At 67.1% G+C, this 104,305-nt stretch carries 115 protein-coding genes (1 of these 115 only partly in view); 61 read left to right on the forward strand and 54 right to left on the reverse strand.

What is annotated here, in order from left to right; genetic code table 11:
- A protein-coding gene (locus KF871_RS07050; RefSeq protein ID WP_291140031.1) for a histidine kinase dimerization/phospho-acceptor domain-containing protein crosses the window boundary here: on the forward strand, positions 1–1,093 show its 3' portion. Its footprint begins 257 nt before the window's first position; only the last 1,093 of its 1,350 coding nucleotides appear in the window; its start codon lies off the left edge, out of view; its stop codon occupies positions 1,091–1,093.
- On the opposite strand, the gene KF871_RS07055 is transcribed toward KF871_RS07050, so the two are convergent.
- From KF871_RS07055 to KF871_RS07075, 5 genes are read right to left on the reverse strand one after another with little or no spacing between them, the layout of a single operon-like run.
- A complete protein-coding gene (locus tag KF871_RS07055) occupies positions 1,080–1,733 on the reverse strand; it encodes a hypothetical protein (RefSeq protein ID WP_291140033.1) in 654 nt (217 codons plus the stop codon). The two genes, KF871_RS07050 and KF871_RS07055, sit on opposite strands and share 14 nt — an antisense overlap.
- Entirely contained in the window at positions 1,730–2,518 is a 789-nt protein-coding gene (locus KF871_RS07060) for an SDR family oxidoreductase (protein ID WP_291140035.1), read from the reverse strand. Before KF871_RS07060 ends, KF871_RS07055 begins: the two co-directional genes overlap by 4 nt.
- Entirely contained in the window at positions 2,515–3,246 is a 732-nt protein-coding gene (locus tag KF871_RS07065) for an iron-containing redox enzyme family protein (RefSeq protein WP_291140037.1), read from the reverse strand. Before KF871_RS07065 ends, KF871_RS07060 begins: the two co-directional genes overlap by 4 nt.
- A 31-nt stretch (positions 3,247–3,277) precedes the next feature.
- Positions 3,278–4,729 carry an AMP-binding protein gene (locus KF871_RS07070; protein WP_291140039.1) on the reverse strand — a complete coding sequence of 484 codons (1,452 nt, stop codon included), beginning with the start codon at positions 4,727–4,729 and terminating at the stop codon, positions 3,278–3,280.
- Positions 4,726–5,358 carry a thermostable hemolysin gene (locus tag KF871_RS07075; protein WP_291140041.1) on the reverse strand — a complete coding sequence of 211 codons (633 nt, stop codon included), beginning with the start codon at positions 5,356–5,358 and terminating at the stop codon, positions 4,726–4,728. The genes KF871_RS07070 and KF871_RS07075 overlap by 4 nt, the downstream gene beginning before the upstream one ends.
- Positions 5,359–5,561: 203 nt before the next feature.
- Here KF871_RS07075 and KF871_RS07080 point away from each other — a divergent pair, with 203 nt between their 5' ends.
- The gene (locus tag KF871_RS07080) at positions 5,562–6,059 is read left to right on the forward strand and encodes a hypothetical protein (protein WP_291140043.1); all 498 of its coding nucleotides are present in this window, start codon (positions 5,562–5,564) and stop codon (positions 6,057–6,059) included.
- A 66-nt stretch (positions 6,060–6,125) separates the two neighbouring features.
- Here KF871_RS07080 and KF871_RS07085 read toward each other — a convergent pair whose 3' ends face one another.
- The 8 genes from KF871_RS07085 to KF871_RS07120 form a co-directional block, all read right to left on the reverse strand.
- Complete coding sequence (locus KF871_RS07085) at positions 6,126–8,381, reverse strand: ATP-binding protein (RefSeq protein WP_291140045.1); 2,256 nt, start codon at positions 8,379–8,381, stop codon at positions 6,126–6,128.
- The gene (locus tag KF871_RS07090; protein ID WP_291140047.1) at positions 8,378–8,902 is read right to left on the reverse strand and encodes a hypothetical protein; all 525 of its coding nucleotides are present in this window, start codon (positions 8,900–8,902) and stop codon (positions 8,378–8,380) included. Before KF871_RS07090 ends, KF871_RS07085 begins: the two co-directional genes overlap by 4 nt.
- 25 nt (positions 8,903–8,927) lie before the next feature.
- Positions 8,928–10,028, reverse strand: a complete 1,101-nt coding sequence (locus KF871_RS07095; RefSeq protein WP_291140049.1) for a chemotaxis response regulator protein-glutamate methylesterase — start codon at positions 10,026–10,028, stop codon at positions 8,928–8,930.
- 116 nt (positions 10,029–10,144) lie between these two features.
- Positions 10,145–10,795: a chemoreceptor glutamine deamidase CheD gene (gene cheD / locus KF871_RS07100; RefSeq protein WP_291140250.1), complete on the reverse strand. Its 651-nt coding sequence runs from the start codon at positions 10,793–10,795 to the stop codon at positions 10,145–10,147.
- 25 nt (positions 10,796–10,820) lie between these two features.
- A complete protein-coding gene (locus KF871_RS07105) occupies positions 10,821–11,657 on the reverse strand; it encodes a CheR family methyltransferase (protein ID WP_291140252.1) in 837 nt (278 codons plus the stop codon).
- 96 nt (positions 11,658–11,753) lie between these two features.
- Positions 11,754–13,883, reverse strand: a complete 2,130-nt coding sequence (locus KF871_RS07110) for a chemotaxis protein CheW (RefSeq protein ID WP_291140051.1) — start codon at positions 13,881–13,883, stop codon at positions 11,754–11,756.
- A gap of 34 nt (positions 13,884–13,917) precedes the next feature.
- Positions 13,918–14,280 carry a response regulator gene (locus KF871_RS07115; RefSeq protein WP_291140053.1) on the reverse strand — a complete coding sequence of 121 codons (363 nt, stop codon included), beginning with the start codon at positions 14,278–14,280 and terminating at the stop codon, positions 13,918–13,920.
- Between the two features lie 56 nt (positions 14,281–14,336).
- A complete protein-coding gene (locus KF871_RS07120) occupies positions 14,337–14,780 on the reverse strand; it encodes a hypothetical protein (RefSeq protein WP_291140055.1) in 444 nt (147 codons plus the stop codon).
- 103 nt (positions 14,781–14,883) lie between these two features.
- On the opposite strand from KF871_RS07120, the gene KF871_RS07125 reads away from it, so the two are divergent.
- Both KF871_RS07125 and KF871_RS07130 read left to right on the forward strand, forming a co-directional pair.
- A complete protein-coding gene (locus KF871_RS07125; RefSeq protein WP_291140057.1) occupies positions 14,884–16,023 on the forward strand; it encodes an ATP-binding protein in 1,140 nt (379 codons plus the stop codon).
- Positions 16,001–16,630: a response regulator transcription factor gene (locus tag KF871_RS07130; protein ID WP_291140059.1), complete on the forward strand. Its 630-nt coding sequence runs from the start codon at positions 16,001–16,003 to the stop codon at positions 16,628–16,630. Before KF871_RS07125 ends, KF871_RS07130 begins: the two co-directional genes overlap by 23 nt.
- A gap of 12 nt (positions 16,631–16,642) precedes the next feature.
- On the opposite strand, the gene KF871_RS07135 is transcribed toward KF871_RS07130, so the two are convergent.
- On the reverse strand, positions 16,643–17,350 hold the full coding sequence (locus KF871_RS07135) for a hypothetical protein (RefSeq protein WP_291140060.1): 708 nt from the start codon (positions 17,348–17,350) through the stop codon (positions 16,643–16,645).
- A 108-nt stretch (positions 17,351–17,458) separates the two neighbouring features.
- Between KF871_RS07135 and KF871_RS07140 the strand changes: the two genes are divergently transcribed.
- The 3 genes from KF871_RS07140 to KF871_RS07150 all read left to right on the forward strand — a co-directional run bounded on the left by KF871_RS07140 (position 17,459) and on the right by KF871_RS07150 (position 20,287).
- A complete protein-coding gene (locus KF871_RS07140; RefSeq protein ID WP_291140062.1) occupies positions 17,459–18,064 on the forward strand; it encodes a TetR/AcrR family transcriptional regulator in 606 nt (201 codons plus the stop codon).
- Positions 18,061–18,510, forward strand: coding sequence for a hypothetical protein (locus KF871_RS07145; RefSeq protein ID WP_291140064.1), 450 nt, complete (start codon positions 18,061–18,063; stop codon positions 18,508–18,510). The genes KF871_RS07140 and KF871_RS07145 overlap by 4 nt, the downstream gene beginning before the upstream one ends.
- A gap of 226 nt (positions 18,511–18,736) precedes the next feature.
- Complete coding sequence (locus KF871_RS07150; RefSeq protein WP_291140066.1) at positions 18,737–20,287, forward strand: methyl-accepting chemotaxis protein; 1,551 nt, start codon at positions 18,737–18,739, stop codon at positions 20,285–20,287.
- 22 nt (positions 20,288–20,309) lie between these two features.
- Here the strand turns inward: KF871_RS07150 and fliR are convergent, their stop codons facing one another.
- The 13 genes from fliR to fliF form a co-directional block, all read right to left on the reverse strand.
- Positions 20,310–21,074 (reverse strand): flagellar biosynthetic protein FliR, encoded by a 765-nt coding sequence (fliR, locus tag KF871_RS07155; protein WP_291140068.1) that lies wholly within the window; start codon positions 21,072–21,074, stop codon positions 20,310–20,312.
- A 19-nt stretch (positions 21,075–21,093) separates the two neighbouring features.
- Positions 21,094–21,363, reverse strand: coding sequence for a flagellar biosynthesis protein FliQ (gene fliQ / locus KF871_RS07160; protein WP_291140070.1), 270 nt, complete (start codon positions 21,361–21,363; stop codon positions 21,094–21,096).
- Between the two features lie 7 nt (positions 21,364–21,370).
- The gene (gene fliP, locus KF871_RS07165; protein ID WP_291140072.1) at positions 21,371–22,189 is read right to left on the reverse strand and encodes a flagellar type III secretion system pore protein FliP; all 819 of its coding nucleotides are present in this window, start codon (positions 22,187–22,189) and stop codon (positions 21,371–21,373) included.
- The gene (locus tag KF871_RS07170) at positions 22,176–22,541 is read right to left on the reverse strand and encodes a flagellar biosynthetic protein FliO (RefSeq protein ID WP_291140074.1); all 366 of its coding nucleotides are present in this window, start codon (positions 22,539–22,541) and stop codon (positions 22,176–22,178) included. The genes fliP and KF871_RS07170 overlap by 14 nt, the downstream gene beginning before the upstream one ends.
- Before the next feature lie 135 nt (positions 22,542–22,676).
- Positions 22,677–23,108 carry a flagellar motor switch protein FliN gene (fliN, locus tag KF871_RS07175; RefSeq protein ID WP_291140076.1) on the reverse strand — a complete coding sequence of 144 codons (432 nt, stop codon included), beginning with the start codon at positions 23,106–23,108 and terminating at the stop codon, positions 22,677–22,679.
- 37 nt (positions 23,109–23,145) lie between these two features.
- Positions 23,146–24,150, reverse strand: a complete 1,005-nt coding sequence (gene fliM / locus KF871_RS07180) for a flagellar motor switch protein FliM (RefSeq protein ID WP_291140078.1) — start codon at positions 24,148–24,150, stop codon at positions 23,146–23,148.
- A gap of 24 nt (positions 24,151–24,174) precedes the next feature.
- On the reverse strand, positions 24,175–24,753 hold the full coding sequence (gene fliL / locus KF871_RS07185) for a flagellar basal body-associated FliL family protein (protein ID WP_291140080.1): 579 nt from the start codon (positions 24,751–24,753) through the stop codon (positions 24,175–24,177).
- Between the two features lie 128 nt (positions 24,754–24,881).
- Positions 24,882–26,231 carry a flagellar hook-length control protein FliK gene (locus tag KF871_RS07190; RefSeq protein WP_291140082.1) on the reverse strand — a complete coding sequence of 450 codons (1,350 nt, stop codon included), beginning with the start codon at positions 26,229–26,231 and terminating at the stop codon, positions 24,882–24,884.
- Positions 26,228–26,704, reverse strand: coding sequence for a flagellar export protein FliJ (gene fliJ / locus KF871_RS07195; protein WP_291140084.1), 477 nt, complete (start codon positions 26,702–26,704; stop codon positions 26,228–26,230). Before fliJ ends, KF871_RS07190 begins: the two co-directional genes overlap by 4 nt.
- Entirely contained in the window at positions 26,701–28,158 is a 1,458-nt protein-coding gene (gene fliI, locus KF871_RS07200; RefSeq protein WP_291140254.1) for a flagellar protein export ATPase FliI, read from the reverse strand. Before fliI ends, fliJ begins: the two co-directional genes overlap by 4 nt.
- A gap of 95 nt (positions 28,159–28,253) precedes the next feature.
- Positions 28,254–28,952, reverse strand: a complete 699-nt coding sequence (locus KF871_RS07205) for a flagellar assembly protein FliH (RefSeq protein WP_291140086.1) — start codon at positions 28,950–28,952, stop codon at positions 28,254–28,256.
- 136 nt (positions 28,953–29,088) lie between these two features.
- Positions 29,089–30,087 carry a flagellar motor switch protein FliG gene (gene fliG, locus KF871_RS07210; RefSeq protein WP_291140256.1) on the reverse strand — a complete coding sequence of 333 codons (999 nt, stop codon included), beginning with the start codon at positions 30,085–30,087 and terminating at the stop codon, positions 29,089–29,091.
- Between the two features lie 27 nt (positions 30,088–30,114).
- Positions 30,115–31,797 (reverse strand): flagellar basal-body MS-ring/collar protein FliF, encoded by a 1,683-nt coding sequence (gene fliF / locus KF871_RS07215; protein ID WP_291140088.1) that lies wholly within the window; start codon positions 31,795–31,797, stop codon positions 30,115–30,117.
- Between the two features lie 174 nt (positions 31,798–31,971).
- Here fliF and fliE point away from each other — a divergent pair, with 174 nt between their 5' ends.
- The 8 genes from fliE (at position 31,972) to KF871_RS07255 (ending at position 36,052) form a co-directional block, all read left to right on the forward strand.
- Entirely contained in the window at positions 31,972–32,292 is a 321-nt protein-coding gene (fliE, locus tag KF871_RS07220; protein WP_291140090.1) for a flagellar hook-basal body complex protein FliE, read from the forward strand.
- A gap of 116 nt (positions 32,293–32,408) precedes the next feature.
- On the forward strand, positions 32,409–32,762 hold the full coding sequence (locus KF871_RS07225) for a CZB domain-containing protein (protein WP_291140091.1): 354 nt from the start codon (positions 32,409–32,411) through the stop codon (positions 32,760–32,762).
- Positions 32,763–32,933: 171 nt separating this feature from the next.
- On the forward strand, positions 32,934–33,401 hold the full coding sequence (locus tag KF871_RS07230; protein ID WP_291140093.1) for a hypothetical protein: 468 nt from the start codon (positions 32,934–32,936) through the stop codon (positions 33,399–33,401).
- 104 nt (positions 33,402–33,505) lie between these two features.
- Positions 33,506–33,967, forward strand: a complete 462-nt coding sequence (locus tag KF871_RS07235) for a hypothetical protein (protein ID WP_291140095.1) — start codon at positions 33,506–33,508, stop codon at positions 33,965–33,967.
- Between the two features lie 26 nt (positions 33,968–33,993).
- Positions 33,994–34,236 (forward strand): hypothetical protein, encoded by a 243-nt coding sequence (locus tag KF871_RS07240; RefSeq protein ID WP_291140097.1) that lies wholly within the window; start codon positions 33,994–33,996, stop codon positions 34,234–34,236.
- A gap of 164 nt (positions 34,237–34,400) precedes the next feature.
- A complete protein-coding gene (locus KF871_RS07245; RefSeq protein ID WP_291140099.1) occupies positions 34,401–34,916 on the forward strand; it encodes a GNAT family N-acetyltransferase in 516 nt (171 codons plus the stop codon).
- 90 nt (positions 34,917–35,006) lie between these two features.
- Positions 35,007–35,513: an OsmC family protein gene (locus KF871_RS07250; protein WP_291140101.1), complete on the forward strand. Its 507-nt coding sequence runs from the start codon at positions 35,007–35,009 to the stop codon at positions 35,511–35,513.
- Complete coding sequence (locus KF871_RS07255) at positions 35,510–36,052, forward strand: hypothetical protein (protein ID WP_291140103.1); 543 nt, start codon at positions 35,510–35,512, stop codon at positions 36,050–36,052. Before KF871_RS07250 ends, KF871_RS07255 begins: the two co-directional genes overlap by 4 nt.
- 47 nt (positions 36,053–36,099) lie before the next feature.
- Here KF871_RS07255 and KF871_RS07260 read toward each other — a convergent pair whose 3' ends face one another.
- The 5 genes from KF871_RS07260 to KF871_RS07280 all read right to left on the reverse strand — a co-directional run bounded on the left by KF871_RS07260 (position 36,100) and on the right by KF871_RS07280 (position 39,773).
- Positions 36,100–36,480 (reverse strand): nuclear transport factor 2 family protein, encoded by a 381-nt coding sequence (locus KF871_RS07260; RefSeq protein ID WP_291140105.1) that lies wholly within the window; start codon positions 36,478–36,480, stop codon positions 36,100–36,102.
- Between the two features lie 111 nt (positions 36,481–36,591).
- Entirely contained in the window at positions 36,592–36,894 is a 303-nt protein-coding gene (locus KF871_RS07265; RefSeq protein WP_291140107.1) for a flagellar protein FliT, read from the reverse strand.
- 2 nt (positions 36,895–36,896) lie between these two features.
- Positions 36,897–37,307 (reverse strand): flagellar export chaperone FliS, encoded by a 411-nt coding sequence (gene fliS, locus KF871_RS07270; RefSeq protein WP_291140109.1) that lies wholly within the window; start codon positions 37,305–37,307, stop codon positions 36,897–36,899.
- Between the two features lie 98 nt (positions 37,308–37,405).
- Positions 37,406–38,827 (reverse strand): flagellar filament capping protein FliD, encoded by a 1,422-nt coding sequence (fliD, locus tag KF871_RS07275; protein WP_291140111.1) that lies wholly within the window; start codon positions 38,825–38,827, stop codon positions 37,406–37,408.
- A 154-nt stretch (positions 38,828–38,981) separates the two neighbouring features.
- Complete coding sequence (locus KF871_RS07280; protein WP_291140113.1) at positions 38,982–39,773, reverse strand: flagellin; 792 nt, start codon at positions 39,771–39,773, stop codon at positions 38,982–38,984.
- Between the two features lie 527 nt (positions 39,774–40,300).
- Here KF871_RS07280 and flhD point away from each other — a divergent pair.
- The 18 genes from flhD to KF871_RS07370 all read left to right on the forward strand — a co-directional run bounded on the left by flhD (position 40,301) and on the right by KF871_RS07370 (position 55,301).
- Positions 40,301–40,642, forward strand: a complete 342-nt coding sequence (gene flhD, locus KF871_RS07285) for a flagellar transcriptional regulator FlhD (protein ID WP_291140115.1) — start codon at positions 40,301–40,303, stop codon at positions 40,640–40,642.
- 30 nt (positions 40,643–40,672) lie between these two features.
- Positions 40,673–41,212: a flagellar transcriptional regulator FlhC gene (gene flhC, locus KF871_RS07290; protein ID WP_291140117.1), complete on the forward strand. Its 540-nt coding sequence runs from the start codon at positions 40,673–40,675 to the stop codon at positions 41,210–41,212.
- A gap of 157 nt (positions 41,213–41,369) precedes the next feature.
- The gene (gene motA / locus KF871_RS07295; protein WP_291140119.1) at positions 41,370–42,233 is read left to right on the forward strand and encodes a flagellar motor stator protein MotA; all 864 of its coding nucleotides are present in this window, start codon (positions 41,370–41,372) and stop codon (positions 42,231–42,233) included.
- Positions 42,234–42,361: 128 nt separating this feature from the next.
- Positions 42,362–43,402: a flagellar motor protein MotB gene (gene motB, locus KF871_RS07300; RefSeq protein ID WP_291140121.1), complete on the forward strand. Its 1,041-nt coding sequence runs from the start codon at positions 42,362–42,364 to the stop codon at positions 43,400–43,402.
- A 24-nt stretch (positions 43,403–43,426) separates the two neighbouring features.
- On the forward strand, positions 43,427–43,813 hold the full coding sequence (cheY, locus tag KF871_RS07305) for a chemotaxis response regulator CheY (protein WP_291140123.1): 387 nt from the start codon (positions 43,427–43,429) through the stop codon (positions 43,811–43,813).
- A gap of 16 nt (positions 43,814–43,829) precedes the next feature.
- A complete protein-coding gene (locus KF871_RS07310; protein ID WP_291140125.1) occupies positions 43,830–44,441 on the forward strand; it encodes a protein phosphatase CheZ in 612 nt (203 codons plus the stop codon).
- A gap of 185 nt (positions 44,442–44,626) precedes the next feature.
- On the forward strand, positions 44,627–45,781 hold the full coding sequence (locus KF871_RS07315; RefSeq protein WP_291140127.1) for a flagellar biosynthesis protein FlhB: 1,155 nt from the start codon (positions 44,627–44,629) through the stop codon (positions 45,779–45,781).
- Positions 45,778–47,850 carry a flagellar biosynthesis protein FlhA gene (gene flhA, locus KF871_RS07320; RefSeq protein ID WP_291140129.1) on the forward strand — a complete coding sequence of 691 codons (2,073 nt, stop codon included), beginning with the start codon at positions 45,778–45,780 and terminating at the stop codon, positions 47,848–47,850. The genes KF871_RS07315 and flhA overlap by 4 nt, the downstream gene beginning before the upstream one ends.
- Before the next feature lie 148 nt (positions 47,851–47,998).
- Entirely contained in the window at positions 47,999–49,468 is a 1,470-nt protein-coding gene (gene flhF, locus KF871_RS07325) for a flagellar biosynthesis protein FlhF (RefSeq protein WP_291140131.1), read from the forward strand.
- Positions 49,461–50,213, forward strand: a complete 753-nt coding sequence (locus KF871_RS07330; RefSeq protein WP_291140132.1) for a hypothetical protein — start codon at positions 49,461–49,463, stop codon at positions 50,211–50,213. The genes flhF and KF871_RS07330 overlap by 8 nt, the downstream gene beginning before the upstream one ends.
- Before the next feature lie 2 nt (positions 50,214–50,215).
- Positions 50,216–50,932 (forward strand): RNA polymerase sigma factor FliA, encoded by a 717-nt coding sequence (locus KF871_RS07335; RefSeq protein WP_291140134.1) that lies wholly within the window; start codon positions 50,216–50,218, stop codon positions 50,930–50,932.
- A 4-nt stretch (positions 50,933–50,936) separates the two neighbouring features.
- Positions 50,937–51,989 carry a glycosyltransferase family 2 protein gene (locus KF871_RS07340; protein WP_291140136.1) on the forward strand — a complete coding sequence of 351 codons (1,053 nt, stop codon included), beginning with the start codon at positions 50,937–50,939 and terminating at the stop codon, positions 51,987–51,989.
- A gap of 174 nt (positions 51,990–52,163) precedes the next feature.
- Positions 52,164–52,607 (forward strand): GFA family protein, encoded by a 444-nt coding sequence (locus KF871_RS07345; protein ID WP_291140138.1) that lies wholly within the window; start codon positions 52,164–52,166, stop codon positions 52,605–52,607.
- 77 nt (positions 52,608–52,684) lie between these two features.
- Entirely contained in the window at positions 52,685–53,077 is a 393-nt protein-coding gene (locus KF871_RS07350; RefSeq protein ID WP_291140140.1) for a cupin domain-containing protein, read from the forward strand.
- A 76-nt stretch (positions 53,078–53,153) separates the two neighbouring features.
- Positions 53,154–53,933, forward strand: a complete 780-nt coding sequence (locus tag KF871_RS07355) for a hypothetical protein (protein WP_291140142.1) — start codon at positions 53,154–53,156, stop codon at positions 53,931–53,933.
- Between the two features lie 13 nt (positions 53,934–53,946).
- Positions 53,947–54,357, forward strand: coding sequence for a gamma-glutamylcyclotransferase family protein (locus KF871_RS07360; RefSeq protein WP_291140144.1), 411 nt, complete (start codon positions 53,947–53,949; stop codon positions 54,355–54,357).
- Between the two features lie 29 nt (positions 54,358–54,386).
- Positions 54,387–54,806: a VOC family protein gene (locus tag KF871_RS07365; protein ID WP_291140146.1), complete on the forward strand. Its 420-nt coding sequence runs from the start codon at positions 54,387–54,389 to the stop codon at positions 54,804–54,806.
- A 144-nt stretch (positions 54,807–54,950) separates the two neighbouring features.
- Positions 54,951–55,301, forward strand: coding sequence for a carboxymuconolactone decarboxylase family protein (locus KF871_RS07370; protein ID WP_291140148.1), 351 nt, complete (start codon positions 54,951–54,953; stop codon positions 55,299–55,301).
- 52 nt (positions 55,302–55,353) lie between these two features.
- Here the strand turns inward: KF871_RS07370 and KF871_RS07375 are convergent, their stop codons facing one another.
- The 3 genes from KF871_RS07375 to flgA all read right to left on the reverse strand — a co-directional run bounded on the left by KF871_RS07375 (position 55,354) and on the right by flgA (position 56,869).
- Positions 55,354–55,698, reverse strand: a complete 345-nt coding sequence (locus tag KF871_RS07375) for a hypothetical protein (RefSeq protein WP_291140150.1) — start codon at positions 55,696–55,698, stop codon at positions 55,354–55,356.
- A gap of 14 nt (positions 55,699–55,712) precedes the next feature.
- The gene (flgM, locus tag KF871_RS07380; RefSeq protein ID WP_291140152.1) at positions 55,713–56,030 is read right to left on the reverse strand and encodes a flagellar biosynthesis anti-sigma factor FlgM; all 318 of its coding nucleotides are present in this window, start codon (positions 56,028–56,030) and stop codon (positions 55,713–55,715) included.
- Between the two features lie 113 nt (positions 56,031–56,143).
- Positions 56,144–56,869 (reverse strand): flagellar basal body P-ring formation chaperone FlgA, encoded by a 726-nt coding sequence (gene flgA, locus KF871_RS07385; RefSeq protein ID WP_291140154.1) that lies wholly within the window; start codon positions 56,867–56,869, stop codon positions 56,144–56,146.
- A gap of 197 nt (positions 56,870–57,066) precedes the next feature.
- On the opposite strand from flgA, the gene flgB reads away from it, so the two are divergent.
- From flgB to KF871_RS07465, 16 genes are all read left to right on the forward strand, one after another.
- Positions 57,067–57,468: a flagellar basal body rod protein FlgB gene (gene flgB / locus KF871_RS07390; RefSeq protein ID WP_291140156.1), complete on the forward strand. Its 402-nt coding sequence runs from the start codon at positions 57,067–57,069 to the stop codon at positions 57,466–57,468.
- 20 nt (positions 57,469–57,488) lie between these two features.
- Positions 57,489–57,893, forward strand: coding sequence for a flagellar basal body rod protein FlgC (flgC, locus tag KF871_RS07395; protein WP_291140158.1), 405 nt, complete (start codon positions 57,489–57,491; stop codon positions 57,891–57,893).
- A 40-nt stretch (positions 57,894–57,933) separates the two neighbouring features.
- Positions 57,934–58,599, forward strand: a complete 666-nt coding sequence (locus KF871_RS07400) for a flagellar hook capping FlgD N-terminal domain-containing protein (RefSeq protein WP_291140160.1) — start codon at positions 57,934–57,936, stop codon at positions 58,597–58,599.
- Between the two features lie 30 nt (positions 58,600–58,629).
- Positions 58,630–59,838, forward strand: coding sequence for a flagellar hook protein FlgE (flgE, locus tag KF871_RS07405; RefSeq protein ID WP_291140163.1), 1,209 nt, complete (start codon positions 58,630–58,632; stop codon positions 59,836–59,838).
- 106 nt (positions 59,839–59,944) lie between these two features.
- On the forward strand, positions 59,945–60,988 hold the full coding sequence (locus tag KF871_RS07410) for a hypothetical protein (RefSeq protein WP_291140165.1): 1,044 nt from the start codon (positions 59,945–59,947) through the stop codon (positions 60,986–60,988).
- 165 nt (positions 60,989–61,153) lie between these two features.
- Positions 61,154–61,888 (forward strand): flagellar basal-body rod protein FlgF, encoded by a 735-nt coding sequence (flgF, locus tag KF871_RS07415; protein ID WP_291140167.1) that lies wholly within the window; start codon positions 61,154–61,156, stop codon positions 61,886–61,888.
- Positions 61,889–61,902: 14 nt separating this feature from the next.
- Complete coding sequence (gene flgG / locus KF871_RS07420; protein ID WP_291140169.1) at positions 61,903–62,685, forward strand: flagellar basal-body rod protein FlgG; 783 nt, start codon at positions 61,903–61,905, stop codon at positions 62,683–62,685.
- Between the two features lie 8 nt (positions 62,686–62,693).
- Positions 62,694–63,374, forward strand: a complete 681-nt coding sequence (locus KF871_RS07425) for a flagellar basal body L-ring protein FlgH (protein WP_291140171.1) — start codon at positions 62,694–62,696, stop codon at positions 63,372–63,374.
- A gap of 74 nt (positions 63,375–63,448) precedes the next feature.
- On the forward strand, positions 63,449–64,543 hold the full coding sequence (locus KF871_RS07430) for a flagellar basal body P-ring protein FlgI (protein ID WP_291140258.1): 1,095 nt from the start codon (positions 63,449–63,451) through the stop codon (positions 64,541–64,543).
- Positions 64,543–65,379: a flagellar assembly peptidoglycan hydrolase FlgJ gene (gene flgJ / locus KF871_RS07435; protein WP_291140173.1), complete on the forward strand. Its 837-nt coding sequence runs from the start codon at positions 64,543–64,545 to the stop codon at positions 65,377–65,379. Before KF871_RS07430 ends, flgJ begins: the two co-directional genes overlap by 1 nt.
- A 12-nt stretch (positions 65,380–65,391) precedes the next feature.
- The gene (gene flgK, locus KF871_RS07440) at positions 65,392–67,305 is read left to right on the forward strand and encodes a flagellar hook-associated protein FlgK (RefSeq protein WP_291140180.1); all 1,914 of its coding nucleotides are present in this window, start codon (positions 65,392–65,394) and stop codon (positions 67,303–67,305) included.
- 51 nt (positions 67,306–67,356) lie between these two features.
- Positions 67,357–68,577: a flagellar hook-associated protein FlgL gene (gene flgL, locus KF871_RS07445; protein ID WP_291140182.1), complete on the forward strand. Its 1,221-nt coding sequence runs from the start codon at positions 67,357–67,359 to the stop codon at positions 68,575–68,577.
- 9 nt (positions 68,578–68,586) lie between these two features.
- A complete protein-coding gene (locus KF871_RS07450; protein WP_291140184.1) occupies positions 68,587–69,792 on the forward strand; it encodes an HDOD domain-containing protein in 1,206 nt (401 codons plus the stop codon).
- Between the two features lie 38 nt (positions 69,793–69,830).
- Complete coding sequence (gene queC / locus KF871_RS07455; RefSeq protein WP_291140187.1) at positions 69,831–70,550, forward strand: 7-cyano-7-deazaguanine synthase QueC; 720 nt, start codon at positions 69,831–69,833, stop codon at positions 70,548–70,550.
- Positions 70,541–71,029 carry a GNAT family N-acetyltransferase gene (locus tag KF871_RS07460; protein WP_291140189.1) on the forward strand — a complete coding sequence of 163 codons (489 nt, stop codon included), beginning with the start codon at positions 70,541–70,543 and terminating at the stop codon, positions 71,027–71,029. Before queC ends, KF871_RS07460 begins: the two co-directional genes overlap by 10 nt.
- Positions 71,022–71,429, forward strand: coding sequence for a DUF805 domain-containing protein (locus tag KF871_RS07465; RefSeq protein ID WP_291140191.1), 408 nt, complete (start codon positions 71,022–71,024; stop codon positions 71,427–71,429). Before KF871_RS07460 ends, KF871_RS07465 begins: the two co-directional genes overlap by 8 nt.
- Here KF871_RS07465 and KF871_RS07470 read toward each other — a convergent pair.
- The 13 genes from KF871_RS07470 to gspG form a co-directional block, all read right to left on the reverse strand.
- Positions 71,418–73,202 (reverse strand): ABC transporter ATP-binding protein/permease, encoded by a 1,785-nt coding sequence (locus KF871_RS07470; RefSeq protein ID WP_291140192.1) that lies wholly within the window; start codon positions 73,200–73,202, stop codon positions 71,418–71,420. The genes KF871_RS07465 and KF871_RS07470 overlap by 12 nt on opposite strands.
- The gene (locus KF871_RS07475; protein WP_291140194.1) at positions 73,199–74,110 is read right to left on the reverse strand and encodes a 5'-nucleotidase; all 912 of its coding nucleotides are present in this window, start codon (positions 74,108–74,110) and stop codon (positions 73,199–73,201) included. The genes KF871_RS07470 and KF871_RS07475 overlap by 4 nt, the downstream gene beginning before the upstream one ends.
- Positions 74,111–74,114: 4 nt before the next feature.
- Positions 74,115–75,344 (reverse strand): type II secretion system inner membrane protein GspF, encoded by a 1,230-nt coding sequence (gene gspF / locus KF871_RS07480; RefSeq protein ID WP_291140195.1) that lies wholly within the window; start codon positions 75,342–75,344, stop codon positions 74,115–74,117.
- A gap of 37 nt (positions 75,345–75,381) precedes the next feature.
- Positions 75,382–76,824, reverse strand: coding sequence for a type II secretion system ATPase GspE (gene gspE / locus KF871_RS07485; protein ID WP_291140196.1), 1,443 nt, complete (start codon positions 76,822–76,824; stop codon positions 75,382–75,384).
- A gap of 10 nt (positions 76,825–76,834) precedes the next feature.
- A complete protein-coding gene (gspD, locus tag KF871_RS07490; protein ID WP_291140260.1) occupies positions 76,835–78,964 on the reverse strand; it encodes a type II secretion system secretin GspD in 2,130 nt (709 codons plus the stop codon).
- A gap of 87 nt (positions 78,965–79,051) precedes the next feature.
- Positions 79,052–79,846, reverse strand: a complete 795-nt coding sequence (gene gspN, locus KF871_RS07495; RefSeq protein WP_291140197.1) for a type II secretion system protein N — start codon at positions 79,844–79,846, stop codon at positions 79,052–79,054.
- 3 nt (positions 79,847–79,849) lie between these two features.
- A complete protein-coding gene (gene gspM, locus KF871_RS07500; protein ID WP_291140198.1) occupies positions 79,850–80,389 on the reverse strand; it encodes a type II secretion system protein GspM in 540 nt (179 codons plus the stop codon).
- An 11-nt stretch (positions 80,390–80,400) separates the two neighbouring features.
- Complete coding sequence (gene gspL, locus KF871_RS07505; RefSeq protein ID WP_291140200.1) at positions 80,401–81,684, reverse strand: type II secretion system protein GspL; 1,284 nt, start codon at positions 81,682–81,684, stop codon at positions 80,401–80,403.
- Between the two features lie 90 nt (positions 81,685–81,774).
- Complete coding sequence (gene gspK, locus KF871_RS07510) at positions 81,775–82,755, reverse strand: type II secretion system minor pseudopilin GspK (RefSeq protein WP_291140202.1); 981 nt, start codon at positions 82,753–82,755, stop codon at positions 81,775–81,777.
- Positions 82,752–83,471 (reverse strand): prepilin-type N-terminal cleavage/methylation domain-containing protein, encoded by a 720-nt coding sequence (locus KF871_RS07515; RefSeq protein WP_291140204.1) that lies wholly within the window; start codon positions 83,469–83,471, stop codon positions 82,752–82,754. The genes gspK and KF871_RS07515 overlap by 4 nt, the downstream gene beginning before the upstream one ends.
- Before the next feature lie 17 nt (positions 83,472–83,488).
- On the reverse strand, positions 83,489–83,857 hold the full coding sequence (gspI, locus tag KF871_RS07520) for a type II secretion system minor pseudopilin GspI (RefSeq protein WP_291140206.1): 369 nt from the start codon (positions 83,855–83,857) through the stop codon (positions 83,489–83,491).
- A complete protein-coding gene (locus tag KF871_RS07525) occupies positions 83,854–84,315 on the reverse strand; it encodes a prepilin-type N-terminal cleavage/methylation domain-containing protein (protein WP_291140208.1) in 462 nt (153 codons plus the stop codon). Before KF871_RS07525 ends, gspI begins: the two co-directional genes overlap by 4 nt.
- A 28-nt stretch (positions 84,316–84,343) precedes the next feature.
- A complete protein-coding gene (gene gspG / locus KF871_RS07530) occupies positions 84,344–84,751 on the reverse strand; it encodes a type II secretion system major pseudopilin GspG (RefSeq protein ID WP_291140262.1) in 408 nt (135 codons plus the stop codon).
- 98 nt (positions 84,752–84,849) lie between these two features.
- Here gspG and KF871_RS07535 point away from each other — a divergent pair, with 98 nt between their 5' ends.
- Complete coding sequence (locus KF871_RS07535; RefSeq protein WP_291140210.1) at positions 84,850–85,362, forward strand: type II secretion system protein N; 513 nt, start codon at positions 84,850–84,852, stop codon at positions 85,360–85,362.
- Between the two features lie 10 nt (positions 85,363–85,372).
- On the opposite strand, the gene KF871_RS07540 is transcribed toward KF871_RS07535, so the two are convergent.
- Positions 85,373–86,476 carry a nicotinate-nucleotide--dimethylbenzimidazole phosphoribosyltransferase gene (locus KF871_RS07540; protein WP_291140212.1) on the reverse strand — a complete coding sequence of 368 codons (1,104 nt, stop codon included), beginning with the start codon at positions 86,474–86,476 and terminating at the stop codon, positions 85,373–85,375.
- 12 nt (positions 86,477–86,488) lie between these two features.
- A complete protein-coding gene (gene ilvA / locus KF871_RS07545) occupies positions 86,489–88,054 on the reverse strand; it encodes a threonine ammonia-lyase, biosynthetic (RefSeq protein WP_291140214.1) in 1,566 nt (521 codons plus the stop codon).
- Between the two features lie 212 nt (positions 88,055–88,266).
- On the opposite strand from ilvA, the gene KF871_RS07550 reads away from it, so the two are divergent.
- On the forward strand, positions 88,267–88,716 hold the full coding sequence (locus tag KF871_RS07550) for an OsmC family protein (RefSeq protein ID WP_291140216.1): 450 nt from the start codon (positions 88,267–88,269) through the stop codon (positions 88,714–88,716).
- Between the two features lie 9 nt (positions 88,717–88,725).
- Here KF871_RS07550 and coq7 read toward each other — a convergent pair whose 3' ends face one another.
- On the reverse strand, positions 88,726–89,388 hold the full coding sequence (coq7, locus tag KF871_RS07555) for a 2-polyprenyl-3-methyl-6-methoxy-1,4-benzoquinone monooxygenase (protein WP_291140218.1): 663 nt from the start codon (positions 89,386–89,388) through the stop codon (positions 88,726–88,728).
- Positions 89,389–89,687: 299 nt separating this feature from the next.
- Between coq7 and KF871_RS07560 the strand changes: the two genes are divergently transcribed.
- Both KF871_RS07560 and KF871_RS07565 read left to right on the forward strand, forming a co-directional pair.
- Positions 89,688–90,707 carry a porin gene (locus tag KF871_RS07560; RefSeq protein WP_291140220.1) on the forward strand — a complete coding sequence of 340 codons (1,020 nt, stop codon included), beginning with the start codon at positions 89,688–89,690 and terminating at the stop codon, positions 90,705–90,707.
- A gap of 284 nt (positions 90,708–90,991) precedes the next feature.
- The gene (locus KF871_RS07565) at positions 90,992–91,984 is read left to right on the forward strand and encodes a porin (protein WP_291140222.1); all 993 of its coding nucleotides are present in this window, start codon (positions 90,992–90,994) and stop codon (positions 91,982–91,984) included.
- Positions 91,985–92,064: 80 nt separating this feature from the next.
- On the opposite strand, the gene KF871_RS07570 is transcribed toward KF871_RS07565, so the two are convergent.
- Entirely contained in the window at positions 92,065–92,379 is a 315-nt protein-coding gene (locus KF871_RS07570; RefSeq protein ID WP_291140224.1) for a helix-hairpin-helix domain-containing protein, read from the reverse strand.
- 307 nt (positions 92,380–92,686) lie between these two features.
- Here KF871_RS07570 and KF871_RS07575 point away from each other — a divergent pair, with 307 nt between their 5' ends.
- The 7 genes from KF871_RS07575 (at position 92,687) to KF871_RS07605 (ending at position 101,117) form a co-directional block, all read left to right on the forward strand.
- Positions 92,687–94,228, forward strand: a complete 1,542-nt coding sequence (locus tag KF871_RS07575) for an ABC transporter substrate-binding protein (RefSeq protein WP_291140264.1) — start codon at positions 92,687–92,689, stop codon at positions 94,226–94,228.
- A 63-nt stretch (positions 94,229–94,291) separates the two neighbouring features.
- On the forward strand, positions 94,292–95,272 hold the full coding sequence (locus tag KF871_RS07580; RefSeq protein WP_291140227.1) for an ABC transporter permease: 981 nt from the start codon (positions 94,292–94,294) through the stop codon (positions 95,270–95,272).
- A gap of 1 nt (position 95,273) precedes the next feature.
- Entirely contained in the window at positions 95,274–96,554 is a 1,281-nt protein-coding gene (locus KF871_RS07585) for a M20 aminoacylase family protein (RefSeq protein ID WP_291140229.1), read from the forward strand.
- Positions 96,551–98,128, forward strand: a complete 1,578-nt coding sequence (locus tag KF871_RS07590) for an ABC transporter substrate-binding protein (protein ID WP_291140231.1) — start codon at positions 96,551–96,553, stop codon at positions 98,126–98,128. The genes KF871_RS07585 and KF871_RS07590 overlap by 4 nt, the downstream gene beginning before the upstream one ends.
- Before the next feature lie 81 nt (positions 98,129–98,209).
- Positions 98,210–99,121, forward strand: coding sequence for an ABC transporter permease (locus tag KF871_RS07595; protein WP_291140233.1), 912 nt, complete (start codon positions 98,210–98,212; stop codon positions 99,119–99,121).
- Between the two features lie 2 nt (positions 99,122–99,123).
- Positions 99,124–100,095: an ABC transporter ATP-binding protein gene (locus KF871_RS07600; RefSeq protein WP_291140235.1), complete on the forward strand. Its 972-nt coding sequence runs from the start codon at positions 99,124–99,126 to the stop codon at positions 100,093–100,095.
- A complete protein-coding gene (locus KF871_RS07605; RefSeq protein ID WP_291140237.1) occupies positions 100,092–101,117 on the forward strand; it encodes an ABC transporter ATP-binding protein in 1,026 nt (341 codons plus the stop codon). Before KF871_RS07600 ends, KF871_RS07605 begins: the two co-directional genes overlap by 4 nt.
- Before the next feature lie 3 nt (positions 101,118–101,120).
- Here the strand turns inward: KF871_RS07605 and KF871_RS07610 are convergent, their stop codons facing one another.
- Positions 101,121–101,969: an SIS domain-containing protein gene (locus KF871_RS07610; protein WP_291140239.1), complete on the reverse strand. Its 849-nt coding sequence runs from the start codon at positions 101,967–101,969 to the stop codon at positions 101,121–101,123.
- 63 nt (positions 101,970–102,032) lie between these two features.
- Here KF871_RS07610 and tal point away from each other — a divergent pair, with 63 nt between their 5' ends.
- Positions 102,033–102,974 carry a transaldolase gene (gene tal, locus KF871_RS07615; RefSeq protein ID WP_291140241.1) on the forward strand — a complete coding sequence of 314 codons (942 nt, stop codon included), beginning with the start codon at positions 102,033–102,035 and terminating at the stop codon, positions 102,972–102,974.
- Positions 102,975–103,161: 187 nt separating this feature from the next.
- Here the strand turns inward: tal and groEL are convergent.
- The coding region (gene groEL, locus KF871_RS07620; protein WP_291140245.1) for a chaperonin GroEL at positions 103,162–104,305 on the reverse strand (1,144 nt) is incomplete at its 5' end.

Here is a 104,305-nt window from a genome sequence, read left to right on the forward strand (position 1 = left end):
CGTCTGGGACCGCGAAGGGCGAGCGGTGCTGCTCGACCACGAAGGCGCCCAACTGCCCTGGCGTTCCGGGGCGATCGGCTTTGACAACCTGGTGCTGCAAGGGCACGCCTGGCGCATCTACTACCTGTCGATACCGCAAAGCGGCCGGATGGCGGCGGCGGGCCAGAAGATGCACGAGCGCGACGAACTCGTCTGGGGCCTGGTGGGTGGACAGCTGTTGCCCTGGCTGCTGGTGTTGCCGGTGCTGCTGGTGGCTATGGCCTGGGCAGTGCGCGTGGCGCTGCAGCCGATGCGCGAACTGACCGACGAACTCACCTCGCGCCGCGCCGACGATCTGCGCCCGGTCTCGCTGGAGCGCGCGCCACGCGAACTGCACCCCATGCTGAACGCCATGAACGGCCTGTTCACCCGCGTGGACGACACCCTGGCGCGCGAACGCCAGTTCACCGCCGACGCCGCACACGAGTTGCGCACCCCGATCGCGGTGCTGGCCGCGCAATGGGACGTGTACCGCGGCGCACGCAACGACGCCGAGCGTCAGCGCGCGGGTGGCGCGCTCGACAGCGGCTTGCGGCGCATGGCGCGGCTCATCGACCAACTGCTCGGCCTGTCGCGCCTGGACGCCACCGAGCGCCTCAAGGCGCCGCAGCCGCTGGCTTGGGAGCGCGTCGTCGAACAGGCGATGACCGACGTGCTGCCGCTGGCCGAGCGGCGTCAGATCGACCTGGGCTGCGAGTGGGCCGAGGGCGGGCCGTCGGCGGCGCCGCCCTGGCTGGGCGACGACCACCTCATGACCCTGTTGTTGCGCAACCTGCTCGACAACGCGGTGCGCTACGCACCCGACGGCAGCGCCGTCACCCTGAGCTTCGGGGCCCAGAGCCTGTCGGTGGACAACCCGGCGCCGCCCGGGCTGTCGGCCAGCGACATGGCCAACTGGGGTGAGCGCTTTCACCGCCCCGACGGTCAGCCCGAGAGCGGCAGCGGCCTGGGCGTGTCGATCGCCCAGCGCATTGCCACCCTGCATGGCCTGGCGCTGCGCCATCGCCTGTCGGCCGATGGCGCGACCGTGATCGCCGAACTCAGCGCGCGTTGAGTCTGGCCATCAAGGCCTTGACCTCATCGCGTCGGCCGGCATCGGCCAGCTCGCGCCCGGGGCGTGCCGGTGCGGCCAGTGCGCGCTCCAGGTAGGGCATGGCCTGCTCGGCGCGGCCGGTGTCGGCCAGCAGATCGGCGTAGAAGAAGTTGGGGTCGATGCCGTTGGGGTTGAGCGCCAGCGCCTGCTTGATCAAGGCCTCGGCCTTGGCCTTGTCGCCAAAGCCGATGGGCCAGCCGGGGACCTTGTGGTACAGCACGCCGAGGCTGGCGTAGGCCGAACCATCGAGGGCCTTGCCGTCGATGTCGATGGCCTTCTCGTACAGGGAGCGGGCCTGCTTCACCAGCGACAGCGCGCCCAGACCCCCACGCTCGGCCGCCCAGGAGCTGAGGATGATGCCCTCCCACACCAGTGGCTCACTGCGCCCGGCATACAGCGTGCTGGCCTCGTGCGCCTTGGCGCTCAGCGTCTCGAAGCGTTTCTCGCGCTCCTTGGCGGGCGCCTGGTAGCGGATGCTTTCCCAGTCGTGCTGCAGGGCGACGACCGCGTCGTCCACCGGCGCGGCGTGCGACCACATGGGCAAGGCCAGCGCCAGGGCGCCGAGGAGGGTGTTGGCGCGAATGGCCAGGCTGCGTTTCATGGGGTGACTCCTTCGGAAGGGGTGGCGAACAGGGCGTCGCGGTGCTTGCGAAACCCGCCGTCGATGAGCGGGCCCAGTGCGCCGTTCAGGCGCACGGCCAGTCGTTCGGGAAAACCGATGTGGCGTTCGGCCGCGCCGCTGCGCAGCAGGGCGAGCAAGGCCTCGGCCACCACCTCGGGCGGGTCGCTGGCGGTGCCGGTGGCCTGGTTGAAGGCGACGCTCTCGGGGCTGTTGAACGCCGTCTGCGTGGCGCGTGGACCCAGCCACTGCACGCTGACCGGGCTGCCCGCCAGTTCGCGGCGCAACGCTTCGGCAAAGCGGTGCAGGCCGGCTTTGGTGGCGCCATAGACGGCCGAGCCCGGAATGCCGATGCGCCCCAGCGCCGAACCCACGAAGACCACGCGGGCGTCGGGCAACTGGTGCAGGTGCGGCAGCAGGGCCTGCGTGAGCGCCATGGGCGACCACAGGTTGATCTGCAGCACGCTGGCCGTTTGCTCGGCCGGCTGCTGACCGAACGCGCCGAACGCCGGCACGCCCGCGGCGTGCACCACGGTATCGGCGCCCCAGGCGATGGCCGCGCGCGCCACGCGGTCGATGTCGGGCGCCAGCGTGAGGTCGCCTTGCAGCCAGGTCTGGGGTTCGGCGGGGTCGCCGGCCACCGCGCTGCGCTGGCGCCTGGCCACGCCCATGGTGCGTGCGCCGCTGGCGTTGAGTGCCTCGACCATGGCGCGACCGATGCCGCCACCGGCACCGGTGATGAGGATGCGTCGTTGGTCGAGCTTCACGCGATGGCCTCGGTCGGTCGGGCGGTGGTGCCCGATGGCGTGGCGGCACCCGCCCCCGCGCCCGCATCTGTGCTCGATTGCGGCAGCGGCAGGCTCAGGAACACGTTGCGGTAGAGCGCGTAGAACACATTGGCCGCGTGCACGATGGCTTGCTGGTCGACAGGTGCGTCAATGCGGTCCATCAGCAGCTCGAAGTGCGCGGTGTGCTCCTGGTCCAGCGTGCCGTGCGAGCGCAGGTAGCTGAAGCCGGCATCGGGCAGGCCCAGCGGCTTCTGGATGGCGTCGGCCGCCAGCAGCGCCAGCGAAACGCTGGTGCCTTCGAGCACATGCACCATGCCGAAGAAGCCCAGCGGGTTGCCACGGCGGATGGTGTCGTAGGCATAGGCCACCATGACCTCGGTGGCCACGCCCGGCGGGCCGTGGCGCACCGCCTCGGCGTCGCCACCGCAGGCCGCGATGTCGCTGAGGATCCATTCATCGTGACCGGCTTCCTCTTCGATGTACTCGTCCAGCGCGGCGTCCAGCCAGCGGTGGTGATCGGGCAGCGCGGCCTTCATGGCCTTGAGCAGCGGCACCGTGTGGCGCACGTGGTGGTAGGCCTCGCGCAGAAAGGCCAGGTAGCTCGGCACGGACACCTGTCCGCCCAGGGCGCCGCGGATGATGGGTGTGTCCAGCAGTTGCTGGCGGGCGGGGGTGGTCTGTTCAACCAGTGTCTGGTGAAAGTGCATGGGGTCTCCCGGAAAGCGGTGAGGGGTCTGATCAGGCGGTAGGCGCTGGGTCGGCCAGCGGGCTGCAAAGGCAGGGCCCGTGCACGGCCAGCATGCGATCGCGCACCGGTCGACCGTTGGCGGTGAACAGGCCGCGGGCCATGTCGCGCGCGAGGTCGCTCACCACCCACCGGTCGATGCGCGCGTAGTCGGGCAACTGGGCATTGGCCTGCGCAACGGCTTGCGCGACGCCACCCTGTGGCAATGAGCGGGCCAGGGGCGAAGGCCAGATCACCGCGCTCAGCGCGGGCTGCCCGTCGCCCATGACCACCGCCATGGCGATGGCCGGCTGGCTGGTCAACACAGTCTCGACCCACTCGGGCGAGACGTTGCGGCCATACGAGGTGATGAGCACGTGCTTGCGGCGACCGTCGATGTGCAGGAAGCCGTCGGCGTCGATGTGGCCCAGGTCGCCGCTGGGCCACCACTCGGGCACGGGGGTCGGGTCGCCCAGGTAGCCCAGCATCAGGCTGCCTCGCACCTCGATTTCGCCGTCGTCGGACACCCGCAGTTGCGCGTGCGGCAAGGCACGGCCGGCGCAGCCCGCGCGGCTGGCACCCGGCAGGTTGAGCGTCTGCACCGATGCACCTTCGGACAGGCCATAGCCCTCATAGGCGGGGATGCCCAGGGCGTGGGCCTGGGCGAGCAGGGTGGCACCGACGGCGGCGCCGCCGACCGCGACGAACTTGAGCGAGTCACTGGCGCGCTGGCCGCTCATGGCGAGATAGGCCACCCAGGCGCGCAACATCTGCGGCAACAGGATCACGCTGTTGGCCTCGTATGACCGAATGGCCAGATCGAACACCGCCGGGTCGAATTGCGACGACCCACTCAGTCCCACCGCCTGGCTGGGCAGGCTGATGACCGTGGCGCCTTGCTGGCGCGCCGCCATGGTGCCGGCCACGTTCTCCAGCAGCACGGCATAGGGCAGCACGCTCAGGTGGCGCTCAATGCCCAGGGGGCCCAGCACTTGCACCAGGCCATTGGCCACCGCTCGCAGCGCGTCGCCGCCCAGGCACACGCCTTTGGGCTGACCGGTGGTGCCCGAGGTGAAGGTCAGCTTGGCCGTGCCGGCCGGCATGGGCACGGGGTCGGCGTCGATGGTGGCCACGCTGACAGGCTCACCGGCCAGTTGCTGGTGTGTCCAGGTGAGTTGCGGCCACAGGGCACTCAGTGCCGGGCTGGCCACCAGCAGGTCCACACCGGCCGCGCGCAAGGCGTGCTGGGTCTGTGCCGGGGTAAAGAAGGGCGGCAGCGGCACGTGCACCGTCTGCGTGGCCAGGGCCGCCTCGTCCAGCGCAATGAAAGCGGCGCCGTTGTCGAGAAGGCTGGCCAGCACGCGCACCCCGGTGCGCTGCAGCAGACCGGCCGCTGCGTCCACTTGCTGTTGCCAATCGGCGGCCCGCCAGGCGGCCGATGCGGTTTGCACCACCATGCTGTTCATGTGCGTGCCCCCCTGCGCTGCAAGGCTTGCATCGCCAGTTGCAGCTGACCCGCTTGCACCAGGGGGCGGTGGTTGTAGTAGCTGCCCCAGTCACCGGCGTGTTCGCCCAGCTTGTCCGGATCGGCCACGCCCAGGGCCAGGGGCGCGACGCCCATGCGCACGAACAATTGCCGCAGCTCTTGCGTCAGGGTGCTCACGATCCACTCGAAACCTTCGCGGGCCATGAGCGGCGCCATCATCAGAATGAGGCGCCGCCCTTCGCCGGCACGCGCGGCGGCCAGATGGCCCACCTCGGCAATGCGCCCGCGCGGCACGGGCGCGTCGCCCGCGCCTTGCAGCCGCGCTTCGATCGGCCCATCCAGGTAGCGCTCCAGAAACAGGGGCCCGGCATCGGCCGCGCGGTAGCCGGCAGCGGCCACCAGCGCGCCGCTCGCGTCGTGCAGACCCAGCAGCACCGGGGCAAAGTGCCGCACCTCGGCGCCGAAGCGCTCGTGAAAGATCTGCCGGATGAAGGCTTCGACCGCGGGCCGCCCGGCATCGCCGGGCAGGTACTCGCTCAGGTGGTGCTGGGCAGGTGGCGTCAAGCCCGCGGGGTCGGGGTGCGTGCGCAAGGCAGCGGAACAGGTCATTCGAGGTCCCATGCACCTGGGGTCAGGTGCCGTTGTCGAAGCCACTGTCGGCCGGCGCGATTAACCCGTGCTTAATGGCCGACCCCAACCGTCCGTCGGCGCTGGGCGGAAAGCCCGAATTGGCACTCAAGTACCCCGCTTTTCCACCGATAGCACCGGTGAGCCCCCAAAAAGTCGGGGGTGTAGTCCATTGGGGAATTGCCATGATCCCGTCCAACAGCCCGTCGTCCGTGAACTGGACAGCGCCCACCGCGCCGGTGGCCACAGCCGTGCCCGCCGTGATGGCGGTGGCGCCCGCCGCGCCCGCCTCGCGCGATGCCCAGCCCGGCCTGGAGCAGCAACGCCGCGGCCAGGCCCGTGCCGTACAGGCGCGCGATGCCCAGGCTGCGCAGGCCGAGCGCGACAGGGCGGCCGACAACGCGCAAGTGTCTGCCACCGAGCGCGAAGCCCGTGCCGAGCGCCAGGCGCTCGAGCGGGACCGGGCCGCGCAACGCGAGCAGGAACAGCACGCCGCCATGGAGCACTTGCGCCAGGCTCTGCGCAAGGTCTGGGACGCCAGCGGTGCGGTGGTGGAACAGGCCCTGGCCCGCGAGCAGGATCCGCAGGGCAGCGCCGGTGCGCCAAGGGTGCGGTCGGTCGATGCCTACGAGGCACCCACCGATGCGGCACCGCGGTCAACGGGTTTGAGCAAGCGCGTCTGATACCGGTTGCGCTGAAACAAAAAAGGGGCCCTCGGGCCCCTTTTCTGTTGGGTGGGTGCTTCGGGCTCAGGCCACTGTTTCGGGTTCGAAGGCCGGCAGTGCAGCGAGCGTGTCGCGCACATCCACGGCCAGCGTGTCCTTCAGGGGGCGCAGCGCGTTCAGGTCGCCCGCGGTGCCGGCCTTTTCGAGCTGGGCCGACACATCCACCAGGGCGCGCAGCCCGAGCAGCATGCACGAGCCCTTGAGGCGGTGGGCCTGGTAGACGATGGCGGTCACGTCTTCGTCCTGCAGGGCCTTCTGCAGCAGGGGAACCGTCGCGTCCGGGCCTTTGAAAAGCATGTCCAGCAGTTCGGACATCATGTCCGGCGGCATCATGGCCAGCAGCTGGCCGTGCACGTCGGCGTCGATCAGCTGGTGCGGGCTGCGCGCCATGCGCAAGGTCTGCATGAGTTCAGCAGGCTGTGTATCGCCGCTGTCGAGCAGGCCGCAGCGGCGCAGCGCGCGACGCAGGTCGGCTTCCTGCAGCGGTTTGGGCGCGAACTGGTTGACGCCGGCCTCCACGGCCTGCTGCCGGGTGTCGTTCACCACGTCGGCGGTCACCATGATGATGGGCACCTCGCCGGCGGGCGCGGGCAGGGCGCGGATCTCTTTTGTGGTGGCCATGCCGTCGAGCAAGGGCATGTGGTAGTCCAGCAGCACCGCATCGAAGGACTCACGCGCCAGCAGTTGCAGGGCTTCGAAGCCGTTCTCGCAGAACACGGCCGAATGGCCCATGCGCTCGATCAGCAGGTTCATGTACTTGAGGTTGACCGGGTGGTCTTCGGCCACCAGAAGGCGAAGCCGGCGCGTCGGGTTGGCGTGGCGCTTGTCCCAGGCTGCGTCGTCGAGCAACACCACCTGCTCGGCCGAGGGGGCGTCCACACGCGGGAGGCTCAAGGTGACGGTGAACACCGACCCCTTGCCGGGCTCACTGGTGACGGCGATGTCGCCGCCCATCATGCGTGCCAGCGTGCGCGAGATCTCCAGACCCAGGCCCGTGCCGCCGACGCGGCGACGCAGCGAGTTGTCGGCCTGGTAGAAGCGGGTGAACAGCTGGTGCACCGTCTCCATATCCATGCCGATGCCGGTGTCCTGCACCGTCATTCGAATGCCATCCTTGAGCGAGGCATCGGCTTCCAGGATCACGCCGATGCTGCCCTGGCTGGTGAACTTCACTGCGTTGTTGACCAGGTTCAGCAGGATCTGGCGCACGCGCGTCGCGTCGGCCATCACCCAGGTGGGCAGGTCGGCGTCGCACAGGCAGCTCAGCGTCACGTTCTTGTCGCGCGCCATGGGCTCGAGCAGGTTCACCACTTCGTTGGCCATGCTGGCCAGGTTGACCTGGGTCGGCGAGAGCTTGAGCGTGCCCGACTCGATGGTGGACACGTCCAGGATATCGTTGATGATGCCCAGCAGGTGCTGCGCCGAATCGACCGCGGTGCCCACGTAGTCGCGTTGCTGGCTGGTCAGGCGCGAATCCTCCAGCAGCTTGAGCATGCCCAGCACGCCCTGGAACGGGGTGCGGATCTCATGGCTCATGTTGGCCAGGAACACGCTCTTGGCGTGGTTGGCGGCCTCGGCCTGGTCCTTGGCGGCGGCCAGCTCCTGGCTGAGGCGTTGCAGGTTTTCGTACTGGCGCGCCTGGTTGCGGATGTGGCGCACCAGTACACCCACGAACAGCAGCATGGCCACCACCTGTGCGGCGGCCAGGCCGATCAGCAGCAGGCTTTGCCGGCGCAGCTGGTTGTTGCGCTCGTCCACGTAGCGGGCCACGGCGCGGTTGGCTTCGCGGGTCAGCTCGCCCAGCTTGGGGTTGAGCACATCGATGTGTTCGTCCAGCGCCTTGAGACCGACCAGGTTGATCAACAGCTGATCGGGCTGGGCGAACAGGGGCTCGGCCACCTTTTCCATGGCTTCGATCTCCTGCAGCAGGGGACCAAAGCCCTGCCAGGAATCGAGCAGGTCACGGCGGGGAATGTCGGTGAGCAGCTTGACGCGGCTCAGGAAGATTTCGTGGCGTTCGAACAGGTCGTCGGCCGTCACACCGGGCCCCTGGTGGAGGGCCTCGTCGATCACGGTGTCCAGGCGCGAGAGCTCGCGTTCGAGCTGGTAGGCCTGCCACATGATGGAGTCCACCTGGCGCGCATCGGTGTCCTGCAACATCTGCCACTGGCGCCACTGGATGAAGCCCAGCGGGGTCAGGGTCAGGATGAGCAGGACGCTGATCGCCAGGGTCCACTTCTGTGGGCCCCAGCTGGCGAAGCCGGTGGGTGGACGGTTCATTCGACGCTCATGCGCTTGAGTTGCCAGATGGAACGCTCGTAGTAGGTCGAGCTGCGCAGCTCGGCCTTGCTGTCGAACGGATACACCACGAACAGCGGCCCCTTCTCGCGCACGGCCATCGGCTTGTCGTCGAGCAGGCGGGCCACGATCACGCCCTCGGCCGCGTCGGCCATGGGGATGGTGATGGTGTAGTCGTTGATTGCGCTGGCATGGATGGTCTTGCCCTTGGCCTTGACGGCCGCGAGCAGGTCGGACAGCAGCGGGCCGGTGAACTTCACCGGGCGGTCGTACCAGGGTGTGTTGGTGGTGAAGCTGTGCTGGGGCAGCGACTCCAGCAAGGCCATGTCGAACACGGCGTCCTTGCCGCGGTTGGCCTGCTCGATGCTGCCGCTGACGGTCAGGATCACACGGCCCTTGGGCGCGGGCAGGCCGTCGGCGAAGGCGGCGCCGGACAGGCCGGAGAGGGTCAGGCAGATGCCCAGCGTGAGCGCGTGGCGACGGGAGAGAAAACGAAGGTTCATGAGAAGGTTCCTGAGCGCGTTGGCCTCAGATGCGGTGGCGCACGCCGGCGGGTGCGCTGGCCAGGCGGGCCAACACCGCCGGCGCAATCTGGTTGAGGGGCAGCACTTCGTGCGCTGCACCGTGCTGGATCGCCATGCGGGGCATGCCGAACACGACGCAACTGGCTTCGTCCTGCACATAGTTGTAGCTGCCGGCGTCCTTCATCTCGCGCATGGCGGACGCGCCGTCGGCACCCATGCCGGTGAGCATGATCCCGATGGCGTTGGGGCCGATGACGCGCGCGGCGGACTTGAACAGCACCTCCACCGACGGGCGATGGCGGTTCACGGGTTCGGTGTCTTCCACCACGGCCACGTAGTTGGAGCCGCTGCGGTCGATGCGCAGGTGGCGGCCACCGGGCGCGATGTACGCATGGCCCGGCAGGATCCGTTCGCCGTCGCGTGCCTCGGCCACGCGGATCTTGCAAAGACCGTTGAGGCGCGTGGCAAAACTGGTGGTGAAGCCTGGGGGCATGTGCTGCGTGATCACGATGGCCGGGGAGTCCGCTGGCATCGGTACGAGCACTTCGCGAATCGCCTCGGTGCCCCCGGTGGAGGCGCCGATGCAGATGATCTTCTCGGTCGACACGCGGGGCAACGGGGTCGAAGGCCGGGCGTGCGATACGCCCGCGGCATGGTTCACGTCGGGCGTGGCGGGCCGAGCAGCGGGCGCCAGGCGGCGAATCTGCGCGGCCGCGGCGACGCGAATCTTGTCGACGATGTCGTGCGCCAGTTCGTTCAAGCCGTGGCTCACACCGATGCGCGGCTTGGCCACGAAATCGATGGCGCCGAGCTCAAGCGCGCGCATGGTGATCTCGGCACCCTGCTCGGTCAGCGTGGACACCATCACCACGGGCATCGGGCGCAGGCGCATCAGGCGCGAGAGGAACTCCAGCCCGTCCATGCGCGGCATCTCGACGTCGAGCGTGATGACGTCGGGGTTGAGCTCACGGATCATTTCGCGCGCAGCCAGCGGGTCGGCTGCGGCGCCCACGCACTGCATGTCGGCCTGGCGGTTGATGATCTCGGCCAGGAGGCTGCGAACCAGGGCCGAATCGTCTACCACCACCACTCTGATCTTTGCCATCGCCAATGTCCTCTCTTATGCCTGCGCCTTGTCGCGGGGCACCGCGGAACCGGCTTTGCCGGGCCTCTGGTGCCGCCCCCTTGAGGGGGTCGCGCGCAGCGCGGCGGGGGTGTTCTTCAAAAAAGGTCGACAGAGCCGCCAGCCGTGGAATTGACCACCGTCGCTGCACTGCCCTTGCGCTCCTGTGTCTCCAGTGCCTCGTTGTTCGCGGTGGCCAGGCGTTTGACCATGGCCTTGCCGGTGGACGGGAAGAAGCACACCTTGCGCGGGTGCACGTCCAGCACGTCCTTGGACACCACGGCGATGCGTTCGGTCTGCAGGTAGTCCAGCACGAACTTGGTGTTGCGCTCGCCCACGTTCATGGTGGTGAAGCTGCTCATCACCGCGCCGCCGCCGAACACCTTGGCCTGCATGGTCTCTCGGCGGGCGCCCTGCTTCATCAGTTCGTTGATGAGCAATTCCATCGCGTACGAGCCGTAGCGGCCGCCCGAGTCGCTGCCGCCCTCGGGCAGCATGAAGTGGTTCATGCCGCCCACGCGCACGCGCGGGTCCCAGATGCAGGCGGCGATACACGAGCCCAGTACGGTCATGACCACCAGGTCCTCGGCGCTCACGTAGTACTCGCCCGGCAACACCTTGACGGCGTCGCTGCGGAAATGCGGGTCGTGGAAGAAGAACGAGGCCTCGCCCGGTTTGGGCGTGCGGCGCTTGAGTTCATCGACGCGCGAAACCACGCCGGCAGCCGGCATCACGCGCGGCAGGCTCATGCGGTTGAGCGGGGTGACGTTCAGGCTAGAGGCGCTCATAGACCGTCTTGCCTCTCAGTGCAAACAGGTTGCGCGCGTCGCTGAAGTTCTCGGCGTGGCCGACGAACAGCGTGCCGTTCGGGCGCATGACGCGGTGGATGCGTTCCAGCACCGCGCGCTGCGTCTGCGCATCGAAATAGATCATCACGTTGCGGCAGAACACCACGTCGAAGGTGTCGCGCAGCGGCAGGTCGTGAATCAGGTTGACCGACTGGAAGCTCATGTGCTTCTGCAGCTCGGGCTTGACGCGCATGTAGCCGGCGTTGGCGCCCTTGCCGCGCAGGAAGAAACGTTGCAGCCGCTCGGCCGACAGGCCCTTGTTGCCATCGGTCTTGTAGACACCGCGCTGCGCGGTGGCCAGCACCTTGGTGTCGATGTCGCTGTTGACGATCTCGTAGTTGCCATTGGCACCCAATATTTCGGCGCAGGTCATGGCGATCGAGTAGGGCTCCTCGCCGGTGGAAGCGGCGGAGCACCAGATGCGCCAGGCGTGACCGGGTTTGGCGCGCAGCAACTGGGCCAGGGCGTCGAAGTGGTGCGACTCGCGAAAGAACGCGGTGAGGTTGGTGGTCAGCGCGTTGATGAACTCCTGCCACTCGGCGCCGTCGTGGCGTTCGAGCCAGTCCAGGTAGCTCTTGAAGCTGCCGTGACCGGTCTCGCGCAGGCGGCGCGAGACGCGGCTGTAGACCATGGCGTGCTTGCCGTCGTGCAGGCTGATGCCGGCCTTCTTGTAGATCAGCGCCTTGATGCGCGTGAAGTCGTCGTCGGACCAGACGAATTCGCGTCCTTCGGCCACCGGGCCGTCGTCGGCCGGCAGCGGCATGCGGGGCGGCACCTGGACGGCGGGTCGGCGAGGCGTGGCGGACGTGAGCATGGCGATCGAACCTCGAAGAGTCGGGCCGGAGTGCCGGCCCTGCAATCAGTGCCTGGAGCGGCGAACCAGAGACGAGGTGTCGAGGATCAGTGCGACCTTGCCGTCGCCCAGGATCGTGGCACCGGAGATGTTGGACACCTTGCGGTAGTTGCTCTCCAGGTTCTTGATCACCACCTGCTGCTGGCCGAGCAGTTCATCGACCATGAGCGAGACGCGTTGGCCTTCGGCTTCGATCACGACCATGATCGGGCTGCCGGCACCGTGCTCGAAGCGCGGCACGTGGAACACCTGCTCAAGCTCGATCACCGGCATGTATTCCTCGCGCACCTTCACCACGCGGGCGCCTTGCGCCATGGTGTTGATGTCGGCGGCCTTGATCTGGAACGATTCGATGACGCTGGCCAGCGGGAGGATGTAGACCTCGTCGGCGACGCGCACCGACATGCCGTCCATGATGGCCAGCGTGAGCGGCAGGCGCACCGAGACGCGCATGCCGTAGCCCTCGGCGGAGTCGATCTCGACCGTGCCACCGAGTGCGGTGATGTTCTTCTTGACCACGTCCATGCCGACGCCGCGGCCCGACACGTCGGTGACCTGGTCGGCGGTGGAGAAGCCGGGCGCGAAGATCAGGTTCCAGACCTCGGCGTCGCTGAGCGAGTCCGGCGCGTCGATGCCTTTTTCGCGGGCCTTGGTCAGCAGCTTCTCGCGCGACAGGCCCTTGCCGTCGTCGCGCACCTCGATGAGGATGCTGCCGCCCTGGTGGGTGGCCGACAGGGTGATGGTGCCGGTCTCGTTCTTGCCCTTGGCGCGGCGCTCGTTCGGCATCTCGATGCCGTGGTCGCAGCTGTTGCGGATCAGGTGCGTCAGCGGGTCGGTGATCTTCTCGACCAGACCCTTGTCGAGTTCGGTGGACTCGCCCTGCGTGACCAGCTCGACCTTCTTGCCGAGTTTGGCGGCCAGGTCGCGCAGCATGCGCGGGAAGCGGTTGAACACCACCGACATCGGAATCATGCGGATCGACATCACGGCTTCCTGCAGGTCGCGCGTGTTGCGGTCGAGGTCCGCCAGGCCGGCCAGCAGCGGCTGGTTGGCGTTGTTGTTGTCGAGCTCGCGGCTCTTTTGCGCCAGCATGGCCTGGGTGATGACCAGTTCGCCGACGAGGTTGATGAGCTGGTCGACCTTGCTCACCGACACACGCAGCGTGCTGGACTCCATGCCGGCGCTGGCCGCGGCGGCGGCCGCCTTGGCGTCCACGGTGGGCTTGGCTTCTTTGCGGGCCGGGGTGCCCGGGCTGCCGGGCAGGCCGGGCGAGCCCTCGAAGAAGCCGTAGTCCTTGCCCTCGGTGGCTGGCGGCATCGGCACCTTGCCGTGCACCACGTCGCCGGCGGCGTGGATCTGGATCTGCTCCTTGCTCACGTGGAATGTGAACAGGTCCAGCAGTTCGTTGTCGGTGGCAGCGGTGCGGGCGCGGAAGACGCGCTTGCCCGGCTGGTCGCAGGTCAAGGCCGTGACGGTGCCCAGGCCCGGAATGTCGCGGAACAGCTCGGCGATGCCGTCGGCCTGCGCGGGGTTGTCGATCGGGCCGATGTGGATGTCGATCTCGCGCTCGACCTTGGCGTTCTTGCCAGCGGGTGCGGCAGCGGGCGCAGCCACCGGTGCGGCCTCGGCAACCGGTGCGGGTGCGGGGGCTTCGACCACAGGCGCAGGAGCAGGGGCCTCTGCGGGTGCGGCGGCGACGGCGTCGGGCACGTCCTCGCTGTTGGCCAGTGCATAGATGCGGGCCACCAGGTTGCCGGTGTCGGGCGGGGTGCTGCTGCGACCCTGGTGCACGGCGAGCTGGCCGCGCAGGGCGTCGCTGGACTCGAGCAGCACGTCGACCATGGCGGTGGTGGGTTTGAGTTCGTGGCGGCGCAGCTTGTCCAGCAGCGACTCGGCCTGGTGCGTGAGCTCGGCCACGTCGGCAAAGCCGAAGGTGGCGGCACCGCCCTTGATGGAGTGCGCGCAACGGAAGATCGCGTTGAGCTCTTCGTCCTCGGCGGCTTCCACGTCCAGCGCGAGCAGCATCTGCTCCATCTGGTCGAGGTTTTCACCCGCCTCTTCAAAGAAGATCTGGAAGAACTGGCTCAGATCGATGTCGTTGCCGAGGTGTTGACCCTCGTTCATCATGTCGCCCATGTGTCGGCTCCTGGAATGCTTGGTCGTGGGGGGCTCAGCGAATGACCTTGTTGATCACTTCGATCAAACGGCCCGGATCGAATGGCTTGACCAGCCAGCCGGTGGCGCCCGCGGCGCGGCCGGCCTGCTTCATGGCATCGCTCGACTCGGTGGTCAGCACCAGGATGGGCGTGTTCTTGAACTTGGGGTGATCGCGCAGCTTGCGCGTCAGCCCCAGGCCGTCCAGGTTGGGCATGTTCTGGTCGGTCAGCACCAGATCGATGGAATGTGTCTGGGCCTTGTCCCAGGCATCCATGCCATCGACGGCCTCCACCACGTGGAAGCCAGCACCCGTCAGGGTGAATGAAACCATTTTTCTCATGGACGCCGAATCGTCGACGGCAAGGATGGATCGCATGGGTCTCTCCGTTCTTCGGGGTGATATCGACGCCCGGCGGCGGTTCTTGAACAGGCTTAAAAAAGCTCGACGGAACCGGCGTCCATCTCGCTCTGGGTGACGGGGCTGGGCCGCTCTGGCATGGGGTCCAGGTTGAGCGGCACTTCGTCTTCTTCGGGGGCCATGGCCTGCTCGGCCAGACGCCAGGCACAGCCTTTGAGCATCTTTCCGGTGTGCACCAGCAACTGGGTGGCCATGTCGTGAAACTGCAGCTCCGTCACGGCCTGGTGCAGGCCCTCACGGATGCGGCCGAGGTCGTCGCCGCTGACGCTGGCCAGCTTGGCCAGGTCGCGGTTGGCATTGCCGAAACGCTCCAGCAGGTTGCCGGTGGCGTGGTCCAGCAGGCCTTCCAGGCGCTGCAGGTCGGTCATGGCCATGAGCAGTGAGTCCTGCAGGTCGGCCACCAGCGACACGGGCAGCGTGACCGAAGGCGCAGTCGGCAGCGGTGTGGTGGGCTCCATATGGTCAGGGCTACGGGTTGGGGTACTAGAATTCTCGGCAGGGTCGCCCTCGGGCTATCGACCGAAAACGGCCCGAATTCAGGCCCTAATCCCCATCCATCCGATGACCGGTCCCGGTTCCGAGACTGAACAGCGCCCCGTTCGAATCCTTCACCTGGAGGACTCGCGGGTGGACCACGCGCTGGTGAAGTTCGCGCTGCAGCGCAGCCAGTTGCCCAACGAAATCACCCTGGTGGACTCGCTGGACGACTTTCGCCGTGAACTGCAGAGCGGGCAGCACGACATCGTGCTGGCCGACTACCACCTGCCCGGGTTTTCGGGCATCGACGCCTGGGAGGTCGCGCGCGAGCTGGATATCGATATCCCGTTCGTGATCCTGTCGGGCGCCATCGGCGAGACCGCCGCCGTGGACGCCATGCACCGTGGTGTGAGCGACTATCTGCTCAAGGACAGCATGCACCGCCTGGCCCACGTGGTGCAGCGCGCACTCGAGGTGAGCGAGACCCGCAAGGCCAAGGACCGCGCCGACAGCGAGCTGGGCGAGTCACGCCAACGCCTGGCCGAACTCGCCGAGCACTTGCAGACCAGCATCGAGCAGGAGCGCGCCGACATTGCGCGCGAGATCCACGACGACATCGGCGGCGCGCTGGCCGCCGTCAAGCTCGACCTGGCCTGGGTGGGCCGGCGTGCCGCCGACGCGGAGATGCAGCGCCACGTGACCTCGGCCATGGAGATGCTGCAGCACGCCCTGGGGGCCAGCCAGCGCATCATGATGAACCTGCGCCCGCCCATCCTCGACCAGGGCCTGGTGGCGGCGGTGCAGTGGCTGGCCAACGCCTTCGAGCGCCGCACGGGCCTGCGCGTGGCGGTGAGGCGCAGCTCGGAGCGCATCGAGGTGCTGCGCGAGGTGCAACTGGTGGCCTACCGTACCGCGCAGGAAGCGCTCACCAACATCAGCAAACACGCCCAGGGCGCCTCGCAGGTCGAAATCGACCTCAACGACGGCGAGGGCGTGCTCACCCTGGAGGTGAGCGACAACGGTCCCGGCATGAGCACCGGGGCCCTGCGAAAAACGAAGTCGTTCGGCCTGCTGGGTCTGCGCGAGCGGGCACAGAAGGTGGGCGGCTGGCTCGACGTGAGTTCCAGCTCGCGCGGCACGTCGGTGATCCTGTCGGTGCCGCTGCCGCGCACCGCCGAGGTCCCCGCCCCCAAGGAAGCCCATGATCAAGGTGATTTTGTGTGACGACCACGCCGTGGTTCGCCGCGGCATCCGCGACACGATCAGTGAAGCGGTGGACATCCAGGTCGTCGGCGAAGCCGGCAGCTACCCCGAATTGCGCGAGCTCATGCGCAAGACGGTGTGCGATGTGCTGGTGCTGGACCTGAACATGCCTGGTCGCGGTGGCCTGGAAGTGCTGGCCGCCCTCAAGGACGAGGGCTCCACGGTCAAGGTGCTGGTGGTGTCCATGTACCCGGAAGACCAGTACGCCATCCGTTGCCTGCGCGCGGGCGCGCGTGGCTATGTGAACAAGGCGGGCGACCCGGCCGAGCTGGTGGGCGCCATCCGCGTGGTGCAGCAGGGGCGCAAGTTCGTCACCCCCGAGGTGGCGCAGATGCTGGTCGACACCCTGAGCGCGCCCGAGACCGAGGAACTGCACGCCAGCCTGTCCGAGCGCGAACTGCAGACCCTGCAGAAGATCGCCTCGGGCAGGAAGCTCTCGGACATCGCCGAGGAACTCATGCTCAGCCCCAAGACAGTGAGCGTCTACCGCGCACGCGTGCTGGAGAAGCTTCACCTTTCCAACAACGCCGAACTCACGGTGTACGCGATTCGCAACGGCCTGGTGTGAGGCCAGGCCGGCTCAGGCGCTGGCCACTTGGGTCGACGCCACGCGCTGCGTGAAGCGCAAGGGCACGCCGCGGCGCGCACCGAACCACAGGCGAAGGCCCACAGCCACCCCCAGCACCAGCAGGTGCATGGCGGCGCTCACCTCCCGGCTGGCCTCGGGTGCCATGGCCCAGCGGTAGAAGGTGAATGCGAACGTGCCGTGCACGGCGGTGAACAGGCTGCAGACACAGGTGATGTGCCAGTTGAGCCACCAGTTGGGCAGCAACGGGGCGCGCAACCAGGCAAACCGCACCATCAGCGCGCCATGGAACAGACCCACCCACGACAAGACCGTGGGCACCGGGTCGCCCGAAGCCAGGCCTGCGGCCAGCACCACGGCCCCGAGTGCCAGCAGCAGTGGCCCCAGCACCTTGAAGTGCAGGCCGCGAAAGCGCGCTGGCTGCTCGCGCCAGCGGATGGCCGTCCAGGCCAGCATCGTCACGGTGGCCAGGCACAGCGACAGGTAGGTGAACTGCACCACCCGCGCCGGGTTGAACGGCCCGGCCTGCAGAAAAAGCAGCGGCCCGACCGACAAGGCGACCGCCAGCAGGCTGATGAAGAACGGGCGGCCCCAGCGCTTGTGGCGCTCGCTGCCCTTGCGGCTCAGCAAGGCCCCCCAGAATGTCAGCAGACCCACCGATCCCAGCAGAATGTGGACCCACATCGCTTGCTCATGTGTCATGGCGCGCTCCATTGAAAAGGGTTAACGTGCGTAAAGCTATCACGCAAGGTTTACGCTTGTAAACCTCCGTTCGTCCAACCCCTTGTCCGCCAACAACCCAGACCCTGCATGGCCAGATCGATTTCCGAAGACACCCGCAATGCCCTGCTGGAAGCCGCTTGGCAGCGCATGCGCGAGCCCGGTGGCATCGGCGCGGGCATGGCCGAGCTCGCGGCGGCGGCGGGCGTGTCGCGCCAGGCCTTGTTCTATGCCTTCGGCAGCCGCCCGGGCCTGCTGGTCGCCATGGTGCGCCACCGTGACCAGCAGACCGACCATGTGCGGCGCCTGGGCGAGATCGCCCGTGGCGGTGGCGCCGACGCCGACACCTTGCGCGCCTACACCGACGTCTGGATCGACTACCTGCCCATCGTCTACCCCGTGGCCTACCAGTTGGAGACCGGCGCCGACACCGACCCCGACATCGCGCTGGCCTGGAACGACCGCTTCGTGAACCTGGGCGTGCGGCGGGGCTACGAACTGATCCTGGGCCGCATGGCGGCGGCGCGCTCGCTGCCTGCGGGCGCCGACACCGCGTGGCTGGCCGACCTGTGCCTGTCGCTGGTGGTCCCCAGCGCCTGGCACCTGCTGGTCACGCAATGCCTGTGGACGCCCGAACGTTTTCGCCAATCCAGACACCAGTTCATCCAGGCGGCCATCGCTGCCCCCATGCCATGAGTCCCTCCCCATCTGTCGTGCGTCGCAGGCTGCTGCCCTGGCTGCTCATGTCGCTCCTCTTGCTCGGCGCCTGCTCGCGCAGCGACCCCGAACAGGAGCTGTTGAAGACGGCGCAGGCCCTGCAGACCGCCATCGAAGCGCGCAACACCGGCGACGTGATGGCGCTGGTGGACGAGCACTTTCGCGGCGGCGGCGGTCTGGACCCGACGTCCACCCGCCGTATGCTCACCGGCATGTTTCTGCGCTACCAAACCATCAAGGTGGTGGCGCTCGCGCCCAGCGTGCGCATCGACCCGGCCGCGCCCACGCTGGGGTACATCGAATCGCCGGTGGTGGTGACCGGCGCCCAGGGCCTGATTCCCGAGCGGGCCGAACCCTACACCGTGCGCACCGAATGGCGCCTGGTGGCCGGCGACTGGAAGCTCAGCGACCTGCGCTGGGAGTAAGAGCGGCGTCAGGCTGGGTGCCGCCTGTCGTCGGCTACTCGCCGTCTGTGACCGGTAGCACGCTTACAAGGATCCTCGGCTTCAGGGCAAGTCCCGGGCGCCGATAGCCGTTCGGTGAGCGGGCGCGCCTGAGGGCATGCCGGCGGCTTGCACACGTTGCCGCTCGCCGCATGCGGCAACGTCCAGCTTTGCCCTCTGCGGTGATGCACCCAAACCATCACACAACATGAAGCAACTGGCCCAATTCAAGATCGGTACGCGCCTGACCCTCGGGTTCGGGCTCCTGATCGCGCTGATGATGACCCTGGCCGTCGTCGGTTACACCCGTACCAAATCCATCGCCAACGACATCGAGCTGATCGTGCACGATCGCTTCGTCAATGTGTCGTTGGCACACCGCATCGAAAACGAAGTCAACAAGCAGCTGCGCGCCATGCGCACGGCCATGATCGCCCGCGATGCGGCGGTGATCGAGCAGGAATTGCACAAGATGGAGGCCTCGGCCCCGGTCGCTGCCGATGCGGTGCGCCAGCTGGAGGCCTCGGTTCACAGCCCGCAGGGGCGCGAGTCCCTGGCTGCGCTGGAAACCGCGCGTCAGCGCTTCCGCGAAGAAGAAGCGCGTGTGGTGAGCATGATCCGCGCGGGCCGGCACGATGAAGCCCGCAACGAACTGCTGCAGATCGTCCTGCCGTTGCAGACCACCTACCTCAACGCCATCGAAGCCTTCGGTGAATCGCAGGTCAAACAGATGGAGCAGTTTGGCGCCGAGGCCGCGGCCATGGCGCGCCAGGCCGAAATGTTGGCGGTGGTGCTGGCGATCACGGCATTGGCGCTGGCGCTGGTGGTGGCCACCGTGCTCACCCGCTCGATCACTGTTCCCATCCACAAGGCCGTTCGCGTGGCGCGCACCGTGGCCGGCGGCGACCTCACCTCACGCATCGAGCCCCGGGGCCGGGACGAGCTGGCCGAGCTGCTGGGTGCGCTGCGCGACATGAACGAAGGTCTGGTGCGCATCGTGCGCGAAGTCCGCGACTGCAGCGATTCCATCGCCACCGGCTCGCACCAGATTGCGGTCGGCGGGGTCGACCTGTCGCAGCGCACCGAAGAGCAGGCCTCCAGCGTGCAACAGACCGCGGCATCGATGGAGCAGATCTCCACCTCGGTTCGCCACAGCGCCGACACCTCACGCACCGCCACCGAACTGGCCCGCAACGCCAGCGCCGTGGCCGCGGACGGCGGGCAGGCCATGGCGGGCGTGGTGTCCACCATGGGCGCCATCACCGACAGCTCGCGCCGCATCGCCGACATCACCAGCGTGATCGACGGCATTGCGTTCCAGACCAACATCCTGGCGCTCAACGCAGCGGTGGAAGCCGCACGTGCCGGCGAGCATGGCCGCGGCTTCGCGGTGGTCGCAGGCGAGGTGCGAACCCTGGCCCAGCGCGCCGCCACCGCTGCCAAGGACATCAAGGGCCTGATCGGCGAGAGCCTCGACCGCGTCGAGGCCGGCTCCCAGCAGGTGGAGCAGGCCGGCGCGACCATGGGCGACATCGTGGCCCAGGCCGGCAAGGTGTCGGAACTCATTGGCGAACTGGGCGCAGGCTTTGAAGAGCAGTCGCGCGGCATTGGCCAGGTCAACGACGCGGTGGGCCAGATGGACCAGGTGACGCAGCAGAACGCAGCGTTGGTGGAAGAGTCGGCCGCCGCTGCCGAGAGCCTGCGCCTGCAGGCCAGCCGCCTGACCGAGCTGGTCGGCACCTTCCGCCTCGCGGCCTGAACGGCCGGTCCTTGGCCGACGGTCAGCCGGTGAACAGCGCCGTCGCCACGCGCAACAGCGCGGTGATGGGCGTGTCCAGCATCGGCAGCGTGAAGGCAATGCCGATGAGGCCGGCCGACAGCGTGATCGGAAAACCGATGGCAAAGGCGTTCATCTGCGGCGCGATGCGCGAGACGAAGCCCAGCACCACGTTGATGAAGATCAGCATGCCGATCAGGGGCAGCGCGATCCACAGGCCGTAGCGAAACACCACCGTCCCCAGCTCGTGCAGGCGCATGGTGTTGATGGCGTCGAGCGCGCCGCCGCCAATGGGAAAGGTGGTGAAGCTGGCCACCACCGCCTGCAGCAGCATCAGGTGGCCACCCATCACGACGAAGAGCAGCATGGTGGTGTTGCCGAAGAAGCGCCCCACGGTGCTGGTCTGTGCGCCCGTGGTCGGGTCGAAGAAGCCGGCAAAGTTCAGCCCCATCTGCAGGCCCACCAGTTCGCCCGCCAGTTCAACCGCGGCGAACACGATGCGCACCGCCAGCCCGATGGCCAGGCCGACGATGACCTGCTGCAGCAGCACCTCCAGTGCGCCCGCGTCGTTGAGGCCCACCACCGGTTGCGTGCCCAGCGTGGCCTGCGCGCACACCGCGATCAGAAAGGCCAGCGCCACGCGCGAGCGCATCGGCACCGAGCGCGCCGAGAAGATCGGGGCGCTGGAGAACACCGCCAGGATGCGCACGAACGGCCACAGCACGGGCGACACCCATGCCATGAGTTGCGCTTCGGTAAAGGTGATCATGCGCGGGTGCCGCGCGCCGTCAGACGGCGTACTGCGGGATCGACAGGATGGTCGTGCGGATGAAATCGACCAGCGTGGTCAGCATCCAGGGCCCGGCGATGGCGAACACCGCGATGGCGGCCACCAGCTTGGGCACGAAGGCCAGTGTCTGCTCGTGAATCTGCGTGATGGCCTGGATCAGGCTGACCACCAGGCCGACGCCAAGCACGGTGAGCAACACCGGCGCGGCCACCGACAGCAGCAGGAAGAGCGCGTTCTGGCCAAAGGTGAGGGCGGCTTGGGGTTCCATGACGGTCCTACTGGGCGAAGCTGGCCGCTAAAGAGCCAATGAGGATGTTCCAGCCGTCCGCAAGCACGAACAGCATCAGCTTGAAGGGCAGGGCCACCAGCACCGGCGAGAGCATCATCATCCCGAGCGACATCAGCACGCTGGCCACCACCATGTCGATGACCAGGAAGGGGATGAAGATCATGAAGCCGATCTGGAAGGCGGTCTTGAGTTCGCTGGTCACGAAGGCAGGCACCAGCACCCGGAACGGCGCCTTCTCGGCGGTGACGTCGGCCGGCAGCTTGGCCAGGTTGGCGAACAGCTCGAAGTCGGACTGACGCGTCTGCTTGAGCATGAAGCTGCGCATCGGCGCTTCGGCGCGTTCCAGCGCTTGGTCGAAGCTGATCTCGTTGCGCGAATAGGGGGCGTAGGCGTTGCTGTAGACCTGGTCCAGCGTCGGACCCATCACGAACAGCGTGAGGAACAAGGACAGACCCACGACCACCTGGTTGGGCGGGGCCGACTGCGTGCCCAGCGCCTGGCGCATGAGCGAGAGCACGATGACGATGCGGGTGAAGCCCGTCATCAGCAGCAGCACCGCCGGCAGGAACGACAGCGCGGTGAAGAACAGCAGCGTCTGGATCGGCACCGAATAGCTGGTGCTGCCCGAACCCTGACCCACCACCAGCGGCAGCGAGGGGCCTTGCGGCGTGGGCAGCGGTGCGTTCTGCGCCCAGGCGCCGATGGACAACAGGCCCAGCGCCAGGAACAGCGCGAGCGCGCGCAGCACGGCGCTGTCGATGCACCAATCAGCGCGACGATCGGCGCGACGGTCAGCGCGGCGCATCGTTCGGGCCCTTCACCAGTTGTTGCGCAAGACGGGCCGCGAAGCCACCGGCGGCCACCGGTGCGGCGGGCGCGGCGGTGTCCGCGGGCAGTGCGAGTTGGTGCAGCGTGTTGACGCTACCGGGCGCCACACCCAGCACCAGGCAGGTGGCGTCTGCACCCTGGCCCACCTGCAGCGTGACGACACGCTGTTGCGGCCCCAGCGAAACGCTGGACAGCACCTTGAGCGCCGGGCCCTGCTGACCGGGCACACCCGGCAGACCCGGCATGCGACCGCGCGCCCACTTCAAGGCCCAGGCAATGCCCACCATCAAGGCGAGCAGCACCAGCGCGGGCCAGGCGTTCTGCAACATTCAATCGCTCCCTGCTTCTCTTGATGTGTTGGGTGGTGTGCGGGGCTTCGTCCAGAGACACCGCGGAACTGGCTTTGCCAGGCCGCTGGTGTCGCCCCCTCCCAGGGGGGTGGCGCGAAGCGACGCGGGGGGTCGTTATTTCCTGCTCAGGCGCTTCATGCGCTCCGAGGGGGTCACGATGTCGGTCAGGCGGATGCCGAACTTGTCGTTGACCACCACCACCTCGCCTTGCGCGATGAGGTAGCCGTTGACCAGCACGTCCATGGGCTCACCGGCCAGCGCGTCGAGTTCGACGATGGAGCCCTGGGCCAGCTGCAGGATGTACTTGATCGGCACGCGCGTGCGGCCCAGTTCCACGGAGAGCTGCACCGGGATGTCCAGCACCATCTGGATGTCTTGCGACGGGGCGCCGGCACTGCCCGCGCCGCCCGCGCCGGCATGCACCGGCGTGTGGTCGGCGTCGAAGGCGGGCGCGCCCTCGTTGGGGTCGACGGTGGCGGACTGCTCTTCGAGGGCTTGCGCCCATTCGTCGGCGATGGCGTCCTGGTTCGGTGCGTCGGTAGACATGGTCGTTTCTCCTGGAGAAAGCGTTCGTGTGTTGGGGTCAGAGGTCGGGGTTGTTGCCCAACCAGTTCAGGTCGGCGCCGCGCAGGCTGCGGTCAACACGCAGGGCGTACTTGCCCTTGTGCGTGCCGTACTGGCATTCAAAGACGGGCACCCCGTCGACGTGCGTGGTGATGGTGGGCGCGCGGTCGAGCTCGATGAAGTCGCCGACCTGCATGGCCAGCAGCTGCTCCACCGTGGCCTCGGTCTTGGCGAGTTCGGCCACCATGGTCACTTCGGCGGCCTGGATCTCGTGGCTGAGCAGCTTGACCCAGCGGCGGTCGACCTCGATGGCGTCGCCCTGCACGCTGGAATACAGCACGTCGCGGATCGGCTCCAGCGTGGCGTAGGGAATGCAGATGTGCAGCGAGCCGGTGAGGTCGCCGATCTCCAGCGTGAAGCTGGTGGAGACCACGATCTCGCTCGGCGTGGCGATGGTGGCGAACTGCGGCTGCATCTCCGAGCGCTGGTAGGCCAGTTCGATCGGGTAGACGCCGCGCCAGGCTTTCTTGTATTCCTCGGCGATGACCTCGACCAGGCGGTTGATCACGCGTTGCTCGGTGGGCGAGAAATCGCGGCCTTCGATGCGGGTGTGGAACTTGCCGTTGCCGCCGAACAGGCTGTCGATCACGCCGAACAGCAGCGTGGGCTCGCACACCACCAGGCCGTTGCCGCGCAGCGGGCGGATGGCCATGATGTTGAAGTTGGTGGGCACCACCAGCTCGCGCAGGAAGGCGCTGTACTTTTGCACCTGCACGCCGCCGACCGAGATCTCCGGGCTGCGGCGGATGAAGTTGAACAGGCCGAGGCGCAGGTTGCGCGAGAAGCGCTCGTTGACGATCTCCATCGTGGGCATGCGCCCACGAACAATGCGTTCCTGGCTGGAGAGGTTGTAGTTGCGGATGCCGCCTTCGGGCACCTCGTCCTTGGCGAGCTTCTGGCTCTCGCCCGTCACGCCTTCCAGGAGGGCGTCGACTTCTTCCTGTGAGAGAAACGAATCGGACATGGCCTCGTTACCTCGTGTGCGTTGTCACTGCACGATGAAGCTGGAGAAGAGCACGGCCTGCACCGGGTTGGGCGGTGTACGGCGCTTCTTCTTTTTCTTGCCGTCTTCTTCGTCCGCGTGCGGATCGTCCACCTCGTAGCCCATGGTCTCGGAGACGGCGGCAATGATGTCCTTGTTGAGCTTTTCCTTGCCCTCGCCACTGAGCACCTCTTCGCTGGTGCGCTTGGACAGCAGCATCAGCACCTGGCTGCGCACGCTGGGCATGAAGGCTTTGACGGCGTCGCCGGTGGCGGCGTCCTGCAACTGCAGTGTCAGACCGATCTGGATGTAGCGGTTGCCACCGGGGTCGGCCAGGTTGACCACCATGTTCTCCAGCGGCAGGAAGGTGGGCGCGTGCTTGGGGTCGACGTGCTTGACCTCGGCGGGGTGGTCTTCCTCGTCGGCGTATTCGTCGTCGGCGGTGTTCTTCTTCAGGATGAACAGCGCACCGCCCGCGCCGGCGATGGCCAGCACCAGCACGCCGATGATCACGAACAGCAGCTTCTTGCCCTTCTTCTTCGGGGCGGCATCGGCGGTATCGGCGGTGGCGGCAGCGGCGGACATGGGCTTCCCCTATCGGTGGCGCACGCCCACATGGCGTGCAACATGAAAGGGATTGTGGGAGTCACCCCCCACCGCCGTTCGCTGGAAAAGCGCGGGAAAACGCGCTTATTCCCGCGCTCGGAACGCGCTCAGATGAAGAGGTCCAGCCCGCCGCTGGTGGCCGATCGGGCGGCCGGTGCCCGGGGCGCCGGGGTGGCGGCCGGGCTTTCGTCGGCGCCGCGGCGGATGGTCGGTGCCGGTTGGGCGACAGACGCGTCGCGCTGGCGTTCCTGTTGCTGCTGGGCACCCACCGACACCTCGCCGAGTTGCAGGCCGCCTTGCTGCAGCCGCTCGCCGAGCGCGGCCTGCGCCTGCTCGCGCAGGGCGTCGCGGGTGCCGGCGTCGTCGGTGCGGATGTCCAGGCGCAGTTCGTCGCCGCGCAGGGCGAGCTGGATGTCGATGGCCTGGGCGGCTTCCTCGCCCACGCGCAGGCTGGCGTGGCGCAGGCCGTGTGCGCCGGCCCAGTGCTGCACGTCCACGCTGTCGGGGTCGTTGACGTTGGCGTTGTAGGGGTCGTTGGACGGGTTGCTGTCGTCGTGCGCGCCAGCGCCGTGCTGTGACCCGCCGCTGTCGCTGCCCATGCCGCCGGACAGATCGCCAGAGAGGTCGCCCGACAGGCCGCCCGATGACGTGCCATCACTGCTGGCGCTGACCGCGCCGAGGGCGCTGTGCCGGGCTTCGCCCGGTCGCAGCTCCTCGCCTTGTCGCACCTCGTCGGCCATGGCCTGGGCACGGGCCGCCATGGCGGCGCCATGCGGGCTGGTGGTGGTCTGCGCGAAGCGGGCGTCCATGGTCACGGTGCTGCGCACCGAGGTCGCCACCGGGGCGGCGTCACTGCTTGGGGCACCGCGCGTCCAGCGCATGGCGGGCAGGTCGTTGGCGCCGGCAACGCCGCGTGGGGTCGCGGAGGCGGCGGCACCGGGGGCGGCGGTCTGGGCCGCGCGGGTGGCCGCGACCTGCCAGCTCACGCTGTTGCCGCGCACCGGCGTGGCCGGGGTGCTGTTGGCCAGGGCATCGGGGGCCTTGGCGGTGGGGGTGTCCGTTCGCGGTTCGTCGTGCGCCAGGTCCAGCGCCTGGGCGTCGGTGGCGGGCACGTCCTTGGCGTCTTTGCCTGCCTTGGTAACAGTTGTGGGGTCGCTCGGCGTCGCGTCCGATGTGGGCTTGGTCAGACCGGGGGCCTGCCACATCAACAGGGCGGCCAGTGGGTTGTCGGTCGGGGCGCTGGCGTCGTCGTCCTGGGCATCGGTGCTGGCGAGCACGGTGTCACCGGGCTCCGAGCCGTCCACCGGCGCGGCATCGGCCGCCAGGGCCAGCAGGGTCGAGAACAGGTCGGCCGGCCCCTGCCGCTTCTCGTGCGGGTTGGCCTGGGCAGGGCGGGCCTGGCCGGCGGCGTTGGCGTGGCTGGGCGCGCTGGAGGAGGGGGTGGCGGACGTGGTCATGAGGACATCGGTTGAAAACTGCTGTCGTTGTCGAGACGGCGGCGGTGGGCGTTCTGGGCCATCTCGTCGGTGTGCTTCTGGTCGCGCCGTTGCAGCTGCTGCAGCCAGGTCTGCATCTGGCGCGCGGCGACCTTGCGCAGGCTGGCCAGTTCGCGCTCGGCTTCGATCACGATGCTTTGTGCCTGTTCGACCTGCTGCACGCGCTCACTCAGCACGTTGTGCTGGAAGGCGATGGCGTGGTCGAGCTTGGCCATGAACTGGCGGTGGTGCATGAGCAGCGCCACGTCGACACCGCTGGCACCACGCTCGCTCCAGCGGCGCTCGGCCTCGCCCACATAGCCGGTGAGCTGGTCCATCTGGGCCTGCGCCTGCTGGTGCTCGCCGCGCAGGCGCGCGAGCTGACCCAGGGCTTCGTCGCGCCGGCGCTCGGCCAGCTCGATGACTTTGTTCAGTTGCTGGGCCGGCGCGCTCATGCATTGCCCTCATAGGGGTTGTGCTGCGTGCGGCCGCCGCGCGTGGACGACTGCGGCTGGGCGTGGCCGCTGCCGGGCTGGCCGGGCTTGTCCTCCTTGAGGGCGGTCTGCAGCGCACGCAGGCTGTCGCTCAATGGGGCAGCTTCGTTCATGTCCTGCATCAGGAAACGTTGCAAGGCGGGATAGAGCACGATGGCGCGATCGGTCTCCGGGTCGCTGCCGGCCACGTAGGCACCGAGCTGGATCAGGTCGCGGCTCTTCTGGTAGCGCGAGTAGTTCGCGCGGAACTTGCGGGCCAGCTCCAGGTGACGGGGGCCGGCGACGTTGTGCATCACCCGCGAGGCCGAAGCCTCGACGTCGATGGCGGGGTAGTGACCCGATTCGGCCAGCGCCCGCGACAGCACGATGTGGCCGTCCAGGATGGCGCGCGCGGCGTCGGCGATCGGGTCCTGCTGGTCGTCGCCTTCGCTGAGCACGGTGTAGAACGCGGTGATCGAGCCACGGCCGTTGAGCCCGTTGCCGCTGCGCTCGACCAGCTGCGGCAGCTTGGCGAAACACGATGGCGGGTAGCCTTTGGTGGCGGGCGGCTCGCCAATGGCCAGGGCGATTTCACGCTGCGCCATGGCGTAGCGGGTGAGCGAATCCATCAGCAGCAGCACGTGCAGGCCTTCGTCGCGAAAGCTCTCGGCCACGGCGGTGGCGTAGCTGGCGCCCTGCATGCGCACCAGCGGCGGCGCGTCGGCGGGGGCGGCCACCACCACCGAGCGGCGCCGGCCTTCCTCGCCCAGGATGTCTTCGATGAATTCCTTGACCTCGCGGCCGCGTTCACCGATCAGGCCGACCACGATGACATCGGCCTTGGTGTAGCGCGCCATCATGCCCAGCAGCACGCTCTTGCCCACGCCGGAGCCGGCGAACAGGCCCAGCCGTTGACCGCGGCCGACGGTGAGCAAAGCGTTGATCGAGCGCACACCGGTGTCCAGCGATTCGCGCACCGGGTCGCGGTCCATGGCGTTGAGCGGCGCGCGCTCCAGCGGCGCCACGCGCACATTGCGCAGCGGTCCCTGGTGGTCCAGCGGCTGGCCGTGGGCGTCGACCACGCGGCCGAGCAGCCCGCGCCCCATGGGCAGGCTGAGCACGCTGCGGTCGGATGGCGAGGGCGGCGGGTTGGCGTGGCCCACGCGCGGCACGGTGCGGTAGGGCGGCAGCGGCGTCACGCTGGCGCCGCTGGCCAGGCCATGCACGTCGCCGGCCGGCATGAGAAAGGCGCGGTCCTTGGAAAAGCCCACCACCTCGGCCAGCACCGGCGCCTTGTGGCCGTTGTCGATCAGGCATTGCGAGCCCACCGGCACACGCAGGCCCACGGCCTCGAGCACCAGGCCGGCGAGTTTGGTCAGTGTGCCGCGCACCTCCAGCGGCGTGGCGACCTTGGCGCTGGTGCGCAGGTCGTCCATGAAATGGCCCCAGCGGCTGGGGGTGTCGTCGAAGGTGCTGTCGGGCATGTCCGTGGGGCGTTTGGCGTTGGGCGTTGTGCGTAAGTCGTCCGAGATCAAACCTCGGCGTCGGCGGGGTTGAAGGGCGTGTTCAGGCCCAGGTTGCCGATGGCGCGCAGCCAGCGTTTCTCGACCGTGGCGTCGACCGAGTTGGTGCGCGCCTCGACCAGGCAACCGCCCGGGGTGATCGTCGGGTCGGCCTCGAATTCCGGTGGGTTGTCGCCCAGGGTCTCGAGCAGGGCGCCCTTCATCAACGCCAGATCGGCCGGGTGCATGCGCACGGTGGCGGGCGCACCGTCGTCGATCAGCTGGCCCAGCGCCTCGTGCACCACGGGCAGCAGGTGCATGGGTTGTTGCGAAAGTTCCTGGCGCAGCACCTGGCGCGCCAGGTCGCAGGCCAGCTCAAGGATGTGGCGCGAGATTTCCTGCTCGTTGTGCTTGAGGTGATCGCGGGTGTTGCGCAGCAGCTGCGCCATGCGCACCGCGGTCTCTTCGGCGGTGCGGCGCATGGTGGCCTCCATGGCGTCGCGCACCGATTGGGCGCCGGCGTCGTGGCCGTGCTGGAAGCCTTCGTTGTAGGCACTCTGGCGCACGTCGTCCATGTGCGCGGCCGCCGCGGAGAGCGTCTCTTCGGTCGGCAGACTGGGCGTGTTGTCGCTGCCGTCGACGGCGGCGAACTGCCAGGCCGCCACGCCGTCGATCTCCTCGCGCGGGATGAAGCGCGAGTACGGGTCGTTCTTGGGTCGCTGACTCATTGAGGGATCTCCCGCCAATCACCTGAGCAGATGGAGGGCATGGGTCGAAGCGAGGGACACCGCGGAACCGGCTTTGCCGGGCCGCTGGTGTCGCCCCCTTGAGGGGGTCGCGCGAAGCGCGGCGGGGGTGCGTTCTTCATACGAAGGCCTCTTCCTCGCCGCCGCCGCCGATCATGATCTGGCCTTCGTCGGAGAGGCGGCGCACCACCTTGAGGATGTCCTTTTGCTGCGTCTCCACCTCGGACAGGCGGATCGGGCCGCGGGCGTCCAGGTCTTCGCGCAGGGCTTCGGCGGCGCGGGTGGACATGTTGTTGAACACCAGTTCGCGCAACTCGGCACTGGCGCCCTTGAGGGCCACCACCAGCTGGTCGGTGGCCACTTCCTTGAGGATGAGCTGCATGGCCTTGCCGTCGAGCTTGAGCAGGTCCTCGAAGATGAACATCTTGTCCATGATCTTCTGGGCCAGCTCGGCGTCGTGATCGCGGATCGCCTCGATGACCGAGCTTTCGATCTGCGTGCCCATCATGTTGATGATCTCGGCGGCGGTCTTCACGCCACCCATCGAGGCCTTGCGGATCTTGTCGCCGCCGGCCAGCACCTTGTAGAGCACCTCGTTGAGGTCCTTGAGGGCGGTCGGCTGGATGCCTTCGAGCGTGGCGATGCGCAGCATCACCTCGTTGCGGCCACGATCGGTGAAGTGCTTGAGCACCGAGGACGATTGCTCGGACTCCAGGTGCACCAGGATGGCGGCCACGATCTGCGGGTGTTCGTTGCGCAGCAATTCGGCGATGGACAGCGGGTCCATCCATTTCAGGCTCTCGATGCCGGAGACGTCGCCACCCTGCAGGATGCGGTCGATCAGCAGCGCGGCCTTGTCGTCGCCCAGTGCGCGCTTGAGCACCGAACGCACGTAGTTGTCGGTGTCGGACACCAGCAGGCTTTGCGACGAGGCGGTGCTGGTGAAGCGCAGCATCACCTGATCGACGCGGTCGTGCGACACCGCACGGGTGCGCGCGATGGTCTCGCCCAGCTTCTGCACTTCCTTGGGGCTGAGGTGCTTGAACACCTCGGCCGCTTCCTCTTCGCCCAGCGACATGAGGAAGATCGCGGCGTCCTGTACGCCCTGGTCATCCATGCTCATGGTCGTTCTCTCCCTGGGGCGTCAAGCGGCGGCTTCGCCGTTGACCCAGCCCTTGACGATGTTGGCCACGGCGGCCGGGTTTTCCAGTGCCAGGCGCTTGGCGTCGGCAATGCGTTTCTGTTCGGGTGAATCCTCGGCCGGCGTGGGCTGCGGCAGCCCCGGGCGCTCCGGTTCCTCGTTGAGGATGGCGTTGAGCGGCGTGACCTCGCGCACCGGGGCCGGCGGCGCCTTGAGCAGCTTGAGCACCGGACGCACCATGCCCATGAAGACGACCAGGCCCAGCACCACCATGCCGGCTGGGAAGGCCATGCTGCGCGCCAGGTCGAGCGTGTCGGCCTGTTGCCAGAAGGGCACCGCCTCTGGCTCGGGCAGCTTGACCTCGTTGAAGGCGGCGTTGACCAGGTTGACCGAGTCGCCGCGCGTCTGGTTGAAGCCGATGGTTTCGCGCACCAGCGCGGTCATCTGTTCGAGCTGTGCGGGCGGAATCGGGTTGGTGATCGCCTTGCCGTTCTTGTCGATGACGGTCTTGTGGTTGACCACCACCGCCGCGCTGATGCGGCGCACGTTGCCCGTGGCTTCGCGCACCACGCGCACGGTCTTGTCGACCTCGTAGTTCACCACCGACTCGCGTCGGCTGGCGCCGGGCTTGTCGGTGCCGCCCTGGCCGCTCACGCCGACCGGCGCGGCCGAGCCGTTGATGGGCGACTGGCCGGTGGCGGGCGGCTGGTTGCTGACCGCACCGGGCACGCCGGCCGGCTGGGCGCTGGCGCCCGAGCTGTCTTCGATGAGTTGCTGACTGCGCACCGCGCTGGGCTCGTTGCCCTGGTTGGGGCGGTGCTGCTCGGAGGTCATCTCGGCCTGCGAGAAGTCGATGTCGGCGCTGACCTGGGCCTTCACGTTGCCCACGCCCACCAGGGGTTCGAGGATGTCCAGGATGCGGCGGGTGTAGGTCTGCTCCAGCTGCTGGGTGTACTGCAGCTTCTGCACGTCGGCGGCGGCGTTGTCCTGGCCATCGGGCGGGTTGGACAGTAGCTTGCCCTGGTCGTCGACCACGCTGACCGCCTTGACGTTCATCTCGGGCACGCTGCTGGCCACCAGGTGCACGATGCCGGCCACCTGGGCGCGGTCGAGCGAGCGGCCGGGGTAGAGCGTGAGCAGCACCGAGGCGCTGGGTTTCTGTTGTTCGCGGAAGAAGCCGTTCTGGTTGGGCAGCGCCAAGTGCACGCGCGCGGCCTGCACCGAGGCCAGCGACTGGATCGAACGCGTCAACTCGCCTTCGAGGCCCCGCTGGAAGGTCAGTCGCTCCTGGAACTGGGTCATGCCGAAGCGGTTGTTCTCCATCAGCTCGAAGCCGCTGACCGAACCCTTGGGCAGGCCTTGCGAGGCCAGACGCAAGCGGGTGTCATGCACCTTGTCGGCCGGCACCATGATGGCGCCGCCGCCTTCCGAGTACTTGTAGGGCACGTTCATCTGTGAGAGCTGCGCCACGATGGCACCGCCGTCCTTGTCGCCCAGGTTGGTGTAGAGCACGCGCCAGTCGGGCTGGCGGCCCATGAAGAAGAAGGCCAGCGCGATGCCCAGCAGGGCCAGCGCGCCCAGCCCCAGCTTGACCTTCTGGCCGGCGTCCAGGCGGGCGAAACCGTCCATCAGCGCGTTGGTGCGCACGGGCTGGATATCGAGTTCGGCAACGGCGGTGGTGCTCATGGTGGTTTGGTCAGAGGGCACGGAGGGCCCCCGAATGCGAACGAGTATCCCGGCCCCCCCGAACGTTCATTCCCGAAAAAAGGCGCTGTTATGGCCCTTTATTTCCCGCCCGGGCTGCCGAGGGGGTCCCTACGATCGGGCCCTGTCTGAGCTTGCCGACCCCAGGAGCCCCCCATGGACATGCGCCTCTCCCCCCTGACCAGCCAGAGCCTTGCCAACACCGGCGCGCTCAAGCGCCCTGCCGCGGGCACGGCCGCTGCGGGCGGCACCGGCGCGGCCTTCGCCGACAACCTCAAGTCGGCGCTCAATTCGGTCAGCCAGGCCCAGAACAAGGCCAGCGAGATGCAGACCCAGGTCCAGTTGGGCAACCCCAATGTCAGTCTGGAAGAAACCATGATCGCCATGCAAAAGGCGCAAATCGGCTTCCAGAGCGCGCTGCACGTGCGCAACCGGCTGGTGCAGGCCTACACGGATGTGATGAACATGTCGGTCTGATGGCCGCGCTCATCCGGTCGCCAGAACAGGCCGTGGTTTCACACGCTTTTCGCGGTTTGCAGGGGTGCACGCGTTCCTAGCATGTGCTTCATCCGTCAACCAGAAGGAGGCAAAAGATGGATCTGGAAAGTTCGGTCGCCAAGCATGGCGAGTGGAAGATGAAGTTGCGTGGTGCGATCAATCGCCAGGAGACGCTGGATGCCACCTCGATTGGTAGCGATCACCGGTGCGAGCTGGGTCAGTGGTTGCATGGAGACGCCAGGAAACAGTACGGCTCGCTCAAGAGCTATGCCACCTGTGTGGCCCGCCACGCCGAATTTCACGCCGAAGCCGGCAAGGTCGCCAAGGCCATCAACGCCAAACGCTTTGGAGAGGCCGAGACGATGATTGGCGCGGGCTCGGCCTACGCCCAGGCGTCCAGCGCCGCCAGCGTGGCGATCCTTGCGCTCAAGAAAGAAGCGCGCATGTGACCCATCGGGCCGCTCGGCGCCGCCCTGGCGCCGCGTGCGGCCGGAATCACGGTGACCCGGCCTTACGGCCGAGGACGCCGGTGCAGCCTGGAACCCAGGCGGGTGTGCGGCTCACTCAGGCCGCGAGCGCCGATGCATTGAACGAATGGGTCGGCCGACGCCTGACCCCTGATGCACCTCCCCGACCTTGAAGCCTGCCTGCAGCAGGCCGCCCAGCAATCGTGCGTGTTGGCCGTGCTGCGCCACCCCGAGCACGAGGGCATGTGGACCATCGCGCTCGACGGGGCGACGGCCCTGCACGCCGAATGGGACGCCCCCAAGGGGTGGTTGCGCCTGTGGGCCGAGCTGGGTCCGCTGGCCGACCGCCAGCGCCTGGGATCGGTGCAGTCGCTGATTGCGCGCTACGCCGCTGCGGTGGAGCGTTCGCGCATCGGCCTGGGGCCCGGAAACACCTACGAGCTGTACAGCCACTGGCGCGTCGACCTGCGTTGCCCGGAACACCTGGCGGCGCTGTTTGACGAACTGGCGCCGGTGGTGGCCACCTGGCGGGAGATTCTGGCCAGGCCACCTGGCGTTCGCCCACCGCCGGCCTCGGTCGACCATGGGCTGACCGACATGCGGCAGCGTTTCATGGTGTGAGTTCGCCAGGCAGGGAACCCGGGCGCCCCCGGTGCCACTCAGAGCGCAATCACCTGCGCCAGCAACCGGCCGGCACCGGTGTCGAACCCTTCAGCAGACCCAGCATGTCTCCCTCCGATCTCGAACCTTGCCTGCGACGCGCGGCCCAGTTGTCGGGTGCCCGCGCGCTGGTGCCCGCCGCCGTCGCTGGTGGCGCCTGGGCGGCCCTGTTCGACGACGCGTCGGCGCTGAAGCTCAGCTGGCAACCCGGGGCGGAGCAACTGGCGCTGTCGGCCGAGATCGGCCAGATGGCCGATGGGCCCGGGCGCGATGTGGTGCATGGTCTGCTGGCACGGTTTTCGGCGGCCTTCGACCCCTTGCGCATCGGCTTCGACGCCGACGACGTCTACAAGCTCTACGCCCACTGGGACATCGACCTGCACCACCCTGAGGCGCTGGCGGCCCTGATGGACGAGCTCAGGCGCCTGTCGCTGCAGTGGCAACTGGTTCTGGCGCAACCGCCCCGCGTTGAGTCTGCGTCCGACGGCCAGGGCGCTGCTCAGGCGCAGGCCTATCTGTATTTGTGATCCCTTTGAGTCTCCGGAGCTTCACCATGTCCCGCATTGCTTACCAGCGTCCCGTGGTCAATACAGGCTACAAGGCCACCTCGACAAAGCTGGCGCAATCCCAGTTCCACAGCGACGGCGAGGTTCACCCGGACCCTCCTCAAGACGTCGTCTACGTCAAACAAGGTGCCTCACTCGAAGGGCTCCACCTGCACCCGGCGGCAGAGCCGCTGACGCAGCGCCAGGAGACTGCGCAGAAGACGCTGGCGAGCCTTTTTGCACGGCGCTGAGACCCGACAACTGCAGGGCGCACTGGCGCACTGGCGTGGTCGCCAGCCGCCTTGAAACCGTCGGTCGGTGCGGGCGGCCCCGCCCGGCCGCTTGGGCGTTGCATCCCGCGGGGGCATGGACAGAATGGGTGGGCTCATACCTCCATCTGTACAAGCCCCTGCCCATGTCGGTCTTCATCCGCTTCGAGCGCCCGGTCGACGTCGACGCCATCCACGCGTTGACCGCGTCGGCCTTTCGAGACGCCCCGCACAGTGGGCAGACCGAGCCCTTCATCGTGGACGGCCTGCGCAATGACCACGCGCTGACCCTGTCCATGGTGGCCGACGATTCGGGCGAACTGGTGGGGCATGTGGCGGTGTCACCCGTCCGGCTGGGCGACGGCAATGCCCGGTGGTACGGATTGGGTCCGGTCTCAGTGGCACCGGATCGCCAGGGCGAAGGCCTGGGCAGCCGCCTGGTGCGCGCTGCCCTGACCCGCCTTAAGGAAGACGGCGCAGCGGGCTGCGTGGTGCTGGGCGAGCCCGCGTACTACGCCCGCTTCGGCTTTCGCGTTGGCCTGGGGCCGGTGCTGCCGGGCGTCCCGCCGGCGTACTTCATGGCGCTGCCGTTTGGTCAGGCAGTGCCCGCCGGTGAGGTGAGCTACCACCCGGCGTTCGCTGCCGGCGCGCCCGTGACCTGAGCTGCGCTGAACGCCGGAGCCTTCGGCAGGGTCTGGCCAGTGTCTCGCGCGGCGACCACAATGGCCGTCCACCGCCACCGGAGACTGCCCATGGATGCCGACACCCTGCGATCGCTGCAGGCGCCCCTGAAGGCGCGCTACAAGACCTCACCCGAACAGGCGCGCATCACGCTAAAGGCCGAGGGCCGCATGGGCGAGGGCATCAGTTGCAACGTGCAGACCGGCCAGGCCCTGGTGGCGGCCGGCCTTCACCCCGCCACCGGTGGCAGCGGCTTGCAGGCTTGTTCGGGCGACATGCTGCTGCAGGCCCTGGTGGCCTGTGCGGGTGTCACGCTCAATGCGGTGGCCACCGCCCTGGGCATTGCGCTGCGCGACGCGCGGGTCGAGGCCGAGGGTGACCTGGACTTTCGCGGCACCCTGGGCGTGGACAAGGCAGCGCCCGTGGGCTTCGATGCGATCCGGCTGCGTTTCGTGATCGACAGCGACGCCGACGACGAGCAGCGTGCCACGCTGTTGCGCCTGACCGAGCGCTACTGTGTCGTCTTTCAGACCCTGGCCCATCCACCGGTGCTCAGCGCCACCCTGACCTCGCCATGACACCGCCGACCGCCACCACCCTGACAGCCGCTGCCCTGGTGCCCTTGCTCGCCTGGCGGGTGCACAGCCGCTTTCGGCGCGCGGTGGGTCGCCAGCGCCTGAGCCGATACCGCGCACCCATCACGTTCACCATCTATGCCCTGCTGCTGTCGGCGGTGGTGCGTGCCTGCTGGGCGCAACCGACCCCGTTGCTGGCGCTGAGCGCCAGTCTGCTGGCCGGCGCGGGCCTGGCTCGGCTGGCCTTTGCGCGCACGCAGTTCGAGGCCACCCGCCAGGGCCTGTTCTATGTGCCGCATGCGCCCATTGGGCTGGCCTTGGCCAGCCTGTTCCTGCTGCGCCTGCTGTGGCGGCTGGTCGAGGTGTTCTGGCTTGCGCCGCAAGCGCCCCACCACTGGAGCGACTTTGTGCAAAGCCCACTGACCCTGGGCAGCCTGGGCCTGGTTGCCGGCTACCAGGTGGCCTACACGGCGGGCCTTGCGCATTGGCGCTGGCGCGTGCTGCGCGCCAGGCGGCGGCGCGAGCAGAGTGGTGCGGACTGAGCGGGCAGTGGGTCGCCGTGTCGGTGCAACCGCCCCCGGTGGCCTGTTCAATGCGGCGGATGCCGGGGCGCGAACTGGCCCGGATCGTAAAAAAACTGCTCGCGCAGGATGAGGTCGCCCCGCCATTGCTGGTAGGCCAGTTCCTCCAGCTCGCGCACCGAGCCATCGGGCAGCTCGAAACGGAATCGCCAGCGGATCACCACGTGGTCACCATTGACGAAGACCGGCCCCACACACCACGACTGCACCGAGCGTGTGGCGGCCATGGCCCTGGCTTCGTGCGCCACCAGGGCGTCACGGCCAACGCGCGGCGGCAGCGTGTTCTCCTGCATGGAGGCGTCAGGGGCGTAGAAGGTCTCGATGGCTTCTACGTGGGCGTTGCTTTCGACGCAGGCGATGAAACGCTGCAAGGCGGTGTCACTGGGCATGGGGTCAAGCGGGCGGGTGGCGAAGCGGCCATTGTCAGCACGTGGCCATGACCCGGTGCCGCCCCATGACAAACGGCCCCGTAGGGCCGCTTGTTATTGTGTGTACAGCGCTCAGTGCGTGGGTGCCGGGCTGGACTTGTCGAAGATGCTGGCCAGGTCGTTGAGCCAGGGTTCGGCCAGGCAGCGGATCTCGGCGTCGGTGCGCAGGATGCGCTGCATGATCTTCGCCTTCTCCTTGCGCTCGTCGGCGGCGAGATCGCTGTCGCGCGACTTGAAGCGCAGTTGCGCGATCAGGACGGCGCACGCGCCTTCGAGGCGGACCACCTGGTCCCAGTCCTCGGCCTGAGCGGCGGCGAGCATCTGCTCGCTCGTGCGCTCGATGGCCTTGTAGTAGTCGATGAGCTGGTGCGCCATGTTCATGCTCCCGCCAGCGCCTCTTCGCGAATCTGTTGCCACGAAGCCGACACCGGCTCGATCAGCGCCACCACTTCGGCCAGCAGCTTGCTGTCGTTGTTGAGATTGGCCAGCGTCAGGCGGTGGGCGCAGTAGGTGTAGAGCATGCGCAGGTTCACCGCGAGCTCGCCACCGCGTGCTTCGTCCACGCCGGCCAGCAGGCCTTCGTCGAGGATGCGCAGGGCCTTGCCGATCTGTTCGCCCTTGGTGGACAGCTCGCCACGCTCCAACGCGATCTGCGCCTTGCTCAGCGATTGCAGCAGGCCGTCGAAGAGCAGTGAGATGAGGTGGTGGCGGTCGGAAGCCTGGACATCGGTTTCCACCGCGACACGGCGGTAGGCGCTGGCGGCTCGGGTGCTGACGGAGGTGAACATGGCGTCGGTTCCTTGCATCTGATACCTGTCTGTATCGGCAACCGCCTGCGGGACTGTAGGCGGCGCGTCGACGGTGATGCGCGGTTTCAACGATGCGTTCACGAGCTGGAGCTCCACAGCGCGAGCTGCTGCGAAACGAAGCTGCCCAGGGCGCTGTATTGCGCCACCGTGGTGTCGAGCGAGGAGAACTGTGCCAGCAGACGCGTCTGGGCGCGATCGGCGCGGTCGTTCACGCGATCCTGCTCGTCCTGGTTGCGCGTCTTCTGCTTGGCCAGGGCATCGGTCTTTGTCGAGATCTGACCATCGCTGGCGAGCAATCCGTCGGTGAAGGCCTTGACCTTGACGCCAAAGCCGCGCAGCGTGGCGTCGGCGTTGTCGGCGGTGAACAGGCTTTGCAGGCCTTCGAGGTTGCCGTTGATGGCCTCATCGAGTTTGGTGGTGTCGATCTTGAGCTTGGCACCCGTGCTGCTCTCGGTCGAGATGCCAACGTCAAGCAGACGCGAGAACGGCGTGCTGCCGGTCACCGAACGCATCATCGAGCGCAGTGCGTTCTGCAGGCCCACGGTGGTGCCGTCGCCTTGCAGAGGACCGGCCGTCTTGCTGTCGGCGTCGTACTTCACCGCGTTGCTCAGCGTGTCGTTGATGGTGTTGTACGCATCGACGAAGGCCTGCAGCCGCTTCTTGATTTCTTCGGTGTCCGTCTTGACTTCAAGCTCCACCGGTTCGGTCGTCACCTGGCTGAGCGTGATCGTCAGCCCGGGCAAGGTGTCGGTGAGCTTGTTGCTGGCCGAGGTAATGGCCACGTTGTTGATGGTGGCCTGGGCGTTGAGAGCGCCCTGGGTGAGTGACATGCCACCGGTGGCGGTACCGGGGTCGTAGGCCAGGCGCGACAGACCGCTGGCGTCGGCGTTGTTGCCGTCGTCGTCGCTGACCTGGATGCGAAATGCCTGCTCTTCGCCGGTGTCTTTGGATCGCACCAGCAGCCGTTCGCCGCTGGCGTCGCGCAGCACGGTGGCCGTCACACCAGCGCCGGCCTGGTTGATCTTGCCGGCGATGGTGCTGAGCGTGTCGCTGGCGCCGACGCTGACGTTGACTGGCGAGCCATTGCCGGTGAAGGTACCGCCCGACCAGCCACCGACCTCGATGCTGAGCGTGCCGCTGCCCATGGGCGTGTCGTTGGCCACGGCCACCGACGCTGTCGATTGCGCCTTGGCCAGCTGCTGCACCTCGATCGACAGACCGCCAGGGGCGGCGGTGGTGCCGGCCGTCACGCTGACGGCGCTGGTGTTGGACGAGGTCGCGGTGTAGACACCCCAGGCCGAGGTGGTGGACAGCTTGGCCGCCGCATCACCGAGCGCAGCGAACTGGCTCTTGATGGTGCTGTAGGTGGAGATGCGCGTCGTGATGGCGCTGGCCTGCGTCTGCAGGTTGGTCAGCGGCGCGCGCTCGAGCGCGACGAGCTGCGAGACGATGCTCTGCACGTCGATGCCGCTGCCAATGCCAGGAGAGGAGATGGCCATGATCGATCAGCCTTTCACACGATGGACACAGCGCACTCGGTGGAAGACGCTGTGTGCATCCTGCGATGCACGAAACGGCGGGAGCGCTTTCGCGCCGCCGCCGCCTCGGGAGCGGCCACCCCGGTGGGGATGGCCGCCGTACCGCCTGCCGCGATCAGCGCAGCAGGGCCAGCACGTTCTGGGGAACCTGGTTGGCCTGGGCCACCATGGCGGTACCCGCTTGCGTGAGCACCTGGGTACGCGACAGGTTGGAGGTTTCCTGGGCGAAGTCGGCGTCCATGATCCGGCCACGGGCAGCGGCCTGGTTCTCGGAAGCGATACGCAGGTTGCTCACCACCGATTCAAAACGGTTCTGCACGGCACCCAGCGTGGCGCGCGAGGTGTTGGCCGTGTCCAGCGCGGTGTCGATGGCGCCCAGGGCGGTCGTTGCGTTGGCAGCGGTCGTCACGTCACCAGCGATGGTCACAGCGGCGGTCGAGGCCACGGCGATGGTGTCGCCGCTGTTGGCGCCAACCTGGAAGGTGTACGAAGCGCCGAACACGTTGGCACCGTTGAAGCGGGTGCTGGAGCCCAGGCGGGTCACTTCAGCGGTCAGTTGCTGGAATTCGGCGTTGAGGTTGGCGCGGTCGCCGGTGCCGTTGGTGCCGTTGGCTGCCTGCACGGCCAGGTCACGCATACGCAGCAGGGCGTCGCTGACCTTGCCCAGGGCGCCGTCGGCGGTCTGTGCGAAGGAGATGGCGTCGTTGGCGTTGCGGATGGCCACGTTCATGCCACGCTCTTGAGCGCTCATGCGGGTGGCGATCGACAGGCCAGCGGCGTCGTCTTTCGAGCTGTTCACACGCAGGCCGGAAGACAGGCGCTGCATCGAGGTGGCCAGCGAGCCCTGGTTGGTGGCCAGGTTGCGCTGAGCGTTCAGGGACATCACGTTGGTGTTGATGGCGGTCATGACTAACTCCTAAAAGAGATTGAGGATGCAATCCGGCATTGCTGCCAATCAGTTGCCGGCGAAGCCGCCGGCGGCCTTGACCGGAGCGCCTGCCTTTGCGTCGGTGCAACCGCTTTGTCGGTCACTGCCTCTGCGCTGGCCCTTGCTAGCCGGACGACGAACCCCTTTTGAAGTTCGTTGAGTCCAATTTCGGAGGGGTGTGGAAATTCTTTAGCCCTTCGCACAACCCAAATGCTTGATAAGGCCTGTGCGCACCCCCCAGTTCCGGTGCCCCTGCTGTATCGGCAGGGCGGAACCTTCCCTACGAACCGTTGATCGCGCCAGCGCGCCCGTACGCGCGTAGGAAGGCATTTATGAGAACCAAAGATGTAGGCGCTGCGCTGACAAACGCTACCGGTTCTCCCGACACGTTGCACAGCGTTTTACCGATTCAAGTTTCTTCACCGCTCGACACAATTCCTCACATCGGGTCTCGCAAAGCCTTCTGGCAGCAAAACCCCCCACCTGAGGATGTGAAGGAGCAAGTGATGGACAGCGAACAACTTCTGGCCGAGATCCGCGAAGCCAACCTGACGTACCTGATGCTGGCGCAGAACCTGATCCGCAAGGATCGCGCCGAAGCCCTGTTCCGACTGGGCCTGACCGAAGAAGCCGCCGACCTGCTCGGCATGCTGTCGACGGCTCAGCTGCTCAAGATCGCCTCCAGCAACATGCTGCTGTGCCGCTTCCGTGTGGACGACGACCTGGTGTGGAACCTGTTGACCAGCCACAACGTGAAGAAGGTCGACAACAGCACCACGACCCAGCTGCACGCCAGCATCCTCATGGCCGGCCGTTACGCCGAGTCCATGGCCGCTACCGCCCACTGATCTCTTCCTCTACCGCGCAGGAGCCCCACCATGGCCGCAGGCAAAAGCATCCTCAACGAATCGCGTGACATCGAGCGCGCGGTGGCCTTGATCCAGCTGGGCGCACGCCTGCAGGTGCTGGAGTACGAGACCAGCCTTTCCTATGAGCGCCTGCTTCGCCTGTACAAGGAAGTTGCCGGCAAGAGCCCGTCGAAAGGCCAGTTGCCCTTCTCGACCGACTGGTTCCTGACCTGGCAGCCCAACATCCACGCCTCGCTGTTCCTCAACATCCACGAGTACCTGTCCAAATCGACCGAACTCGAAGAAATCGACGCCGTCATCAAGGCCTTCCGCCTGTACAGCGAACAGATGACGGCCAGCGCCATCGAGCCCCTGCTGTCCATCACCCGCGCCTGGCGCCTGGTGAAGTTCGTGGACAACGGCATGCTCACGCTGACCAAATGCTCTTGCTGCGGTGGCCAGTTCGTCACCGAGCCCTATGAAAACGCCCGCCACTTCGTCTGTGGCCTGTGCCAGCCGCCGGCACGCGCCGGCAAGGGCTCCAGCGCCAACTCGCTGCGCCTGCACTGACAGCAATCACCCTCGCCTCAAAGCGTGAAAAGGGCCCCTACAGGGGGCCTTTTTTCGTTTCTTGGCGGTCTTCATCCCACCTAGAGTTGGCCGATAAGTTCTGCAATGACCCCGGCGGGATGTCCCGTCAGGCCCACCCATTCCACCAACCAAGAACATGTTCGTCATCATCGGTTTCCTGGTATCGATGGCCTGCATCTTCGGGGTGTTCATCGCCCACGGGGGCAACATCAGCGTGGTGTTGCACGCGCTGCCGTTCGAGATCACCACCATCCTCGGCGCTGCCCTGGGTGCCTTCATCATCAACAACCAGATGAAGGTGGTGAAGGCCTCCTTCAAAGGCATGGCCGGCTGCTTCAAGGGCAGCCATTTCACCAAGGATCGCTACATGCAGATCCTGGCACTCCTGTACGACCTGCTGCAAAAGGCCCGCAAGGAAGGCCTGATGGCGATCGAACAGGATGTCGAAAACCCCGACCAATCGCCGGTCTTCAAGAAGTACCCGACGATCGCTGGCGATCACCACGTTGTCGAGTTCATCACCGACTACCTGCGCATGATGGTCTCGGGCAACCTCAACGCCCACGAGATCGAGTCCCTGATGGACAACGAAATCGAGACCCACCACCAGGAAGCGCACGCGCCGGTGGCGGCCATCGCCCGCCTGGCCGGTGGCCTGCCGGCCTTCGGCATCGTGGCCGCCGTGCTGGGTGTGGTCAACACCATGGGTTCGGTCGGCCAACCACCAGCGGTGCTGGGCGGCATGATCGGCTCGGCCCTGGTCGGTACCTTCCTTGGCATCTTGCTGGCCTATGGTGTGTTCGAACCCATCGGCGGCCTGATGGACCAGAAGGTCGAAGAGGCGGGCAAAGAACTCATCTGCATCAAGACCACCTTGCTGGCCAGCATGCAGGGTTACGCACCGGCCACTGCGGTCGAGTTCGGCCGCAAGGTGCTGTTCAGCGACGTGCGCCCGTCGTTCTCCGAGCTGGAGAACCACGTGAAGGGCAAGAAAGCATGATCACAACGCAGACCTTTCTGCGTGCCAGGGGCTCCCGTCACGGGGCGCCGCGGAACTGGCTTTGCCAGGCCGCTGGCGCCGTCCCCCCTCAGGGGGGATCGCGCGCAGCGCTGCAGGGGGGTGTCTAAATGGCGGGCAACGGCAAGGCGCTTCAGCCCATCATCGTCAAGCGCATCAAGAAGGGCGGTCACGCGGCCCATGGTGGTGCGTGGAAGATTGCCTACGCCGACTTCGTGACGGCCATGATGGCCTTCTTTCTGTTGATGTGGCTGCTCGGCTCCACCGCCAAGGGCGAGCTCGAAGGCATTGCCAGCTATTTCTCCAACCCGGTGAAGGTGTCGCTGATGGGCGGCAACGGCTCGGGCAACAGCAACAGCATCATTCCCGGCGGCGGTCGCGACCTCTCGTCGGCCTTTGGTCAGCGCGATTCGGGCGACACCGAGCGCACCACCAAGGAGCTGGGGGCGCAGATGTCGCGCGCCGACATGGCCCGCAAGGAACAGGAGCGCATCGACGCGCTCGAGAGCAAGATCAACGCGCTGATCGCCGGCAACGAGAAGCTGGGCGAATACCGCTCGCAGATCCGCATGATCAAGACGCCCGACGGCCTGCAGATCCTCATCGTGGACGCGCAGAACCGGCCGATGTTCGACACCGGCAGTGCGCTGCTCAAGCCTTACATGCAGGACATCCTGCGCACCATCGGCGGCAGCCTGGGCGATGTGGAGAACCGCATCGCCATCACCGGCCACACCGACGCACTGCCGTTTGGCAACGGCGATCGGGGTTACAGCAACTGGGAGCTGTCGGCCGAGCGTGCCAATGCCTCGCGCCGCGAACTGGTGGCCGGCGGCCTGCCCGACGACAAGCTGCGACGGGTGGAGGGCCTGGCGGCCAGCGTGCCCTTGCTGCCCGACAAACCCTATGACCCGTCGAACCGCCGCATCAGCATCCTGATCATGTCGCGCGACTACGAAGACCGCATGTTCCCGCCCGCCCTGCCAGCTGCGCCGGTGCCTGGCGCGGAGCCCGGCGTGCCCGACACACCGGCCGCTGCTGCGCCAGCTGCCACGGAGGGGCCGGTTTCCATCGTCCCGCCCCTACAGATTTCCGCCAACCTGACGAAACCCCCTGAGACGAGCCACGACCACGGCGGCTCGAAACATTGACCCAACCCTCCCGCGGAGGCAGCCATGTCCACGCCGATGAAATTCCTGATCGTTGACGATTTCTCCACCATGCGCCGCATCGTGCGCAACCTGCTCAAGGAGATCGGTCACGCCGACGCCGACGAGGCCGAAGACGGCGCCATTGCCCTGGGCAAGCTCAAGGCGGGCAACTTCAACTTCGTCGTCACCGACATCAACATGCCGAACATGAACGGCTTCGAGTTGCTGGCGGCGATCAAGCAGGACGAGAAGCTCAAGCACCTGCCGGTGCTCATGGTCACGGCCGAAGCCCGCAAGGAAGACATCGTGCTGGCGGCGCAGAACGGCGCGGCGGGCTACATCGTCAAGCCGTTCACCAAGGCCACCCTCGAAGAGAAGCTCGCCAACATCTTCAAGAAACTGGGCCTGTGAGCCGGAGGCGTCGATCATGAGCGACAACAACGAAGCCTCGACCAGCAGTCCGGACATGTTCCGCAAGCTGGGTGGCATCACGCGCCAGCTGCACGACGCGCTCAAGGAGCTGGGCTATGCCGACAAGCTCCAGGGCACAGTCGAACAACTGCCCGATGCGCAAAGCCGCCTGTCCTACATCGCCCGCCTGACGGGTGAAGCCGCCGAGAAGGTGCTCAGCCAGGTGGAAGAGGGCAAGCGCGAACAGGAACAGCTCGCCCAGCGCGGCCGCGAACTGGCCGACACCATCAAGCGCGTGCCCGCGCTGGCCAAGGCCATGCCCGAGCTGCTGGAGTGGTCCAACGACGTGGTGAGCCTGGCCGAGAAGACCGACACCCGCCTGACCGAAATCATGATGGCGCAGGACTTCCACGACCTCACCGGCCAGGTGATCAAGCGCGTGGTGGACCTTGCCGGCACGATAGAAGAACAGCTGCTGGCGCTGCTGCTCGAGTCCGCGCCGTCCGGCCAACCCGGCCAGGACAAGGCGTTTGAACTGGCCGGCCCGGTGGTCGATGCCGTCGGCCGCACCGATGTGGTGACCGACCAGCAAGGCGTGGACGACCTGCTGGCGAGTCTGGGCTTCTGACCCCGCGGCGCCTCGCGCCTCCACCTTGAAAAGGGGGTCACACCAGCGGCCCGGCAGAGCCGGTTCCGTGGTGTCCCTGGTGGTGGGAATGTGCTGGCGGAATAGGCCGGTTTCCCCCCGCCTTATCGCCCTTTAGTTTTTCCGCTCGCTTTCCACAATCAGGCTCACTTACCCGAGCCTGATCCATGGATTCGTCCAGCCAAGACAAAAACCTGCCAGCCACCGCGCAGCGCCTGAAGAAGGCGCGCGACGACGGCCAGGTTGCGCGCTCCAAAGACCTGACCCACCTCACGGTGCTGGGCGGGGGCATGGCGGCGCTGTTTGCACTGGCCCCGCTGGGCTTTTCGCGCATGCGCGAGGCACTGGCCCTGCAGCTGCACTTCGACAACGCCAGCGTGCGCACGCCCGAGCTGATGCTGCAGCGCCTGGTGGATACGGCCGGTATGGGCCTGATCCTGGTGCTGCCCCTGGGCCTGCTGATGGCAGTGCTGGTGGTGACCTCCATCGTGGCTGCGGGCGGCTACGCCTTCAGCACCAAACCGATCGAGCCCAAGCTGGACAACCTCAGTCCGCTCAGCGGGCTCAAGCGCCTGTTTTCGCGCCAGCAACTGGTCGAGACCGCCAAGCTGCTGGTCATCACCGCCGTCATCCTGTTGGTGGCGGCCCAGTTTCTGAGCAGCCACGCCGAAGCGTTTTCCACCCTGCTGATGCGCCCGCTCGAAGCCGGCATCGGCCAGCTCGCGCAATGGCTCATGCTGGGCGTGGGCCTGTTGCTGCTGGTGGTGGGCGTGGTGGCTGCCATCGATCTGCCGACGCAGCGCGCCCTGCACAAGCACAAGCTGCGCATGTCGCACGATGAAGTGCGCCGCGAGCACAAGGAAGCCGAAGGCGACCCGCACGTCAAAGGCAAGCGTCGCCAACGCCAGCGCCAGCTTGCGCAGCGCAACAGCATTCGCGCCGTGCCCAAGGCCGACCTGGTGGTGATGAACCCGACCCACTATGCCGTCGCCCTGCGCTACGACGAAGCCACCATGGCCGCGCCGCGCGTGATCGCCAAGGGCGCCGACCTCATCGCCTTGAAGATCCGCGACGTGGCCAAGGCCAACGCCGTGCCGGTGCTGCAGTCGCCCATGCTGGCGCGTGCGCTCTACGCCAACGCCGAGATCGACCAGGAAATCCCCGGCGCGCTCTTCACCGCCGTGGCCCAGGTGCTGGCCTGGGTCTATCAGCTCAAGGCCGCCATGCGGGGCGAGGGCGTCATGCCCGCCGATCCGCTGCCGCAGGTGCCGCCCGAGCTTGATCCGCATTTCAAGAAACCCGCTCAGGAGTCTGAGGAATGAACTTCTTGCAGCAATGGCTCAAGCGCAATGGCGCCGTCGCCGGGGCGCTGGCCGCCCCCATGCTCGTGATGACGGTGCTGGCCATGATGGTGCTGCCGCTGCCGCCCTGGCTGCTGGACACCTTCTTCACGCTCAACATCGCGCTGGCGCTGATGGTGATGATGGTGGCCGCGCACATGAAGCGCCCGCTGGACTTCTCGGTCTTCCCGACCGTGCTGCTGCTGACCACCTTGTTGCGCCTGTCGCTCAACGTGGCCTCCACCCGTGTGGTGCTGCTCGAAGGCCACACCGGCCCGGGCGCGGCCGGCGCTGTGATCGAGTCCTTCGGTCACTTCCTCATCGGCGGCAACTTCGCCGTCGGCCTGATCGTCTTCATCATCCTGGTGGTCATCAACTTCGTGGTGATCACCAAGGGCTCCGAGCGCATTGCCGAGGTGTCGGCGCGCTTCACCCTGGACGCCATGCCCGGCAAGCAGATGGCCATCGACGCCGACCTGGGCGCGGGCCTGATCGACGAGAAAGAGGCCAAGCGCCGCCGCGCCGAGGTGGGCGAAGAGGCCGAGTTTTTCGGCTCCATGGACGGTGCCTCCAAGTTCGTGCGCGGTGACGCTGTCGCCGGCATCCTGATCCTGATCATCAACATCATTGGCGGCTTTGCCATCGGCATGGCGCAGCACGGCCTGTCGGCCGGACAGGCCGCCGACAACTACATCCTGCTGGCCGTCGGCGACGCGCTGGTGGCGCAGATTCCCGGCCTGCTGATCTCGGTTGCGGCCGCCATGGTGGTCTCGCGCGTGGGCAAGGACGAGGACGTGGCCGGCATGGTCGCGCGCCAGATGTTCATCTCGTGGCGCGTGATGGCGATTGCCGCCTCGGTGCTGTTCCTGCTGGGCGTGATCCCGGGCATGCCGCACATCTTCTTCCTGATGTTCGCGGCACTGCTGGGTGGCCTGGCCTGGTGGCGCCGCCAGCAGGATCTGGCGCCCAAGCCGGTCGAGAACGCACCCGCCACGCCCGCCAACGACGGCGAGGCCACCTGGGACGATCTGCAACCGGTGGACCTGCTCGGCCTCGAACTCGGCTACCGCCTGCTGTCGATGGTGGACAAGAACCGCCAGGGCGACCTGCTCACCCGCATCAAGGGTGTACGCAAAAAGTTCGCACAGGACGTCGGCTTCCTGCCCCCAGCCGTGCATGTGCGCGACAACCTCGAGCTGCGCCCCAGCGCCTACCGCATCACCCTGCGTGGCGTGGTGGTGGGCGAGGGCGAAGTCCACCCCGGCCTATGGCTGGCGATCGACCCGGGCGGCACCGGTGTGCCCCTCATCGGCACCCCCACCACCGACCCCGCGTTCGGCCTGCCCGCGCACTGGATCGACGAGCGCCAGAAGGAAAACGCGCAAATGGCCGGTTTCACGGTGGTTGATTCCGAGACTGTGCTGGCGACCCATCTTTCACACTTGATGCAAGTCCAGGCGGCCAAGTTGCTGAGCCGGACCGAGACCCAGGAACTGGTCGAACACGTGACCCGCCTGGCCCCCAAGCTGATCGAAGAAGTCGTGCCCAAGATGATCTCCGTCGCTGCGTTCCAGAAGGTGCTGCAACTGCTCCTCGAAGAGGGCGTGCACGTGCGAGACATCCGCACCATCATCGAATCGATCGCGGAACACGCTTCCCAGATCACCGAACCCATCGAGCTGGCGCGCCGCGTACGCACCGCGCTGGCGCCGGCCATCGTGCAGCAGATCTACGGCCCGGTGAAAGAGCTCGAAGTCATCGCCATCGAGCCCGGCCTGGAGCGCCTGCTGATGCAGGCCCTGACCGGCAACAACGCCGGCGCGCTGGACCCCGGCGTGGCCGAGATGCTGAGCAAGTCCGCCACCGACATCGCCAACCAGCAGGAAGAAAAAGGCGTGCCCGCCTGCCTGCTGGTGCCCGACGCCATCCGCAGCGCCATGGCGCGCCTGCTGCGCCGCGCCGCGCCGCGCCTGCAGGTGCTCGCGCACAGCGAGATCCCCGAAACCCACCTTATCCGCATCGGCCCGATCCTGGGTCAGCTGGCGGCGTAGATATGAAACACCCCCGCCTCGCTTCGCTCGACCCCCTCAAGGGGGCGTCACCTGAGGCCCGGCAAAGCCGGTTCCTCGGTGACTCCCGGTTTGACCTCGGCGCGCATGCGTCACTGAATTCTTGAACGCTTTTTCTGGGAACGTCAGCATGAACATCCAACGCTTCATCGCCCCCACCTCGCGCGAGGCCATGTCCAAGGCGCGCCGTCAGTTTGGCGACAGTGCCGTGATCCTCTCCACGCGCCAGACGCCCGAAGGCTTCGAGGTCATGGTGGCCGCCGAGGAAAGCCTGGCGTCCATGACGCAGGGCGCGCCCGCATCGGCCGCGTCCGCCGCTGCGGCCAAGCCGGTGGAAGCGCCGCGCCAGGCGCCGTTTGCCAACACGCAATCGACCATCGCCAGCGACACCGAAGCCATGGCGATGAGCACGCTGTCGTTCCAGGAATATGTGCGTGAGCGCATGCTGCGCAAGCGCCGCGAACAACTCGACGGCGGCTCGCCCGAGGCAGCGGCCGAGGCCGCGCCCGCCCGCGAACCCGAGCCCATTGCCGTGCCGGTGCAGCGCTTCAACGAGCCGGAGCAGATCCGCACGCCGCGCGCCACGCCGCAGCCCATCCGCACGCGTGAGAACGCCTTCGCCGATTCGGAGCCGCGCTTTGCCGTGCAGGAAGAGCAGCGCATGTCGCTGGAGCTGAACGCGCTCAAGGACATGATCGAAGAGCGTTTCAACACCCTGGCCTGGCTGGGTTCGAGCAAGAGCAACCCGATCCAGTCGAGCCTGATGCACAAGCTCATCCGCGCCGGCTACTCGCCCGCGCTCTCGCGCGCCGTGCTCGAGCGCCTGCCGGTTGAAGCTGGCGCCGGCGAATCGCTGCGTTGGCTGATGGACGCCATTCAGCGCAACCTGCGCGTGGCCCAACCGGGTGCCGGCCTGGCCGACGAGGGCGGTGTGGTCGCCCTGGTGGGTGCCACCGGTGTGGGCAAGACCACCACCGCCGCCAAGCTGGCCGCGCAATGCGTCAAACAATACGGCGCCAACAGCGTCGGTCTGGTCACCCTCGACAGCTACCGCGTCTCGGGCTACGAGCAGCTGCGCTCCTTCGGCCGCATGTTGGGCGTGGTGGCGCACCTGGCGCACGACCGCGCCGCGCTCAAGGACATGCTCGGCCTGCTGGCCGGCAAACGCCTGGTCATCATCGACACCGCCGGCCTGGGCCAGCGCGACCAGCGCGTGCAGGACATGCTCGACGTGCTGGAGATGCCCAGCCTCAAGAAGGTGCTGGTGCTCAACGCCGGCACCCAGGGCGACACCCTGGACGAGACGCTTTCCGCCTTCAAGGCCGACAAGCTGCACGGCGTGGTGCTGTCCAAGGTGGACGAAGCCGTCAAGCTCGGCCCCGCCATCGACGCCCTGATTCGTCACCACGTGACGGTGCGCGGTGTGGCCAACGGCCAGCGCGTGCCCGAAGACTGGCACCACCCCGATGCCGGCTCGCTGGTCAAGCTGAGCATGGGCTCGAGCAGCAAGTCGGCCTTCGACCCCAGCACCGCCGACATGGGCTTCTACTTCGCCCAGTCGGCCGGCCGCAGCGGCACCTTCGGTGGCCTGCATGTTTGAGTTCGGCCTTGACCAGGCCGCCGGCCTGCGCCTGGACATGCAGGCGCGCGACGGCAGCCCGGCCCTCATGCCCCTGGCCAGCCCGGCCCAGCCGTCGCACGGCTTTGAGTGGCTGTGCCGGCTGGCGATGGACCTGGCCGACGCCGGTCAGCGCGTCGTCGTCATCGACGGCTGCGCCACCGAACGCGGCGAGCGCGGTGGCCTGTGCCACGCGCTGGCCGACACCAGCGAAACGCAACTGGGCGCCGCGGCACAGCGCGGCGAGTGGCAGGTGATGCCCGGCGCGCGCGGCCTGCAGACCCTGGTGGGCACCGCCGCCGCCGGTGGCGCCGACACGGCGGTCTCGCGCCTGTTTGCACCGTTCGCGCACGGCGCGCTGGTGTTGCTGTACGCGCCGGCGCAAGCCCTGGCCTCGCTCCTGTCGGGCATCAGCGCGCGCGTGCTGGTGCCGGTGATCGACCAGCCGCAGGCCAGCATCGATGCCTATGGCGCCCTGAAATGGCTGCACGGCGCGGGCCTGTGCCCGGTGCTGGCGCCGCTGTCGGCACCGCAGCAGATTCTCTCCAACGTGGTCGACACCGCGCAGCGTCACCTGGGCCTTCGCGTGCCCGTGTGGGCGCAGCCGGCCTGGTCGCAGCGCGTGCCCGATGGCGCGCTGGTGCGCGCCGACACGCCCCCGTTCTCACCTCACCGTTCACCCGCCCGCGGCGTTTACGCCGGGGCCGCTCACCCCCTCTGGAGCTGACGATGTACACCGCCAAAGGCACGCTCGAACGCGATGACCAGCTGAAGAAATACAGCCCGCTGGTTCGTCGTCTGGCGCACCACATGATCGCCAAGCTGCCCCCGAGTGTCGAGATCGACGACCTGATCCAGGTCGGCATGATCGGCCTCACCGAAGCCATTGCGCGCTACGAGCCCTCGCAGGGCGTGCAGTTCGAGACCTTCGCCAGCCAGCGCATCCGCGGCGCGATGATCGACGAGCTGCGCGACGGCGACTGGATGAGCCGCGGCTCGCGCAAGAGCCAGAAGGACATCGAGCAGGCCGTGCACCGTCTGCAGCAGAAGCTGCACCGCGTGCCCAAGGAGAGCGAGATCGCCGCCGAGATGGGCCTGACCCTGGCCGACTACCAGTCGCTGCTGGCCAAGGTGCGCGGCACCCAGCTCGTGTACCTGGAAGACATCAGCGGCGGCAGCGACGACGAAGACAGCTTTCTGGACCGCCACATGGGCGACCACGAGGCCGACCCCTCGTCGATGCTGCAGGACCAGCGCATGCGCATGGCCCTGGTCGAGGCGATCAAGACCTTGCCCGACCGCGAGCAGCACATCATGAGCATGTACTACGAGCACGACATGAACCTCAAGGAAATCGCCGCCGTGCTCGGCGTGACCGAATCGCGCGTGTGCCAGCTGCACAGCCAGTCGATTGCGCGCCTGCGCACCAAGCTGCGCGAACACTGACCCCATGAGCCGCGGGCCCCACAGCGTCGCGCTGGTGATGATCGCGCGCAACGAGGCGCGCGGCATCCAGCGCGCGCTGGCCAGCGTGCGCCCCTTTGTGGACCGCCTGCTGGTGCTCGACACCGGCTCCACCGACGACACCGTGGCCCTGGCCCGCCAGGCCGGCGCCGACGTGCACCGCTTCGACTGGTGCGACGACTTCTCGGCCGCGCGCAACCGAGCGCTCGACCTGGCCGATGCCGACTGGCACCTGATCGTCGACGCGGACGAATGGCTGATCGAGGGCGGTGAACAGGTGGCCGCTCTGCGCCACCAGGCACCCGATCACCTCGGACAACTCGGCATCCGCAGCGAATTCGGCGCAGACTCTCAGGTGCATGTGTCCTGGCTCACCCGCGTGCTGCCACGCGGCGTGCGCTACAGCGGTCGCATCCACGAACAACCCGACTCCGACCTGCCGCGCGTGCGCCTGGGCATCACTCTGGGCCACGACGGCTACACCCCGGCGCAGCTGGCGCTCAAGCGCGGGCGCAACCGCACGTTGTTGTTGGCCGAGCGCGACGCCCACCCCGACGACCCCCACGTCTGGCTGCACCTGGGCAAAGACCACGAAACCTACGGCGAACACGCCGAGGCCGCCGCCTGCTACCGACAGGCCTGGCAGCGCAGCCCGCAGGGCGCACCCTGGCGCCACGACCTGATCGTGCGCCTGCTGCACTGCCTGGGCCAGAGCGGCGCACTCGACGAAGCCCTGGTGCTGGCCGGCAACGCCATGGACGAATGGGACGGCTCGCCCGACTACCACTTCGTGCTCGGCAACCTGCTGCTCAACTGGGCCACCCGCCACCCCGAGCAGGCCATGGATCAAGGCCTGCCCATGGCGCGCGCCGCCTGGGAGCGCTGCCTGCAGATCGGCGAACGCCCCGACCTCGACGGCTCGGTCAGCGGCCGCGGCAGCCACCTCGCGGCGCACAACCTCGCCGTCATCCACGACGGCCTGGGGCAGGCCGATCAGGCAGCGCACTACCGGCAATTGGCGGTGCAGTTGCGCACTTGAGCGCGGCATTCGCCGGTTGCTCAGCTGTGGGTGAGACCACCCGCATCCCTTTTGATGAGGCTAGGATGGCCACCACCGGCCAGGAGCGGGCGGTAACCACTCATGTTCCGGCTGCTTCGACGGCTGAGGCCCTAGCTGTCGCGCGGCTCGTCCAACCATTGCAAGGAGTGCGGTTTGAACCTCTCAGACTTCGATGATCGTCGCGAACTTGAAGCGGCATGTCATTGCGGTGCGGTGCGCTTTCGACTGGTTCTGACAGATGGTCTGCGAAGTGCACGGCGATGCAACTGCTCGTACTGCAGCATGCGCGGCGCCGTGGCAGTGTCTACCGATCTGGAGAACCTGCAGGTTGTTCAAGGCGCTGAAAAGCTGACGCTCTACCAGTTCAACACCGGCCAGGCCAAGCACTACTTCTGCTCGGTGTGTGGCATTTACACGTTCCATTCGCGACGCTCCACTCCGACCCAATATGGCGTCAATGCATCGTGCATTGAGGGCCTGAGCCCCTTCGACTTCGCAGACGTTCCAGTGTTGGAAGGGCGAAGTCATCCAAAGGACCGGGGCGGCGGCCCCCTGACCGCTGGGTGGCTAAGCTACCGCGCCAACGAGCGCACGTAGCCAAACGAACATACTGGCAACGGCCGTCCGCATTCATCCCGTGGCTATGCTCGCTGCTCCAAGGAGCGCAGCCGCCCATGACCCCCTTCACCACCCAACCCCTGCCAGCCGACCCCACCGTCACCGCGCCCGACGGCTCAGACGTGCGCGTGCTGTGCGCGCTGGCGGGGGGCAGCATGGCGCATTTCTCGCTGGCGCCGGGCCGGGTCACGCAGGCCGTGGTACACCGCACGGTGGAGGAGATCTGGTACGTGATCTCGGGCGAGGGCGAGATGTGGCGTCGGCAAGGCGACAAGGAAGACACCGTGGCGCTGCGTGCCGGCTTGAGCCTGACCATTCCGGTGGGCACGCACTTTCAGTTTCGCGCCATGGGCGACCAGGCCCTGTGTGCGGTGGCCATCACCATGCCGCCCTGGCCTGGCATGGACGAGGCGGTGCCCGTCGAAGGCACCTGGACCCCGACGGCTTGAAGCCTGGGCGCGCTCAAGGCAAGCCTTTGCGGCGCGACAATCGCGGCCCAACGCCCAACGCCCAACGCCCAACGCCATGACCTCGATGCCATTGCCCGCCCTGCGCCTCGCCGCTGTCCTCGCTGTCGCCGCCGCCATGGGTGGCTGTGCGACTCCGGTCGACACCCGGACCATCGTGTCCGACAGCCCGTCCTACCTCAACGACAACTTCACGCCGATGCAGCTGAGCGCAGCCGTGCGGTCCCAGGTCGAGAAGGGCGAGCCGATGGCGCCGCGGTTTCGCCGCATCGAATTCCGCCACTCGGTGGTCGTCGAGGGCCAGGGCAATCGCTACGAGGTCCAGGCGAATACCACGCTGACCAACCTGGGCAACGGCTATGTGCAGCAGCGCACCGAATACGCGCGCAACGACCTGGCCTACCGCGTCAACCTGGCCCTGTCCTTTGCGGGCATCCACCTGCTCAGGTCGCAGACCACCTTCCTGGAGCGCGCCAGCGCGCAACAGCCCTTGGAGATCAAGGAGCTGATCCGCTTCGACCGCGGCCTGGGCAACCCCAAGCCCGGGCAGAGCTATGTGATGGAGGCCCGCCTGGGCACAGCGCCGCAGCTCATGGGCTTCACCTACGAGAAACGCACCTGCACCGCCGGGCAGCCCGTGCCGGCCTCGGTGTTGATGCTCGAGCTGCAGGGCACCGCCATACCGCTGGAATGCGTCAAGACGGGCGAGAACGGTGTGGTCATCAACAAGATGAAGTTCGTCTGGCTGCCTGACTTGGGCGTGGGGTTTCAGACCGACTACGTGAGCGCGCGCGAAACCAGCCTGTACACCCTGCATTCGATCAACGTGACCCGCTGACCGCACCGCTGCCATGTCTTTGTTGTTTGTCTACGGCTCCCTCAAGCAGGACTATCCCAACCACCCGGTCAACCGCGGTCGCCGCGTGCCGGGCGAGTACCGCACCGCGCAGGCCTACCCCATGCACCTGATCGACTCGGTGCTGCCCTGCCTGTTTCTGCAACCCGGGCAGGGGCTGCCGGTCAGTGGGCAGCTGTTCGAAGTGAATGCCGACGCGCTGGCGGCAATGGATGCGCTGGAGCGGGTGGGTGAACCCGGTGGCTACCAGCGCGTCACCATCGACGTGGTGGCCTCGGACGGCAGCGGTGCGTTGACGCCGGCCTTTGCTTACGTCCAGGATGCCGCCTTGTTGCAGCGCGGCGGCCCACACCCGGGGCCGCTGGCCGACTACACGCCCGAACACGCCCGCGCCCTGCGCTGGTGAGCCCGCCCGGGGCCAACCCTGCACGCCCTATGCACGCCTTTCGCCCCATCACCCTCGACCACCTCGTGCTGCGCGTGGTGGACCTCGATCGCATGCTGGCCTTCTACTGCGACGTGCTGGGCTGCACGATCGAGCGCCGCCGCGACGACATCGGTCTGGTGCAGTTGCGTGCCGGCGATGCGCTGATCGACCTGGTGCCGGTGGATGGGGAACTGGGTCGCGCCGGTGGTGCCGCACCGGGCAGCGAGGGCCGCAACCTGGACCACTTCTGTTTGCGCGTGGTGCCCTTTGACGCGCGGGCCATCCGGGACCACCTGGCGCGCCACGGCCACGCCGCCGGGCCGGTGGAACAGCGCTTCGGCGCCGAGGGCGAGGGCCCTTCCATCTATGTGAGCGATCCTGAGGGCAATGTGGTGGAGCTCAAGGGGCCGCCGCAGGCTCAGGTCTGAGCGCTGGGGTCGGCATTCCCGTTCTCGAAGCGATCAGTCGACAGTTGGGGTGCGCGACCTTTGTCCTATGTCATGGGCCTGGCGTGACGCGTGGTCATGATGGGTGCAACCCGTCTGTTCAACCACCCGCCCATGGAGACCACGATGAAGAACTTCCCCGCGAACTACGAGGAACTCAACACCTGGATGGAGAAGCTGGGGATGGCCGTCCCCGATGTCATGCAGGGATTTGGCGCCCTGCATGACGCCAGCCTCAAGTCCGGGGCCTTGACCAGCAAGACCAAGGAGTTGATCGCGCTGGGCATTGCCATCACGGTGCGCTGCGATGGCTGCATCTCCTACCACGTGCACGACGCGCTCGAGGCCGGTGCCAGCAAGGATGAGGTCGCTGAGACGGTGGGCGTCGCCATCATGATGGGCGGCGGTCCATCGGTGGTCTACGGGATTGAGGCGATGCAGGCGCTGGAGCAGTTCCTGCAGCAAAAGGCCCGCTAAATCGCCAGACCGCTCGGGCCCGGCGCTGCCCGAATGTGGGCTTGGGGCTGCCTCAGGGGCGCTGGTAGCGCGCCGCGCCCACCTTGCCCAGTTGCTGGTAGGTGGGTTTTTGCAGGTGGTCGGGCAGCAGGCTGCCGAGGGCGCGGTCGTTGAGCGCGGCAGCGCGCAGGGTGGCGGCGCGCAATTGGGCAAATCGTTGGGCGGCCGACTGCAGGGCCTCGGCGTCGGCGCCGCGCAGCGCCAGCGTGCTGGGCGCGGCTTTCAGCGTGGCCTGCACGGCCGCGCTGGCGCGTTCCACGGCGGGCGCATCGGCCTGCAGCAGGGCGCGCTCCAGCCCGTCCAGTTGCCCGTGCAGGTGGGCAATCCAGGTGTGTGCGGGCTGGGTGTTCTGGGTCATGGTGGTGTGCGCGTTCAGGCGCGGCCGGCGTTGAGCATTTCGGCCGCGTTGGCCAGCAGCTTGTCGGCGATCGCCTCGGGGTTGACCTTGAACGAGCCGTCGGCAATGGCCTGCTTCATGGCGGCCACTTTCTCGGCGTTGAACTCTTCGCCGCCGCCGGAAGAACCGACGTTGGCAGACGACGACAAGGTGACCGTCACACCCGGTTGCGGCGAACCGCCGGCCGGCTTGGCAGCGGCCTCGGCGGCCGCGACGGGTTGCGGGGCCGCCTTTTGGGGGCCACCGGCCACGCTGCCGATGTAGGAATCCGATGCTGAAGAATCGACTTTCATGTCACGCTCCGCGCCCTGTTTTCAGGGCAATGTCGTTGTCGTATCGGTCTTGATCTCCAGAACTTTAGGGTTTTAGTGCCTTTTTTCTACCGCTCGTCGCTCAAGGATGCTCTTCACAGCGGCAGTTCGACGGTCTGGTCGGCCCGCACGGTGCCGCTGACCACCTTGCCGTTGGGCAGGCGCACCCGGGCGGCTTGACCCACGTGGCCGGCGCTCAGCGCCTGGCCCACCACCGATACGGCAAAGCCGCGGCCGTTGGCGCTCACTTTCACTGGCGTTCCCGCATCAAAGGCCTGCGGGGCGCGCACCATGTTCTCGCGGATGACCTGGCCCGGGGTCAGTGCATAGGCGGCCTGCTGACCCACCCAGCGCTCGGGCGCGGCCAGCACCATGGACGGGTGGGCCGCCCAATCCACTTCGGCGCGATCGGCCATGGCTTGAGTCAGGGTTTCACCGGCCGGCACGGGCGCCTTGAGCACCCAGGCCGGCCCGAAGGCCTGCACCGTCACCGGGATGTAGACGCTCCAGCGTGTGGGGCCGTCGACGCAGCGCAGACCCACACGGCTGCGGCCCCAGAGGCGGCCACCGGGCGGCAGAAAGGGTTCGATGCCATTGCAAGGGGCCAGCCGCAGGCGGCTGTCGAGCGAGCCCATCACCACCTCGGCGCGCAGCGGCATGCCGGCCTGCTCGGCCAGGGCCTGTTCGACCGTGGGTTGCAGAAAGTCGCGCGCGAGCTTTTCCAGGCCGTCGGCATCGCTGGCGCGCGCGCTGGCGGCGGCGGCCAGCAGCACCAGGGCAAAGCTCACGGTCAGCAGCAGGCGAAGGGCAGGGCGGTTCATGGGGCGCACTCCGGCGTGGGTGGACGAATTCAGGCAATCACTCTAGGGGTCGGGCGTCCAGCCAAAGCCGCGAAATACCGGGTCCGCATGCCGCTGTTTCCGGCTTTTGCCGCCCTCAAGTCTTTTGACAATGCCCGCAAGTCCCGGTCCCGAGCGCTTGTTCGGACCGGCCCCACCCACCCACCTGCGAGGTGACCATGCTTGACCAGATGACCGACCGGCTGGATTTCCATGCCAAGGCGTTGGTGCTGCGCTCGCAGCGCCAGCAGGTGATCGCCAGCAACATCGCCAACGCCGACACCCCGGGCTATGTGGCGCGCGACTTCGACTTCGCCAGCGCACTCAAGAACGCCACCGGCACGGGCACCGGCAATGCCGTCACCACCGACCCACGCCACTTCAGCAGCGTCGGCGCACCTCCCGGTGGCGACCCCAAGCTGGGCTACGCGGTGCAGACCCAGCCCGCGCAGGACGGCAACTCGGTCGACCTCGACCGCGAGCGTGCTTCGTTCGTGGACAACACCATCCGCTACGAATCCACGCTGCGTTTCATCAATGGTCACGTCAAGACCATGCTGAGCGCGATCACGGGTCAGTGATCGCCTGAAAGGACTCTGCCATGTCGATGTTCCAGATCTTCAATGTCAGCGGCAGCGCGATCAGCGCGCAGCAACAGCGCCTGAACGTGGTGGCCTCCAACCTGGCCAACGCCGATGCGGTGGCCGGCCCCGACGGCCAGGCCTACAAGGCGCGCCACATCCACTTCCAGACCCAGAGCATGGGCGGCCCCGGCAGCGCCGGCGTGAAGGTGCAGACCATCACCGAAAGCGATGCCCCGGGCCGGCGCGTGTTCGAGCCCCAGCACCCCAACGCCGACGTCGACGGCTATGTGACGCACTCCAACGTGAACCCGGTGGAGGAGATGGTCAACATGATTTCGGCCTCGCGCTCGTACCAGAACAACGTCGAGGTGATGAACACCGCCAAGACGCTGATGCTCAAGACGCTGCAGATGGGTCAGTAATCGCCGTCGCCCACGCAGACCCCGACAAGGACGCACGCACATGATGTTCTCCAACCCCCTGGACCTGTCCAACCTCGGCACCACCGTGGGCAGCTCCACTGCGCAGCAGGCCACCACGGCGACCAACGCCGAGGCCACGCAGGACCGGTTCCTCAAGTTGCTGGTGGCCCAGCTCAACAACCAGGACCCGATGAATCCGATGGACAACGCGCAGATGACGACGCAGATGACGCAGATCAACACGGTCGCCGGCATCGAGTCGCTCAACGCCACGCTCAAGGGCATGGCCGCGCAGTTCACCGCCATGCAGACGCTGCAGGGCGTGTCGCTCATTGGCCGCGAGGCGCTGGTGGCGGGCAACAACTTCGGCTTCGATGGCGCCTACGGCAAGGCCGCGTTCCGCATCGACGAGTCGGCCGCGAGCGTGCAGGTCGACGTGGTCGGCACCAACGGCGAGATCCTCGACACCCTGGACTTCGGCGCCCTGACCGCTGGCCAGCATTCGTTCAACTGGGACGGCACCGGCATCGACCCCACCCAGGTGGCTGGCTACCGCGTGCGCGCATCCAACGGTGGCTCGCCCGTCGAAGCCACCACCTTTGGCCGCTACACCGTCACCTCGGTCGGCAGCAGCGACGGCGTCACCACCCTGAAGCTGCAGGACGGACGCTCGCTGAGCTACGACCAGATCGACACCTTCATGTAACCCACCGATTTCGCCCAGCAAGGAAACACCATGGCATTCCAGCAAGGACTCTCCGGCCTCAACAGCGCGAGCAAGAACCTCGACGTGATCGGTCACAACATCGCCAACGGCAACACGGTGGGCATGAAGTCATCGCGCACCGAATTTGCCGAGGTCTACGCCAGCTCGGTCAACGCCGCTGGCGGCGTCAACCAGGGCATCGGCGTGTCGGTGGCAGCGGTGACGCAGGCCTTCACCCAGGGCAACATCACCATCACCGGCAGCGACCTGGACATCGCCATCAACGGCGCCGGTTTCTTCGAGCTGACCAACCCGGACGGCACGCTGTCGTACTCGCGCGCCGGCATGTTCAAGCTCGACCGCGAAGGCAACATCGTCAACAACGACGGCAGCCAGCTCATGGGCTACCCCACCGACGCCGACGGCAACCGCCTGAGCTACAACACCGTGGCCCTGACGCTGCCCACCGCCAGCCCGATCCCGGCGCAGCAGACCAGCACCATCACGGCCGAGTTCAACCTCGACGCGCGCGCGCCGATCTGGAACTCGGTCACGCCCAACACCCCGCTGACGACCTACGGCACCTCGCTGGTGGCCTTTGACCAGCAGGGCATCGAGGTGCCGGTGACGATGGCTTTCCGCAAGGTGGCCAACAACAGCTGGGAGGTCTACACCGGCGTCAACGGCGCCGACCCGGCCCTGTCCACGCCGTTCACCGTCAACTTCCTGCCCGATGGCTCGCTCGACACCGCGACCACCACCATTCCGCCGCTGGCACTGAGCTCAGTCAACGGGGCCTTCAACGCCACCATCGACTTCAGCAACATCTCGCAGTTCGGCACCGCCTTTGGCGTGACCATGCTCGACCAGGACGGCTATCGCCCGGGCCAGTTCGTGGGTCTGAAGATCGGTGAAGACGGCGTGGTGACCGGCCAGTACTCCAACGGCGAGACGCGCGCCGCCGGCCAGGTGGCCCTGGTGAACTTCCGCAACGCACAGGGCCTGCAACCCATGGGCGGTGGCAGCTGGTCGGCCACCTTCGCCTCCGGCGACCCGGTGCGTGGCGAACCCGGCACCGGCAACTACGGCTCGCTGCGTGCCGGCGCGCTGGAAGACTCCAACGTCGACATCACGGCCGAGCTGGTCAACATGATGACCGCGCAGCGCGCCTACCAGGCCAACGCACAGACCATCAAGACGCAGGACCAGGTGCTGAGCACGCTGCTCAACATGCGCTGAGGATTTCATGGGGCGTGAGCTGAAATAGCGCCGAGGGGGTAGTGCGGGCGAGGGCTGGGCTACCTAGCATCTCGCGGGTTTTCAACCCGCCCCGAGTGCTGCGCCCATGTCATCTGCCAACGATTCCTGGTCCTTTCACAACCTGTCCGACGACCTTGCTCCTGCGCGCGCGGCGGGAGCACGCGTGTTCGCCACCCGCGATCGCTCGGACCACATCCACTCCATCACGGTCTGCTTCGCCGGCACCAAACCCTCGCTGGACGCAGTGGATCGGGTGCTTCGCGAATGTGCCGCGCACGTGGCGGCGCAAGACAGCTCCTTTGACGTGTTCATCCGCGCAGAATGGGTGCCGCATGCCGATGCGCACCGCCGAGAAATCGAGCTCATCTATCCGTACGGCCAGGACTTCTTCCTGTGCTTCGACGCCAGGCTGCGTCAGATCGGCGTGCGTCAAAGGGGAGGCAAGCGCTTCGTGAAACCCTGGCCAGTCGACGACGTCGCCGCGGTGTGCCGCAAGGCCTACGCAGCGCACGACCCCTTGCCGCTGGAAGACTACCCCGACACCGACGATGACGACGACAGTTCGATGGGGGACTTGCGCTCGGAGGTCGTGCACTGGATCTGGTACGGCTACCACGCACTGTCCGACATCGACGCGGTGATCGTGGCGCGCGCCGAGGACGATGAAGACATCGACCTCGACGAGATGCGTGCCTTCGCGGCGACCATTCTTGCCAGGAAGCGCGCGGCCGAAGCTACCTGGGCTGCCGAGACGGACAACGATCGCCTGGCCGACGCGTTCTCAGACCTCATTCACGACGGCATCATGGCCGTGCAGTGGGCGGGCGACACCCTCGATGAAGGCTTCGACGTGGTCAACAGCCGCATTGAGGCAGAGGACCCCCGGGGCGAGCAGTACACCGGGGCCTGCTTCTTCCACAGCCAGGACATGGACCGCGCGCTCAACGAAGAAGGTCTGATGGTGGCTTTTGGCCACCTCCACAGCGATGAACCCGCTGACTACGTCGCCATCGGCCAGCGGGTCTGCGAGGCGCTCAGGCGGCATGGCCTGCGCCCGGAGTGGAACGGCACGGACCGCCAGCGCATCGGACTGCCCGGGTTTCGCTGGCAGCGCCGCACCCCGGACTGACCCTGCCCCACCCCCCGCCACCTTGGCCGGGGTTTGAAGCGAGGAAATGCGCGGCAGCACCCCTGCTGTTCGGCGCATTGGCCACCCTCAAGAATTTCCACAATCCGTTCAACCCGTCGAAGTCAGCGCCGCTGACTGCGCCCCGGCGAGTGAAAGGACTTGTGCTTGGACCGCTTCATCTACACCGCCATGACCGGCGCCAGTGCCGCGGCGCACCGCCAGCAGGTGCTGACGAACAACCTGGCCAACGTATCGACGCCGGGCTTTCGCGCTGAACTCTCCACCTTCCGTGCCGTGCCCATTCGCGGCGACGGCGCCAGCACCCGCGTGTTTGCGCTGGAGGCCACCGCCGGCCACCTGGACACGCCCGGCGCCATGCAGATCACCGGCCGCGCGCTGGACGTGGCCGCGCAAGGCAATGCCTGGTTCGCCGTGCAGGGCCTGGACGGTACCGAGGCCTACACCCGCGCCGGCAACCTCGAGGTCAACGCCGAGGGCACGCTGGTCAACGCCAACGGCCTGCCCATGCTGGGCGACGGCGGCCCGATCACGGTGCCGGCCAACGCGCAGGTGGACATCGGCGCCGACGGCTCGGTCAACGCCCGCGTCGGCAACGAACCCGGCCAGGTGGTCGGTCGCCTGAAGATGGTGGTGCCCGACGCAGACAACCCCATCAAGCGCAGCGACGACGGTCTGTTTCGCAGTCCGCAAGGCGATCCGCTGCCGGTCAGCGAGGTCGCGCGTCTGCAGGACGGCGCCATCGAAGGCTCCAACGTCAATCCGGTCGAGGCCATGGTCGGCATGATCGCCGCGGCCCGGCAGTTCGAAGTCCAGATGCGCATGCTGCAAAACGGCGAAGGCAACGACCGCAGCGCATCGCAATTGCTCAGCACCAGCTGATAGAGGGCATCACCATGATCAACTCACTCATGACCGCCGCGACCGGCATGACGGCGCAGCAGACCCAGCTCGACGTCATCTCGCACAACCTGGCCAACGTGGCCACCACCGGCTTCAAGAAGTCCAAGGCGGTGTTCGAGGACCTCATGTACCAGAACCTGCGGCAGGTGGGTGCCAACGCCACCGAGCAGGCCGAACTGCCCACCGGCTTGCAGGTCGGCCTCGGTGTGCGCACCGTCGCCACCAGCCGCAGCTTCACGCAGGGCACGCCGCAGCAGTCCGGCAATTCGCTGGACGTGGCCATCAACGGCTCGGGCTTCTTCCAGATCGAGATGCCCGACGGCACCACCGCCTACACGCGCGACGGCAGCTTTCAGGTCGACGCGCAAGGCCGCATGGTCACCAGCAGCGGCTACCCGCTCACCGCCGGTATCACGCTGCCGGTGGAGACCGAAAGCGTCACCATCTCGTCGGACGGCATCGTCAGCGCCAAGTTGGCCGGGCAGACCCAGCCGCAGCAGGTGGGGCAGATCGAACTCGCCAACTTCATCAACCCGCCTGGCCTGGAGCCGCTGGGGCAGAACCTGTACCGCGAGAGCGTGGCCTCGGGCAACCCGATCAACGCCGCGCCCGGCAGCACCGGCATGGGTCGACTGATGCAGGGCTACACCGAAGCCTCCAACGTCAACGTGGTGCAGGAGCTGGTCGACATGATCCAGACCCAGCGCGCCTACGAGATGAACTCCAAGGCCATCCAGACCTCGGACCAGATGCTGCAGCGTCTGTCACAGCTGTGAGGCTCGCCATGATCCGCCTCGCCCTGTTTGCGCTGCTGGCGCTGCTGTTGAGCGGCTGCGAAACGCTGCAGAACCAGCCCAAGGTCGATCTGCAGCCGGCGCAGCCCGTGCAGTACGTGCAGAGCGATACCGCCGTCAACGGCGCCGCCACGCCCAGTGGGGGCCTGTTTCGCGCCGCCACCTACCGCCCGGCCATGGAAGACCCGCGTGCGCGCCTGCCCGGCGACACGGTGACGATCCAGATCACCGAACGCGTGACCGCCACGCAAAGCTCCTCGGCCTCGATCGGCCGCAGCGCCGACGCCTCGGCCAGCATCTCCGCCATTCCGCTCTTCAAGGGCTCGTGGGGCAATGCCACGCTGGGTGCGCAGAGCGACAACAACTTCTCGGGCGACGGCAAGAACCAGTCGAACAACGCCTTCAACGGCTCCATCACCGCCACGGTGCAGCAGGTGCTGCCCAACGGCCACCTGGTGGTGGTGGGTGAAAAGCAGATCGGCGTCAACGCCAACGTGGACGTGATGCGCTTCTCCGGCACCATCAATCCGCGCGACATCCGCCCGGGCAACGTGGTGCCCTCGACGCAGGTCGCCAACGTGCGCGTGGAATCGCGTAACCGCGGCGCACAAGGCGAAGCCATGTCAATTGGCTGGCTGGCACGGTTCTTTTTGAGCGTTCTGCCCTTCTGAACCCGGTCACCATCGCCTGCATGAACCGCTTGTTCCGTCCTGCCATGTGTATCGACCGATTCCGCCGCCACTTGATGCTCCTGTGTGCTGCCGTCGCAGCATTGCTGGTGCTGCCCGCCGCCGCGCAAAGCATCCGCGTGAAGGAAATCGCGGCGGTGCAGGGCGTGCGCAGCAACCCCTTGACCGGCTATGGCCTGGTGGTGGGCCTGGACGGCACCGGTGACCAGACCACGCAGATGCCCTACACCGGGCAGAGCCTGGCCAACTTTCTGCAGCAACACGGGCTGACCCTGCCCAGCGGCGCCAACCCGCAGCTCAAGAACGTGGCCGCCGTGCTGGTCACGGCCGAGCTGCCGCCGTTCGCTCGCCCGGGCCAGCCCATCGACGTGACCGTGTCCTCGATCGGCAACGCCAAGTCGCTGCGCGGCGGCACGCTGATCACCACGCCCATGCGCGGCGCCGACGGCGAGATCTATGCCTTGGCGCAAGGCAACCTGATGGTGGGTGGCGCCGGTGCCTCGGCCGGTGGCAGCAAGGTGCAGATCAACCACCTGAGCGCTGGCCGCATTCCCGGTGGTGGTCAGGTCGAACGCGCGGTGCCGACACCGCTCAACGTGGGCGACACCGTCGACCTTGGCCTCGACAGCAACGATTTCCAGACCGCCAGTCGCGTGACTGCGGCCATCAACAAGGCCTTTGGCGGCAACGTTGCCAGCGCCATCGATGGCCGCGTGGTGCGCCTGCAGGCACCCACCGATCCCAGCGAGCGCGTGGCCTTTCTGGCGCGCGTCGAAGAGGTGCGCATCGAATCGAGCGTGCCCACCGCCAAGGTGGTCATCAACGCGCGCACCGGCTCCATCGTCATGAACCAGGCCGTCACGCTGGGACCGGTGGCCGTGGCGCACGGCAACCTGTCGGTCAGCATCAGCTCCACGCCCGTGGTCAGCCAGCCCAACGCCTTCTCGGGCGGCGAGACCGTGGTGCGCGAGCAGGCCAACATCCAGATCAGCCAGGACAAGGGTTCGCTCATCCAGATGGGCCCGGCCGCCAACCTGGCCGACGTCGTCAAGGCACTCAACGCATTGGGCGCCACGCCGCAAGACCTGCTGGCCATCCTGCAGGCCATCAAGGCCTCCGGCGCCTTGAACGCCGACCTCGAGGTGATCTGATGTCGGTCAACGCCTTTCAGCCCACCGGCCTGGCCGCCGACCCGACAGCGCTCAACGCGCTCAAAGGCGCTGGCAACGACAAGGCCGCGCTGAAGGAGGCTGCCAAACAGTTCGAGGCGCTGTTCATGCGCGAGCTGCTCAAGAGCATGCGCGAGGCCACGGCCAAGAGCGGCCTGTTCGAGAGCGAGGGCGAGAACCTGGGCACCGATCTGCTCGACCAGCAGTTCTCGGTGCAGCTCTCGGGCCTGCCCGGTGGGCTGTCCGAAGCCATTCAGCGCCAGCTGGGCGGCAAGCTGAGCGATGGGGGCGCTGCCCTGCCGTCGTCGAGCACGCCCACCACCTTCGAGCGCATCCAGGGCTCGCAACGCCAGGCGGGCTTTGTCGAGAAACACGCGGCCGCTGCACAGGCAGTGTCGCGCGAGACCGGCATTCCGGCGGCCTTCATGCTGGGCCAGGCCGGGCATGAGAGCGGCTGGGGCCGCGGTGAGATCCGCAACAGCGACGGCACACCGGCGCACAACCTGTTCGGCATCAAGGCCACCGGCGGCTGGAGCGGCAAGGTGGCCGAAATCACCACCACCGAATACGTCGACGGCGAGCCGCGCAAGGTCACGGCGAAGTTCCGCGCCTACGACTCCTACGAAGAATCCTTTCGCGACTACGCACGCCTGATCGGCAACAGCCCGCGCTACGAAGGCGTGATGGATCAGCTGCACTCGGTGCAGGGCTTCGCCAAGGGGCTGCAGAACGCCGGCTACGCCACCGACCCGGCCTACGCGTCCAAGCTCAGCCGCGCGATCAACACCACGCTGTCCTTGCAGCGGGCCCAGGGCTGAGGGAGCTGATCCATGTCCTCACTGAACATCGCCACCCGCGCGCTGACCACCAACATGTCGGCGTTGCAGGTCATTGGCCACAACATCGCCAACGTCAACACCGAGGGCTATTCGCGCCAGACCATCCAGCTGCAGACCGCGGGTTACCAGTCCACCGGTGGTGGCTACTTCGGCAAAGGCGTCGAGATCGCCACGGTCACGCGCGCCTACAACGAACACCTGACCCGCGAAGCGCGGCTGACGGCCTCGGCCGCGGCCGCCGACCAGGCCCGCCTGGAACGGCTGGAGCAGCTCGAATCGCTGTTCCCCATGGGCGAGCAAGGGTTGGGCACGGCGCTCAACGACATGCTCAATTCGTGGAGCGACCTGGTGGCCGCACCCAGCAACTCCACCGCGCGTGTGGTGGTGCTCTCACGTGCCGACACGCTGGCCGCGCGCCTGCGCGACACGGCGGGTCAGATCGACCTGTTGCGCAGCAGCACGCAGCAGCAGGTGGGCGAAGAGGTCAACACGATCAACCGGATCGCGCAAGACCTGGCCACCGTCAACCGCAAGATCATCGAAACCGCGGGCGGTTCACACACGCCCAACGACCTGTACGACCAGCGCGATCAGCTGCTGCGCGACCTGAGCCAGTACGTGCAGATCAGCATGGTGCCGGGCGAAGGGGGCACAGCCTCGGTGTTTGTGGGTGGCAGCCAGCCGCTGGTGCTGGGTACGCAGGCCGCCAAGCTGGCGGTCGAGCGCGATCCGATGGACACGTCCAGGATCAACGTGCTGTTTCAGCAAGGCGGCATGAGCACCACGCTGGACACCGCCAGCCTGGGCAGCGGCGAGTTGGTGGGCACGCTGCGCTTCCTCAACGAAGACCTGGCCTCGATCCAGAACCAGCTCGGCCGCATCGCGCTGGCCACCTCGACCATCGTCAACGAACAACACCGACTGGGCGTGGACCTCACCGGCGCACAAGGCGGCGACTTCTTCACACCGTTTGCACCCGCCGCCGGCATCGCCTCGCCCGCCAACAGCGGCAACGCTGCGGTGAGCGCGGCCGTCACCAACCCCAATGCACTGGTCGCCTCCGACTACGAGCTGCGCGTCGAGGCCGCGGGCTTCAGCGTGGTGCGCCTGTCCGACGGCGCCACCACCAGCCTGGCCACGCTGCCGGCCGAGGTGGATGGCCTGACCTTCCAGATCGACAGCGGCGCGGCCAACACCGGCGACCGCTTCCGCATCCGCCCCTACGAGGCCGCCGCGCGCAACCTGCAGATGGCGATCAGCTCGCCGCAGAGCCTGGCCGTGGCCAGTCCGGTGCTGGTCACACCCGGCACGGCCAATTCGGGCAGCCTCGCCGTCGAGAACATCTACGCGGTCGATGCCTCGGCCAACCTGACCGACCCGGTCACCATCACCTTCAACGCCGACGGCACCTACAGCGCCACCGGCCTGGGCCCGGGCAACCCGGCCCCCGACAACCCGGGCCCGCCCGCCAGCTACAACTTCACGCCCGGCAAGCCCATCGTGCTCAATGGCTGGAGCCTGACCCTGCGCGGCAGCCCCACCGCGGGCGACACCTTCGACGTCGGCGCATCGCCCACCACCGCCATCTCGCAGAACGCGGGCAACGCCAACGCCATGCTGGCCTTGCGCGGCATCGCCACCTTCGATGGCGTGGCCTTGTCCGAAGGCTATGTGAGCTTGTTCTCCGATATCGGCACGCGGGTGCAGAGCGCCGAGTTCTCGGCCCAGTTCACGCAAAACATTGCGGCCACCGCCGAGCAGGCGCGCTCCAACGTGTCGGGCGTCAACCTGGACGAAGAGGCGGCGCGGCTGCTGCAGTTCCAGCAGGCCTACCAGGCTTCGGCGAAGTTCCTGCAGATCGCCCAGAGCACCTTCGACAGTCTGTTGCAGACCGTCGGTCGATGACGCACCGAACCTGTGCACATGATCGCGCCGCACCGCCGATGAAGGATTGATATGAGCTTTCGCATCGCCACCGCCAACCAGTTCGACCGCACCGTGTTCCAGCTCGGTGTGCGCCAGAGCGAACTCGCCACGCAGCAAGAGCGCCTGGCCACCGGCAAGCGCGTGATGAAGGCCAGCGACGACCCGGTGGCGGCCACACTGGCCGAAGCCTCGCGCAACCGCGCCTCGCGCCTGGAGGCCGATCTGCGTGCGCTGCAAGCCTCGCGCACCAGCCTGCAGCAGGCCGAGTCGGGGCTGGCCGAGTCCAGCGACCTGATGATCAAGGTGCGCGAGCTGATGGTCTCGGCCGGCAACGGCTCCTACACCGACAGCGAGCGCGCCGATATTGCGCGCCAGCTTGAAGGCCTGCGCGAGCAACTGCTGGCCGTGGCCAACCGCACCGACAGCAACGGCCGAACGCTGTATGGCGGCCTGGGTGGCGCGTCCGTGCCGTTCGTGGATCTCTACGGCCCCAGCGGCAGCGGCGTGACCTTTCAGGGTCTGCGTGGCCAGCCGGCGCCGGGCGACACCAGCCTGCCGCAGACGCTGGACGGCGAGGCCATCTGGATGAAGGTGCCGGCCGGCAACGGCAGCTTCACGCTCACCGTGCCCAACAACAACGGCGGCAACGTCAGTACCAGCGCGGGCGAGGTCATCGACGCCACCCTGACCACCGGCAACGACTACCGCATCGACTTCTCGGTGGTGGCTGGCACGACCCAGTACACGCTGACCAACGTCACCACCGGCACGCCGGTGGCGGGCCACGTCGGGGTGCCGTACCAGAACGGCGGCACCATCCAGTTCGACGGGGTGAGCATCACCCTCAACGGTGCGCCGGCCAACGGCGACCGCGTGGACATGACCGCCAACACCGGCCCGACCGACGTCTTCACCGTGGTGCAGAACGCCATCGACGCACTGCGCTTCGACGGCCCCGGCGAAGCGGGCTACCGACAACAGGAACTGGCGCGCGCCATGACCGAGATCGACAACGCCCACGACCGTGTGCTGCTGGCGCGGGGTCGTGTGGGCGAGTGGCTCAACCGCGCCGATGCGCAGGAGCAGCTCATGAGCGATCGACAGGTCGACCTTGAGGTGGAACAGTCCAACCTCACCGACCTCGACATGGTCAAGGGCATCTCCGACTTCCAGAAGCAACAGACCGCCCTGGAGGCCGCGATCAAGTCGTATGCCCAGGTGCAGCGCCTGTCGCTGTTCAACCAGATCTGATTTCGCCACATGCTGCCGCCCGCCCACACCGTTCTGGACAGCGTTGCCATGGCGTATGTGCCGCTGTGGAACCGCGAGCGCGAGCTGGCGGGGGTGCGCCTGTGCGTGCGCGCCATCCACCCCGAGGGTGTGGACGCCAATCACCTGCTGCGCGCCATCGGCGAGGACTGGCCCGAGGCTGCACCGCCTTTGCTGCTGTCGCTGCAGACGCCGCGGCTGCAACAGCAGGCGCTGGCCTGCCCGCCGATCCACAACACCTGGCTGGAAATGCCGGCTTCGCTGTTCACCTCGCAAGAGACACTGGCGCGCCTGTCCATTGCCCAGCGCAAGGGCCACCACCTGGTGCGCGCCGGTGCGCTGGCGAAGTTGCGAGGCCTGCCCACGCCGGGCGTCAACCACCGCAACCTGCTCAGCGTGGCCCCCGAAGACCGGTTCGATGCATTGCCCGGCCAGATGGTCGAGGGCATCACCACACAGGACGGGGTTCGCCATGCCCTTGACGCAGCGAACGTGTCGGCCGTGGCCGGCTGGCCGGTGGCGGATGTGCTGCGCAACCACCGTGGCGCGCCGCTGCAATACGACCGCCGGGTTGTGCACCAGGTGCTGGAAGTCATCGACGACGAGGAGTGCTCGATCGAATACCTGGAGCGGCTGGTGCGCCAGGACCCGGTGCTGGTCTACCGCATCCTCATGATGGTCAACTCGGCCGCGTACGGCTTGCGCCGCGAAGTCGGCTCGCTGCGCCACGCGCTGATGGTGCTGGGCTTTCGCGAACTGGGCCGCTGGCTGGTCGAGCAACTGCCCGAGATCGAACCCGACGCCGACCTGCAACCGGTGCGCTTCGGCATGGTGATGCGCTCGCGCCTGGCGCAGCACCTGCTGGCCAGTGGCTCCGACGACATCCTGCGGGCCGAGGTCTACAACACCGCACTCCTGGCCCAGCTCGACGTGATGCTGCACCAGCCCTTGTCGGAACTGCTAGGCAAGCTGCCCCTGCCCGCACGCATGACCGATGCCCTGCTGCGCCACGACGGGCCGTACTTCGGCCTGCTCGACCTGGCCCGCCATATGGGCGACCCGGACAAGCTCGACCGCATGGAAACGCTGTGCCAGCGCCATGAGATGACGCTGGAGCAGGTCAACCGCGCGCTGCTGCGCATGCTGGCCACCAGCCGGCTGCACGCCAGCCGGCGTTCGGAGCGGCTGACCTTCTGACACCGCTTGGGCGGCCGACTGGGCGTAGCATCGCGCCCATGCCCGAGTCCTCCAAACACTCCCGCGCCCTGGTGCTGTTTTCCGGCGGCCAGGATTCGACCACCTGCCTGGCGCAGGCGCTCACCCGCTTCGATCACGTCGAGACCGTCGGCTTCGACTACGGCCAGCGCCACCGCGTGGAGCTGGACGCGCGCCGGGTGGTGCGGCGCGAGCTGAGCGAACGCTTTCCCGCCTGGGCGGCCAAGCTGGGCGACGACCACACGCTGGACCTGTCGGTGCTGGGTGCGCTGTCAGAAACCTCGCTCACCCGCGACATGGCGTACCGCATGGAGGCCAATGGGCTGCCCAACACCTTCGTGCCGGGTCGCAACCTCGTGTTCCTCACCATGGCGGGCGCGCTGGCCTACCGGCGCGGCCTGTCTGTGATCGTGGCCGGCGTGTGCGAGACCGACTTCTCCGGTTACCCCGATTGCCGCGACGACACCATGAAGGCCATGCAACTGGCCTTGTCACTGGGCATGGATACGCGGCTGCTGATCGACACACCCCTGATGTGGATCGACAAGGCCGACACCTGGCGCCTGGCGCAGACCCTGGGGGGCGAGGCGCTGGTCGACCTGATCGTCGAGCACACCCACACCTGCTACCGCGGCGACCGCGAGCACCGCCACGACTGGGGCTGGGGCTGCGGCAAATGCCCGGCCTGCCTCTTGCGCGAGCGCGGCTGGGCGGCCTTTCGCAAGGGGGCGTGGAATTGAACATCCGCCCCGACGATCTTCACGGCCTTGAAATTCAAACCCTGCTGCAGGAGCACCTGAGCCACATGCGGGCCATCTCGCCTCCCGACAGCGTGCACGCGCTCGACCTGGCGCGCCTGCGGCGGCCCGACATCCGCTTCTGGACGGCCTGGAACGGCAACGACCTGTTGGGCTGTGGTGCCCTCAAGCGCCTGGGTGAGCACGACGGCGAGATCAAGTCGATGCGCACCGCCGCGCGTCACCAGCGCCGCGGTGTGGGGCGCGCCGTGCTGAGCCACATCGTGGCCCACGCGCAGGCCGACGGCGTGCAACGCCTTTGGCTGGAGACCGGATCGACCGATCACTTCGCGCCGGCCCGTCGCCTGTACGCCGAGTACGGCTTTCAGCCTTGTGGCCCGTTTGCCGACTACCGCGAGGACCCGCACAGTGCGTTCATGCGGCTTGACCTCCGGCCTCTGACCCCGGCGAAACATGCGTGACGATCGGGTGCGGTTCCTGATATTCGGCTTCCTGCCGGCCTTGAATGTGGTGGCCTTGTTCGTCGCCAGCATTTTTGTGGCCACCAGCGGGCGCAGCGGCTCGGGCGCCGCGCTGGCGGTGGTGTTGCTGTCGATCCTGGTGTCGCTGGCGGCGGTGGTCCACGCTGGCGTGCGGCGCGCGCGCGACCTGGGTTGGTCGGGCACCACCACCGTGGTGGTGATCGGCCTGTGCATCGTGGTGATGCCGCTGGTGCCCGTGCTGCTGCTGTGGTTGCTGCTCGCACCGGGGCAGCCCGCGACCGAAGTGCCGCAGCCGACCAGCCTCAACCGCTGGCTGGCGTGGGTGCTGGTGCTGGGTGCTCCCTGGATGCTGACCCTGGTGGCGCGCTCACTGGGCTGAGTCGACCGCCTGCACCTGGTGGCGCGGACCGTTGGCTGCGCCCGGTACCAGGTCCCATTGCCGGGCGTGGAACGCGGCCACCGATGGGCGATGCGCGATCGAGATCAGCGCGCCATTCTGTTCGCGCACGCGCTCGCGCAGACGCGCGTACAGCTCAGCCTCGGCCGACTCGTCCAGCGCACTGGTGGCCTCGTCCACGAACAGCCAGCGCGGCTGCTTGAGCAGCGCGCGGGCGATGGCCAGGCGCTGTTGTTCGCCGCCCGAGAGCTTCTGGCCCCAGGCATCGTGTTCGTCCAGCCGGTGCACAAGGTCGGGCAGCAAGGCGTCGCGCAGGGCCTGCTGCAGATCGGCGTCGCTGTGCGCATCGGCGGGCTGCGGGTAGGCGAGCGCGTCGCGCAGGCTGCCGTTGGGGAAGTAGGGCCGCTGCGGCAGGAACATGGCGCGCGTGCCGAAGTCGGTGGGCAGGCGCAATCGGCGCAGCACCCAGGGCCAGATGCCCGCCAGGCCACGGAACAGCGTGGACTTGCCGCTGCCCGACGGGCCCTTGAGCAGCACTGTGTCGCCGGGGGCCACGCGCAGGCCGTGCGCCGCCAGCAAGGGTGTGCCGCCGGGCAGCGCCAGCTCCAGGTCGTCGATGGCGATGGCGTCGTCGGCCGCGACCTCGCCGGCGTGCGTGGTGCGCTCGCTGGGCAGTGCGGCGAAGCTTTCCTCGAAGCTGGTGATCCGGTCGGTGGTGGCGCGCCAGGCGGCCAGGCTGCTGTAGTTGTCGACGAACCAGGAGAGCGAGTCCTGCACGCGCCCGAAGGCCGAGGCGATCTGCATCAGCTCACCCAGCTGGATGGCGCCGCTGAAAAAGCGGGGCGCGGCCACGATGAACGGGAACACCACGGCGGCCTGACCAAAGCCCGCGGTGAACCAGGTCAGGCGCTTTTGCGCGTTGATGAGCTTGAGGTAGTTGGCCAGCACATCGGCAAAGCGCAGGCCGAGCTGGCGGCGCTCCACCGGTTCGCCTTTGTCCAGCGCGATCGACTCGCTGTATTCGCGCACCCGCACCAGGTGGTGGCGGTAGTCGGCTTCGTAGCGCTGCTGCTGGAAGTTCAGCGCGATCTGCGGCCGCCCGATGTAGTGCGTGGCCACGCTGCCAAGCACACAGTAGATGACGGCCATCCAGACCATGAAGCCCGGGATGTCGTAGGACTGGCCCTGGAAGCTGAAGCCGAAGCTGCCGGACAGCGTCCAGAGAATGCCCACGAAGCTGACCAGCGTGACCACCGCGTTGAGCAGCCCCATGGACAGACCCACGGTGTAGCTGGTGAAGAGGTTCATGTCCTCGGCCAGGCGCTGGTCGGGGTTGTCGGGTGGGGCGTTTTCGCCGCGGGCGTAGCGCGCCAGTTCCATCTGATAGAAGCGCTGGTTGCTCAGCCAGCGGTCCATGTAATGGCGTGTCATCCACGAGCGCCAGCGCATCTCAAGCAGTTGGGTCAGGTAGAAGCGGTAGACCGCGATGACGATGAAGCCGAAGGCCAGGTAGGTGAAGCGCCCCAGCTCGCGCCAGAAGACGGCGGCGTCCTTGTTCTGCAGCGCGTCGTAGAACACCCGGTTCCACTCGTTGAGCAGCACCAGCATGTAGACCGCGGCCAGGTTGAGCACCACGATGGCGGCGAACAGGGTGCGCGCCTTCCATTTCTCGTCGGACGAGAAATAGGGGGTCGAGAGTCGCCAGGCCTTGCCGGCGAATTCGCGGAAGGCCTGGAGTTTGCTGGGTGGGTTCATGGGTGGCCCTTGGGCTCGTTGGAGATGCCGGCGGCCACATGCCCGGCGGGCACGTGCTGCGCAGCGGCTTCGATGTGACCGGTCTGATCGTCGAAGAAGAAGTCTGGTTCAAATTCGCGCAGAAATTCGCCTTTGGGCAGGCCGCCCAGGAACATGGCCTCGTCGATCTCGATGTTCCAGTTCATGAGCGTGCGGATGGCGCGCTCGTGGGCGGGGGCGCTGCGTGCGGTCACCAGCGCGGTGCGCACGCGCATGCGCGGCGTGCCTTCCTGCTGCAGGCGGTGCAGGGCTTCCAGCAAGGGCTTGAACGGGCCGCCGGCCAGCGGCAGCGCGGCCTTGCTGGCCTCGTGCTCCTGGAAGGCGCTCAGCCCCTGGGCCTGGAATACGCGCTCGGCCTCGTCGGAGAACAGCACCGCATCGCCGTCGAAGGCGATGCGCACCTCGTGCGGGTGCTGGTCGCTGGCGCGCACCGAGGTCGGGTAGACCTGGGCCGCCGGCACGCCGGCATCGAGCGCGGCACGCACGTCGGCCAGGTGGGCCGACAGAAACAGGTTGGCGCGCAGCGGGCGCAGGTAGCGCCAGGGCGACTGGCCGCGCGTGAAGCTGCCACGCTGGATGGGCAGCCCGTAGTGCTTGGCCGAGCGGAACACCCGCATGCCCGAGACGGGGTCGTTGCGCGAGAGGATCACCACCTCGACGCGTTGGGTGTCGGGGTCGTTGAAGGCCAGCAGCTTGTGCACCAGCGAAAAGGCCACGCCGGGGGCGGCGGGTTCGTCCAGGCGCTGCAACTGCAGCTGCATGTAGGCCTTGTCGTCGCCTTGCTCGAAGATGCGGTTTTCTTCTTCGAAGTCGAACAGCGCACGCGAAGAAATGGCGACAACAAGCTTGCCGTCCAGGGTCACAGCCATGGCGCTACTTCACGAGGGTATTGAGCTGGATGATCGGCAGCAGCACCGCCAGCACGATGAGCATCACCACGATGCCCATGGCGACGATCAACAGCGGCTCGAGGATGGTGGCCAGCGACATGGCGCGGCGCTGCACCTCGGCAGCGAGTTGCTCGGCCGCGCGCTGCAGCATCTGCGGCAGCTGGCCGGTCTGTTCGCCCAGGCGGGCAAACATGCTCAGCAGCGGCGGGAAGCGCTTCTTGGCCGACAGGGCCGAGGCCAGGGGCGCGCCTTCGCGCACACGCACCAGCGCATCGAGCGCGTCCTCGCGCAGGGCGCGGTTGTGCAGGGTTTCGGCCGCTGTCTGCAGGGCGCGCAGTATGGGCACGCCCGCACCGGCCAGCATGGCCAGGGTGGCGGCAAAGCGTGCGGCGTTGAAGCCCCGCGCCAGCCGGCCGATCACCGGCAGACCGAGCACGGCCGAATCGATGCGCAGGCGCACCGCGTCGCGCTTGCGCGCCAGCCAGAAGCCGACACCGCCCGCGACCAGCAGGATCAGCATCAGCCAGCCCCACTCCCGCACGAAGCCGCTGATGGCCATCATCACCACGGTCAGCCAGGGCAGGGCGCGTTTGCTGCCTTCAAACACGCCCGCCACCTGGGGCACCACGTAGCTCACCAGGAACACGACGATGGCGATGGCCACCAGGGTGACGATGGCTGGGTACAGGGCGGCGGCGATGAGCTTGTTGCGCAGGGCTTCGCGGGCTTCGAGGTCGTCGGCCAGGCGTTCGAGCACGGTGCCGAGCTGGCCGCTTTGTTCGCCCGCGGCCACCACGGCGCTGTAACTGGCGGCGAACTCGCGCGGAAACTGCGCCAGCGCGCGCGCGAACGCCGAGCCGGCGTTGACCTCGGCGCGCAGCGTGGCCACCAGGTTGCGCACCTTCTCGTCTTCGGCCTCTTCGGTCAGGGCCGACAGCGCGCGCTCCAGCGGCATGCCGGCGGCCACCAGGCCGGCCAGCTGGCGCGTCCACACGCCCAGGGTGGTGGCGTTGAAGACCCGACCGCCCCAGAGCGTGACGTTGAGGCCCTTGCCGGTGGGCTCGCTGGCAGTGGTGCTGGCCGGCTCGACCGACAGCGGCACCAGAGCGCGCGCCCGCAGCTGGGTGCGTGCGGCGCGTGCGGTGTCGGCGTCGATCAGCCCCTTGTGCGACTGGCCGTCGGCGTCGAGGGCTTCGAAGGTGTAGGCGGGCATGTCAGCGGGTGGGGTCGGCGCGGCGCGGTACCAGAGCTCATTCTCGGGTGACCGACATCACCTCTTCGGCCGAGGTGATGCCGGCGTCGATCAGGCGCTGGCCGTCCTCGCGCATGGTGTGCATGCCGCCCTGTTCTGCCGCCACGAACAGCTTGCTTTCGGCCGCGCGGTTGTGCACCAGTGCGCGGATGCTGTCGTCGGCCACCATGAGTTCGTAAATGCCGGTGCGGCCCTTGTAGCCGCTCTGGTTGCAGTGGGGGCAGCCCACCGGGTGCCAGCGACCCTGCTCGTCCTGGCGGCGGCAGTGCACGCAGAGCTTGCGCACCAGGCGCTGGGCCAGCACCCCGAGCAGCGAGCTGCTGAGCAGAAAAGGCTCCACGCCCATGTCGGTCAGGCGGGTGATGGCGCTGGGGGCGTCGTTGGTGTGCAGCGTGGCCAGCACCAGGTGGCCGGTGAGCGAGGCCTGGATGGCGATCTGCGCGGTCTCGTGGTCGCGGATCTCGCCGATCATGATCACGTCCGGGTCCTGACGCAGCAGGGCGCGCAGTGCCTTGGCGAAGGTGAGCTCGATCTTGGGATTGACCTGGGTCTGGCCAATGCCGGGCAGCTCGTATTCGATCGGGTCTTCGACCGTCATGATGTTCTGCGTGCCCGCATCAAGGCGTTGCAGCGCGGCATACAGCGTGGTCGTCTTGCCCGAGCCGGTGGGGCCGGTGACAAGGATGATGCCGTGTGGCTGCTTGATCAGGCGCTCGAAGCGGGCCAGCACGTCGCCCTGCATGCCCACCGATTCGAGGTTGAGCTTGCTTTCGCTCTTGTCGAGCAGACGCAGCACGGCGCGCTCGCCATGGGCGCTGGGCAAGGTGGACACGCGAACGTCGACCGCACGGGTGCCGATGCGCAGACTGATGCGGCCGTCCTGCGGCAGGCGCTTTTCGGAGATGTCGAGCTCGGCCATGATCTTCAGGCGCGAGATCAGCGCCGCGTGCAGCGCGCGGTTGGGTTGCACCACCTCGCGCAGCGTGCCGTCGACGCGAAAGCGCACGCTGGAGTGGCGCTCGAAGGGCTCGATGTGGATGTCGCTGGCGCCGTCGCGCGCGGCCTGCGTGAGCAGCGCATTGAGCATGCGGATGATGGGCGCGTCGTCGGCGGTCTCGAGCAAGTCCTCGATGGCCGGCAGCTCCTGCATCATGCGGCTGAGGTCGGCGTCGCTTTGCACCTCGCTGACCACGGCCGCCGCGCTCGACTCGCCTTGCGAGTAGGCCACGCTGATGCGCTGGCGCAGGCCCTCGGGGTCTTCCCAGCGGATGTCGCCCACGCGGTGCTGGCGCAGGATCTCGGACAGCGCCGACAGCCGCCGCGTTTGCGACTCGGCGTCGGAGGCCGCACCGCGGCTGCCGATCAGAATGAGCTCGCCGGCGTCTTCCTCGAGCAGCCACTGGTGCTCGCGGGCGAAGGCGTAGGGCAGCGGGTACTTCACGCGGGGCGCCTTACTGGGCTGGCGTGGTCGGTGCCGGTGCCTGGCCCGGAGCCGGGACGGGTGTCGGGGTGGCCGGCTGGGCAGCGCCCGGTGCCTGGCTGGTGGGCGCATTCGGGTCGGGCACGCGCGGCGCCCGCGGGAACGGCAGGGCGTTCGGGTCGAGCTGGGGCGCGCCGTTGATCTGCAGCACACCGTTCTGCTCGGGTTGCGCATCGCGCTGCACAGCGCGCATCTGCTCGTAGCGGTCGAGCGCGAGGTTGGTCGTGTCGCGACCATCGCGCATGACCACCGGGCGCAGGAAGACCATCAGGTTGGTTTTCTTGCGGCTGCGGCTTTCGCTGCGGAACAGGTTGCCCAGCAGGGGCACGTCGCCCAGACCGGGCACCTTGTCCTGGTTGGCGGCAAATTCGTCCTGCAGCAGTCCGCCCAGCACCACGATGGCGCCGTCGTCGACCAACACGGTGCTTTCGATGCTGCGCTTGTTGGTGATCAGCCCGGTGCTGGAGTTGACCGAGGACGCCGCCACACTGCTGACCTCCTGATAGATGGTCATCTTGATGGTGCCGTTTTCGCTGATCTGCGGCTTCACCCGCAGCGTCAGGCCGACGTCCTTGCGCTCGATGGTCTGGAACGGGTTGACCGAGCCGTTGGTGGCCCCGGTGTTGGTGAACTGGCCGGTCACGAAGGGCACGTTCTGGCCGATCACGATCTTGGCTTCTTCGTTGTCGAGCGTGAGCAGGTTGGGCGTGGACAGGATGTTGCCAGCGCCGTTCTCTTGCAGGAAGCGCGCGAGGAAGCCCAGCACGTACACGCCGTTGGTGCGGCGCGCCAGGCCCACGTTGAGGCCCGCGTTGGGCAGGGTCTCGCCCTGCGCCAGGTTGAGGATGTTGCTGCCGCCGGTGCCGAAGTTGGTGCCCAGCAGGCCGATCACGCGATCGCCCGATTTGCCGGTGGCGCCTTGCCACTGGATGCCGAACTCGGCCGCCTTGTCGTCGTTGACCTCGGCGATGAGGCTTTCCACATAGACCTGCGCGCGGCGCGAGTCGAGCTGGTCGATCACGGCGCGCAGCTGGCGATATAGCGGGTCGGGCGCGGTGATGATGAGCGAGTTCGTCGCCGGGTCGGCCTGGATCTGGCCACCAGTGGACGGCTGCGCGCTGGCCGCCACCGGCGTGGTGGCGGGTGTGCTGCCGGCCGCGCTACCCAGGGCCACGCTGGTGCTTCGCGTGCTGCTGCCCAGGGCCGAGGTCGATGCGCCACTGTCGCCGGCGGCCATGGCTGCGCGCAGGGTGGTGGCCAGTGCGGTGGCGTCGGCGTTCTTGAGATAGACGACGTGGATGTTGCCGCTGACTGCCGCCGCCGAGGGTTGGTCCAGCCGCACCACGAGCGACTTGGCCAGCGCCAGACGCGCCGGGTTGGCCGCGCGCAGCACCAGGCTGTTGCTGCGCGAGTCCGCGAGGATGGTGGTGCGAAAGCTCGCGTCACCGCCCTGGGCCGCGCCGGCCGTGCCACTGGATTCGATGAGGCGCAGCACCATGGGCGCGACGTCGGCGGCCACGGCGTGCTGCAGGGGAATGATCTCGATGTCGCTGGCACCGGGTGTGTCCAGCGCCGAGATGATGCGCGCCACGCGCTGCAGGTTCTCGGCGTAGTCGGTGATGATGAGCGAGTTGTTGCCCGGGTTGACGTTGATGGTGTTGTTGGGCGGGATCAGCGGGCGCAGCACCGGCACCAGGTTGTTCGCGTTCTCGTGGTTGAGCCGGAAGATCTGGGTGACGACCTGGTTCGATGACGGCAGCGCCGACGCCGAGCCGGCGTTGACCACGTTGCCCTGCAGCTTGGCGTCGGCCTCGGGCACGATCTTGTAGAGGCCACCGGTGTCGACCAGGGCAAAGCCTTGCAGGCGCAGCGCGGCCGCGAACTGGTTGAGCGCGGCCGTCGGCGGTACCGGGCGGTCGGTGGCCAGGTTGACGGTGCCGCGCACGCGGGGGTCGACGACGACGCTGCGGCCGGTGATGGTGGCCATGGTGCGGGCCACGGCTTCGATCTCGGCGTTGACGAAGTTCAGCGTCACCGGCTCGGTGCGGCGGGACTGGGCCTGGGCGTCGGCGGGCGGTGCCGGCAGCAGGCCCAGCGCCATGGCGCAGGCCAGCGCGAGAGCGCTGCTGCGGCTGGCCGAGGGAGTAAGGGCAAACATGGCGCGATCCTATCTGTTGGCTGGCGTCAATCAACCGATGGTGATGACGGAGCGAGGGCCGTTGCGGCGGCCCACGATGTTGAGCAGGTTGGTCAGTGCGAGTTCGTTGCCGGGTGCCGCCTGGGCGTCGCCGGCAAAGCGCAGCCGCCCGCCGACCCATTGGCCCTGGCCTTGCAGCAGCAAGGCGCCGCCCACGGTGTCGAGATCGAGTCGGGCGGTGTTGCCCTCGGCGTCGGCGCGCAGGCTGGCCCGGTAGCTGCCCAGCGGGCGCACGCTGGCCAGGCGCGAGGCGAGGTCGATGGCGTCGATGACCAGGCCACCCTGCAACTGCAGACGGCCACTGGCCATGCGCACGCCGAAGCCGTCGGAGCGCAGTGCCAGGGTGCCTTCGAGGCGAAGCGTGTTCCAGGGGGTGCCCAGACCGACCAGCAGCTCCGCCGGCCAGCGGCTCTCGAATGGCGCCACATCAAGGGCGGAGCCACCCAGGCTGGGCTTGAAGGTCAGGCGGATGGCCTGGGATGTGCAGCACGGTGCGGTCAAGGCCAGGCCGACCGCCGGGCCGCCGTCGTGCCAGGCCGGACGCAGGCGCCAGGCCACGCCCTGGGGCAGGGCGCTGCGGCTGCGGCTGCCTTCGCCGCCGGTGAACATCAGATCGGCGCGGCCGTTCCAGATGGAGCCGCGCGCATTCACGAACTGCAGCTGACCGCCCGTGGCCTGTGTGAGGGCATCGCCCAGCCAGCGTGCCGGTGCGAACAGCAGCACGGCCAGCACCAGCCCGAGCACGGAGGCCAGGATGGCGAAGCGGCGGATGGCGACGGGACTCATGGTTCAGTTCCCGGCCAGAGGAGGCCCGCCCACCACCAGCGTGCCGGTCCAGCCGCCCGAGGCGGCGTCGCGGCTGATCTGCGACTCGACCGGCAGCAGCCGGGCGTTGATGCGCACCTGCTGCAGCCATGCCGCCAGCGCCTGGGGTGGGGTCTGACGCAGGGCCAGCGTGGCGCGCTCGCCCAGCACCGAGATCTGGCCGGTGCCGCCCAGGCCGACGGTGGCGGCCTCAAGTGCGCGCAGGGCTTCGTCGCGCGACGGTGGCGCGGTGCCGGATTGCGCGCGCAAGGCCTCGGCCGTCTGCGCCATCTGCTGCATGCGGGCCAGTTGGGCGTCGAGAGCGGCGTGCTGGGCCGGTGCGGCGCGCAGGGTGTGCCAGGCGGGTGCAATGGCCACCATCCAGAGCAGGCCCAGGCCCACCACCGTGGCGGCGATCAGCACCAGGCGGCGCTCGCGCGGCGACAGCGAGGCCAGCCAAGCCGAAGCCGCCGCCAGACCACGGGTCGGCGAGCTTTTGGAGAAGGGGGAAGCGGTGTCGGCCATGGCGGTCGGGGTCACGGTTGCGGGGCCTGCAAGGCCATTTCCTGGCCGTCGAAGCGGGCGCGCCAGCCACCGGCCTGCAGCGCTTGCTGCAGTGCGCGCACCTGCTCTTCGCTGGCGCGCCAGCCGGCCAGCTTGAGGCCGTCGGCGCCATAGGCAAGGCGGGTGGGTGTGAGCGGGTTGGCGCCGGCCGCGCGATCGATGGCGCCCAGCAGCGACTCCATGTCGCTCACCGACAGCAGGCCGCTGGCCTGTTGCAGGCGGGCCAGTTCGCGCTGCATCTGGACCGGCGCGTCGATCACGGTGGTGACCTGGGGGAAGGTGCCGGTGAGGGTGGTGCGCACGGCGTCGGTCTTGGCGCGCAGGCTGTGCCGCTCCTGCCAGGCCACGAGGTTGAGGCCCAGCAGCTGTGCGGCCAGCAAGGCCACCAGGCCCCAGCGGGCGGCGCGCCAGTGCGGCGCGCTGCGAAACTGCCGCCAGCTGCGGCGCAGGCGCTGGCTGCGGCGGGCGTTGGACGACAGGCTGAGGTCGAACTGCGCCAGGTTCCAGTCGGTCTGGCCGGCGCGCAGCAGCCACTGCGCGGGCAGGATGGGGTCGAGGTGGCGCCCGAGGGCTTGCTCGGCCAGCTCGAGCACGAGCGGGTCGGCCAGCCAGACGTCGAGACTGCGCGCGACGGAGCTGTCGTCGCCGGCGCCGGGGATCAGGGCGTCGATGGGCGGGGTGACCGCGGCTTCGCCCAGGGGAATGCAGCTCACGCCCAGTGGTGTGGCGCTGGCCAGCCAGGTTTGCTGGCCATCGATGTGGGCCCAGTGCAGCAGGCTGGGTGCCTCCATGGCGAAGCTGCGCGTGGTGCCGGGTGCGGAAGGAGCGGCCGCCGAGACCATGGGCCACATGAGCGGCGCGATGCGGGACACGGGGCGCCCGGACGATTCCAGTGCGCGGACCCAGCCACGCAAGGTGTCGCGGGCGGTGCTGGCCACCCACACCGGCTGGCCAGGGCGCCCACCGGGCTCCAGCGCGTGGTGCAGTTCGCCCACGTCACACAACACCCGGTCTTCGAGCATGCCGTCCAGGGCGGCGCGCAGCTTGGGTCCGCTGACCTTGGGCAAGGCCAGCCGGTGCCACGACAGGGCGCGCGGCGGCAGCGCCAGCACCAGTTCGTCGTCGCGCGGCAGCAGCGACAGGGCGCATTCGCCGTCGTCGTCGAACTGGTGGCCATCGGTGGTGCGCACCCATTGGATCAGGGTGGACGCCGCACTCGGGCTGGCAAGGTAGTCGACCGGGGTGACGATGAGCACAGTCAGGTTTTCAAAGGGTGGAACGGGGCATTCTAGGTAGGCCGCACGACAAATCGACCGTTTCGGCCCCGGCGGCGTTGCGCAGCGGCTTCAACGGCGTGTAAAGCGCTCGCGCCAGACGATGCGCACATCAAGGTTGCGCCGCACCACCAGCGAGCGCTCCTCGATCACCGTGTCGTCCAGCCGCAGCCGCCCGCGGACCTCGAAATAGCTGCTGCGCACGCCGTGAAACTGGTCGGACAGCAGCTGGGTTTCGCTGCTGCCCAGGGCGCGGGAGGCCTCGCCCATGGAGCGGAACGGCGTGCGTTCGCGCGCCGCGATGAGGCGCTGGGCGCGCGCCAGGTCCAGCTCGGCCGAGGACGCGGCGATGGCTTCGGCACTGGCGGTGTTCAGGTTGAGCGTGGTGCGCTGCGGCAGCACGGTGAGGTGGGGCTCGAGCCGGGCGAGGCTCTCCAGTGAAATGCCCAGCCACGCCAGTTGCGACAGCTTGGCGGGCAGCAGGGGGGTGCGCGAAGGCTGCGGATCGTTCTGGGCCGCCCGGGTGGTGGCCAGCAGCTCGTCGGCGGCGCTGCGCAGCTCGCTGGCGGGCAGGCCGAGCGAGGTCCACAGCCGCTGCAGGGCCTGCAGGTCGGGCTCCGACAGCTCGATGGTGGTGGGCCCACCGCTGACCGATTCGCGCCGGATGATGTTGTTGAAGTTCAGTCGCGACTGCTGGTCGATCATTTCGCCGGACAGGAAGGCCTGCAGCACGCTTTCGGCGCTGTTGTCGCGGTCGGCCGCCAGAAAGCTGGCCAGGCGGGCTTCTTCCAGGGGCAGCGCCCAGGGCTCGCCCAGGTGGTCGGGGTTGCCGCTGGTCTGGTTGCCGCGCGCGTCTTCGCGCAGGATGAGCCGTGCCCAGTCGAGCGCGCCGGCCAGGATCCACGCGGCCTGTGCCCGTTGGCGCTCGGCCTGCTCGACCTCGATGGAACGCCACTGCTGCCAGGCCGCACTTGCGGCCAGGGCGGCCACCAGCGTGACGGTGAGCATGGCCAGCAGCAGTGCGGCACCGCGTTGGCGCGTCGCCGTGGTCATGGCGCGGCCTCCAGTGTGGGACGCACCCAGTCGCGCACCAGCATGCCCTGCAAGGGCAGCCCGGGGCCGAGCGTGAGCTGCAGCCGCACCCCGTTGGGCAGGCCGGCGTTGGGGGTGAAGTCTTCCTCGCTGCCACGGCTGCCCACGTCAGCGGCCGACTGCGGGTTGGTCCAGGTCTCGCCACGGTGGTAGTACAGCTGCCAGGCATCGGCGCGCACCAGCGCCAGGGCGCTGTCGGCCTGGGGGGCGGTCAGGGCGTCGGCGCCACCGGTGCCAGGCGACAGGCGCCCGGCGGCCCATTCCGCCGCGCGCTGCCAGGCCCGGGCCAGCTCGTCGCGCTGGCGCAGCGGGCCGGACTGCCAGCGCGACCACTGCAGTCCGCCGGGGCCCGGCAGCAAAGCCCAGGCGACGACGCGGATGCCGCGGCTGTCGAGGCCGGTCTCCATGGGGTCGCGCCGGGTGAGGCGAAGCAACTGCCCGTTGAATTCGATGGGCGTCACCTCCCGGGTGTCGATCAGGGCATCGAGATCGGCGTTCCACTGGCCAAAGGCGGCCTGCAGCCGCAGCATGGCGTCGGCCCGCGTCTGGGTGGCCGCCTGCGTGCGTCCCATGCCGTCGATGGCGCGCCAGCTGAGCAAGGCGATGGCCGACAGAATGGCCAGGGCCACCAGCACCTCGACCAGTGTGAAACCGTGGGATGGGGCGGCGCGTCGCATGGTTGGCGTCCGGGCGCTCAGTAGCGGCCCTGGATGGTGGACAGCGTCAGCAAGCGCACGGCGTCGTCGCCGCCGCCCTGCAGTACGGTGGCATCCACCCGCCGGAAATTCGGGTTGGGCGTGGGCGAGACCGACACCCGCACCCGCAGGGCGCGCCCCACCTGTTCGCACACCACCTCGCTGTCGCCGGTGCCGGGGAGCTGGCGCTGCAGCCGCAGGGCGGTCAGCACGTTCTCGGCACACATTTGGGCCAGCCATTGATCGGTCTGGCGCTCGGCATTGCGTGTGAGTGCGCCAGTGGCCTGCAGACCGGCAGTGAGGGTGAGCGCCACCACGCCGAGGGCCACCAGCACCTCGATGAGGGTGAAGCCGCGCCAGCGTTTCATGGCTCGTTAACAACACCGAACGGGCCCAGGCCGTCGGTGCCCAGGGTGACCCGACGCTCGCCGAGTGCCAGCACCAGCCGCTGGGCGGGAATCAAGGGCTCCGGGCCCAGCACCAGGTTGCTGGCACCCGGTGGCTGCACCACGCGCACTCCGGTGTCGGTGTTCAACCAGGCGTGCAGTCCCTCGCGCACATCGGCTGGACGGTCGCCGCCGCGATCGGCCGGCAGGCCGATGAACTCGAAGCCATGAGGAGCGGGGCGCCAGACGACGGGCAGGCCGCTGGTGCGGGACTGGGCCCGGGCCGATTCGAGCATGGCCGACAGGCGCATGGCCTCGCGCTCCAGACGCGTGCCGCTGTCGTCCCGCAGGGCCAGCGTCACGCTGGCCGTGGCCAGGGCCACGATGGCCACCACGACCATGATCTCCAGCAGGGTGAAGCCGCGGTGCTGGCGATGCATGACAGGGGCCGTCAGCGGGGCGGCCGCCTCACTGCCAGCTGCCGACGTCGGCGTCGGCGCCTTCGCCACCGGGTTGGCCATCGGCGCCCAGAGAGAGCACGTCAACCTCGCCGTGCACGCCGGGGTTGAGGTACTGGTATGGCCGCCCCCACGGGTCGTTGGGCAGCTTGTCGAGGTAGCGACGCCAGTTCGGGGGCACCGGGTTGGCGCCGGGCTTGGCGGTCAGTGCGCCCAGGCCTTGCTCGGCGGTGGGAAATCGCTGGTTGTCGAGCTTGTACAGCTTGAGCGCCTGCATGAGGTTGTTGACGTCGGTGCGCGCGGCCGTCATGCGGGCATCGTCGGTGCGATCGAGCACGTTGGGCACGATCAGTGCCGCCAGCACGCCGATGATGACCAGCACCACCATGAGCTCGATGAGGGTGAAGCCGCGCTGCATGGCGCGCCGAAGTGGGGGAAGGGGTCGAATCAAGCGCGTCTCCGGTGCGGTGTCCGCAAGGCCCCACAGAAGGGGTCGGTCGATGATAATGCGCCCCCATGGCAACCGATCGAGGCTTTGGTCATTCGGTGTTTCTGGGCGAAGGCGCCAGTGGCGTCACGCCACGGCGCTCGCCCGCTCTGGTGGCGGTGCTGCTGTGGGCCGCCGCAGGGCTCAGCGTCGGTTACTGGGTGTTGCAGGTGCTGGGGCAATCGCCGCTGACGCCGGTGGCTGCGACGGCCAGCCTGCCCGTCGCGCCGGAGCCCGCTGCCCTGGCTCGCGTGCTGGGCGCAGCACCCGAGGCGGTGGTGGCTGTCGAGGCCGCAGCACCCCCGCCGCTGGCGTCTCGCTTTCAGCTGCTCGGCGTCATCGCCGAGGGGGCAGAGGGCGGGGCCGCGTTGATTGCGGTGGACGGCCAGCCGCCCAAGCCGTATCGCGTGGGTGCTGAGCTTGAGGGCGGTGTGGTACTGCAGTCGGTGCAACGGCGGTCGGCACGGCTGGTGCCCGTGGGCTCAAGCGGTGGCGCGCCAATCGAGCTCAGCCTTCCGCCGCCCCCGGGCGCGGCGTCCTGATCGGTGTGCGTCAGGCCGACGCGTCCATGACCGCCTGAGCCGACTGCAACAGCGGCCAGGCCAGCAGCGCGCCGACACCCTGGTTGAGGTTGAGTTCCAGATCGAGCAGCGGATGCGCGCGCAAATGGATGAGCATCAATCGATGCGGTGAAGCAGCGCCGCGCTGCGCGAACACCAGGTAGTCCGCCACGCTCGGGCTCAGGCCTCTTGCCACCAGCGCGGCCGCACCCGCCACAAAGCCGTCGACGAGCACGATCCGCCGCTCGCTGCCGGCCTGCAACATGGCGCCCACCTGCATCGCAATCTCGAAGCCACCGAAGGCCGCGAGCGCATGAATGGGCGACAGGGCAGCCCCATGGCGCTGGGAGGCGGCCTGCAGTTTGTCCAGGCGCTGCCAGTGCAGGGTGTCGTCCAGCGAGGTGGCACCGGGGTCCTCGCGCGCGAAGGCATCGACCACGGGCACACCACACAGGCGCGACAGCAGCAACGAGGCGCTGGCGGTACCGGCGACACCGACATCGCCCAGCGCGATCACCGTGCCCGGCAGATGCCGGACTACGTCCATACCGGCGTGGATAGCCGACACCGCTTGCGTCAGCGACATGGCCGGCCCGAACAGGCAGTTGCGGGTGCCGTAGCCGATCTTGCGCGACTGCAGGGTGACGGTGTGGTGCCCGGGCGGTGGTTGGTTGATGGGGGTGCCGACGCCTGCGTCGACCACCGTGAGGTCAAAGCCATGCTGGCGCGCCAGCACGTTGGCCGGGGACTTGCCCGCCAGCAATTGCACCACTTGCTCGTGCGTGACGGATTGCGGCCATTCGCTCAGCCCCTCATCGGCCAGGCCATGGTCACCCGCGAAAACCACCAATTGAGGGGCGTCGAACACCAGCAGATCGAATGGCAGCGGGCTGCCGTTCTGAATGCGTGCGAGCTGCAGGGCCAGCTGTTGCAGGCGGCCCAGGCCCAGCGCGTCCTGGCCTGGCACGGCCATGCGCAGCATCAGGGTGTGGTCCAGCGTGGCGTCGGCGGTTGCCGCAATGGGCGGCAACCGCAAGCCGGGAACCGGTGCATGCGGGCGCGAATGGAAAGGGATCAGCGCGGGATCGCGGGCCATGGCAATCCGGCCTCAGCTGCGCAGGAAGAGGCGATAGGCCGGATTGTCGGTCTCCTCCACGCAGGGGTAGCCCAGCGTGGCGAGAAAGTCGGCAAACGCGGCGTTGTCACCGGGCGGCACCTGCAGGCCAACCAGGATGCGGCCGTAGTCCGCGCCCTGATTGCGGTAGTGGAACAGGCTGATGTTCCAGTTCGGTTGCATCAGGCTCAGGAACTTGAGCAGCGCGCCCGGGCGCTCGGGAAACACAAAGCGCAGCAGACGCTCGTCCTGTACCTGGGGTGAGCGTCCGCCAACCAGATGGCGCACGTGCTCCTTGGCCAGCTCGTCGTGGGTGAGGTCCAGGGTTTCAAAGCCGTGCTTGCGCAACTGGCCTGCAATGCGGGTCGATTCGCCTTTGGCCGAGGTGGTGAGCCCTACGAACACATGCGCGCGCGTGTCGTCGTGCATGCGGTAGTTGAATTCGGTGACGTTGCGCGCCGTGCCGGGCAGGGCGCCGATCACCTCGCAAAAGCGGCGAAAGCTGCCGCGCTCTTCGGGCATGGTGACCGCGAACAGTGCTTCGCGTTCTTCACCCACTTCGGCCCGTTCCGCCACGAAGCGCAGGCGGTCGAAGTTCATGTTGGCGCCGCACAGGATGGCCGCGTAGGTCTGACCCTTGGTCTTGTGCTTGGCGACGTACTGTTTGACGGCCGCGACCGCCATCGCTCCCGACGGCTCCACGATGCTGCGCGTGTCCACGAAGATGTCCTTGATGGCGGCGCAGACTGCATCGGTGTCGACGGCGATGTACTCGTCCACCAGTTCGCGGGCGATGCGGAAAGTTTCTTCACCCACCAGTTTGACGGCGGTGCCGTCGGCGAACAGGCCCACGTCGGGCAGCGTGATGCGCTGCTGCTCGGCGACCGAACGCATCATGGCGTCGGAGTCCGTCATTTGAACGCCGATGACCTTGACCTCGGGCCGCACGGCCTTGATGTAGTTGGCCACGCCGGAGATGAGGCCGCCGCCGCCAATGGCCACGAACACCGCGTCGAGGCGGTCCGAGCCCAGGCGCTGCAGCTGGCGCAGGATTTCCATGGCGATCGTGCCCTGACCCGCAATCACGTCCGGATCGTCGAACGGGTGCACGAAGGTCAGCCCCTGGGCCTGTTGCAGTTCAACCGCATGGGTGTAGGCGTCCGAGTAGCTGTCGCCACGGAGCACCACCTCGCCGCCCAGGCCCTTGACCGCGTCGATCTTGAGCTGCGGGGTCGTCACCGGCATGACGATCACCGCGCGAATGCCCAGCTTGCGCGCACTGAGCGCCACGCCCTGGGCGTGGTTGCCCGCCGATGCGCAGATGACGCCCTTGGCCAGTTGATCGGCCGGCAGGTGCGCGATCTTGTTGTAGGCGCCGCGCAGTTTGAAGCTGAAGACCGGCTGCTGGTCCTCCCGCTTGAGCAGCACCGTGTTGTGCAGGCGCCGCGACAGCGCTCGGGCGGTATCGAGGTCCGACTCAACCGCCACGTCGTACACGCGGGCGGTCAGGATTTTCTTGAGGTAGTCGGCGGGCGTCAGCGCCGGTTGGGGCGAGGTCATCGGCCGATCATATCGACGGACAAAAAAAACCCGGACCGATGGAACCGGTCCGGGTTGGAATCCACCCGTGGAGGGTAGAGGAGACAACCTTCAATACAATGACGCAAGTATATCGCCGGCATGCTGCAACGCAACATCCTGTGGCGGTTTGCCCTCATTTTTAGAGCGCCGCACCCAGACGGTGCGTGCGCTTTCACACGGAGCACAGATCAATGGAATGCACGGTGACCTGGACCGGCGCCTCGGGTACGCGTTCGGCCATGGGATTCGTTGCCGAGACCGGCAGTGGGCACGTGCTCACCATGGACGGCGCGCCCGATGCGGCCAAGCCAGGGAACGGCGGAGCCAATCTGGCGCCACGGCCCATGGAGACGGTGCTCGCGGGAACGGGCGGGTGCACCGCCTATGACGTCGTGCTCATCCTCAAGCGCGGGCGGCACGATGTGCATGGGTGTTCGGTCAAGCTCACCAGCGAGCGGGCCGAGACCGACCCCAAGGTGTTCACCAGGATCCACATGCACTTCACGGTGACCGCCAAGGGCGTGCCGGCGGCCGCCGTCGAACGCGCCATCGCCATGAGCCACGACAAGTACTGCTCGGCGAGCATCATGCTTGCCAAGACCGCCGAGATCACCACCAGCTTCGACCTCGTCGAGGCCTGACCCAGTCCGTCAGATGCGGTGGGCGACCGTGGTCATGACCTTGGCCATGGCGCGCATGGCTTGCCGCACGGGCGCGGGCAGGAGCTGACCACCGCCTTGCAGCGCGTCGCGCGCGTGGCGGGCCTCGTCGTCCTTCATCTGCGCCACGATGGCCTTGGAGGCATGGTCATTGGCGGGCAGGCGATCCATGTGCGAGGCCAGGTGCGCTTCAACCTGGCGCTCCGTTTCGACGACAAAGCCCAGGCTGACGCCGCGCCCCAGTCGCCCGGCCACCAGACCGAGGCCGAAAGCGCCGGCGTACCAGAGCGGGTTCAGCAGCGAAGGGCGCGACCCCAGCTCGTCCAGCCTGGCCTGGGTCCACGCCAGGTGATCGGTTTCTTCATGACCGGCGCGTTCCAGGCGCTGGGCGAGGGCTTCCCGGCTGGCCTCATCGCCGGCCGAACCCCAGCGGGCGGCGAGCGCCTGAGAGGTGTACAGCGCTTGCGCACAGACCTCGCCCACGTGGTTGACGCGCATCAATGCACCAGAAAGGTGCCTTTCGTCGGGACTGAGCGTGTCGTCGGTTTGCTGCTCGGCGATAGTCGGACAAGGCTTGCTGGCGCGGGGCGCGACAAACAAGGTGCGAAGTGCAGCGTCGGCAGCGCTCAACAGGGCGTCGGTGCGAGAGGACATGGGTCGCGTCGGAGTCATTCGAGAGGGCTCCATCCTGCCATGAGCCCAAGCCTGCGTCTGGCGCCATTTGACCGTACCCAGCGCCCAGGCGCAGTGCGTGGACGAACACGAAGGCATCAAGGGTAAGCCCTGATTTCGTCGCTACCGAACAACAACGGCACCACCTCGGGGCAGAAGGGCGGGGCCAAACATGGCGCGAGCGGTGTCTTTCTGTTGCAATCAGCGGAGCTTCCTGCAACGGAGCTTGGCTTGGGGGCTGAGACCCCCGGCCTGTCAACTCAACCTTGGAGAACTCCTCAATGAAAAAGACCCTGATCGCTCTGGCTGCCGTTGCAGCCTCCAGCGCAGCACTGGCCCAGTCGTCGGTGACCCTGTTCGGCATCATGGACATCAACATCCGCAATGTGAGCCAAGGCGGCCAGAGCCTGACCTCCATGAGCCAGGATGGCACCGCTTCGAGCCGTCTGGGCTTCCGTGGTGTGGAAGACCTCGGTGGTGGCATGAGCGCCGGCTTCTGGCTGGAAGGCTCGCTGAACCCCGACAGCGGCACCTCCGGTGGCCTGCAGTTCCAGCGCCGCAGCACCGTGAGCCTGATGGGCGGTTTCGGTGAAGTGCGTCTGGGCCGTGACTACACCCCGACCTTCTGGAACCACACCGTCTACGATCCGTTCGGCACCAACGGCGTTGGCAGCTCGATCAACACCTTCGGCGTGCTGGGCAGCGGCGCCACCACCCTGGTGCGTGCCAACAACACCCTCGGCTACTTCTCGCCCAAGTTCGGCGGATTCCAGGCCCAACTGCAGTACGCCTTCAAGGAAACCTCGGTGTCGCAAGACCCGAACAAGTACGCCGGTGTTCGCCTGACCTATGCTGCTGGTCCTCTGAGCCTCGGCCTGGCCACCGCTTCGGAAGGTTCCGCTGCAGCCAACGCCAACGCCTACAAGCGCACCAACTTCGGCGCTTCGTATGACTTCGGCTTCATCAAGCCCATGTTCCAGTACGCCCAGGGCAAATTCCAGCCGAACGCTGGCGCAACCCAGAAGGTCAAGCTGGTTCTGTTGGGCCTGACCGCTCCCGTGGGTCCTGGCCTGATCAAGGCTTCGTACGTGCGTTCCAGCTACGACAACTTCGCCGACGACGCCAAGCAGATCGCCATCGGCTACGAGTACGGCCTGAGCAAGCGCACCGCCCTGTACGCCAACTACGCTCGTATCTCCAACGACGCGGCTGCCACCTTCGGCCTGAGCCCCAACGCCGCCGCCGTGCCGGCCGGTGGTAGCTCGCGTGGCTACGAGTTCGGTATCCGTCACGCTTTCTGATCGATTGCGGGTTACCCGCAGCTGATCTGAAGCTTGATCTGAAAGCCACCGCTTCGGCGGTGGCTTTTTTTTGCTCGATGCAGAGTGAAGGGATGCGTGGCGCGAAGTTTGCATTGATGAGTTCGGGTGCCGGTGCGTTGTGGGTGAGCAACACTCCCTTGGGTTTTCAGCAGCATTCCTAGGGGTCAACCCTGAAACCAGAGGTCGACTCGCCTACCATCACGGCAGTTTCAGAAATCTGAAATACCCGTTTCTTCTCCCCCTACTACTTCGAAGGAAGATCTATGAAGAAGTCTCTCGTTGCCCTGGCCGTGCTGGGTGCTTTCTCCGGCGTCGCCAGCGCGCAATCGTCCGTGTCGATCTATGGCCTGATGGACGCCTGGGTTGGCAGCCAGCGTGACGGTGCCCCGGGCACCAAGTCGACCACCGTGCTGAACAGCGCCGGCCTGTCCACCAGCCGTCTGGGCTTCAAGGGCAGCGAAGACATCGGCGGCGGTCTGTCGGTGATCTTCGGCCTGGAAGCCGGTCTGAGCGTTGACAACGGCCAAAGCAATGCCGGTGGCGCGCTGCAATTCAACCGCCAATCTTTCGTCGGTTTCTCGGGCGGCTTCGGTGAAGTCGTCGCCGGCAAGGTCTGGACCGCTTACGACGACATCGAAGCTGGTGCGCACCAACTGGGTGGCGCAACGAACTTCGCCGTTGAGTACTCGGTGATGGACACCGGCAACAACTACACCGGCAACCCGAACAACGGCTTCAAGTACAGCTCGCCCGAATTCGGCGGCTTCAGCGGTGCCGTGTCGTACTCGCTGGACGAAAGCGCCACGACCAAGAGCAACGTGATGGCCTTCCACGTCAAGTACAACGGTGGCCCGATCTACGCTGGCTTCGCCTACCAGGACGAAGGCGACACCGCCGACATCAAGTACACCCGCATCAACGGTTCGTACGACTTCGGCGTGGCCAAGCTGCTGTTGACCTACGGCCGTGTGAAAGAAGCGGCTGGCAAGGCCAACGAGTACAGCATCGGCGTGGACGTCCCCATGGGCGATGCGCTGACCCTGTCGGCTGGCTACGCCATGCACAAGGCCAAGTCGGGCTACAGCACCTTCGCTACCAACGAGAAGGCCCGCGGCCTGGGCCTCGGCGCTACCTACATGGTGTCCAAGCGCACCACGCTGTACGCAGCCATGGTCACCGCCGACAAGAAAGACCCGTCGGGCGCCAAGACCAACGAACTGCGCCGCTATGGCGTTGGCGTTCGCCACACCTTCTGATCGATCTTCGGATCCTTCTGAATGCAAAAACCGCCCGGTTGCCCGGGCGGTTTTTTTTCGTCAGTGCAAAACCTGCTGGCTTACTTCTTGGGTGCAGTGGTGGCCGGCGTTTCAGGCTTGGCGCTGGTCGGTTTGAACGACTCGCCGTTGACGGTCAACCCTTGCTGGGACAGGCCGCTCGCTCGCTTTTCGCCGATGCCGGGGACGCGCTTGATGAGGTCTGCCCAGCTTTTGAATGGTGCGCCTTTTCGTTGTTCGACGATCTTGCTGCTGGTGCCGGGCCCGACACCCTTGATGCTGTTGAGGTCGGCTTCGTTGGCCTTGTTGACGTCGACGGCAGCGAAGGATGCGGCCGCAACAACGGTGAGAAAGGTGGCAAGGATTGCGCGCTTCATGTGTGATTCCCTGAGGTTGGTGATTGAGAAAAGCCCAGCCGATCGACCGGGCGCGCGCACTTTAGGTCCGTTCCGCGCCCTGCCTGACCCCATGGGGTATCGCCAATGGCGCTGGCTCATGCACATGGGGGAGGGTTGCGACCCGATTGGACGTTTCGCATGCGCCCTGCGGGGCACCTGAACTGATACGGGTAAGCCCCCTCGCCGAAGCGGGAACGCTTGTTGCATATTGCCGGCACCTCATTTTGTTCAGGTGTCAACGATGAAGCAGATTTCGACGAATGCCCGCTTCTTTGTCTTTGGTCTGATGGCCATGCTGGCGATGGTCGGTGCACATGCAAAGACCTTCAAGTGGACGAGCGCCAGCGACATCCCGACGTGGGACATCCATTCACAGAACAACGCCCTGGCGAACGGCATTCATGCGTCCGTGTACGAGTCATTGGTCTACTACAACAGCCGCACCTTCAAGGCTGAGCCCATGCTGGCCACCGCATGGGCGGAGGTCAGCCCGACGCAGTTGCGCATCACGCTCCGCTCGGGTGTGAAATTCCACGATGGCTCAGCGTTCACGGCAGACGACGCGGTGTTTTCGCTGCAGCGCGCCATGGCGCCCACCTCGAACTTCACGCCCTACATCCAGGGATTCGATCGGATCGTGAAGGTCGATGGCAACACCATCGACATCTTCACCAAAGGCCCCAATCCAGTGCTGCTCAATCAGCTGACCGAGTTGCGCATGATGAGCAAGACCTGGGCAGAGAAGAACAACTCGGTGGCGCCCAAGGACATCAAGACCAAGGATGAGAATTTTGCGCACCGCAACACCAACGGGACTGGTCCGTTCATGCTGAAGGAATGGGTTCAGGACCAGAAGATGGTGCTGGTGCGCAACCCGAACTGGTGGGGCAAGGCGGACACCAACGTCAGTGAAGTCGTCTACACGCCGGTGAAAGCCACCGCCACGCGGATGGCGGCCTTGCTGTCGGGCGAAGTGGACTTCGTGCTGGACCCCAGCCCTCAGGACTTGCCCCGTTTGCGCCAGGATGGGGCACTGAAGGTGGTGGATGGTGTCGAGAACCGCACCATCTTCTTCGGAATGGACCAGCATCGCGACGAATTGGTGGGCAGCAACGTCAAAGGAAAGAACCCGCTCAAGGATGTGCGTGTTCGTATGGCGCTGTACCAATCGATCGACACCAATGCGATTTCTCGCGTGACCCTGCGTGGGCTGGGGCAACCCACTGGCGCCCTGGTTGCTCCGCAGGTCGCCGGTTGGAGCGACTCGGTACATCGTCGCCACCCCTACGATGCGGCAGCCGCGCAAAAGCTGCTGGCCGATGCCGGCTATGGCGAAGGTTTCGAGGTGGACTTTGCCTGCCCAAACAACCGCTATATCAATGACGAAGCCATTTGCCAGGCGGTGGCTGCGATGTGGGCGCGGATCGGGGTGAAGGCCAAGCTGCGCACCCAGCCACTGTCGACCTATTTCCCGATGATCCAGCGCTACGAGGCCAGCATCTACATGCTGGGGTGGGGCGTGCCGACGTTTGACGCGCTCTACAGCCTGCAATCGCTGGTGCGCACTGTCGGCCCGGGTGGCGACGGCAACTACAACGTGGGTCGCTACAGCAACCCGAAGATGGACCAGATCGTCGATCGCGCCAAGACCGAAACCGATCCGCTCATCCGCAAGCGACTGCTGACAGAAGCCCTTGAGCTGCAAAACACGGATGTGGCACACATCCCTTTGCACAACCAGATCATCCCCTGGGCCATGAAGAAGAACATCGAGGTGGTGCACCGCGCCGACAACCGCCTGGACATGCGCCTGGTAAAGGTAAACTGATCAGCCGTTCGACCGCAGAGGGTCGCTCACCGTCAGGCGCGACCCTCTCTTGCTTTCACATCGATGCTTGCATTCATCCTCCGGCGGCTCGTGCAGGCGCTGATCGTCATGGTCAGCGTGGCGCTGATTGCCTTCATGCTCTTTCAGTACGTGGGTGATCCGGTGGTCTTTCTGTTGGGTCAGGATGCGACGCCTGAGCAAATTCGCCAGATGCGCGCCGATCTGGGGCTGGACCAACCGTTCTTCGTCCAGTTCTGGCACTTCCTGCTCAACGCTGCACAAGGCGAATTCGGCTTGAGCCTGCGCCAGGGTGCGAAGGTGTCGCGTCTGATCACCGAGCGCTTGCCGGCCACGCTGGAGCTCTCTGTCGTCGCGGCCGTGCTGTCGCTGGTCATCGGCATCCCGATGGGGGTTTATGCAGCGCTCAAGCGCGGCACCTTCACCAGCCAGGTGTTCATGACCTTGTCGCTGCTGGGCGTGTCGCTGCCGACCTTCCTGATCGGGATCCTGTTGATCCTGGTGTTCGCGGTGCACCTGGGCTGGTTCCCCAGTTTCGGCCGAGGAGATGTGGTGCAGATCGGATGGTGGACCTCGGGCCTTCTCACGCCCAAGGGCTGGTTGCACATCACACTGCCGGCCATCACGCTGGCGATATTTCAGCTCACACTGATCATGCGGCTGGTGCGCGCCGAGATGCTCGAGGTGCTGCGCACCGACTACATCAAGTTCGCGCGGGCGCGTGGCCTGACCAACCGGGCCGTGCACTTCGGGCACGCGCTCAAGAACACGCTGGTGCCGGTGATGACCATCACCGGGCTTCAACTGGGCGGTCTGATTGCCTTCGCGATCATTACCGAGACCGTGTTCCAGTGGCCGGGCATGGGTCTGCTGTTCATTCAGGCAGTCACCTTCGCAGACATTCCGGTCATGGCGGCCTACCTGTGCCTGATCGCCCTGATCTTTGTGGTGATCAACCTGATCGTCGATCTGCTGTACTTCGTGGTCGATCCTCGCCTGCGGGCCGAAAAGGCCGGGGGGCACTGACATGCAAGCTTCACGCATCCGCGCCCACGGCCGCGCCTTTGGCCACATCGCGGCGTTTCACCCCGAGATGACGGCCTTGCGCCGCGACCTGCACGCGCATCCCGAGCTGGGTTTCGAAGAGCAGTACACCAGCAAACGGGTGGTCGAGGCGCTCAAGGTATGTGGCGTTGACGAGCTCCACACGGGTCTGGGCAAGACCGGCGTGGTGGCTTTGATCCACGGGCGGCGCAACAGCAGCGGCCGCATGATCGGCTTGCGCGCCGACATGGACGCCTTGCCCATGACGGAGCACAACGACTTCGCCTGGAAGTCGAGCAAGCCCGGCATGATGCACGGCTGTGGTCACGACGGCCACACGGCCATGCTGGTGGGCGCTGCGCGCTACCTGGCCGAAACACGCCACTTCGACGGTACCGCCGTGCTGATTTTCCAGCCCGGCGAAGAAGGCTTCGCAGGCGCCAAGGCCATGATCGAAGACGGCCTGTTCGAGCGCTTTCCGGTGCAGTCGGTGTTTGCGATGCACAACTGGCCCCAGATGCGTCCGGGGACTGTGGGTGTCAACCCGGGTCCTATGATGGCGTCGGCCGACCGCATCACCATCGAGATCACAGGCAAGGGCGGGCACGGCGCGCACCCCTACGCGGCGGTAGACCCGGTGCTGGTGGCGGCGCACATCATCACGGCGGTGCAAAGCATCGTCTCGCGCAACGTGCGCGCGATCGACAGCGCCGTGATCAGCCTGTGCGCCATGCAGGCTGGCGACCCCGGTGCCTTCAGCGTGATCCCCGGCACAGCGCGCCTGGTGGGTACGGTGCGCACATTCAACCCTGAGGTGCAGGCGATGGTCGAGAAGCGTCTGCACGAGGTTTGCTCGGGCGTGGCCCTCGGCCTTGGTGCCTCGGCCCACCTGAACTACGAGCGCATCTACCCGGCCACCATCAACACGCGCGACGAAGCCCGCTTCGCCACCGATGTGGCGCAGAAGCTGGTCGGCCATGAACACGTGGACCGCAACATGGACCCCAGCATGGGGGCCGAGGATTTTTCCTTCATGTTGCAGGTCAAGCCCGGCGCGTACCTGCGTCTTGGCCAGGGCGCCGAGAACGGGCAGGGCGCCTGCTTCCTGCACAACAGCCGATACGATTTCAACGACGACGTTCTGCCATTGGGTGCCGCCTTGCATGCGGGCCTGATCGAGCAGGGCATGCCGTTGGCCGACGACGCCACGCCGGTCGGCAAATCCAGTTCCGTTTCACCCACCCCCGTCAGGAGCGAAGCATGACCCTCAGAAAAACCGCGGCCGCCTTGTTGGTGGCCGGCGCATTGGCCGCGGCCGGTGTCGTCTCGGCACAAACCGTTCGCATCGGCAACCAGGGCGATGCCTTGTCCATGGACCCACATTCGCTCAACGAGTCGCTGCAGTTGAGTGTCACCGGCAACGTCTATGAGCCGTTGGTGGGGCGGGACCGCAATCTCAAGCTGACGCCGGCGCTGGCCACCAGCTGGAAGCAGACCTCGCCCAACGTCTGGGCGTTCGAGTTGCGCAAGGGCGTGAAATTTCACGATGGTTCAGCCTTCACGGCCGACGACGTGTTGTTCTCGTTTGCCCGCGCAGCCGGTGACGGCTCCGACATGAAGAGCTACGTCAACGACGTCAAAGAGGTCCGCAAGGTCAACGACCACCTGGTCGAAATCGAGACCAAGGCGCCGTTCCCCATCCTTCCCGACGTCATCTCTCTGCTCTACATCATGAGCAAGAAATGGTGTGAGGAAAACCAGGCTACGCGTCCGGTCGATCGCCGCAAAGGTATCGAGAACGCTGCCTCGTTCCGCGCCAATGGCACCGGCCCCTTCCGCCTGCGCGAGCGCCAGCCCAACGTCAAGACGAGCTTCCAGCGCAATGGCAGCTACTGGGGCAAGATTGAAGGCAATGTGATCAACGTCGAGTACACCCCGATCGGCAACGACGCGACCCGCGTGGCCGCACTGTTGTCGGGTCAGGTGGATGTGATCGAACCGGTGCCGCTGCAGGACGTTGCACGCATCAACGCCAGCGGCAAGTCCAAGGTGATGCAGGGCCCGGAGCTGCGCACGATCTTCCTGGGTATGGACCAGAAGCGTGATGAACTGCTGTACTCGAACGTGAAGGGCAAGAATCCGTTCAAGGACAAGCGCGTTCGTCAGGCCTTCTATCAAGCCATCGACATCGCCGGCATTCAGCGCACTGTGATGCGCGGCGCCTCCAACCCAACGGCGCTGATGGTCGGCCCTGGCATCAATGGCTTCGACCCGGCCATGAACACCCGACTCCCCTACGACCCGGAAGCTTCCAAGAAGCTGCTGGCCGAAGCCGGTTACCCGAATGGTTTCGAGGTGGGCATGAATTGCCCCAACGATCGCTACGTCAACGACGCCAACATTTGTCAGGCGGTCGCTGCCAACCTGGCACGCGTGGGCGTGAAGATCAACCTGCAGGCGGAGACCAAGGGCACCTACTTCCCGAAAATCCTGCGCCGCGACACCAGCTTCTATCTGCTGGGATGGACGCCTGGCACGTACGACTCGCACAACGTGTTGAATGCGCTGATCCGCTGCGTGGACGACAAGGGTGCAGGTCAATTCAACCTCGGCTCCTATTGCAATCCCAAGGTGGATGAGCTGACCTTGAAGATCCAGTCGGAGACCGACAAGGGCAAGCGCGACGCCATGATTCGCGAAGCCTTCAAGATGCACCAGGACGACATTGGTCACCTGCCGCTGCACCAGCAGGCACTGGCCTGGGGCGTTGCCAGCAACGTAACCCTGGCCCAACTGGCCGACAACTTCATGCCCTTCCGCTACATGTCGGTGAAGTAAGCCGATCACAACGAGTACGGGCGGGTGCCACAGCAGCCCTGTGGTGTCCGCCCGTTTGTTTCCCGTTTCCAGGAATCCAACGTGCTTGCCTTCCTGCACAAGGTTTTCGACAGCGATGTCGGCCACAGCTTTCGCACCACGCCGACAGCCATCGTTGCGGCCCTGATCGCCATCGTTTGCGTCTTCTGCGCGCTGTTTGCCAATTGGGTTGCGCCGCACAACCCTTTCGATCTGGCCACGCTCGACCTCATGAATGCGCGCCTGCCGCCCATGTGGCAAGAGGGCGGCAATCCTGACTTCATCTTCGGCACCGACGATCAGGGGCGCGACATCCTGTCGGCCCTTATGTACGGGGCCCGCATTTCGCTGGCCGTCGGCTTTGCATCGGTGCTGCTGTCCGTGCTCATCGGCGTGACGCTGGGCCTGCTGGCCGGCTTCATGGGCGGGTGGGTTGATGCCTTCCTCATGCGCCTGTGCGACGTGATGCTGTCGTTCCCCGCGATCCTCGTGGCATTGCTGATTGCCGGTGTGGGCCGGGCGATGTTTCCGAATGCGCACGACAGTCTGGCTTTTGGTGTGCTCATCCTGTCGATCACGCTCACCGGTTGGGTGCAATACGCGCGCACGGTAAGAGGCTCCACCTTGGTGGAACGCAACAAGGAATACGTGCAGGCGGCCCGCGTGACCGGTGTTGCACCGCTGCGCATCATGCGGCGTCATGTGCTGCCCAACGTGTTGGGGCCGGTGCTGGTGCTGGCCACCATCCAGGTGGCCACGGCCATCATCACCGAAGCGACCCTGTCCTTCCTGGGTGTGGGCGCGCCGCCCACCTCGCCATCACTGGGCACCTTGATTCGCGTCGGCAACGACTATCTGTTCTCTGGCGAATGGTGGATCACCATCTTCCCGGGTCTGATGCTCATCCTCATTGCCTTGAGCGTGAACTTGCTGGGCGACTGGTTGCGTGACGCTCTGAACCCCCGACTGCGTTGACCATGAGCCTGCTGCAAGTCAAAAACCTGGTGGTCGAGTTTCCGACCCGACGCGGCACGCTGCGCGCACTCGACGACATTTCTTTCGACATCGCGCCGGGCGAGATCCTCGGTGTGGTGGGCGAATCCGGCGCGGGCAAATCGCTCACAGGCGCCTCCATCATCGGATTGCTCGAACCACCCGGGCGCATCGCGTCTGGCGAAATCGTGCTCGAAGGCCAGCGCATCGACGACCTGCCGCACGAGGCCTTGCGTCGCATCCGCGGCCGCAAGATCGGTGCAATCTTCCAGGACCCGCTGACCTCGCTCAATCCGCTCTATTCGGTCGGCCGTCAACTGATCGAGACGATCACCACCCACTTGCCGGTGAGTGCCGCCGAAGCGCGGGAGCGGGCGATCCAGCTGCTTCGCGACACGGGCATCCCCGCGGCCGAACACCGTATCGATCATTTCCCGCACCAGTTCTCCGGGGGCATGCGCCAGCGCGTCGTGATTGCCCTGGCGCTGGCCGCCGAGCCGCAACTCATCGTGGCCGATGAGCCCACCACGGCGCTTGATGTGTCGATCCAGGCGCAGATCATCACGCTGCTCAAGACCATCTGCAAACAGCGTGGCGCAGCGGTGATGCTGATCACGCACGATATGGGTGTCATTGCCGAAACCTGCGATCGCGTGGCGGTGATGTACGCCGGCCGCGTGGCCGAGATCGGGCCGGTGCACGAAGTGATCAACCACCCGGCCCATCCCTACACGCGTGGCCTCATGGCCTGCATTCCGGACATGACCCAGGAGCGAGAGCGCTTGCACCAGATCGATGGCGCCATGCCGCGCCTGAACGCGATTCCCAAGGGCTGCGCCTACAACCCGCGCTGCGAGCAGGCCTTCGACCGATGCCACGCGCAACGACCGGAGCTCCAGGATGCGGGCGCCACGCGAGCGGCCTGCTGGCTCTGCGTGCAAGGGGAGTCGGCATGAGTGATTCGCCAAACATGACCCCTCAGGCAGACCAGCCCCTGGTGCGGGCGACCGACCTGGCCAAGACCTTCGATGTGTCCGCACCCTGGCTCAACCGCGTGATCGAGCGCAAGCCGCGGCAGTTGCTGCGCGCGGTGGACGGCGTCAGTTTCGACATCGCCAAGGGTCAGACGCTCGCGTTGGTGGGCGAATCCGGATGCGGCAAGAGCACCGTTGCCCGCTTGCTGGTCGGCCTGTATGAGCCCACGCGCGGCGGCTTAGCGTTTGATGGGCAGGACGCCCACGCTGCGTTCAAGACGCCAGCCGGACGTTCCCTGCGCCGACGCATCCAGATGATCTTTCAGGATCCGTACGCCAGCCTGAACCCGCGCTGGCGGGTCGAAGACATCATTGCTGAGCCCTTGCGCGAACACCAGATCGAGACCGACGACGCCAGGGTGCGGGGTCGTGTGGATGAGCTGCTGCAATCGGTGGGACTGAGCCCACTGGATCGTGTGAAGTACCCACATCAGTTCAGCGGCGGGCAGCGCCAGCGGATCTCGATCGCCCGAGCCCTGGCGACGCAGCCCGAGTTTCTGGTGTGTGACGAGCCCACCAGCGCACTGGACGTGTCGGTGCAGGCGCAGGTGCTCAATATCATGAAGGACCTGCAGCGTCAGCAAGGTCTGACCTATTTGTTCATCAGCCACAACCTGGCGGTGGTCCGCCATGTGAGCGACCAGGTGGGCGTGATGTATCTGGGGCGCCTGGTTGAACTGGCACCCAAGCGGGAGCTGTTCGAGCAGCCGCGCCACCCCTACACGCGCATGCTGCTCGACGCCATTCCGAAGATGCACGACACGGGCAGGGCGCGCACACCGGTGCAGGGCGAGGTGCCGAACCCGCTGAATCCGCCGACCGGATGTGCGTTCAACCCGCGATGCCCGCACGCCAATGAGCGCTGCTGCAACGAGCGGCCGGTGCTGCAGACCGTCGGTGGCGTGCGCATCGCCTGCCACGCCGTTGAAGAAGGCCGGATCTGAGCCTCAGGCGTAGCGTTTGCTGCGCAGGTTGTTTTTCATCTCGCGCAGCATCGGTTGTAGGCGGTTGCCACCGATGCGCAACGCCACGCAAGTGGCCACCACATCGATGACCATCAGGTGCAACAGGCGCGAGGTCATCGGGCTGTAGCGGTCGTAGCCCTCCGGATGGTCGGCCGCGAGGTGAATGTGGCCGGCCTGCGCCAGCGGTGAACCACTGGCGGTGATGGTGATGACCGTGGCGCCGTGCTTGCGGGCAATGTCGGCGGCGTCCATGAGGTCGCGTGTTCTGCCCGAGTTGGAGACGATCACCACGCAGTCGCCAGGGCCCAGGAGCGACGCGCTCATCACCTGCATGTGGCCATCGCTGTAGGCAATGGCGTTGATGCCGAGCCGAAAGAACTTGTGTTGGGCGTCCTGGGCAACGATGCCGGAGTTGCCCGCGCCGAAGAATTCGATGCGCCCTTTGCCTTTCCAGGTCGCCACCAGTGCATCCACCGCGCGCTCAATGGCATGTGAGGACGCGTCGTTGCGGTATTTGAGGAAGGCTGCCACGGTGTTGTCGATCAGCTTGACCATGACGTCACCCGTCTTGTCGTCCGCGTCGACGCTGCGGTGAATGAAGGGAACGCCTTCGCTGACGGTGCCGGCCAGCTTGAGCTTGAAGTCCGACAAGCCGTCATAGCCCATGCTGCGACAGAAGCGAACGACCGTGGGTTTGCTCACGTGGGCCCGCTCGGCCAGCTCGCTCACCGGCAGGCTCGCAAAGCTGCGCGGGTCCTGCAGCACCAATCGCCCTACGCGTTGTTCGGCCGGCGCCAAGGAGGGCAGCGAGGCTTTGATGCGATCGAGCATGGCGTGAAACCCGGTGGTTGAAAGTATTGAAATTTTATTACCAGCGGGCGCGATAATCGCGCCATGAATCAGCTCGACGCCCTCAAACAGTTCACCACGGTGGTCGCCGACACGGGCGACTTCAAACAGCTGGCAGCCTACGCACCGCAGGACGCCACCACCAACCCATCGCTCATCCTCAAGGCGGTGCAGAAGCCGGACTACGCGCCTTTGCTGGCAGAGGCCATCGCCCGGCATGGCACCGCGGACAAGGTCGAATTGATGAACCACCTGCTGGTGCGTTTCGGCTGCGAGATCCTGGGGCTCATTCCGGGTCGGGTGTCCACGGAAGTGGATGCGCGTTTGAGCTTTGACACCGCCGCCACCGTGGCTCGGGCTCAGCGGCTGATCGATCTGTACCGTGCCGAGGGCATTCCCAGCGATCGTGTTTTGATCAAGGTCGCTGCCACCTGGGAAGGCATTCGAGCCGCCGAGCTGCTGGAGCGCGAGGGCATACACACCAACCTCACTTTGTTGTTTTCGTTCGCGCAGGCTGTTGCTTGCGGCCAGGCCGGCGTACAGCTCATTTCGCCTTTTGTCGGCCGCATTTACGACTGGTACAAGAAGCAGGCCGGTGCACAGTGGGACGAGGTCGCCATGGCCGGTGCCAACGACCCGGGCGTGGGCTCGGTCAAGCGCATCTTCGAGTACTACAAGCGCCACGGTGTGGCGACCGAAGTGATGGGAGCGAGCTTTCGCAACGCCGGGCAGATCGTGGCGCTGGCCGGCTGTGACCTGCTGACCATCAGCCCCGACTTGCTCGCTCAACTGGCGGCCAGCGACTCGCCATTGGCCTGCGCTCTGGACGCAGACGCTGCGCGTGGCATGGACATTCCTGCGGTGCAGTTCGACGAAGCGGGCTTTCGCTTTGCGCTCAACGAAGACGCCATGGCCACCGAAAAACTGGCCGAGGGTATTCGCGCCTTCGTTGCCGACACGGTCAAGCTCGAAGCATTGATGGTCTGAGAACCTCGATCCCCAAAACAAAAGCCCCGCGATTACTCGCGGGGCTTTTGTTTTGGGCTTTGTCGATGCGTGCCGAAGCATCACATCGACGCAGCCAGAGGGTGCAGGCAAGGCGCAGCCGCGCAGACAGTGGCATCGCCACGGCAAGCGGCTGCAACGCCGCCATGCGCCCTCTGGCAAGGAGCACTTACATGCCCATGCCGCCCATGCCGCCCATGTCACCCATACCACCGGCGGGCATCGGCGCATCTTCCTTCGGCGCTTCGGCAACCATGCACTCGGTCGTCAGCATCAGGCTGGCCACGGAGGCAGCGTTCTGCAGCGCGGTGCGGGTCACTTTCGTCGGGTCCAGAATGCCCATTTCGATCATGTCGCCGTAGGTGTCATTGGCGGCGTTGAAGCCGTAGTTGCCCTGGCCACCCAGCACGGCGTTGATCACCACGCTCGGCTCGCCACCGGCGTTGGCCACGATCTCGCGCAGGGGCGCCTCGATGGCCTTGAGGATCAGCTTGACGCCGGCGTCCTGGTCGGGGTTGTCACCCTTGATGGTGCCAGCGGCCTGGCGGGCACGCAGCAGGGCCACGCCACCGCCGGCCACGATGCCTTCTTCCACGGCAGCGCGGGTGGCGTGCAGCGCGTCTTCCACGCGGGCCTTCTTCTCTTTCATCTCGACTTCGGTGGCTGCGCCGACCTTGATCACGGCCACGCCGCCGGCCAGCTTGGCCACGCGCTCTTGCAGCTTCTCGCGGTCGTAGTCGCTGGTGGCTTCTTCGATCTGGATGCGGATCTGCTTGACGCGGGCTTCGATGTCGGCAGAGGCACCGGCGCCATCGATGATGGTGGTGTTTTCCTTGCCCACTTCGATGCTCTTGGCTTGACCCAGGTCGGCCAGGGTCACTTTCTCGAGCGTCAAGCCCACTTCTTCAGCGATGACCTTGCCGCCGGTCAGGATGGCGATGTCTTCGAGCATGGCTTTGCGGCGATCGCCGAAGCCAGGCGCCTTGACGGCCACGACCTTGAGGATGCCGCGGATGGTGTTGACCACCAGCGTCGCCAGGGCTTCGCCTTCGACTTCTTCGGCAATGATCAGCAGCGGACGGCCGGCCTTGGCCACTTGCTCCAGCGTGGGCAGCAGGTCGCGGATGTTGCTGATCTTCTTGTCGAACAGCAGCACGAAGGGGTTGTCCAGCAGTGCAGCCTGCTTCTCGGGGTTGTTGATGAAGTAGGGCGACAGGTAGCCGCGGTCAAACTGCATGCCTTCAACGACGTCGAGTTCGTTGTCCAGCGATTTGCCGTCTTCCACGGTGATCACGCCTTCCTTGCCGACCTTG

This window comes from Hydrogenophaga sp. (assembly GCF_019635465.1).
In the GTDB taxonomy this organism is placed as follows: domain Bacteria; phylum Pseudomonadota; class Gammaproteobacteria; order Burkholderiales; family Burkholderiaceae_C; genus Hydrogenophaga.

Coding starts and splice junctions, on each gene's coding strand:
- KF871_RS07055 (WP_291140033.1), bottom strand. CDS start 1,733: ATGAAACGCAGCCTGGCCATTCGCGCCAACACCCTCCTCGGCGCCCTG.
- KF871_RS07065 (WP_291140037.1), bottom strand. CDS start 3,246: ATGCACTTTCACCAGACACTGGTTGAACAGACCACCCCCGCCCGCCAG.
- KF871_RS07070 (WP_291140039.1), bottom strand. CDS start 4,729: ATGAACAGCATGGTGGTGCAAACCGCATCGGCCGCCTGGCGGGCCGCC.
- KF871_RS07075 (WP_291140041.1), bottom strand. CDS start 5,358: ATGACCTGTTCCGCTGCCTTGCGCACGCACCCCGACCCCGCGGGCTTG.
- KF871_RS07080 (WP_291140043.1), top strand. CDS start 5,562: ATGATCCCGTCCAACAGCCCGTCGTCCGTGAACTGGACAGCGCCCACC.
- KF871_RS07085 (WP_291140045.1), bottom strand. CDS start 8,381: ATGAACCGTCCACCCACCGGCTTCGCCAGCTGGGGCCCACAGAAGTGG.
- KF871_RS07090 (WP_291140047.1), bottom strand. CDS start 8,902: ATGAACCTTCGTTTTCTCTCCCGTCGCCACGCGCTCACGCTGGGCATC.
- KF871_RS07095 (WP_291140049.1), bottom strand. CDS start 10,028: ATGGCAAAGATCAGAGTGGTGGTGGTAGACGATTCGGCCCTGGTTCGC.
- cheD (WP_291140250.1), bottom strand. CDS start 10,795: ATGAGCCTGCCGCGCGTGATGCCGGCTGCCGGCGTGGTTTCGCGCGTC.
- KF871_RS07105 (WP_291140252.1), bottom strand. CDS start 11,657: ATGCCGCTGCCGGCCGACGACGGCCCGGTGGCCGAAGGACGCGAATTC.
- KF871_RS07110 (WP_291140051.1), bottom strand. CDS start 13,883: ATGGGCGACATGATGAACGAGGGTCAACACCTCGGCAACGACATCGAT.
- KF871_RS07115 (WP_291140053.1), bottom strand. CDS start 14,280: ATGCGATCCATCCTTGCCGTCGACGATTCGGCGTCCATGAGAAAAATG.
- KF871_RS07120 (WP_291140055.1), bottom strand. CDS start 14,780: ATGGAGCCCACCACACCGCTGCCGACTGCGCCTTCGGTCACGCTGCCC.
- KF871_RS07125 (WP_291140057.1), top strand. CDS start 14,884: ATGACCGGTCCCGGTTCCGAGACTGAACAGCGCCCCGTTCGAATCCTT.
- KF871_RS07130 (WP_291140059.1), top strand. CDS start 16,001: ATGATCAAGGTGATTTTGTGTGACGACCACGCCGTGGTTCGCCGCGGC.
- KF871_RS07135 (WP_291140060.1), bottom strand. CDS start 17,350: ATGACACATGAGCAAGCGATGTGGGTCCACATTCTGCTGGGATCGGTG.
- KF871_RS07140 (WP_291140062.1), top strand. CDS start 17,459: ATGGCCAGATCGATTTCCGAAGACACCCGCAATGCCCTGCTGGAAGCC.
- KF871_RS07145 (WP_291140064.1), top strand. CDS start 18,061: ATGAGTCCCTCCCCATCTGTCGTGCGTCGCAGGCTGCTGCCCTGGCTG.
- KF871_RS07150 (WP_291140066.1), top strand. CDS start 18,737: ATGAAGCAACTGGCCCAATTCAAGATCGGTACGCGCCTGACCCTCGGG.
- fliR (WP_291140068.1), bottom strand. CDS start 21,074: ATGATCACCTTTACCGAAGCGCAACTCATGGCATGGGTGTCGCCCGTG.
- fliQ (WP_291140070.1), bottom strand. CDS start 21,363: ATGGAACCCCAAGCCGCCCTCACCTTTGGCCAGAACGCGCTCTTCCTG.
- fliP (WP_291140072.1), bottom strand. CDS start 22,189: ATGCGCCGCGCTGACCGTCGCGCCGATCGTCGCGCTGATTGGTGCATC.
- KF871_RS07170 (WP_291140074.1), bottom strand. CDS start 22,541: ATGTTGCAGAACGCCTGGCCCGCGCTGGTGCTGCTCGCCTTGATGGTG.
- fliN (WP_291140076.1), bottom strand. CDS start 23,108: ATGTCTACCGACGCACCGAACCAGGACGCCATCGCCGACGAATGGGCG.
- fliM (WP_291140078.1), bottom strand. CDS start 24,150: ATGTCCGATTCGTTTCTCTCACAGGAAGAAGTCGACGCCCTCCTGGAA.
- fliL (WP_291140080.1), bottom strand. CDS start 24,753: ATGTCCGCCGCTGCCGCCACCGCCGATACCGCCGATGCCGCCCCGAAG.
- KF871_RS07190 (WP_291140082.1), bottom strand. CDS start 26,231: ATGACCACGTCCGCCACCCCCTCCTCCAGCGCGCCCAGCCACGCCAAC.
- fliJ (WP_291140084.1), bottom strand. CDS start 26,704: ATGAGCGCGCCGGCCCAGCAACTGAACAAAGTCATCGAGCTGGCCGAG.
- fliI (WP_291140254.1), bottom strand. CDS start 28,158: ATGGACGACCTGCGCACCAGCGCCAAGGTCGCCACGCCGCTGGAGGTG.
- KF871_RS07205 (WP_291140086.1), bottom strand. CDS start 28,952: ATGAGTCAGCGACCCAAGAACGACCCGTACTCGCGCTTCATCCCGCGC.
- fliG (WP_291140256.1), bottom strand. CDS start 30,087: ATGGATGACCAGGGCGTACAGGACGCCGCGATCTTCCTCATGTCGCTG.
- fliF (WP_291140088.1), bottom strand. CDS start 31,797: ATGAGCACCACCGCCGTTGCCGAACTCGATATCCAGCCCGTGCGCACC.
- fliE (WP_291140090.1), top strand. CDS start 31,972: ATGGACATGCGCCTCTCCCCCCTGACCAGCCAGAGCCTTGCCAACACC.
- KF871_RS07225 (WP_291140091.1), top strand. CDS start 32,409: ATGGATCTGGAAAGTTCGGTCGCCAAGCATGGCGAGTGGAAGATGAAG.
- KF871_RS07230 (WP_291140093.1), top strand. CDS start 32,934: ATGCACCTCCCCGACCTTGAAGCCTGCCTGCAGCAGGCCGCCCAGCAA.
- KF871_RS07235 (WP_291140095.1), top strand. CDS start 33,506: ATGTCTCCCTCCGATCTCGAACCTTGCCTGCGACGCGCGGCCCAGTTG.
- KF871_RS07240 (WP_291140097.1), top strand. CDS start 33,994: ATGTCCCGCATTGCTTACCAGCGTCCCGTGGTCAATACAGGCTACAAG.
- KF871_RS07245 (WP_291140099.1), top strand. CDS start 34,401: ATGTCGGTCTTCATCCGCTTCGAGCGCCCGGTCGACGTCGACGCCATC.
- KF871_RS07250 (WP_291140101.1), top strand. CDS start 35,007: ATGGATGCCGACACCCTGCGATCGCTGCAGGCGCCCCTGAAGGCGCGC.
- KF871_RS07255 (WP_291140103.1), top strand. CDS start 35,510: ATGACACCGCCGACCGCCACCACCCTGACAGCCGCTGCCCTGGTGCCC.
- KF871_RS07260 (WP_291140105.1), bottom strand. CDS start 36,480: ATGCCCAGTGACACCGCCTTGCAGCGTTTCATCGCCTGCGTCGAAAGC.
- KF871_RS07265 (WP_291140107.1), bottom strand. CDS start 36,894: ATGGCGCACCAGCTCATCGACTACTACAAGGCCATCGAGCGCACGAGC.
- fliS (WP_291140109.1), bottom strand. CDS start 37,307: ATGTTCACCTCCGTCAGCACCCGAGCCGCCAGCGCCTACCGCCGTGTC.
- fliD (WP_291140111.1), bottom strand. CDS start 38,827: ATGGCCATCTCCTCTCCTGGCATTGGCAGCGGCATCGACGTGCAGAGC.
- KF871_RS07280 (WP_291140113.1), bottom strand. CDS start 39,773: ATGACCGCCATCAACACCAACGTGATGTCCCTGAACGCTCAGCGCAAC.
- flhD (WP_291140115.1), top strand. CDS start 40,301: ATGGACAGCGAACAACTTCTGGCCGAGATCCGCGAAGCCAACCTGACG.
- flhC (WP_291140117.1), top strand. CDS start 40,673: ATGGCCGCAGGCAAAAGCATCCTCAACGAATCGCGTGACATCGAGCGC.
- motA (WP_291140119.1), top strand. CDS start 41,370: ATGTTCGTCATCATCGGTTTCCTGGTATCGATGGCCTGCATCTTCGGG.
- motB (WP_291140121.1), top strand. CDS start 42,362: ATGGCGGGCAACGGCAAGGCGCTTCAGCCCATCATCGTCAAGCGCATC.
- cheY (WP_291140123.1), top strand. CDS start 43,427: ATGTCCACGCCGATGAAATTCCTGATCGTTGACGATTTCTCCACCATG.
- KF871_RS07310 (WP_291140125.1), top strand. CDS start 43,830: ATGAGCGACAACAACGAAGCCTCGACCAGCAGTCCGGACATGTTCCGC.
- KF871_RS07315 (WP_291140127.1), top strand. CDS start 44,627: ATGGATTCGTCCAGCCAAGACAAAAACCTGCCAGCCACCGCGCAGCGC.
- flhA (WP_291140129.1), top strand. CDS start 45,778: ATGAACTTCTTGCAGCAATGGCTCAAGCGCAATGGCGCCGTCGCCGGG.
- flhF (WP_291140131.1), top strand. CDS start 47,999: ATGAACATCCAACGCTTCATCGCCCCCACCTCGCGCGAGGCCATGTCC.
- KF871_RS07330 (WP_291140132.1), top strand. CDS start 49,461: ATGTTTGAGTTCGGCCTTGACCAGGCCGCCGGCCTGCGCCTGGACATG.
- KF871_RS07335 (WP_291140134.1), top strand. CDS start 50,216: ATGTACACCGCCAAAGGCACGCTCGAACGCGATGACCAGCTGAAGAAA.
- KF871_RS07340 (WP_291140136.1), top strand. CDS start 50,937: ATGAGCCGCGGGCCCCACAGCGTCGCGCTGGTGATGATCGCGCGCAAC.
- KF871_RS07350 (WP_291140140.1), top strand. CDS start 52,685: ATGACCCCCTTCACCACCCAACCCCTGCCAGCCGACCCCACCGTCACC.
- KF871_RS07355 (WP_291140142.1), top strand. CDS start 53,154: ATGACCTCGATGCCATTGCCCGCCCTGCGCCTCGCCGCTGTCCTCGCT.
- KF871_RS07360 (WP_291140144.1), top strand. CDS start 53,947: ATGTCTTTGTTGTTTGTCTACGGCTCCCTCAAGCAGGACTATCCCAAC.
- KF871_RS07365 (WP_291140146.1), top strand. CDS start 54,387: ATGCACGCCTTTCGCCCCATCACCCTCGACCACCTCGTGCTGCGCGTG.
- KF871_RS07370 (WP_291140148.1), top strand. CDS start 54,951: ATGAAGAACTTCCCCGCGAACTACGAGGAACTCAACACCTGGATGGAG.
- KF871_RS07375 (WP_291140150.1), bottom strand. CDS start 55,698: ATGACCCAGAACACCCAGCCCGCACACACCTGGATTGCCCACCTGCAC.
- flgM (WP_291140152.1), bottom strand. CDS start 56,030: ATGAAAGTCGATTCTTCAGCATCGGATTCCTACATCGGCAGCGTGGCC.
- flgA (WP_291140154.1), bottom strand. CDS start 56,869: ATGAACCGCCCTGCCCTTCGCCTGCTGCTGACCGTGAGCTTTGCCCTG.
- flgB (WP_291140156.1), top strand. CDS start 57,067: ATGCTTGACCAGATGACCGACCGGCTGGATTTCCATGCCAAGGCGTTG.
- flgC (WP_291140158.1), top strand. CDS start 57,489: ATGTCGATGTTCCAGATCTTCAATGTCAGCGGCAGCGCGATCAGCGCG.
- KF871_RS07400 (WP_291140160.1), top strand. CDS start 57,934: ATGATGTTCTCCAACCCCCTGGACCTGTCCAACCTCGGCACCACCGTG.
- flgE (WP_291140163.1), top strand. CDS start 58,630: ATGGCATTCCAGCAAGGACTCTCCGGCCTCAACAGCGCGAGCAAGAAC.
- KF871_RS07410 (WP_291140165.1), top strand. CDS start 59,945: ATGTCATCTGCCAACGATTCCTGGTCCTTTCACAACCTGTCCGACGAC.
- flgG (WP_291140169.1), top strand. CDS start 61,903: ATGATCAACTCACTCATGACCGCCGCGACCGGCATGACGGCGCAGCAG.
- KF871_RS07425 (WP_291140171.1), top strand. CDS start 62,694: ATGATCCGCCTCGCCCTGTTTGCGCTGCTGGCGCTGCTGTTGAGCGGC.
- KF871_RS07430 (WP_291140258.1), top strand. CDS start 63,449: ATGCTCCTGTGTGCTGCCGTCGCAGCATTGCTGGTGCTGCCCGCCGCC.
- flgJ (WP_291140173.1), top strand. CDS start 64,543: ATGTCGGTCAACGCCTTTCAGCCCACCGGCCTGGCCGCCGACCCGACA.
- flgK (WP_291140180.1), top strand. CDS start 65,392: ATGTCCTCACTGAACATCGCCACCCGCGCGCTGACCACCAACATGTCG.
- flgL (WP_291140182.1), top strand. CDS start 67,357: ATGAGCTTTCGCATCGCCACCGCCAACCAGTTCGACCGCACCGTGTTC.
- KF871_RS07450 (WP_291140184.1), top strand. CDS start 68,587: ATGCTGCCGCCCGCCCACACCGTTCTGGACAGCGTTGCCATGGCGTAT.
- queC (WP_291140187.1), top strand. CDS start 69,831: ATGCCCGAGTCCTCCAAACACTCCCGCGCCCTGGTGCTGTTTTCCGGC.
- KF871_RS07465 (WP_291140191.1), top strand. CDS start 71,022: ATGCGTGACGATCGGGTGCGGTTCCTGATATTCGGCTTCCTGCCGGCC.
- KF871_RS07470 (WP_291140192.1), bottom strand. CDS start 73,202: ATGAACCCACCCAGCAAACTCCAGGCCTTCCGCGAATTCGCCGGCAAG.
- KF871_RS07475 (WP_291140194.1), bottom strand. CDS start 74,110: ATGGCTGTGACCCTGGACGGCAAGCTTGTTGTCGCCATTTCTTCGCGT.
- gspF (WP_291140195.1), bottom strand. CDS start 75,344: ATGCCCGCCTACACCTTCGAAGCCCTCGACGCCGACGGCCAGTCGCAC.
- gspD (WP_291140260.1), bottom strand. CDS start 78,964: ATGGCGCTGGGCCTGCTGCCGGCACCGCCCGCCGACGCCCAGGCCCAG.
- gspN (WP_291140197.1), bottom strand. CDS start 79,846: ATGAGTCCCGTCGCCATCCGCCGCTTCGCCATCCTGGCCTCCGTGCTC.
- gspM (WP_291140198.1), bottom strand. CDS start 80,389: ATGGCCGACACCGCTTCCCCCTTCTCCAAAAGCTCGCCGACCCGTGGT.
- gspK (WP_291140202.1), bottom strand. CDS start 82,755: ATGACCACGGCGACGCGCCAACGCGGTGCCGCACTGCTGCTGGCCATG.
- KF871_RS07515 (WP_291140204.1), bottom strand. CDS start 83,471: ATGCGACGCGCCGCCCCATCCCACGGTTTCACACTGGTCGAGGTGCTG.
- gspI (WP_291140206.1), bottom strand. CDS start 83,857: ATGAAACGCTGGCGCGGCTTCACCCTCATCGAGGTGCTGGTGGCCCTC.
- KF871_RS07525 (WP_291140208.1), bottom strand. CDS start 84,315: ATGCATCGCCAGCACCGCGGCTTCACCCTGCTGGAGATCATGGTCGTG.
- gspG (WP_291140262.1), bottom strand. CDS start 84,751: ATGCAGCGCGGCTTCACCCTCATCGAGCTCATGGTGGTGCTGGTCATC.
- KF871_RS07535 (WP_291140210.1), top strand. CDS start 84,850: ATGGCAACCGATCGAGGCTTTGGTCATTCGGTGTTTCTGGGCGAAGGC.
- KF871_RS07540 (WP_291140212.1), bottom strand. CDS start 86,476: ATGGCCCGCGATCCCGCGCTGATCCCTTTCCATTCGCGCCCGCATGCA.
- ilvA (WP_291140214.1), bottom strand. CDS start 88,054: ATGACCTCGCCCCAACCGGCGCTGACGCCCGCCGACTACCTCAAGAAA.
- KF871_RS07550 (WP_291140216.1), top strand. CDS start 88,267: ATGGAATGCACGGTGACCTGGACCGGCGCCTCGGGTACGCGTTCGGCC.
- coq7 (WP_291140218.1), bottom strand. CDS start 89,388: ATGTCCTCTCGCACCGACGCCCTGTTGAGCGCTGCCGACGCTGCACTT.
- KF871_RS07560 (WP_291140220.1), top strand. CDS start 89,688: ATGAAAAAGACCCTGATCGCTCTGGCTGCCGTTGCAGCCTCCAGCGCA.
- KF871_RS07565 (WP_291140222.1), top strand. CDS start 90,992: ATGAAGAAGTCTCTCGTTGCCCTGGCCGTGCTGGGTGCTTTCTCCGGC.
- KF871_RS07570 (WP_291140224.1), bottom strand. CDS start 92,379: ATGAAGCGCGCAATCCTTGCCACCTTTCTCACCGTTGTTGCGGCCGCA.
- KF871_RS07575 (WP_291140264.1), top strand. CDS start 92,687: ATGGCCATGCTGGCGATGGTCGGTGCACATGCAAAGACCTTCAAGTGG.
- KF871_RS07580 (WP_291140227.1), top strand. CDS start 94,292: ATGCTTGCATTCATCCTCCGGCGGCTCGTGCAGGCGCTGATCGTCATG.
- KF871_RS07585 (WP_291140229.1), top strand. CDS start 95,274: ATGCAAGCTTCACGCATCCGCGCCCACGGCCGCGCCTTTGGCCACATC.
- KF871_RS07590 (WP_291140231.1), top strand. CDS start 96,551: ATGACCCTCAGAAAAACCGCGGCCGCCTTGTTGGTGGCCGGCGCATTG.
- KF871_RS07600 (WP_291140235.1), top strand. CDS start 99,124: ATGAGCCTGCTGCAAGTCAAAAACCTGGTGGTCGAGTTTCCGACCCGA.
- KF871_RS07605 (WP_291140237.1), top strand. CDS start 100,092: ATGAGTGATTCGCCAAACATGACCCCTCAGGCAGACCAGCCCCTGGTG.
- KF871_RS07610 (WP_291140239.1), bottom strand. CDS start 101,969: ATGCTCGATCGCATCAAAGCCTCGCTGCCCTCCTTGGCGCCGGCCGAA.
- tal (WP_291140241.1), top strand. CDS start 102,033: ATGAATCAGCTCGACGCCCTCAAACAGTTCACCACGGTGGTCGCCGAC.